Raw genomic sequence first — 114,538 nt, forward strand, 5'->3', positions numbered from 1 at the left:
TGCGGACCACCTCGTGCGCGGGCCGCCCCGACGCCTGCGCCATCCCGGCCGGGTCCAGGACGTCGTCGCCCCGGTAACCGGTCAACCGGGACCGTCGTGCTCCTACCGGGAGGCCTCGTCCAGCAGGGTCAGTTCCTCCTGCGACAGCGTCATGTCGGCGACGGCGAGCAGCGGCCGGAGCTGCTCGACGTTGCGGGCGCTGGCGATCGGCGCGGCCACCGTGGGCTGGGCGGCCAGCCAGGCGAGCGCGACGGTGGCCGGGGCGGCGCCGTGGGCGGCGGCGATCTTGTCCAGGGCGTCGAGCACCCGCGGGCCGCGCTCGGTCTCCAGGTAGCGTGCCGCCCCGGCCGCGCGCGGGCTGTCCGCCGTGACCCCCGGCCGGTACTTGCCGGTCAGGAAGCCGCTGGCCAGGCCGTAGTAGGGGGTGCTGGTCAGCCCGGCCTCGGTCACCACGTCGCGCAGCGCGCCCTCGTAGTCGCGCTCCAGCAGGTTGTAGTGCTGCTGCAGCACCCCGTACCGGGCCAGACCGGCCTCCTCGGAGATCGCGAGCGCCTGCGCGAGCCGCTCGGCACTGTGGTTCGAGGCGCCGATGTTGCGCACCTTGCCCTCGGTGACCAGCTCGTCGAACGCGCCGAGGGTCTCCTCCAAAGGAGTGTTCGCGTCGTCGATGTGGGCCCAGTACAGGTCGATGTAGTCCGTACGCAGCCGCCGGAGCGAGTCCTCGGCCGCCGCGCGGATGTTGGCCGCCGACAGCCCGGCACGGCTGCCCAGGGAACCCACCTTGGTCGCCACCACGATCCGGTCGCGGTTGCGGCGAGAGGCCATCCACTCGCCGATCACGGTTTCCGACTCCCCGCCGGCGTGCCCGGGGACCCACGCGGAGTAGGAGTCCGCGGTGTCGATGAGGTTTCCGCCCGCCTCGGCGTAGGCGTCCAGGACGGCGAAGGAGTCGTCCCGGTCGGCGGTCCAGCCGAAGACGTTGCCGCCGAGGCAGAGAGGAAACAGGTTCAGCTCAGAAAAGCTCATAGGCCAACTCTATTTCTTGACCGATCACGTGGGCACGGGGCCTTGGCACTCTCGCGCCGCGTTCAGGCGGGCACCATCTCCCTGACCGGCAGGGGCCGCTCCGTCTGGTCGATCCGCCCGGCCGGCGCGGGCGGATCGATCTGCGCGATCAGCTCGTCCATCGCCTCCCGCAGGTGGCCCATGAGCCGCCACACGTCGGCCACCCGGTCAGGACAGGACAGGATGCCGAAGTCGAGCGAGCCGTCGTAGGAGAAGCAGGTGATGTTGACCCCGCCGCTCACGTCGGTCAGCACCGACATGGGGTGGTAGGCGAGCACCCTGGCGCCGCACAGGTACAGCGGGAGCTGCGGACCCGGCACGTTGGAGACGATCAGGTTGATCGGCGGCAGCACGATCGAGGCCAGCCGGAACACCGCGGAGGTCGCCAGCGCGGTGACGGCCGAGGGCAGCAGCGACGACAGCTCGCCCAGCCAGGCCGTGGGGGCGCCGGCGAAGCGCCGCTTGGCGGCGAGCATGGTGCCCGCCATGACACGCAGGCGCTCGCGGGGGCAGGCCAGGTCGGTCGGGATCGGGGTGACCATGACGGAGATCTGGTTGCCGACCACCTGCCGCGCGCTCGCGGTGCGGACCGCGACCGGGACCGCGGCGATCAGCGGCCGGTCGGGCAGCGCGTCGCGCTCGTGCAGCCACGCGCGCAGCGCGGAGGCGCACAGCGTCATGACCACGTCGTTGACGCTGGCTCCCGCGCTCCTGGCCACCCGCTTGACGTCCGCGAGCGGGATCGACCCGTAGGAGAAGCGCCGCTCGGGGCCGATCGGGCCGTTGAACGGGGTGCGCGGCGCGGTCAGCATGGGCGGCTCGGACGGCTCCGACGCCCTCCCCGCGATCTTCCTGGTGGCGGCGGCCACCTGGCGGGCACCGGGCAGGGCCGAGGTGAGCGGCATCGTGTCGAGCTCGGTCGCCATGCGGCCCAGCGAGTACAGCGCCCTGGCGGGCTGGAGCGCAGTCCTGGCCACGGCCCCGGCGAGCATGCCGGCCAGGCCGGGGGCGGTGGTCCGCGGGCCGGGCGTCGGCGGCTCGACGGCGCGGGGCTCGGGTGTCAGGTCCAGCAGCGCCGCGAGCAGCTCGGCCCCCGACACCCCGTCGATGGCGCAGTGGTGGACCTTGGCGTACAGGGCGACCCGGCCGCCGGTCAGGCCGTGGATGAGGTGCATCTCCCACAGCGGGCGGGTCCGGTCGAGATGCCGCTCGTGGATCCTGGCCACCTTCTCGGCGAGCTGGGCCTCGTCACCGGGACCCGCGAGGGCCACCTCGTGGATGTGGCCGGCGACGTCGAACTCGGGATCTTCCGTCCAGTACGGCCGGTCGAGGCCGAACGGCACGGTGGCCAGGCGCAGCCTCAGCGCCGGCGCCAGGTGCAGCCGCTCGCGGAGCAGCCCGATCAGACACTCGCGGGTGAGGGCTCCAAGCCTGGAGCAGGCGGGGTCGAGGATGGCGAGTCCTGCGACGTGGGCCGCCGTGGTCGCCGATTCGGCATGAAGGAACTGCGCGTCGAGCGCGGTCAGCTGGCGCATCGGTCGGGCCTCCTGGCGGAAAATGGGAGAACACGCGTTGCCATCATCACCTCGGCACGTTTCCCTCTCGTTTCCTCCGTAGGACCTCCGGCGTCTTTCGGACGTCTCCTCGACAAGGCGCGGAGACTCACCGATCGTCGCTCTGCGTAACCTTCCCATTTCACGTGGTAGGCACGCCTTCCGGACAGGGTGGTCTCGGCGATCTTTTCCGAAGGTGATACTCGCTTATGGGCTTTCGGCGCCGCCCTCTCGCCTTTATTTCCTACCATTAAAATAGGTAATACGTGAAGGGTGACACACCTCGCACGCACCGGCCGTCACCTCAGCGGCCGAGGAAGGCGAGCAGCCGCTCCAAAGGCCAAGTGTTGATCACGTCGTCGGTGGTGAGCCACCCGCGCTGGGCGACGCCGATGCCGAACCGCTGGTTGCCCAGGTGCGGAACCGCGTGGGCGTCACTGTCGACGGAGAACTTCACGCCGTGGTGGCGCGCCAGCCGCACCAGGTCGGCGGGCAGGTCGGAACGGTCGGGGAAGGAGTCGATCTCCATCGCGGTGCCGGTGCGGGCCGCGGCGCGGAACACCTCGTCCCAGTCGGCGTCCACCGGCGGGCGGATGCCGATCCTGCGGGTGGTCGGGTGGCCGATGATGTTCACCCCCGGGTTCTCGCAGGCGGCGACGAAGCGCCGGGTCATCTCCGCGCGCGACTGGTTGAAGTGCGAGTGGACACTGGCCACGCAAACGTCGAAGCCCTCCAGCACCTCGGCCGGCCAGTCGACCGAGCCGTCGGGCGCGATGTTCAGCTCGCTGCCGTGCAGCAGCCGCGTCTTCGGATACTTCTTCTGCAGCTCGCGCAGGCGCTCGCGCTGCTGAAGGGCCTTTTCCAGCTTCATCCGGTGCATCGCCAGGTCGGGCGCGTGGTCGGTCACCGCGTAGTAGGAGTAGCCGCGGGCCGCGGCGGCGGCGACCATGTCCTCCAGGGAGGCGATCCCGTCGGTCAGGTCGGTGTGGGTGTGCAGATCGCCCCGGAGATCCTCGACGGTGACCAGCCTGGGCAGCTCGTGCCTGAGCGCGGCGGCGATCTCGCCGTTGTCCTCGCGCAGGGTCGGCGGGATCCACTCCATGCCGAGCGCCCCGAAGACCTCCTCCTCACCGGCGGCCGCGATCACCCGGTCGCCGTCGAACAGGCCGTACTCCGACAGCTTCCAGCCCTTCTTCACGACGATCTCCCGCAGGTGCACGGTGTGCTCCTTGGAACCCGTGAAGTACATCATCGCGGCGCCCCACGACTCGGCGGGGATGAGGCGCAGGTCGACCTGGACGCCCTGGGCGGTGCGGATCGAGGTCTTCTTCTCGCCCGAGGCGACGACCTCCGCGACGTAGGGCTGCGCCTTGAAGTCGTCCATCAGGGACTCGGGGCCGACCGCGAGGATGTCGACGTCGCCGACGGTGTCCTTCATCCGGCGCAACGACCCGGCGTAGGCGATCCGCTCGGCGCCCGGCAGCGAGGCGATGACCCGCTCGGCCAGGTCCATCGCCGTCCCGGTGTGCATCCTGGCGCTGTGCTCGGCGAGGTGCTCGACGCCCTTGAGGAGGTTTTCCACGGTCTTGGCGCCAAAGCCCTTGACGCCGTCGAGGCGCCCCTCCCCGATCGCCTTCACCAGCGCCTCGGGGGAGTCGATGCCCAGCTCCTGGAAGAGGAAGACGGCCTTCTTCGGCCCGAGCGAGGCCACCCGGGTCAGCCGCCTGACCCCCTGGGGGACCTTCTCCCGCAGGTCGTCGAGCTGCCGGAAGCCGCCTCGCTCCAGGTATTCCTCGACCTTCTTCGCGATCGCCTCGCCCACCCCGGGGACGCTCCGCACGGGCACGGCCCTGATGTCGTCGGGAAACCCCGCGATCGCCTTGGCGGCCTTCTGGTAACTGCGGACCCGGAACGCGTCGCCGCCGTTCATCGCGAACAGCTCGGCGTATTCCTCCAGGGCGGCGGCGACGTCATCGTTAGCTCGTGCCATGGGTCCAGCCTAGAAGATCGCGCCGACATTTCCCGTCGGGACGCCGGGAGAACCGGGCGGCGCGCGCCGCCGCGCCGCCCGGCGGTTCGTGTTCTCCGGTGCCCCCGTTATCCCCCGGTGTTTCCCGGGGGTGCCGTGGTCTCTCGGTCCCGGCCGTGGTCGGGCGGATCGGAGAGGTCCGCGGGATAGGTGAGCAGGTGGCCGCACATGCCGTCGCGGGGCACGGAGGGCACCCGGGTCACCGCGGCCTCGCGCAGGTGGGCGAGGTCACCGTCGCGCAGGGCCGCCAGCTGGGCGCCGGTCGTCTCGGCCGCGCGCAGCGGGCCGTCGCGCCAGCGGGACTCGAAGGTGTCCAGGCGGGGGGCGACGATCCTGGCGGCGGCCTCCAGGAAGGCGGCGAAGCCGGGCCGCCCCTGCGCGCGGAGCCGGAGGAACCCCTTGACGGCCAGGTCGCGGCGCTCGCGCGGATCCGAGCGCACGGCGTCGGCGTACCTGGCGGGGTCGGCGAGGATCTCGGGGGGAAAGGTGAGGACGGCGTCCCCGGCCTCGGGCAGGCCGCTGTTCTGCATGAGGACCACGATGCGCAGGCCGCCGCCGTTGACCAGGCGGTGGATCGTGCCGGGGGTGAAGTGGACGACGGAGCCGGGAGCCAGCGCCGTCTCCTCGTACCCACTCCAGGTCAGGGTCTGGACGCTGCCGGAACCGGCCACCACGGCGTACGCCTCGGCGCACAGCGTGTGCAGGTGGGGCGACCCCCCGCGCAGGTCGTCCTCGGTGGGCCAGTCATAGACGGTCAGATCGCTTACGCCGGTACCGAACACGGGTGCTCCTCACTCCTCGAAACTCCTCAAAACTCCGCGGACGCCTCCGCCGGGCGCGGCTCGGGACCGGTCATACCCCGCCGGAGGCGACGTGAGGCCGTTTCGTCCGTTACGGGGATAGGTGTTCTCGCACGGGCGCGTCACCGTACGACGACGGTCGTCAGGGAGCGCGGGGCGAGGGTGAGGCTCCTGGAAGGCCTCAGCCCCACCAGCGGGGTGGCGGCGAGAGAGTGCTCAGCGTCGGTCAGATAGGCGGTGGCGCGGCCGGGCCGGGTGGTGATCTCGGTGGTGACGGGGGCGGTGGAGGTGTTGAGGATCTCGACGACCTCCGAGCCTCCGGCGCCTCCGATGCTCCCGGCGCCTCCGGCGTTGCGGAAGGCGGTGACCTTCAGCGCCGGGTCGGTCGCGGCGACGGAGAGCCGGACCGCGCCGGGGCGGACGAAGCGGCTGTAGGCGGCCAGTGCCCACAGGCGCTTGGAGACGCGGTAGGTCGCGGTGGCCTCGTCGATCTGGATCAGTCCCCGGGTGGTGCCGCGCGAGGCGCCGAACCAGAAGACGTAACCGCTCACCCCGCCCAGGGTGAGCGAGTCGTGGATCTGCCGGGCGACCGCGAAGCCGTCGTAGCCGCTGCCGTCGTCCCACGCCTCGTTCCAGGTGGTCCCGTCGGGCGACCACTCCGACATCCACACGGGCCGGTCGGTGGGCAGCGGGCCGTCCACCGGGCTGACGTAGGGGTGCCCGGCGTGCGTGGCGACCCACCGCCGCGCGGCGGGGTCGGCCTCGACGGCGGTGGTGTACTCGCGCTGCCGGGACCAACCGGCGGCGTCACAGCAGACCACCTTGAGCCCGGTGCGGGCCGCGACCGGGCCGAGCACCTTGACGAACTCGGCGGCCTCGGCGGGGGTGAACCGCATCGAGGCGTACGAGACGGTGAGGTCGGGCTCGTTGGTGAACCCGAGGTCGGTGATCCTGATGCCCTCCCTGGCGTAGAACTTCGTGTACTGGACCAGGTAGTTCGCGTACGCCTGCCGCCATTCGGGCAGCAGTTTCCCGCCGTTGCTGTCGGAGCCGTTGTCCTTCATGTAGCCGGGGGCGCTCCAGGCGTCGGCGTAGAAGCGGCTCACGCCGTAGCGCCTCGCCTCCTTGGCCAGCCAGACCTGGCCGCCGTCCTCGCCGTCCCAGACGTATCTCGGCGGCGCGGACGGCCCGCCGGGATCCTCGGGCTGGATGGAGGTCATCAGGTCGTACGGGCTGCCCGCCGGGGAGGAGCCGATGCCCAGACGCAGGATGCTGAGCCCCGCGCCCTTCTCGGGACTGAGCCACAGATCGAGGATCTCCCGCTGTTTGGCGACGGGCAGCGCGCGGACCAGCTCGTTGCGCCGGAACGCCTGTGAGAAGCCGAAGCCGTCGATCCGCTGCAGCACGTCGTGGTGGTCCACCCGGACGTGAGAGACGTTTTCCATGGTGGATGGGCTGATTCCGAGGAGGGGGAGCGTGAGGATCGGTGCCAGCAGCGCCCTGTGGCGTCGAGACATGCGGAAACCCGCTTTCCGAAACTTTCCCAATATTACCGAGATATTTCGTGGCAAGTAACGTAAATGTTTCGAGAGCGGTCGTCAACAGCCGGTCAGGGCACGGCGGGGGAGGAGATCGGCGAGGTCCGGCGGGGCCCGCGGCCGGAAAGCGGCGTCGTGGGGGGAGAGTGCGCCGGGTCGGGCGCGGGCGGGGGAGGCCGATCGCGGCGGAGACGGGGCGAGGTCAGCCGGCCGGCGGGGCGGTGCTCTCGCGGACGAGAAGGTCGGTGGCCAGCTCCACCCGCCGGGGCTCGTGCCCGCCTCGGTCGAGCGCGAGCACCATCCGGGTGGCCAGCTCCGCCATCTCCTGGAGCGGCTGGCGCACGGTGGTCAGCGGTGGCCACGCGGAACGTGCCAACGGCAGGTCGTCGAAGCCCACCACGGACAGGTCGTCGGGGACCCGCAGGCCGCGCTGCCTGGCCGCCTCGAAGACGCCGAACGCCTGCATGTCGCTGCCGGCGAAGATCGCGGTGGGCGGCTCGTCCAGGGACAGCAGGTCGTGGCCGTGGTCGCGGCCGGAGCCGACCAGGAAGTCACCGTACCTGATGAGCTCCGTGTCCACCGCAATCCCCGCGGTCTCCAGCGCCGCCCGGTAGCCGTCGACGCGGGCCCTGCTGCACAGCATGGTGGCGGGGCCGCCGATCATCCCGATCCTGCGGTGGCCCAGTTCCAGTAGGTGGCGGGTCGCGGCCAGGCCGCCGTTCCAGTTGGTGGCGCCGACCGAGGCGACCCCGGGCGGCGGCTCGCCCTCCGGATCCACCACCACGAACGGGATGGCCCTGGCGGCCAGCTGGCCGTGCTGGTCGACGCTGATGCGGGAGCCGACCAGGATGGCCCCGTCGGTGCGCCGGGCGGCGATCCGCTCCACCCAGTCCCTGCCCGGCCCGGCGTGGCTGTGCAGGACCGAGACGACCACCCCGGCGTCGACCTCGCGGGCCGCGGTCTCCACGCCGCGCACCAGCTCCATCGCCCACGGGCTCTCGATCTCGGTGAAGACCAGGTCGACCAGGCCGACGGGGACGTCACCCTGACCGGTCCTGCGCTGGTAGCCGTGCTTGTGCAGCAGACGCTCGATGCGCTGCCTGGTCTCGGTCGCGACCTCGGGCCGCCCGTTGATGACTTTCGAGACCGTGGGCGCGGAGACCCCGGCCTCCTCGGCGATGAGGGCGATCGTCACGCGCGGCTTGGTTGGCATGTGGCGAATACTAACTGAAACCTTTCGGAGAGCCTCCGGTGGAGGTGGTCGTTGCTGTTCGGGATCACTACCGCCGGGCTATTGACGTGTAACCGCGAATTTACCTATTCTCCGGATCACGAAATATTCGGGGAAAATATGAAATCTTTCACCTTACCTCCCGAAAGGGGATCTCCATGTTGAGTCGGCGAGGCGTGGTGGCTCTGGCGGTGTCCGCGCTGCTTCTCGGAGCCTGCAGTACGACCGGAGACGGCAACGGAGCCCAATCTGGCGAGAGCGCCGGCTCGGACAAGGTCACCTTCGAGTTCTGGAACTTCGCGACGGCGGAACCCCTCAAGGGTTTCTGGGCCGATCGCATCAAGGAGTACCAGGCGGCCCACCCGAACGTCACGATCAAGAACGTCGCGATCGAGAACGACTCCTACAAGCCCAAGCTCGCCACGCTCACCCAGTCGGGCAAGGCGCCCGACCTCTACTCCACCTGGGGCGGCGGCGTCCTGAAGCAGCACATCGAGGCCGGCCTGGTGAAGGACCTGTCCTCAGAGGCCGGCGACGTCATCGGCGGCTTCACCCCGGCGTCACTGTCCGCCTACCAGTTCGACGGCAAGACCTACGGGCTGCCCGTCGACATCGGCATGGTCGGCTTCTGGTACAACAAGGCGCTGTTCAAGAAGGCCGGCATCACCACCCCGCCCGCCACCTGGACCGAGTTCCTGGACGCGGTGAAGAAGCTGAAGGACTCCGGCACCGCCCCGATCGCCCTCGCGGGCAAGGCCAAGTGGCCGGGCCACTACTACTGGGCCTACCTGGCGATGCGGGTGGCCGGGCTGGACGCGCTCAAGCAGGCCGGCACCACCAACGACTTCACCGGCCCCGACTTCGTCACCGCCGGGCAGCGGCTCAAGGAACTCGTCGACCTTCAGCCGTTCCAGAAGGGCTTCCTGGGCGCCGACTACTCCACCCCCGACGGCCAGGCCGCCAGCGTGAGCAACGGCAAGGCCGCGATGGAGCTGATGGGCCAGTGGGCCCCGTCCGTGCAGAACGACTCGGGCAAGGGCCTGGGCGACGACCTCGGCTTCTTCACCTTCCCCGCGGTGGAGGGCGGCAAGGGATCGGCGGGCGACGCCTTCGGCGGCGGCGGCGGTATGGCCGTGGGCGTGAACGCCCCGCCCGCCGCGCTGGACTTCCTGAAGTTCTCGCTCACGGCGGAGAACCACAGCAAGGCCGTGAAGGCCGGCGGGGTCCTGCCCGTGCTCAAGGAGGGCGAGGACACGGCCGTCACCGACCCCCACATCAAGACGGTCTCCGAGACGCTGGCGGCAGCGAGCGGCTTCCAGCTCTACCTCGACCAGGAGTACCCGCCGGCCGTCGGCCAGGAGGTCAACGACGCCGTGGCCGAGCTGATCGGAGGCACCAAGACGCCTGAGGAGGTCGTCCAGGTCATCACCGAGACGGCCAAGGCGGAGTCGGAGTAACCGCCCGGATGAAGACGATGACAGGGCCGGACGCACGTCCGGCCCCTCACGCAGAAAAACCCGCCGCCCGGCGGAGGGCCGACGGCCCCCGCCGGGGGCGCGGCTGGGTCACCGCGATCCTGTTCGTGCTCCCCGCGCTCGTCCTGTTCGTGCTGCTGGTGCTGGCACCGATCCTGGTGGCCGGCTACACCAGCCTCTACAAGTGGAACGGCATCGGCCCGCCGAGCAACTTCATCGGCCTGGACAACTTCACCCGGCTGTTCCAGAGCGACATCTTCGTCGGCGACCTGCGCAACGGCGCCATCCTGATCGTGCTGGGCCTGGGGGTGCAGCTGCCGCTCTCGCTGGGCCTGGCGGTGATGCTGAACCAGAGAATCCGCGGGCGCGCCTTCTACCGGCTGCTGTTCTTCGCGCCGTACATGCTCTCCGAGGCGATCACCGGCGTGCTGTTCTCGCTGATCCTGTCGCCCGAGGCGGGCCTGGCCAACCAGCTGCTCACCTCCTGGGGGCTGGAGCCGTGGCCCTGGCTGTCCGAACCGGACACCGTGATGTTCTCGCTCTTCCTGGTGATCACCTGGAAGTACTTCGGGTTCCACATGATCATCTATCTGGCCGGGCTGCAGGGTATCCCCAAGGAGCTGGGCGAGGCGGCCAGGATCGACGGCGCGGGCGGCTGGCAGGTGTTCCGCCACGTCACCCTGCCGCTGCTCGGCCCCACCGTCCGGGTCAGCGTGTTCCTGTCCGTCATCGGCACGATCCAGCTCTTCGACCTGGTCTGGATCCTCACCGGCGGCGGCCCTTCGCACGCCTCGGAGACCATGGCCGTCACCATGTTCGAGTACGGCTTCAAACGCACCCAGATCGGCTACTCCAGCGCGATCAGCGTCGTCATGTTCCTGATCAGCCTCGTCTTCGCCCTCGGCTACCAGCGGTTCGTCCTGCGCCGAGACCTGGAAGGGGCGAGTACCACCATGGGAGACCGTCGATGATCGCCCGGCTCAGGACGTACCCGACGCACGTGATCATCTGGGTCGCGGCCGTCTTCGTCGTCGTCCCCTTCCTGTACGGTCTGCTCGGCGGCTTCAAGACCTCAGGCCAGCTCTCCGGCAACCCGCTGGGCCTGCCCTCCCCGTGGGTCACCGAGAACTACACCGACGTGATCGGTTCCGGGGTGTTCTGGCGTCAGCTCCTCAACAGCCTGTTCATCGCGGTCACGACCACCGTGCTGGTCGTCGGCCTGTCGGCGATGGCCGCCTTCGCCTTCGCCAGGTTCGCCTTCCGCGGCAGGGAGTTCCTGTTCACGCTGTTCGCCATCGGGCTGATGTTCCCCTTCGCGGTGGCGATCCTGCCGCTGTTCGTCCTGCTGCGTACGTTCGGCCTGCTGGACAACCCTCTCGGGGTGATCCTGCCGCAGGCCGCGTTCGGACTCCCGCTGACCGTCATCATCCTGCGGACGTTCTTCCGATCCATCCCCAAGGAGGTCGAGGAGGCCGCCATCATCGATGGCTGCAGCCCCTTCGGCTTCTTCTGGAGAGTGCTGCTGCCGATAGCCAGGCCCGCCCTCGCCACCGTCTCGGTGCTGGCGATCGTGGCGAGCTGGAACAACTTCTTCCTGCCGCTGGTGGTCCTCAACGATCCGAACCTGTGGACCCTCCCGCTCGGTGTCCAGGAGTTCCGAGGACAGTACATGTCCGACACCGCGAGGATCCTCGCCTACGTCATGGTCTCCATGGTTCCGGCGCTCGCCTTCTACGCCGTCGCCGAGCGTCAGTTGATCAGCGGCCTCACCGCGGGCGCCACCAAGGGCTGACCCGAATTCCGTCGTCGTGTAGAGAGTGAGACAACATGACCCTGAGTGTCGCCGGATCCCGTCTCGTCGATTCGGCCGGCACCCCGGTACGGCTGCGTGGAGTAGGCCTCGGGGGCTGGCTGAACATGGAGAACTTCATCACCGGCTACCCGGCCAACGAGGCCGCGATGCGCGAGGCCGTGCGGGGGGTGCTGGGGGAGGAGCGGGCCGAGTTGTTCTTCGACCGTCTGCTCACCTCGTTCTTCGGCGCGGACGACGCCGCGCTGCTGGCCGGCCTCGGTGTCAACTGCGTCCGCATCCCGATCAACTACCGTCACCTGGAGTCCGACGACCGCCCCTTCGAGATCGTCGAGCACGGCTTCCGTCACCTGGACAGGGTGATCGCCCTGCTCGCCGAGCACGGCATCCGCAGCGTCATCGACCTGCACGCCCTGCCCGGGGCGCAGAACCAGCACTGGCACTCCGACAACCCCACCCACATCGCTGCGTTCTGGCAGCACCGGCACTTCCAGGACCGTGCCGTCCACCTGTGGGAGGTCGTGGCCGACCGCTACCGGGACAACCCCTGGGTGGCCGGATACAACCCGATCAACGAGCCGGGCGACTCCGGCGGGCGGGTCGTCGGCCCCTTCTACGACCGCCTGGTCAAGGCCGTCCGCGCCGTCGACCCCAAGCACGTGCTGTTCCTGGACGGCAACACCTACTCCACCGACTTCTCGATCTTCCGCGAGGTGTACGAGAACACGGTCTTCGTCTGCCACGACTACGCCCTGGCCGGTTTCGCGCACGGAGGCCCCTACCCGGGCCACACCCGTGGCGAGTGGGTGGACCGGGAGCAGCTGGAGCGCTCTTTCGAGCGACGGACGATCTTCCAGCGGGAGACCGGTACCCCCATCTGGGTGGGCGAGTTCGGCCCCGTCTACACCGGCACCCCGGAGATCGACCGGCAGCGCTACCAGATCCTGCGCGACCAGCTGGAGATCTTCGACTCCTACGAGGCCGGTTGGTCGCTGTGGACCTACAAGGACGTCGGGCTGCAGGGCCTGGTCAGCGCGGGTGAGCCGTACATGAGCCGCTTCGGTGCCTTCATCGCCAAGAAGGGACGGCTGGGCGCCGACCGGTGGGGCTCGACGATGGAGGAGTCGGCGAGCGAGCTCGCCCCCCTGCATCGGCTGATGGAGACCGAGTTCCCCACCTGGGATCCCTACCCGTGGGGTGCCCGCTACCAGATCGACGACCTGATCCGGCACATCCTCATCGCCCAGGCGCTGCTGCCCGAGTACGCCGATCTGCTGCGCGGTTGCTCCGACGAGGAACTCACCGCCCTGGCCGACTCCTTCGCCCTGGAGCAGTGCGTCCGGCGGCAGCCATTGCTGGACCTGCTCGCCGAGAACCTGCGCGGTGAAGCCCCTGGCGACGACGCCTGACCACCCCGCGGGGGTGCGATACCCCCGCGTGCCGGGGAGGTCGGTCAGGCGAGTGTCCGGCCGGTGCCGTTGAGAGCGTCGTTCAGTGCCGCCACCTGGTGCCGCATGAAGGTGCGTGAGACGGCGGCCCCGCTCTGGATCACGTCGAAGCTGTGGTAGGCGCCGGGCACCACGTGCAGCGTGCAGGGGACGCCGGCCTGCCGCAGTCGTTCGGCGTAGGCGACGTCCTCGTCGTGGAACAGATCGTTGGTGCCGACACCGATCCAGGCGGGCGGAAGTCCGGAGAGGTCCTCGTAGCGGGCCGGCGCGGCCAGCGGAGGTACGTCGCCGGTGGCCGCGGGGCCGAGGTAGGCGTGCCATCCGAAGCGGTTGTTCTCCTGGCTCCAGATGCGCAACCCGCGCCGGTCGACGTCGGTCCGCGCCGTGGTCCGGTCGTCGAGCATCGGGTAGGACAGCACCTGCAACACCGGGTTCACCTCGGCGCGCTCCCTGGCGAGCAGCGTCAGTGCGGCGGCGAGCCCGCCGCCGGCGCTCTCGCCGGCGATCGCGATGCGCGCCGGATCGACGTCCGGCTGTCCGGCCAGCCAGCGCAGCGCCGTGTGGCAGTCGTGCAGCGGTGTCGGGAACGGATGCTCCGGTGCCCGCCGGTATTCCACCGACACCGCGACGACCTCCAGCCGCTCGGCGACATGGCGGCACATGCGGTCTCCCATCGCGGCGGTTCCCGTGACGTATCCGCCCCCGTGGATCCACAGCAGAGCCGGTGCGGGGTTCCTGGCCGACGCCGGCCGGAAGACGCGCACGGAGACGTCGGCGTCGACGTGCACGATCGTCCCCTTCGAGGGGGGCCTGCTCCCGCCGAGCCCTTCCAGCTTGCGGACCAGGCCGAGGGTACGCGGACTGACCACCGAGCGCGGCAGGAACCGCGCCGTGCGCAGGTCGGGATTGAAGAGGGGCCCTGACATCCCTGACATCGCTGTCGCCTCCTTCTTTGGCGGGTCGTACCCGGTCGGCGCCTGCCGACCGAGTTCGGCCGCTCGGTGTCGGGAATGCCGCCCACGATAAGGTGGAATGTCTGGCGAATTAGGTAGATATCCGGTTGCTCGCCAGGCGGATGGAGACGAGAGCCTTACCCCGGCCGCCGGGGAGGACTCCTACTCCTCCTCGGTGAACACGAGTTCGCGGCGTCTGCGGATCGCCGGCAGGACGGTGACGACGAGCGCCGCCGCGGCCAGGGCGAGGAGCGTCGCGGAGATCGGCCGGGTGAGGAAGACCGACGCGTCGCCGCGGGAGATGATGAGCGCCCGCCGTAGGTTCTCCTCGAGCAGGGGGCCGAGGACGAAGCCGAGCAGCAGCGGCGCGGGCTCGCAGCCACACTTGATCAAAAGGTAGCCCAGGATCCCGAAGAACACGATCGCGTAGACGTCGTAGGCGTTGAACGCCAGGGAGTACGTGCCGATCGCGGCGAACAGGATGATCATCGGGAACAGCACCTGGTACGGGATGCGCAGCATGCGCACCCAGAGGCCGATCAGCGGCAGGTTCAGCAGCACGAGCAGCACGTTGCCGATCCACATCGACGCGATCAGGCCCCAGAACAGCGCCGGCTCGTCGGTGATGACGTTCGGGCCGGGGGTGATGCCGTGGACGATGAACGCGCCGACCATCAGCGCCATCACCGGGTGGGCGGGCAGGCCCAGGGTGAGCAGCGGGATGAACGATGTCTGCGCGGCGGCGTTGTTCGCCGACTCGGGGCCGGCGACGCCCTCGATCGCGCCGTGCCCGAACTCCTGCCGCCGCCTTGAGATCCGCTTCTCGACGGCGTACGAGGTGAACGAGGCCAATACGTGGCCACCGCCGGGCAGGACGCCGAGCGCGGAGCCGAGAGCGGTGCCCCGCAGGATCGGGCCGACGATCCGGCGCCGGTCCTCGCGGGTCGGCCAGAGGTTCCTCACCCTGTCGGCGATCGCCGCGGTAGTCCGCTCGTTCTCCAGGTTGCGCAGGATCTCGGCCACCCCGAACACGCCGACGGCGACCGACACGAAGTCGACGCCGCCGTACAGCTCGCGCCGGTCGAACACGAACCGGGGCGTGCCGGTGTAGATGTCCTGGCCGATCGTGCCGAACAGGACACCGAGCCCGATCATCGCCAGTGCCTTGAGCGCCGCGCCGCGCGCCAGCGCGATCGACACGATCAGGCCGAGCAGCACCAGCGAGAAGTATTCCGCGGGGCCGAACGTCAATGCGACGCGGGCGAGCGGCGGGGCCGCGACGGCGAGTACGACGGTGGCGACCGTGCCCGCGAAGAAGGATCCGATCGCGGCGGTGGCCAGCGCCGCGCCGGCCCGGCCCTGCCGGGCCATCTCGTGCCCGTCCAGAGCGGTGACCGCCGCCGACGACTCACCGGGCAGGTTGATCAGGATGGCGGTCGTCGAGCCGCCGTACTGCGCGCCGTAGTAGATGCCCGCCAGCATGATCAACGCCGTCACCGGCTCGAAGCCGAACGTGATCGGCAGCAGCATCGCCACCGTCGCCGTCGGCCCGATGCCGGGCAGCACGCCGACCGCCGTCCCGAGCAGCACCCCCACGAAGCAGTAGAGGACGTTCTGCAGTAGCAGGGCGGTGGAGAGGCCCAGCGCGAGGTTTTCGAGAAGTTCCATGCCTCAATCCGGATGTCGCGTCAGAACCCCAGCCACGGGCCCCACAGCGGGATCCGCAGCTGAAGTCCGACGACGAAGATGAGCGTGGCGGCCGCGGTCAGCCCGGCGGCCACGGCGACGGCGGTGAGCAGCCGTACGCGCGAGTCGGCCAGCGCGGTGAGCAGGGCGGTCGCCGCCGAGGCCGGTACGAATCCAAGGCCCCGGGCGGTGAGGCCGAAGAACACGAGCGCGAGCGTGATGACGGCGACCGCACGCCAGGGGATCGGCCCGAACGAGATCACCTCGCCGGCGACGAGCCCTTTGACGACGATCGCCAGACCCAGGACCGTCACGATCGCGCCGGCCAGCAGCGGGAAGGCGCCGGGGCCCATCCGCAGCGGGGTGCCCAGCTCGTGGCCGAGCGACCCCGCCACGAACGCGCCACCGATCAGGACGAAGACTCCCCCGGCGAGGACGTCGGGGAGGGACCTGCGGCGCTCCACTTCAGGAGGCCTTGACGCCGGCGTCTGCGATGACCTTGGCCCAGGTGCCGAGCTGCTCTTCGAGCTTGGCCCGCAGCGCCTGCGGGGTCGCGTCCTCGGCCGGGACCGGTACGGTGCCGAGTTTGGCCATCTGCTCGACGACTCCCTGGTCGGCCAGTGCCGTCTTCAGCGCCTCGGACAGCTTCTGGACGGCGTCCTGCGGGGTGCCGGCCGGGACGTAGAGGCCGTGCCACACGCTGACCTGGAGTCCGGGCAGCCCGGCCTCGGCCGTGGTGGGCAGTTCCGGCAGGCTCTTCACCCGCTCCGGGGTGGTGACCGCGTACGCCTTCACCTCACCGGCGGAGATCTGGCCGCTGGTGTTGGTCGTCTGGTCGCACATGAAGTCGACCTGGCCGCCGACGAGGTCGGTCAGCGCGGGGCCGGTGCCCTGGTAGGGGACCTCCTGGAGCTTGACGCCCGCGGCGGTCTGGAAGAGCAGGCCGCACAGGTGGGAGGCGGCGCCGATGCCGGCGTTGGCCAGCGTGACCTCGCCGGCGTTCGCCTTCACGTGGGTCACGAGGTCCTGGAGCGTCGCGGGCGTGAAGTCCTTGCGGGCGACGACCGTCATCGGCACCTCGGTGACGAGCCCGACCATCTCGAAGTCCTCAAGCGGCTGGTAGCCCAGGTTCTGGTAGAGGGCGGGCGCCGTCGACATGCCGATGTGGTGCATGAGCACCGTGTAGCCGTCGGGGGCGGCCCGCGCGACCTCGCCGGCGCCGACCGTGCCGCCCGCGCCCTCGACGTTCTGGACGACGATCTTGGCGCCGAGCTTGGCGGCCATCGGTTCGGCGATCATGCGGGTGACGGTGTCCGTCGGGCCGCCCGCGCTGAACGGTACGACGAACGTGATGTTCTGGTCCGGGTAGCCACCGGCGGCGGTGCTTCCGCCGGTGGCGCCCCCGTTGCCGGAGCAGGCGGCGACAAGTGAGACGGCGCCGATCGTGGCGATCAGCCGTGCGATGGCCCGGTGTCTGCCGGTCGTTCTCATGTCGAGGCCTCCTCGTTGGCGCACGCGCATCTGCCGGTATGCGCGCGGCCTCAGTCTCGACTGACGAGGGCGCGAATAGTGTCAGAGAAATCCAAAGAATGCGATGGATGTCAGAGAAATCAAAAAAAATGAAGGGCTGACCAGAAGGCGATTCACGCCGTAAAATCCGCCGGTATGCGGATCACCATCATCGAGGATGACGACCGCGTGGCGCGGGGTCTGGTCACCGTCCTGGCCCAGGCGGGCTTCGAGGTCCACCGCATCGCCACCGCGGCGGAGGCCGTACGCGCGGCCCCTTCCGACGTGGTTCTCGTCGACCTGGGCCTGCCCGACGGCGACGGGCTCGACGTGATCCGCAGGCTGCGCGACCGCCCGGAGACCGCGGTCATCGCCGTGACGGCACGATCGGAGGAGCACGAGCGGGTCCGCGGCCTGCGCGCCGGCGCCGACGACTACATCGTGAAGCCGTTCGGCATACCGGAGCTGCTGGCCAGGATCGACGCCGTCCTGCGGCGCACCCGGGTGGCCCGCGCGCTGAGCCACCCCGACGAGCCACTCGTCCTCGGCCCGATGCGGATCGCCGTCGGCACCCGCGAGGTCGCCGTCGGCGGCACGCCCGTGACGCTGACCCGCAAGGAGTTCGAGCTGCTCCTGCTGCTGGCCCGGCGGGCTCCGAACGTGGTGAGCCGCGACGTCATCCTCGACCAGATCTGGGGCGCGACCTGGGAGTCCTCCAGCCGCACCCTGGACACCCACATCGCGGCGCTGCGGCACAAGATCGGGCCGGCCGTGCTCATCCGCACGATCCACGGGGTCGGCTATCGGCTCCTGGCCGACCAGCCGGAGCTGATCGGCTGACGCGCCGTGCACCGTCGCCTGCTCGTCGTCCTCGTCCCCCTCGCGGTGCTACTCGTCGCGGCGCTCGGGGTGCCGCTCAGCGTCACCGTGGCCGAGCGGGAGATGCAGGAGACCTACGTCGATCGGCTCAACGACGTCGGCCGGTTCGCCTCGCTCGCCGACACCGCGCTGTCGACCGGGCGGACCGAGGCGCTCCAACAGGAGCTGGCGCGCTACCACGAGCTGTACGGCATCCCGGCCGCGGTGATCGACACCTCGGGCACGGTGCTGCTCGGACCGGCCGCCGCGTACCGGCGGGCGGCGCGGGCCGAGCGGGCGCTGCCCAGGATCGTGACCGCGGCGCTGGCCGGGGCGAGGTCCGAGCCCTCCGGGGAGTGGGCTCCGTGGGACGGCTCCGCGCTCGTGGTCGCGGAGCCGGTGGGCAGGGACAGCGAGGTCGTCGGAGCCGTCGTGACGATCTCCGGCCTGTCGAAGACGCACCGTCGCATCCTCGTGCGATGGGCCTGGCTCGCAGGGCTCGGGCTGCTCCCGCTGGTCGCGCTGGTGGCCGTCGCCTGGCCGGTGTCGGCGTGGGTGCTGCGGCCGGTGCGGGAACTGGACGCGGCGAGCTCGCGGATCTCACGGGGCGACCTCACCATCCGGGCGGACGCCGAGGCCGGTCCGGTCGAGCTGCGGCGGCTGGCGGAGTCGTTCAACACCATGATGGACGCGGTCGAGAACGCCGTGCAGCGGCAGCGGGCGTTCGTGTCCGACGCCTCGCACCAACTGCGCAATCCGCTCACCAGCCTCCGGCTCGCCGTGGAGAGCCTGGAGCCGCACCTGCGCGAGACCGGCGGCGGGCGGCAGGTCTACGACATCGCCGTCGACGAGCTGAAGGCGATGCAGCGGATGCTGAACTCGCTGCAGGCCAGCGCGCGGATGGAGAGCATACGCACGGCGTCGCCGGTGGATCTCGACGCGGTGCTGGCGACCCGGGTGGACCGGTGGCAGGCGCTGACGGCGACGGCGGGGCAGAGGTTGGCGGTCGACGTGCCGTCGGGGCTGCGGCTGCTGGAGCCGACGGGCGGGCTGGGCAGCATCCTGGACGAGCTGATCAGCAACGCGTTGCGGCTCTCGGGCGCGCGGGTGGTGGAGGTGAGGGCCGGATTCGTCCCCGGAGGTACGGGCGCCGGCGACGCCTCCGGAGACGTGGTCACGATCACCGTCCGTGACGACGGCGAGGGAATCGACGCCTCCGAGCGGGCCCAGGCGCTGGGCAGGTTCTGGCGGTCACCGCGGCACCAGAACGTGCCGGGGACCGGCCTGGGGCTGGCGATCTGCGCCGACCTGGTCGGGGCGGCCGGGGGCGAGCTGCGGCTGGAGGACGGGTTGCCGCGTCCGGACGGGGCCGGGTGCGGATTCGCCGCGGTGGTCGCGCTGCCGGCCGTCTCGGGACAGGAGTCGCCGACCGAGGACCAGGCTCCTTCGTGCGCCTGAGGCTCCGGTTCCCTCGGGCGTCCGAGATGGTGCGCCTGGGAAAAGCCGGTTCCCTCGGGCGTCCGAGATGGTGCGCCTGGGAAGCCGGCTCCTTCGCGCGTCTGAGGTCGTGCGCCCGAGAAGACTCAGGTTCCGTCGCGGGCCCGCCGCCCGGGGTCAGCGCTTGCGGTCGCGGAACCAGGCGGCCGCTCCCGGATGGAGCGGGATCGACGCGGTGGAGATCCCGGTACGCACGTTGATCTGCCACGCCTCTGGAACGGCCTCGGCGTCGTCGCGGCTGGCGGAGATGATCGTGCCGGTGTGCGTGAAGATCGTGTCGGTGATGGCGTGGACCAGGCCGTCGGGCAGGTCGTCGCGCACGAGGAGCACGTTCGGCACGGCGACGGTGCGGGTGGCCGGGACGCCGGTGTAGGCGGTCGCGGGGATCGTGGCCGGAGCGTAGGGGCCGGGGAACGCGGCGAAGAGCGCGTCGGCCTGCGCGTCCAGCGGGATCAGCCGGATCGGGTGGCGTCGCGCCAGCTCCGTGACGGCGGGTGTCGGGACGCCGGTCAGGGAGAACATCGCGTCGATCTCGCCGTCGCGCAGCGCCGCCGCCGACTCGGCCTGGCTGAGGTAGCGGACGTCGGTCTTCATCCGGCCGAGCTCCAGAACCCGCAGCGACGTGAACTCGGTGCCCGAGTCGTGAGCGCCCAGGGACACACGCCTGCCGTGGAGATCCCGGAACTCTCCGATCTCGGAACCGGCCATGACCACGAGATGCAGGTGGCTGTCGTAGAGCCGACATATCGCCGAGAGTCCCTCGGGCGCGCTGCCGTCGGTCGTGATCAACGCGTCCAGGCTCGTCAGCCCGAGGTGGACCTCGCCGGCCCGCAGCATCCGGATGTTGTCGGCCGACGCCCCGCTCGGCACGGTGACCAGGGTGACGCCCGGCACCCGCTCGGAGACGTGTTCGGCGAGCGCGCCGCCGATGCGCCGGTACACCGCCCCCGCCGGCCCGGTGGCGAGGCGCAGGTGGACCTTGTCGGCCTCGGGCTGCCGGGAGCAGCCGGCGAGCAGCCCTCCGGCGGCAAGGAGCACCGCCCTCCGGCTGAACCGCGGCTCCGGATTCAGCGCCATGCGGAGATGATACGGACGGCGGCCCCGGTCTGCGGATCTTTCCCTCCGGGCAACCGGAGAAGGAGGTTCTCGCCGGGCCGAGGGCTTCGGGAGGCCCCGGGAGGCTCCGGTCCGAGGATCTCTTCCCCTGGCCAACGGCTGGCCTTTCGCTCGTGTTATCGCCAACAATTGGAGTCGCCCGCCTTTGCGGTGATCCACGAGTTTGGCGATCTCGCGTCGGAGGCCGGCGCGGGTCGCGCATGAGTCGCACATGAGTCGCAGTATGAGTCGCACATGAGGAGACCTTCGTGCTGTCCGCGCACCTCACCCTCGACCCCGCGTTCAGGGTGGCCCCCGTCCACCGGCGCACCTTCGGGACGTTCGTCGAACACCTCGGCCGATGTGTCTACACCGGCATCTACGAACCCGGCCACCCCACCGCCGACGAGGAGGGCTTCCGGGGGGACGTGCTGGAGCTCACCCGCGAGCTGGGCGTGACCACGGCCCGCTACCCCGGTGGGAACTTCGTGTCCGGATACCGCTGGGAGGACGGCGTCGGCCCCAGGAGCGAACGGCCCCGGCGGCTCGACCTGGCCTGGCACAGCACGGAGACCAACGAGTTCGGCCTGGACGAGTTCGTCGCCTGGACGCGCAAGGCCGAGCTGGAGCCGATGATGGCCGTCAACCTCGGCACCCGGGGAGTCGCCGAGGCGCTGGACCTGCTGGAGTACTGCAACATCGAGTCCGGGACCCACCTGTCGGACCTGCGCGTCGCCCACGGCGCCAAAAGGCCGCACGACATCCGGATGTGGTGCCTGGGCAACGAGATGGACGGCCCGTGGCAGATCGGCCACATGAGCGCCCGCGAGTACGGGCGGCTGGCCGCCGGGACCGCCCGCGCCATGCGCATGATCGACCCGGCCCTGGAACTCGTCGCCTGCGGGAGCTCGGGCTCGGGCATGCCCACCTTCGGCGCGTGGGAGTCCACCGTGCTGGAGGAGACCTACGACCTGGTGGACTTCGTCTCCTGCCACGCCTACTACGAGGAGCACGACGGCGACCTGGCGAGCTTCCTCGCCTCGGCGGCCGACATGGACCACTTCATCGACGCGGTGGTGGCGACGGCCGACAGCGTGGGCGCCAGGCTCAGAAACAAGAAGAAGATCAACATCTCGTTCGACGAGTGGAACGTCTGGTACCTGTCCCGCTTCCAGAACGCAGAACCGCCGCGCGACTGGCCGGTCGCTCCGCCGCTGCTCGAAGACCACTACCACCTGGCCGACGCGGTGACCTTCGGCGGGCTGCTGATCTCGCTGCTGCGCCACAGCGACAGGGTGACGTCCGCCTGCCTGGCCCAGCTGGTCAACGTGATCGCCCCCATCATGACCGAACCGGGCGGCAGGGCCTGGAGGCAGACCACCTTCCACCCCTTCGCCCAGGCCTCCCGGTACGCGGTGGGTCAGGTGCTGCGGATCGAGTCCGCCTCTCCCACCCACGAGACCGCGAGGTTCGGAGAGGTCGCCGCCCTCGACGCCGTCGCCACCCACGACGAGGAGAGCGGCGCCACCACGCTGTTCGCCGTCAACCGCTCGACCGACCGGCCGCTCACCCTCACCGCCGACCTGCGCGCCCTCGGTCCGGTGAGGCTCGCCGGGGCCACGGTGCTGTCCGGCCCCGACCCCTACGCCCGCAACACCGCCGACGCCCCGGACACGGTGGCCCCCCGTACGAACACCGAGGCCCGCCTCGACGCCGGGACCCTGGAGATCACGCTGCCCGCCGTCTCGTGGAACGTGATCCGTCTCCTCCGCGCCTGACCCGTCCGTCCGTTCGCCGTCCGCTCGCCGACGGCAAGGGGGGAGGGGCGCCGGACGGCAGGGTGCGGCTACTTGCTGAACCCTGCCGTCAGGCCGCTGAGCAGCTGGCGGCGGCCGACCACGTACAGGACCAGGATGGGCAGCGTGGTCAGCACGACCGAGGCGAGCACGGCCGGTACGTTCACGCTGTACTGCCCCTGGAAGGTCCACAGCGCGAGCGGAAGCGTGCGCTTGTCGGGGCTCTGGGTGAGGATGAGCGGCAGCAGGAACCCGTTCCAGACCGTCAGTGCGTTGTAGATCGTCACCGTCACGACGGCCGGCATGGTGAGCGGAAGGGCGAGCCGCCAGAGCGTCGCCATCTCGCTCGCGCCGTCCAGCCGCATCGACTCGAACAGCTCCTTGGGCACGTCACGGATGAAGTTCGACAGGACCAGCACCGACAGCGGGATCGCGAAGGCGATCGACGGCAGGATCAGCGCCGTCAGTGAGTCGTAGAGCTGCAGCCGGATGATGATCAGGTAGATCGGGATGATGGTCGCCTGCAACGGGATGGCCAGGCCCATGAGGAAGAGCGAGTTCACCCTGCGCAGGAAGCCGAAGATGGTGCTGCCCCGGACGATCGCGTACGCCGCCATGAACGCGACCGCGACCGCGGGGACGACCGCGCCGATGGTCACAATGAGGCTGTTGAGGAAGTACAGCGGGAAGTCGGACTCGACGACCATCCGGTAGTTGTCGAGGGTCGGCTCGGTGGGCGGCGCCAGCGGGTTGCTGGCGTAGTAGCTGCTCTGGGCCTTGAAACTGGTGATGACGATCCAGTAGATCGGCACGATCACGACCGCGAGCCACAGCCAGCCCGCGATCCCGCCCAGCCAGTTGGGGCGCTCACCGAGTGTCCGCGACTGCTTCCCGTTGCGTGCCGGCGGCCGGCGCCGGTGTCCCGCCCCGACTGTCTCGGTCCGCTTGAGCCCCGTGGGGGTCGTCAAGCTCATGGTTCAGGCCCCTTCCATCTGGCTGGCGTTGGCGTCGCGGCCGCCGAGCCTGCGCAGGAACAACGCCAGGGCGAGGCCCACGAGGACGAGGATGACGGCGATGGCACTGGCCGGCCCCATCAGGTTGGCCTGGAACCCGCGCTTGTACATGTCCAGGGCGAGCACCCGGGTGGCGTCGCCGGGACCGCCCGCGGTCAGTACGAAGATCAGGTCGAAGAAGGTCAGGGATCCGACGACCATGAGGGTGGAGGACGTGATGATCGTGTACTTGAGCTGCGGCAGCGTGATGCTGAAGAACTTGCGGGCGCGGCCCGCGCCGTCTATCTCGGCGGCCTCGTACATGGAGCGCGGGATCTGCCGCACGCCGCCCTGGTAGAGCAGCGAGTGGAAGGGGATGAACTGCCACGACACCACGAAGATCACGACACTGAAGGCGAGGACGGGGTCGCCGAGCCAGTCCTGTACGAGCAGGTCGATACCCAGCCCGGCGCCGAGCCCGAAGTTCGGGTCGAGCAGCGCCTTGTAGGCGATCGCGATGGCGGCCGAGCTCAGCAGCAGCGGGATGAAGTACAGCACGGCCAGCAGCGCGCGGTAGCGCTGCTGCCCGGCCAGGAACACCCCGAGCAGGATGCTGGCCGGCGTCTGGACCGCCCAGGAGGCGACCATCACCAGCAACGTCACCCAAAGGGCGTGCGGTAGGCCGGGGTCGCTGAGCACGGCCCGCCAGCTGGTGAGCCCGGACATCTGGATGTCGCCGACCTGGTCCCAGGTGCTGAAGCTGAGGAACAGGACCCCGAGCAGCGGGATTACCCCGAAGGCGGTGAAGATCAGCAGGGCCGGTACGGCCAGCCACGGAAGGATGGCGCTGTGGTTCCTTCGCGTGGCGGCCGACGGCCTCCCTCTTCTGGCGGGGGAGGTTAGCGCGCTCAACTGCCGATGACCGCGTTCAGGTTGGAGGCGAACTCCTCAGGCGTGATCGACAGCTGGAACAGCTTGGCGATGTTGTCCAGGAGCACCTCGGCCGCGGTGGGGCTGAGCGCCTGGTCCCAGGACTGGGCGAAAGCCTTGGCGTTGCTGGCGATGCCGTAGACGAACTTCAGGAACTCCTCGTCCTTGGAACCGGCGAACGCGCTGTCGGCGCCGTTGACGATCGGCACCGCGCCCGTGCCCGCCCACTCCTTGACGTCCTCGTCGTTCAGCACGGCGGTGGCGAAGAACTTCTTGGCGATCTCCTTCTGCTCGGGAGTCGCCTTGGAGGAGATCGACAGGTACTGGCCGGGGTTGCCGACGGTGTTGCCGGGGTCGCCCTTGCCGCCCTCGACCGGCGGGAAGTTCATGTAGCCGAGGTGGCCGCCGGAGACGAAGTCGCCGCCGTCGGCGGACATGCTGCCGTACGTCCAGCCGCCGTGCAGCATCATCGCGGCCTTGCCGGTGTACAGCAGGGCCTGGTCGGCGTTGGAGTCGGCCGTGATGGAGGAGAAGCCCTTGATGAACCCGTTCGCCTTGATGAGCTCCTGCATCTTGGTCAGGGCCTCGATGGCGGCGGGGTGGGACCAGGCGTCCTTCTCGCCGTCGAACACGGCCTGGAACACCTCGGGGCCGCCGATGCGGTCGAAGAGGAACTCCAGCCACATCATGTTCGTCCAGCGCGACTGGCCGCCGAGGGAGAACGGGGCGATGCCCGCGGCGTTGAACTTGGGGACGAGGGCCATGATGTCGCCCCACGACTTCGGCGGCTCCACGCCGACCTGCTCGAACACCTTCTTGTTGTAGAACAGGATGATGGGCTGCATCGTCTCGGCCGGCATCGCGTAGATCTTGCCGTCGATCGTGGCCGCGCCGAAGGAGGAGGAGAACAGCCGGTCCTTCACGGCCTTGTTCTCCTCGAACCACGGGGTGAGGTCCTCGACCTGGTTGGCCTGCACGTACGTGCGCAGGGTCCCGCCGCCCCAGCCCCAGATGATGGTGGGGGCCTGGCCGGCTCCGATCGCCGTCTTGATCTTCGTCTTGTAGGCGTCGTTCTGCATGGCCGTGAAGTCGATCTGACCGTTGGGGTTGGCCTTGTTGAACCGCTCCACGGCCCTGGTGCGCACACCCTCCTGCGGCTGGTTCGACAGGAACCAGTAGGTGGCCTTGCTCGCGGCGTTCCCGCCGCTGCCGCCGGTTCCGGTCCCTCCCGCCGGGGTGGGGCCGGAAGTGCCGCAGGCCGCCAGCGCGGCTCCCAGAGGGAGGCCCATGGAAAGGGCGAGGAAGGTGCGGCGAGATGGTGTCGTTGACTCCACGCTGATCTCCGTATGTCGAATGCCGAGGCTGGGCGAGGCTCCGTGTGAAAAATCGGTGGCGGCCGTAGGTCGTGGATCAGCACCCCCGCTGTCAGGCATCCGCTCTTGCGCCTGACATGTCGAAACATTTCCGAAACAGACCGCGTGGCACGTCAATTTAGATTTCAGATAGTTGCGTGTCAAGAGGTCATCGCATGTCGGGATGAGCTTGGTATGTGCGCTATGTAAGGTACTCTCATCTGGACTTTTCCTGGTCGTATCGTTTGCGGCAGGATTCGGGTAGAGCTTTCGTGGCACACCGAAAAGTTTCGAATGGGTTGCGGTGCGGGTTTTTCTTGAGGAGAGCAGATGACGGCGCTAGATGGGACCTCCACGAAGGGCCTGGTCCTCCGTCCGTGGCAGGACCCGGCACTCCCCGTGGCGGATCGGGTCGACGCCCTTCTTGCGGAGATGACCCTGGAGGAGAAGGTCGGCCAGCTCGGCAGCCGGTGGCCGGGCAACGTCATGGGGGCTGAGCAGGGCGGGGAGCCCCAGGAGAGTCAGGAGAGTCGCGAGGGCACGGCGAACGTCGCCCCGATGCAGGACGTTTTCGCGGCCTCGGGAAGCGTGCCCTTCGAGGAGACGATCCGCCACGGGCTCGGTCACCTGACGCGGGTGTTCGGCAGTGCTCCGGTGACCGCGGCGGAGGGCGCCGCGGAGGTGGTACGGCTGCAGTCCGAGGTGGTGAAGCACTCCCGGCTCGGCATCCCGGCGCTGGTCCACGAGGAGTGTCTGACCGGTTTCACTACTTATGGCGCGACCGTTTACCCCGCGGCCATCGCCTGGGGGGCGACGTTCGACCCGGACCTGGTGGAGCGGATGGCCGCCGCCATCGGACGGGACATGCGCGCCGTGGGCGTCCACCAGGGCCTGTCACCGGTGCTGGACGTGGTGCGCGACTACCGCTGGGGCCGGGTCGAGGAGACGATGGGCGAGGATCCGTACCTCGTCGCGATGCTCGGCGCGGCCTACGTGCGCGGCCTGGAGAACGCCGGGGTCATCGCCACCCTCAAGCACTTCGCCGGCTACTCCGCCTCCCGGGCGGCCCGCAACCACGGCCCGGTGCCGATGGGGCGGCGCGAGCTGATGGACATGGTCCTGCCGCCTTTCGAGACCGCTCTCGTCGAGGGGGGCGCGCGTTCGGTCATGAACTCCTACTCCGACGTGGACGGTGTTCCCGCCGCGGCCGACTCGTGGCTGCTGACCGACCTGCTGCGCGACGAGTGGGGCTTCACCGGGACGGTGGTGTCGGACTACTGGGCGATCCCGTTCCTCGCGACGATGCACCAGGTCGCCGCGGACACCGACGAGGCCGGGGTGCAGGCGCTGAGCGCGGGCCTCGACGTCGAACTGCCCGACACGCTCGGCTTCGGCCGGCACCTCGTCGAACGGGTGCGGCGGGGCGAGCTGCCGGAGTCCCTGGTCGACCGGGCCGCCCGGCGCCTGCTCACCCAGAAGGTGACGCTCGGACTGCTGGATCCGGACTGGACCCCGGAGAGGTCGGTCGCCCAGGCGGCGGACGTGGACCTCGACTCGCCGGACAACCGGGCACTCGCCAGGGAGCTGGCCGAACGGTCGATCGTGCTGCTCGACGCGGGCACCGCGCTGCCGCTGCTCGGCGAGGGGCGTCCTGAGCCGCGCCGGGTGGCCGTGGTCGGCCCCTGCGCCGACGACCCGCGCACCTTCATGGGCTGCTACGCCTTCCCCAACCACGTGCTGCCCCGCCATCCGGGACTCGGGCTCGGCGTGGACGCGCCCAGCCTGCTCGACGCGCTGCGGGCCGAGTTGCCCGGTGCCGAGCTGATCCACGAGCAGGGCTGCGAGGTGCGGAGCGAGGACCGCTCCGGCTTCGCCGCCGCGACCCGGGCGGCTCGCGAGGCCGACGTGTGCGTGGCCGTCGTCGGCGACCTGGCGGGGATGTTCGGGCTCGGTACGTCGGGCGAAGGCTGCGACGCCGAGGACCTGCGGCTGCCCGGTGCGCAGGAGGACCTGCTGGCCGAGCTCGCCGCCACCGGCACGCCGGTCGTGGTGGTCGTCGTCTCGGGTCGCCCGTACGCGCTGGGCGAGGTGTCGAAGACGGCCGCCGCGCTCGTCCAGGCGTTCATGCCCGGGGAGGAGGGCGGAGCGGCCATCGCCGGGGTCCTGTCCGGCCGGGTGCAGCCCAGCGGGAAGCTGCCGGTGCAGATCCCGCGCGGCCCTGGCGGGCAGCCCGGCACCTACCTGCAGCCGCCGCTGGGCGCCAACAGCCAGGGCATCAGCAACCTCGACCCGACCCCGCTGTTCCCGTTCGGGCACGGTGCCTCGTACACCACCTTCGCGATCGACTCCTTGAGGATCAGCGACGCCGAGGTGCCCACCGACGGGGAGTTCACCGTGTCGGTGCGGGTGCGCAACACCGGGAGCCGGGTGGGCGAGGAGGTCGTGCAGCTCTTCCTGCACGACGTGATCGCCCAGGTCACCCGGCCGGTGCTACAGCTCACCGGATTCACCAGGGTCAGGCTGGAGCCCGGCGCGAGCGCACTGGCGACCTTCACCGTGTCCGCCGACAGGACCGCGTTCACCGGACGCGACCTGCGGCGCGTCGTGGAGCCGGGGGATCTTGAGGTGTTCGTGGGCGCGTCGGCGTCCGACCTGCCCTGCCGGGGCCGCGTGACCCTGACCGGTCCGCCGCGTCACGTCGGCGTGGACCGGCGACTGGTCACCCGGGTGGACGTGGAACCCGCTCCGGGCGCTTCCGCCGCACAGCAAGGGAGAACAGATGCCGGCAAGTCCTAGGAGGGCCACGCTGGCCACGGTCGCGGCCTCGGCGGGGGTGTCGGTCGCGACCGTGTCCAAGGTGCTCAACGGCCGAGGTGACGTCTCCCCGGTGACCCGCTCCCTCGTGGAGTCGTTGCTGGAGGAGCACGACTACGTCTCGCTGTCGCAGCGCCGCCGGGGCGACGCGGCCGTGCCGGCCACGCTCGAGGTGGAGCTCAACGCCGATCTCAACCCGTACTCGACCGAGATCGTTCAGGGCGCGGTGCGTGCCGAGGCCGACGCGGCGATCGTGGTGAGCATCCGCACGAACGCCGACCGCGCCGGGACCTGGGCGCGCGGCCTCGCCGCGGCCGGACGGCGGGCCGTGATCGCCATCACCAGCGAGCTGACCGCCGAGCAGCTCGGCGCCCTGTCCCGGGCACGGCTACCGCTGGTCGTGATCGACCCCCTGAACATGCCGCAGACCAGGGGAGTCGTCAGCGTCGGCTCGACGAACTTCGCCGGAGGACTGGTCGCGACACAGCACCTGCTCGCACTCGGGCACCGGCGCATCGCCTACCTCGGCGGCCCGGCCACCGCCGCCTGCAACCAGGCCCGTCTCCACGGCTACCGCGCGGCGATGGAGGCCGCGGGCGCCCCGGTCCCCCCGAGTCACGTACGGGAGGGGCCCTTCCACTACCAGGAGGGGGTGAGGGGCGGCACGGCCCTGTTCGACCTGCCTGAGCTCCCCACCGCCATCTTCACCGGCTGCGACGAGATCGCGCTCGGCGTGCTGGAGGCGGCCAGGGCGCGAGGGCTGCGGGTGCCCGAGGACCTCAGTATCGTCGGCTTCGACGACACCCAGGTCGCCCGGATGGCCTCGCCCCCGCTGACGACTGTGCGCCAGCCGCTGCGGGAGATGGGCGGGGTCGCCGTACGCACGGCCCTGCGCCTGGCGGCGGGGGAGCGGGTCGACTCCCACCACGTCGAACTCGCCACCGAACTGGTGGTGCGCGGCTCCACCACCGCACCCGGCAGGGGCTGAGCGCCTCAGCTCTTCGAAGGGCTGGGGACGATCGCCTTCTCGATCTGGAGGAGCATCTCCAGGTGCTCCCGCACGACGCGGTCGGTGAGGACGGCGAGTTTCTTCACCATGGGGGCGGAGCCGTTGTCGATCTCCCTCTTCACGAGGGCGACCCCCTCGCGGTGGTTGGCGATCTCCATACCGATCCAGGCCCTGTCGAACTCCATCCCGCTCAACGCCATCACCTCCTTGAGGCGCCGGCGCTGCACCTCGCTGGGCTCACCGGGGAGCTTCACGCCCAGCTGGTCGGCCACCTGCCGTATGGTCCTGTCGAGCTTCGTGTGGTCGGCGACCAGCTTCGCCCCCAGCACGCGCACGGCCTTTCCGGCCTCCCGATCATTCTGGTCGTCGGTCTTCCCGGTGACGGCGAGACCCGCCTCGATCTCGAACAGGCTGCCCTGGTGCGCCTGGACGAGGAATTCCCGATCCTGCCGGCTGGGCGGCGGGGGAGCGGAGGCGGCGCCGAGGTCGGCCGTGCCGCCTGTCGCCGCCATGGCGATGGCCAGCATGATGATCGCCTTTCGAGTCATCGGATCCTCCGTCGATCAATTCACGGTCAGAACTGACGCCTTCTCTCTTCTCATATATGCATATATAGGTTGATATGACGCTATAAGTAGTAAATCTTATGGAAAGTACGCATATGGTGCCCGTTGGTGGAGCAGGCCAATCCCGTGCCCGCCGCGCCTGCCTGGTCGAGTGACCGGACGGTGGGGATCGGATGTCCGGTCCGGCGCCAGAAAACGCGCCGGACCTCCCCGGATGACACGGGCCGTGGCTAAATGTGATGAGATTTACCCTGTTCGCGTGATCCGTCCGCTCGAGACTCGTTCGAGGGGACACCACGATCGTCATGACCTGCCGGACAGCGGCCGGACAGTGGGAGGTGGGCGTCATCGGTATCGTCTCGCCCGGGTTCTTCGGCCGCCGTCGCGCCGGCAACCCGGACCTGCCGCCGGGGCAGTACCTCACGGAGGACTTCCCCGTCCTGTCGGCCGGACCCACGCCCCTGGTCTCCACCGACGACTGGAGCCTCGGCGTCACCACCGAGACCGGCGAGGTCGTCCGCTGGAGCTGGGCGGAGCTCAACGCGCTGCCCGTGGAGCGGTTCACGGTCGACCTGCACTGCGTCACCAAGTGGTCCAAGCTCGGCACCACCTGGGAGGGCGTGTCACTCGACACCCTCCTCGACGGCGTGGAGCCCTCCGCGGAATACGCGCTGGCGACCTCCTACGGCGGCTACACCACGAACCTCCCGCTGGAGGACCTCCTCGACGGCCGGGCCTGGATCGCCGTCCGCTACGAGGGTGAGCCCATCACCCCCGAGCACGGCGGGCCCGCCCGGCTCCTCGTGCCGCACCTCTACCTCTGGAAGAGCGCCAAGTGGGTGCGCGACATCCGGCTCCTCGACGAGGACCAGCCAGGATTCTGGGAGGGCGTCGGCTATCACAATTACGGAGACCCATGGCGCGAGCAACGGTACTGGGGCGACTGACCTGGAGGGTCGCCACGGTCACCGCCGTGCGCGACGAGACCTCCGCAGCACGCACGATCACCCTGGACGTTCCCGGCTGGCCCGGCCACCTCGCCGGCCAGCACGTCGACGTGCGGCTCACCGCCCCCGACGGCTACTCCACCCAGCGCTCCTACTCCATCGCCTCCGCCGCGGACGGGGAACGCGTGGAGCTCACCGTCGAGCCGCTGCCCGACGGTGAGGTCTCCCCCTACCTCGCCCAGGTCCTCTCGCCCGGTGACCCGCTGGAGATACGCGGCCCGATCGGCGGCTGGTTCGTCTGGCGTCCGGAGGCGTCCGAGCCGGTGCAACTGGTCGCGGGCGGCTCGGGGGTCGTCCCGCTCATGGCGATGATCCGCGCCCGCGCCTCGGCCGGGGTCGGCACGCCGTTCCGGCTGCTGTACTCCACGCGCGGGCCCGGCTCCGCGCTCTACCGCGCCGAGCTGGACCGTCACAGCGCAGACGGCTCCGGCCTGGACGTCACCTACGCCTACACGCGCGAGGTGCCCGACGGCTGGGCACGCCCGCCCGCGCGGGTCGACGCCGCCCTGCTCGCCGAGGCCGTCTGGCCCGTCGAACGGAAACCGGCCGTCTTCGTGTGCGGTCCCACCGGATTCGTCGAGACCGTCGCAAGCCTGCTCGTCTCGGCGGGGCACGACCCCCGCCTGATCCGCACGGAACGCTTCGGCCCCAGTGGAGGACCATCATGAGCCAGGACCACCTCGACGGAAACGCGGCGGGCGGAGCACTGCGCGACGTGTTCGCCGTCGACCTGACCGCCGCCACCGGCTGGTGCTCCGGCTGCGCGCGAAGCCTCACACTGGCCGAGGCGATCCTCTACACCCACGCCCCGGGTCTGGTGGCCCGCTGCCCCGGGTGCGAGGAGGTCGTCTTCCGGCTCGTGAGGGCACAGGGGCGGGCATGGCTGGACATGCGCGGCATGACGTGCGTCCAGTTCGAGCTGCCCGCCGACTCCTGAGCGGCTGACATCATTCCGGACATTCGAGGAACGCGGCACCGGGGAGCCCGGGGCGTCACGGTGGCGATCCGGGCCCTTCGTCCGGCGTGACCGACAGGAGCCGGACCGCCGGTCCTCGGATCGGTGACCGGCCGGCACTCTCCCGCGCCGACGCCGCCTCCCCTCACCCGGCCTGGAGCGACGCCGCGTCCCCTCACCCGGCCTGGAGCGACGCCGCGTCCCCTCACCCGGCCTGGAGCGACGCCGCGCTGAGAGCCCTGCCGGGTGAGGCGACGTCAGAGCTTGACGGCCCGGGGGCGGTACGGCTCGGCGAGGAAGGCGAGTTCCTTCTCGGTGAGGGACAGGTCCACCGCGGCGACCGCGTCGTCCACATGCCCGTCCTTGGTCGCGCCCACGATCGGGGCCGAGATGCCCGGCTGGTGCAGCAGCCAGGACAGCGCCACCCGTGCGGGAGCGACCTCGCGCTCTCCGGCCACCTGGGCGACCCGGTCGAGGATCAGACGGTCGTTGTCGGCGTCGTCGTAGAGGGCCTCGATGCGGGGGTCGCTGCCCGCCCGGGTGGTGACCTCCTCGGATCCGGCGCGGGCCAGCAGGCCCCTGGCCAGCGGGCTCCACGGGATCAGGCCGATGCCCTGGTCGAGGCAGAGCGGGTTCATCTCCCGCTCCTCTTCCCGGTAAAGAAGATTGTGATGATTTTGCATCGACACGAACTTTGTCCAGCCGTGGATCTCGGCGGTGTGCTGCGCCTTCGCGAACTGCCAGGCGTACATGCTGGAGGCACCGATGTATCGGACCTTGCCGGCGCGGACCACGTCGTGCAGGGCCTCCATGGTCTCCTCGATCGGCGTGTCGGGGTCCCAGCGGTGGATCTGGTACAGGTCCACGTAGTCGGTGCCCAGGCGGCGCAGCGAGGCGTCGATCGAGGAGAGGATGTGCTTGCGCGACAGGCCGCCGTCGTTGACGCCCTCGCTCATCGGCAGGCACACCTTCGTGGCGAGCACGTAGTCGTCCCTGCCGGGGAAGATCCTGGCGAGCAGGCGGCCGGTGACCTCCTCGCTGGCGCCGAACGAGTAGACGTCGGCGGTGTCGAAGAACGTCACCCCCGCCTCGGCCGCCCGGCGCACGATCGGCTCGGCCGCGGCCTCGTCGAGAACCCATTCACCCCATTTGGCGGGGTCGCCGTAGCTCATCATGCCAAGGCAGATCCTCGACACCTTCAAACCGGTGGACCCCAGGCGCACGTATTCCATGTCAAACCTCCCGATCTTCAAGAGCCTGAGCCCACCCTACGACCGCAGCCTCCGAGCGGTTCGCCCACCCGCCGCCGTTCCCCGCGGATGGGCGCGCAGACCTGAGGCAGCGGTTTTCCCGCCCCGGTCTCTCCTGGGCTCGCACTCCACGCCGGAGGATCAGGACAGGTGACGGGACCACCACTCCAGGACGGCCTCGAAGCGCTGCAGGCGGTGCCTTGGGCGGCCGCTGCGCGTGAGCTCGTGCCCCTCGCCGGGAAAGAGGAGAAACTCGGTGGGGACGCCGTTGCGGCGCAGCGCGACGAACATCCGCTGCGCCTGCTCGACCGGACAGCGCAGGTCGTCCTCGGAGTGGACCACGGCGAACGGCAGGGTGATCCGGTCGGCCCGGTAGAGGGGGCTCATCGCGCGCTGGGCCTCCGGATCGGGGCCGCAGTAGGCGTCGGCGAAGAACCAGCCGATGTCGGAGGAGCCGGTGAAGGAGTCCCAGGCGTTGACCGCGCGCTCGCTCCAGGCGGCCCTGAACCGGCTCCCGTGGTGGGCGGCGAGATGGCTCGTCATGAAGCCGCCGTAGGAGCCGCCCATCACGCCCACCCGCTCAGCGTCGCACTCGGGAGTGGCCAGCGCCGCGTCCAGCAGGGCGAGCACGTCGTCGGCGTCCACGGTGCCCAGCGCGCCGATCACCGATCGGCCGTGTTCCTGGCCGTACCCGCAGGAGCCGCGAGGATTGGGCAGGACCACCGCGTACCCGGCGCCCGCGTAGATCTGGGTCTCGTCCAGGAACGCCCACCCGTGCTGGTGGAAAGGGCCGCCGTGCACGTTCAGCAGGACCGGGTGCGGCCCGTCGCCCTCGGGCAGGGCGAGCCAGCCGTGCACCGGGTAGCCGTCGGCGGAGACGGCGGTGATCTCACGCAGCGGCCTGATCCCGGTGAGGGTGCCGGAGAAGTCGGTCAGTGCCCCGTCGGGAGTGACCACCTCGCCGGGGCTCGCGGGCGTGGACACCACCGCGACCACCCTCTCCCCGCAGACGGTGAACGCCTTCACGCTCGCCCGCTCACCCAGGACCACGACGAGCTCCTCCAGCGGCGCGTCGAGGGCACCGGAGGGCACCAGGCGCAGCTCGACCGCGCCGCGCGTCCGCACCACGACCAGGACGCCGTCCTTTCCGGGTACGGGAGGCAGCGAGTCGCAGTCCACCGACTCCTCCTCGGTCAGCCGGGTCCCGGCCACCGCCCCGCCGCTCTCGCCGGCGCCGCCGATCCGCAGCGGCGCGCGGTACAGGCCCGCGTTGCGGGCCACCGCGTCGATGCCGGAGAACGCCGTACCGAGATAGAGCACCTCCCCGCCCGGCAGGGCGACGGGCTGCTCGGCGGAGCCGTCGCTGCGCACCGCGAGGATCGGGGCGCCCCCACCGGAGGGAACCGCGTACACGTCCGTGTACAGGCTCTCGCCGTCGAGGTCGCGGGGAGCCGAGACCAGCACGTGCTCGCCGTCCGGCGTCCAGCCGGGGCAGTCCACGTCGTAGGGACCCTCGGTCAGCCGTACCGGTCGCGGGACGTCGGCGAGGGCGTTCACCACGAACAGGCTCTGTGGCCGGTCGAAGGTGAAGCCGACCCCGTCGGTCCGGTAGCGCAGCCCGGTGATTCGGCGAGGTGCCTCGGCGACGGCGCTCACACCCTCCTGCGTGCCGTACCGGCCGGGCTCGGCGACCCGGGCGACGAACGCGATCCGGCGGGAGTCCGGGGCCCAGACCGGGACGCCCGCGCCCAAAGGCAGATCGGTGATCGGCCGGGCCTCGCCGCCGCCGGTGGGCATCACATACAGCTGCGGGCGGCTCCCTTCGGTGGCGCCGGAGCGCAGGAAGGCGACCCAGGCGCCGTCGGGGGAGATGCGTGGTGCGCTGTCGCGCTCACCGAAGGTGAACCTGACGGGCGGGCCGTCGGCGGGCACCCGCCACAGACCTCCCAGGTAGGCGTCTGCCTCCGGGTCGGGACCGGCCAGGTCGACGAGGAGGAGGTCACCGTGGAGCGTGACGCTCCCCGGAACGGTGAGCTGGGCGAGGTCTTCAGGACGCATAACCAGTAAAGCTATCTCCGTTGACTGCGCGCGTGCTTTGGCAGGCGCGCTCTCAAGCGGCTTTCGGCCCGCGCCGGAGCCTTCCCCGTGTCCGGGGTTCCCGCCTCACCCCTCAGCGCGGGGACGGCAGGATCATCGTGACGCCGGGAACGGAGCCGATCGAGGCGAGCGCCGCTCCGGCCTCCTCCAGGCCGATGGAGCGGGTGAGTAGGGCATCCGGGCTCAGGGCGCCGTCGGCGACGGCCTCCAGCATCGCCGGGTAGGCGTGGGCGGCCATGCCGTGGCTGCCGAGGAGTTCGAGCTCGTAGCCGATCACCCGGCCCATCGGGAGCGGGGTGAGTCCTGGCAGCAGGCCGATCTGGACGTGGCGTCCACGGCGGCGCAGGCTCTCGATCGAGGCCACGCACGTCCCGGGACTGCCGAGCGCGTCGATGGAGACGTGGGCCCCGCCCGAGGTCAGCTCCCTGACCCGCGCGGGGATGTCGGCCTCGGGTGGTTCGGCTCCGACGCAGGCGACGGCGCCGAAGCGCCGGGCCAGCTCCAGGGCTCCCGCCGAGACGTCCACGGCGACCACCCGGGCCCCGGCCGCGGCGGCGATCATGACGGCGGAGAGCCCCACGCCGCCACAGCCGTGCACGGCCACCCACTCGTCCGGCCGTACCCGGCCCACGGCGGTCACGGCGCGGTAGGAGGTGGCGAAGCGGCAGCCCAGGCTCGCGGCGGTGGTGAAGGACATCTCCTCGGGGAGCCGTACGAGGTTCACGTCCGCGTGATCGACGGCCACGTACTCGGCGAAGGAGCCCCAGCGGGTGAACCCCGGCTGGGTCTGGCGTTCGCAGACCTGCTGGTCACCGGAGAGGCAGGCCGGGCAGGAGCCGCAGGCGCAGACGAAGGGGACGGTCACCCGGTCGCCCGGCCGCCACGAGGCGACGCCGGTGCCCACCGCCTCGACGACCCCGGCGAACTCGTGCCCCGGCACGTGGGGGAGGACCCGGATGTCGGGGTCGTGACCCTGCCAGCCGTGCCAGTCGCTCCGGCAGAGCCCGGTGGCCTCCACGCGGATCACCGCTCCACCGGGCGGAGGTTCGGGGGCGGGCACCTCCCGGACCTCTGGATCGGCCCCGAAGGCGTCGAAAAGCACCGCTCGCACCCGTCACACTCCTCTGCCCCGGCCCGTGGTCTCCGGCGCTTTCCGCCGGTGGGCCCACCTGACCGGTGAGCCTATTCGGTCGGTGAGCCGGTCCGGTCGCTGAGCCGGTCGTGAGGTGTCCTGATTAGAAGGTGCACTCTGGGAGAGAGGGAGGGTCACAAGGGTCAACTGATCGGACGGTGTGATGGGGCAGCAAGTCGACAAGGACCGCTACTCCGAGGCGGAGTTCCTCCGTTTCAGGGGGAAACTGGCGGAGCAGCTCGACACCCTTCGCGAGGTGCTCGCAAGACCGGGTTTCGGCGCCGGTCCCGCGACCATCGGGGCCGAGCTGGAGATGTTTCTCATAACGCCCGAAGGGAGGCCGCTTCCCCGTAACCGCGAGGTGCAGGTCGCCGCGGGCGACGGTCGGCTCACGTTGGAGCTGGGCAGGTTCAACCTGGAGGCCAACCTGACTCCGCTGCCGATCGCCGGGCGGCCGTTCACCGCCCTGGTGAGCGAGATGCGGGAGATCATGACCGTGGTGGACGCGGCGGCCACGACACAGGGCGGGCAGGCCGTGGTGATCGGGATCCTGCCCTCGCTGAGCGAGTTCGACTTCACCCACGAGGCGCTGAGCGGCGAGGGCCGCTACCGGGCGCTGGCCAGGGGCATGCGGCGGCTGCGCACGGAGCCGTTCCGGGTGCGCATCGAGGGCGTCGAGATGCTGGAGCTTGAGGTCGAGGGGGTGATCCTGGAGAGCGCCAACACCTCCTGGCAGGTTCATCTCCGCACGCCCCCCGCCGACTTCTCCCGCGTCTACAACGCCGCCCAGCTGGCCATCGGCCCGGTCCTCGCGGTCAGCGGGAACTCGCCCTCCTTCCTGGGCAGGAGGCTGTGGGAGGAGACGAGGATCGCGCTGTTCGAGGAGGCCGCGGACGACCGGGACGTGGAGCGGCTCGACCGCAGGAACCGGCGGGTGGGGTTCGGTTCCGGCTGGGTGCGAAGCGTCGAGGAGATTTTCGAGACATGCGTCCGCGACTACGAGCCGGTGCTGCCGATGACCTTCGCGCCGGAGGAGGTGCCCGCCGACGGCGTCCCCGGACTGGCCGAGCTCCGGCTCCACCAGGGCACCGTGTGGCAGTGGAACCGGCCGGTCTACGACCCCGGTGACGGCGGCCACCTGCGGGTGGAGATGCGTGCCCTGCCCGCCGGGCCGAGCGCGCCCGACATGGCGGCGAACAGTGCCTTCCTGCTCGGGCTCACCGCCGCCCTGGCGGTCCAGCCGGTGGAGGACTTCCCCTTCGCCGGGGCCTACCGCAACTTCTACCGCGCCGCGATCCACGGCCTGGACGCGCCGCTGAGCTGGCCGGGCCTGAACGAGGAGATCCCCGCCGAGCGGCTCGCCCTTGAGCTGCTGCCGGTCGCCGAGGCCGGGCTCGACAGGATGGGGGTGGACCCGGACGAGGCCCGGTGGGCGCTGGACATCGTGCGGGAACGCGTCGCCCGCCGCCGTACCGGTGCGATCTGGCAGCGGGAGGCGCTGGTTCGCGAGGGCGGCGACCAGGCCGCGGCGGCGCGCGTGGTGAGCCGGTACCGGGAGCTGTCGCTGGCCGGGGAACCCGTCCACACCTGGCCTTTCTAACTGCAAAAGGGATTTGAGTACCGGCATACTCATGAACTCCGTATCTTGATCCGCCGATCCTGGCGGAACCGGACAGGAAGAGACCCCCCTCATGAGTCAGATGAAGGTCGTATCGGCCGAGCCGTTCGGGCTGAAGCGGGACGGAGGCGGCCTCGCGGCCGGAATCAAGATTCTGGAGAAGGACCTCAAGCGGGCATCACTCGACACCGTCCTGGCCAAGGCCAACCGCGTCACGGTCAGGAAGGGGTCGGCCGGCACCGGGGCGTTCGGCACGATGAAGCCGAAACCGGTTGACTGGTACACCTTCGACGCCGGGGACAACGCCACCAAGGAGTGGTATCCCCAGGGCCTGACCTGCGCCTCCGACGCCGGGATCACCGGGAGCACGTTCGTGGTGAGCTGGTACCACACGCCGTCGTCGGGGGCGGAGAGGGGCGTGCGCCTGACCTTCGTGAATCCCGCGACGCTCCGCTACCGGCACGTCCTGCTGGTGCGGACCGGAGCCGACGGAGGCATCACGCCGATCAACATCCACGCCGGCGGCGTCGCCTGGTACGGCAACCTGTTGTACGTCGCCGACACCACCCGGGGCCTGCGGGTCTTCGACACCCGGCAGATCTTCGAGATCAACGGGAGCGGTACGGAGACCATCGGAAGGAAGGCCGGCGTGTACGACGCGTTCGGCTACCGGTACGTGATGCCGCAGACCGACGCCTGGACCACCACCAGCGGCAGCGTCCGTTTCTCCTTCGCCGCCGTCGACCGCAGCACCGATCCCGATGTGCTGATCTCCGGCGAGTACGTCGACACCGCGGGCACGGTCGGACGGGTCGCCCGCTGGCCGCTGACCGCGGAGGGGACGTTGAACGCCCCTGCCGGGGGTGTCGTCCAGGCGATGGACGCCTACGCGCTGCCGGGGGACAAGATCCAGGGCGCGCTCTCCTACGAGGGCGTCTGGTATCTCAGCCAGGCCGCGGGTTCCACCAGGAACGGCACCCTGATCGTGGTCGGCGACACGGTGCGTAAGCGGCCCTATCCGGTGGGCCCGGAGGATCTGACCTGTGTCCGAGGCAAGAGGACGCTGTGGAGCGTGAGCGAGTTCGTGGGCCGTCGCGTGGTGTACGGCGTGCCGCTCTGAGGAGCCGCTTCGAGGACATGGTGTCTCCGCAGGGCTGCGAGGGCGCGGTGCCCGATCTTCCCGAGGCCGCTGGAGGCGGTCGTACGGTGTGCCGCTCGGAGACCGTGGGCCCTTTCAGTGGGGGGAGCCGCCGACCAGGCGGAGATCGCCGCCCAGGGAGACGGAGACGGCGGTGGTCGCGATCGCGGTGAGCGCCTGGGCGACCAGCGTGACGGGCATGGAGGGCATGGCCTCGCCCAGGACCTGTTCCGGGCTGAACGGCACGTGCACGAAGCCCCCGCGAACCGCCGGCCGCTCGGTGGTGATCATGTGCATGAGGCCGTAGAAGAGATGGTTGCACAGGCACGTCCCGGCGCTCTGCGAGACGCTCGCCGGGACTCCGACGGCCCGCGCCGCGGCCACGCACGCCTTCACCGGCAGGGTGGAGAAGTAGGCGGCGGGACCACCGGGCACCACCGGCTCGTCGATCGGCCGGCGGCCCGTGCCGTCGGGGACGCAGGCGTCGTCGAGGTTGACGGCCACCCGCTCCACCGTCACGTCGGGCCGCCCTCCGGCCTGCCCGACGCACACGACCACCGCTGGATCGTGCTCCACCACCGCCGCGCGCAGGTGCTCCAGCGACCCGCCGAACGCGCAGGGGAGCAGCGCGGTCCGCACTCCGGGTACGAGCCCGATCGCCTCCCACGACGGGTTCGCGGCGCCGTCGAGCGGCTCCAGCCCGGCGAGCAGGACGCCCTTCATCGGTGCTCCGAGACCGCGGGGTCCGAGCCCGAGGGGGCCGACGTCGCGAGATCCGAGCCTGCGAGATCTGGGGTCGCGGGGTTCGGGGCCGCGGGGTTCGAGGTGGGGGAACCCGTGGACGGAGAACCTGTGGGAGGGGAGCTCACGGGTCCGGAGTTCGAGGGCTCCGAGGGCAGGGCGCAGGCGGGGGTGCCGCCCGGCAGGCGGTGACGGTTGGCGGCGACGAGCCGGTAGACCCCCCGGGCCACCCACCGGAACGGCGGGATCCGCAGCACGAACCCCAGCGGGCTCCACGGGAGACCGGCGGCGATCAGCAGCCTGGCCACCGCCTGCGCCTCGCCGTACACCCGGCCGTTCTCGACCCAGAGCACCTCGCGCTCGGCCCGCTCGCGCGTGACACCCAGCGCCCGGAGATCCGCGAACTGCCAGGGGACGACCCGGGCGCGCACCCCGATGCGGCGCTCGGCGAACCGGACGCTCGTCGTGCAGAAACCGCAGTCGCCGTCGAAGACCAGTACAGGTTCTTCCGTCATGCACCTGACACTACCCAGGAGGACCCGATCAAGGCCCGGCGACCAGGGTGACCGCGACCGGACGGTGGTCGGAGTGCGGGACATCGGGGTTGGACTGGTCTTTTCCGGTGAATCCCGGGGTGACGAGCACGTGGTCGATCTGCTGTGCGGGCCCGCTCCGGGACGGGATGGTGTTGAACGGCCTGACCGGGGCGAAGGGGTCGGTGAGGCCGGCGTCGGTCAGCACCCGCCAGGCCGGATCGCCGGGCTGGAGGTTGAGGTCACCGGCCACGATCACCGGGGTGTCACCCCTCGCGGCGTTCCTGACGATCTCCCCGAGCTGCTCGACCTGGTCGAGCTCGCGCCAGCCCGGCGGAGGCTGCAGGTGGGTGCCGATCACGGTGACGTCCTCGCCCTGCCACCGCAGACCGACCTCCAGCGCCTGCGCGCCGGTCGGGCCGCCCTGGACGAGCACGTGGTTTTTGATCGAGGTGATCGGCAGCGCGGTGAGCAGGGCGTCGCCCCACACCTCGTCGGTTGCCGGTGCCCAGATGTAGTGCATGCCCAGGCGTTCGGCGATCAGCCGTACCCCGTCGTGGCCGCCGTTGAGCAACCAGCCCCTGTCGGCCTCGCTCAGCACCACCACGTGCGGTCTCAGCTCCCTGAGCGCGTCGGCCTGCTGTTCCAGGGAGAGCCTGCCGGACTCGCCGTAGCCCATCCTGATGTTGTACGCCGCGATCCGCAGTCCGTCCTCTGGGCCCTTCCAGCCGGGGTGGGTACCCTGCCACAGGGGAACGGCCGCCACCAGCGCGACCGCGGCGACGGCGGCCGCCGCGAACCGCCGGTCGTAGGAGCGGCGCGGCAGGCCCGCGCTTCCCGTCACGCCTCCGAACGCGACGACGAGCGCCGCGCAGATCGGTACCCACGCGTTGGGCAGGTAGAGGTCGTAGGCGGCGTAGTAGCCGAAGACGAAGACGACGAACAGCAGCATCCCCCCGGCCGTCGCCAGGCCCCGCCGGGCCGGCCGATCCCGGCCGAAGGTCGTCGCGGCGTGCGCGAGGCAGGCCCCCAGCGCGACCTGCCCGACGATCTGCGCGACGATCGTCCAGCCGGGCGCCACCCCGTGAACGCCGTCCACGGTGGCCCTGCCCAGCGTGAACGCCACCGCCGAGGCCACCAGGGCGACCGCGGGCAGGAGCGGGCGGCGCAGCACCGGCAGCGCGGCGGGCGCCGCCGACACCACCGCGAACGCCGCCACGATCACGGCGGCGGCCTGCTGCGCGGAGACGGTCGCCGCCTGGGCGTGCGCGGTGTTGCCGGTGTAGAGGCCCCAGAGCAGCAGGGCGGGGCCGAGCGTCAGCCAGGCGCGGGGAGCCCCGGAGTACTCCTCGTCCGGGGGTTCGGCCCGGACCGTGAACGCGCAGAAGAGCAGGAGCTCCACCACCAGCAGCAGCCACGGGACCGCTCCAGGACGCCACATCAGGTCGATGCCGTCGAGCGCCGCGTGGATCACCGTGGAGGCGGCCAGGCCGGTGATCACCCCGCCCATCACGGGCCGGGCGTCGATGCCGCTCATCGCGATCGCCACCAGCCAGACCAGCCCGGCGAGCAGACCGAGACCGGCCACGTACAGCTGAGGCCCCCCGCCGTCGGTGAGCTGGAGCGCGAGCCGGGAGAGGAACAGCAGGCCCGCGGCGCCGAGGGCGATCAGCGGAGGGCGGACGAATCTGGCGAGCGGTACGGTCAGAAAGGCCAGGACGAACCAGGAGACGGCGAACAGGCCCATCATCTCCGCCGGGGTGCTTCCCGCCCGGCCGAAGAGCGTGATCAGCGATGGCAGGAAGACCCGGAGCACGTCGACGAGCACGACCACGCCGAGGGTCACGTCCAGGCGGATCCGCATGCTACCTCCCAAGAACGCGAGCTATCCTCGCCTTCTTCGTGCCCTATGACAAGGGCGAGACCTGCCCGAAGCGCCGCACCCCGGGTGGGAGACGACCTCGCCGGAGCCGGAGTCTCTCAGCGAGCCGAGGGCTCCTCCGGTGAATCCCCGGGCGAAGCCGGGTCCGCGGGAGGAGAGGCGGAGGCGTCGAGGTGGCGGAACGCCTCGTGCGCGGAGCGGACACTGTCGCGCAACGCCTGTTCCAGCTGACCGGCGTCCTCGGTGAGCCTCCCGATCTCCGGTACGGCGAAGGCGTCGGCGCCGGACTCCGCGAGCAGTTCCTCATAGCGGGGGAGCCGCGCGCGAAGCGCCTCGATCTGGTCATGGGCGCGCAGCGCCCGCTCGGCGTCGGCCACATGGCTCGCGTAGCGTTCCAAAGCCTCGACCCGCGCGAGTACGGCGGCCTCGCTCGCGGCCAGCGCCCGCTCCAGCGGCGCCATGGCGGCGGCCAACTCCGGAGTGCTCCCGCCGTACACGAACTCCTGGTGCTCGTTTCGCAGTGTGGAGAGCTTGTTCAGCAGCCGGGCGATCTCCCACTCCTGCGCGGGGAGCATCACCGAGTTGCGCACGCTGTCGAGCATGCCCGCCGCGTTGACGCGCGAGCGCAGGATGTAGTCGATCGCCTGCTGGGTCCGGTCGAGCAACTGCCCGGCGCCGTAGTCGAAGTCCTCGGCCGGGAGCAGGTAGCGGCCCTCGTACCAGCGGGCCTCGCGGTAGAGCTCCTGCTCGACCGTCTCGGGCTCCGCGGGCTCGCGGGCGGCCAGCAGGCCGACGAAGACCACGAAGACGAGCAGCGAGAGCATGAAGAACAGCAGTTGCCCGACGTCGGCGAGGAACATCAGGCACACCAGGAAGAGCGCCGCCACCCCTCCGCCGGCGTTCAGGAAGCGTCCGGTCAGGCGGGAGTTGGGCGGCGAGGGCTCAGGGGTCCAACCGGCGCGGATGCGCGACAACATCGACGCGTGCCGGCGGAACAGGTCGGCGGTCCGGGGGGGAACTTCAGGATCGACCACCACTGACCGCACAGGCTCGTCCCTCCGTTCGATCACATTTGACGTCAGCTGTCGAGATGGCGGAAAGCCTCGTGTGCCGAGCGTACGCTCTCGCGGAGCGCTCGCTGAAGCATGTCGGCGTCGCCGCTGAGATGCCTGATCTCCGGCCCGGAGAATCTGGCCGCGCCCGTCTCGGCGACGAGCTGCTCGTACTCCGGCAGATGCGCCCGCAGGACCTCGATCTGCCCCTGGGCGCGCAGCGCCCGCTCGGCGTCGGAGACGTGGCCCGCGTAGCGCTCCAGGGCCTCGACCCGCGCGAGTACGGCGGCCTCGCTCGCGGCCAGCGCCCGCTCCAGCGGCGCCATGGCCGCGAGCACCTCGGGGCTCCTGCCGCCCTTGGCGAGGTGGCGGTGCTTGGCCCGCAGCGAGGAGAGCTTGTTCAGCAGCCGGGCGATCTCCCACTCCTCGGCGGGGAGCATCACCGAGTTGCGCACGCTGTCGAGCATGCCCATCGCGTTGACCCGCGAGCGCAGGATGTGGTCGATCGCCCTCTGGACCCGGCCGAGCAGATGTCTGGCGTCGTAGTCGAAGTCCTCCAGGATCAGGAAGCGCCCGTGCCAGTGCCGCGAGTGCGCGTACAGGAGCCGCTCGACGGAGTCGGCGGGAGAGGGCTTCCTGGCGAGGTAGACCACCCCGAGGATGAAGAGATAAAAGATGATCAGCGGGATGAGCAGGACGACGGCCTGGGGGATCGGAGCGCCGACGGCGAGGAGGCCGCCCCCCGTGAGAGCGACCGATCCGCCGAAGAAGCCGATGAGCACTCCCGGAACCCTGGGGGCGTCCACGTCCCTGGGCGGGCGTTTGGTGCGGAGGCGGTAAAGCAACGGGCCGTTCTGGCGGAAGAGGTCGGCGACCTCCCCGGGCACCTCAGGATCGACCACCACGCGCTGCACAGGCGCCCCCTTTGCCGTGTTTCAAAAGCATAGCGATTAACCATGTTTCAGGTCATGCCTCCTTACATGGTGCTCCCTATCATCAAGTATCGCGTGCCGAAAAGAAGATCGGGATGATTGTCCGGAGATCGCCCCAGGTGGGAAGGGGTGTCCTCCCGGGCCGACCGGGAGTTGAGGCGGATCCGTCTCGGTGGACGTTCTGGTAGACGGGCAGGTAGGAGCCTTGAAGTGGTCGCGGCCGTCGAGAGCCGGCCCGGGAGGCGGATCGCTTCGCGTCCTACGGATCGCTTCATGTCCTACGGATCGGTGAGGACGTAGAGCAGCGCGGCCATGCTGGTGCCGCACGTGACGTCGCCCCTGCCGACCATGTCGCGGACATCGGCGAGTGGCACCCACTCGACGCGCTCGGCCTCCCACGGGTCGGTCGGTGGGCCGATGTGGACGGCGCCGTCGGCGCGGAAGATGTGGTGGACCGAGTCGGAAAGCCCGTTGCTCGGCTGGACACGCAGCAGCGGGCGCAGCGGTCCAGGCCGCCATCCGGTCTCCTCCTCGAACTCGCGTGCGGCGGCCGTCGCCGGCTCCTCGCCGTCCTCGATCCCGCCGATGGGAATCTCCCAGCCCCACGAGTCGGGGATGAAGCGATGCCGCCAGATCAGCAGCACCCGCCGCCGATCGTCGGTGACGACGGCTCCGGCCCCCGGCGCGGTACGGATCAGCCGGTAGTCCAGGCGCCTGCCGTCGGGAAGTTCCACGTCCGCGACCCGGACATCGAGCCACCGATCGGTGTAGAGAGGTTCTTCTGAGTGGACCTGCCAGCGCATGCGGTGTGCTCCCAGCGTGTTACCTGATCTCGCCCACGCTACCGAGGGCGCGGCCCGAGACGTTCGGCGTTTCCTCCGGACGCCGTCAGCCGATCCTCTCGCCGTACACGTGGTCGACCGTCATGACCATGAGCACCCGGCGGTCGGAGACCATCACCGCCCGGTACTCGTCCCAGTCCGGGTGCTCGCCGGCGGCGAGGCGGTAATAGCGCACCAGTGCCTCGACCTCGGGGCCGTGCGGATCGGTTCCCGGCCCGGTGAGTGTCGCCGTGCCCTCGGCGGTGGCCCATGCCAGACCGTCGGGGGCGGTCACCTCCAGCGTGGCGCGCGGGTCTCGACGCAGGTTCGCCGTCTTGGCGCGTCCCTCGGTCATCGAGACGTAGACGACCTTGGCCTCCGGGTCGTAGAAGGGCATGACGGGGGAGAGCTGAGGGCGGCCGTCGGTCTTGATCGTCGCGAGGACGCCGAGGCGGCTTTCCGTGAGCAGCGCGCGCGGATCGAATGGTGTGGCGGTCATGTTCAGGGCCAAGGCGCGACCGGATGCCGATTATTCCCCCGCGATGCGGGGCCGAGGGGGCGGGGACGCTTCGCCGGGGGAGGGCACGGAGGTGCTTCGCCGAGATCGAAGACCTCCTATCAGTACGACACATCTGAACGTTTCATGCGGGCCGGTCGGCTCAGGTAACCGCAGGACGGACATCGTCCCAGGTAGGAGCGGAAAACGGCTCACCACGGCCGGAACGGCGGTGTGCTATTTGTGAAATAAGTAGGCTTAAAGTCTTGACGGGGATAAGCGCCCGGAACGTAATGGGTAGTGAGGTCCCAGGGGTGATCCTTCCGGTGCCTCCGCGGCTGGATCACATGAGCGGGATGTGGGGACGCTTCGCGCCCTCCACGTCGTGATCGGCCATGTCGACATTCACCACCTCGCCGCACCATGCCTTCTTTCGTGGTGTCACCGGTGAGGCGCACCATCCTGGGAGAAGCACGTGACCGATCGAACGAGCCCTGCGGCCGAGGCCCGCCCTGGCCCGGCGTGGCCGTCCCCATCGGTGTCGTGATGGCCGGGAGGCCGCCTCCGCCGCTCCGCCGATCGCGGTCACCATGCCACGGAACGGCATGATCCGGACGATCCCCGACCTGGATCCGCGCAGCCGGCCGCCGCCGCACGTCTTCCCGTTCGGCGACGGTCTCCACCTCGGGAGGGCGTCACCCACCTGAGGCGGAGGGCGTGACCTGACCCACACCCCCCACCCCCCGAAGGAACCACCGTGCAACCATCTTCGCCTGCCATGGCGCGCAGACCGGTCCTGACCGGTATCGTCGCCGGGTTGCTGGCCGCGGCGTTCACCCTCGTCGCCCCCGTCACCTCCACCCTCGCGGCCACCCCGGCCCTGCACGCGTCATCATCCGGCGTCAACGGAGCGGGTTCGTCGTCCCAGGCGCTCGCGCTGAACATCCCGGCGTCCGACTACCAGCAGATCTCACTCGCGTCGGGCGGTAACGAAATCGGCGAGGCGATGTCACTGGCCGTGTTGCCGAACCGATCGGTCCTCCACACGGCCCGCGACGGCACACTGCGCGTGACCGACGTCAACGGCAACACGAAGGTGTCCGCCAGGCTCAACGTCTACACCCATGACGAGGAGGGCCTGCAGGGAGTCGGAGTCGATCCGAACTTCGCCACGAACCGGTACGTCTGGCTGTACTACTCACCCCGGCTGAGCACGCCGAACGGCGACGCCCCGGCCACCGGCACCCAGGCGCAGTTCGACCAGTGGAAGGGCGAGTTCTACCTGTCCCGTTTCACCCTCAAATCGGATGAAACGCTCGACACGGCCAGCGAGAAGGTGGTCCTGCGGGTCGCCAACGACCGTGGTCAGTGCTGTCACGCGGGCGGTGACATCGACTTCGACGCGCAGGGCAACCTGTACCTGACCACCGGCGACGACACCAACCCCTTCGAGTCGAGCGGCTACTCCCCGCTGGACGAGCGGACCAACCGCAACCCGCAGTACGACGCCCAGCGCTCGGCCGGCAACACCAACGACCTGCGCGGCAAGCTGCTGCGGATCAAGCCGCAGGCGGACGGCACCTACACGATCCCCAGCGGCAACCTGTTCGCGCCGGGGACGTCGGGGACGCGGCCGGAGATCTACGCGATGGGTCTGCGCAACCCGTTCCGGATGAGCGTCGACAAGGCGACCGGCGTCGTCTACCTGGGCGACTACGGGCCGGACGCGGGGTCGACCAACTCCAACCGGGGACCGAGCGGTCAGGTGGAGTTCAACCGCATCACCTCCGCCGGCAACTACGGCTGGCCGTACTGCACGGGCAGCAACACCACCAACGAGACCTACAACGAGTGGAACTTCGCCTCCAACAGCACCGGTGCGAAGTACAACTGCTCGGGAGGCCCGACCAACAACTCCTTCCGCAACACCGGACTGACCACGCTGCCCCCGGCCAAGCCGGCGTGGATCAAGTACGCCGGTGACTCCGGCTCGCCGCCGGAGTTCGGCGGCGGCTCGGAGTCGCCGATGGGCGGCCCGGTCTACCGGTACGACGCGAACCTGAACTCAAGCGTCAAGTTCCCCCAGTCGCTCAACGGACGGTTCTTCGCCGGCGAGTACGGCCGCCGCTGGATCAAGGCCATCGAGGTGAAGAGCGACGGCGGTTACGGCGAGATCTCCTCGTTCCCGTGGTCGGGGACGCAGGTGATGGACATGGCCTTCGGTCCCGACGGAGCGCTGTACGTGCTGGACTACGGCACGGGAAACAACAACCAGGCGCTCTACCGGATCGAGTACATCGGCCAGGCGGCCAACCGCAACCCGATCGCGAGGGCCTCGGCCGACAAGACCTCGGGAGCGGCTCCGCTGACGGTGAACTTCTCCTCGTCGGGCAGTTCCGACCCCGAGGGCGGCGCGCTGACGTACTCGTGGAACTTCGGCGACGGCACCACCTCCACCGCCGCCAACCCGACCAAGACCTACACCACCAACGGTTCGTACACCGTCACGCTCACCGTGCGCGACCCGCAGGGGCTGACCGGAGGCGCGAGTGTCAGCGTGACCGTCGGCAACACCGCCCCGTCGGTCACGCTCACGTCGCCGGGCGACGGTCAGCTGTTCTCCTTCGGCGACACGGTGCCGTTCCAGGTCAGCGTGAGCGACCCCGAGGACGGCACGATCGACTGTTCGAAGGTGACGGTCACCTACTCGCTCGGCCATGACAGCCACGCTCACCAGATCACCTCCAGGAACGGCTGCAGCGGCTCCATCGCGGTGCCGGTCGACGGCGAGCACGACTCCGCGGCGAACATCTTCGGTGTCTTCGTGGCCTCCTACACCGACGGGGGCGGTCTGACCGCCACCAGCAGCCGGACGCTGCAGCCACGGCACCGGCAGGCCGAGCACTTCGGTGCCCAGCAGGGCGTGCAGACGGCGGACCACACCAGCGCCGAGGGCGGCAAGACCGCGGGCTTCGTCGACGACGGTGACTGGATCTCCTTCCAGCCGTACAACCTGAGCAACGTCACGAGCTTCACCGCGCGGGTGTCCTCGGCGGGCGCGGGCGGCCGGATCGAGGTACGGGCGGGCTCGGCCACGGGCACGCTGCTGGGATCGGTGAACGTCACGAGCACCGGTAGCTGGGAGACCTTCGCCAACGTCTCGGCGAACATCAGCGGCGGGCCGAGCGGCGCCACGACGCTGTACCTCGTCTTCCGCGGCGCGACCGGTCAGGGCTACCTGTTCGACCTGGACGCCTTCACCTTCGGCACCGGCACGACGCCCAACCCGACGCCGACGCCGACGCCTTCCGGGGACACGAGCGCGTTGCGCGGGGTGGCGTCGAACCGATGCCTGGACGTCAGCGGCGCCTCGCAGACCAACGGTGCGGCGGTGAACATCTGGGACTGCAACGGCCAGACCAACCAGCGGTGGACCTCGACCAGTGCGGGTGAGCTGCGGGTGTACGGCAACAAGTGCCTGGACGTGAACGGGGCCGGGACCGCGAACGGCACGGTGTTGATCATCTGGGACTGCAACGGTCAGAACAACCAGAAGTGGCGCTTTAACTCGGACGGCACGATCACCGCGATCGGTAGCGGAAAGTGCCTGGACGTGTCCAACTCCGGTACCGCCAACGGCACCAGGGCGCACATCTGGACCTGCCAGGGCAGCACCAGCCAGAGATGGAACCGCGTCTGAGGCGGTCCGCCTCCTACGCGACCCCGACCACTTCACGAGCACCTCATCGATGTGGCGCCCGGCGCGGCCCGGCTCATCGCCGAAAAGGCCTCGCCGGGCGCCACGATGGAAGGACACCCATGCTTCGACATCTGACATCCGCCGCGGGCGGCGACCGGAGGACACCTGTGCTGCGACGCCTCTCGGCCGCCGCGGTGGCGCTCACCGCCGCCGCCGCCACGATGATGGTCCCCGCCGTCCCCGCCCAGGCCGCCGCCTTCAAGGTGCTGGTCTTCTCCAAGACGGCCGGGTTCCGGCACGACGCGATCCCCGTCGGTATCCAGGCCATCCGCGACCTGGGGGCTTCCAACGACTTCACCGTGGACGCGACCGAGGACTCCAACGCCTTCAGCGGGTCCAACCTCGCCCAGTACAAGGCGGTGGTGTTCCTCAACACCACCGGTGACGTGCTGAACGACACCCAGCAGAACGCCTTCCAGTCGTACGTGGACGGCGGCGGCGGATATGTGGGAGTCCATTCGGCCGCCGACACCGAGTACAACTGGCCGTACTACGGGCAGCTGGTGGGTGCCTGGTTCAACAGCCATCCGGCGATCCAGCAGGCGACGGTGCGGAACGAGGACCGGGCGCACGCCGCGACCGCCCATCTGGGGACGACATGGTCCCGGTCCGACGAGTGGTACAGCTATCGGAGCAACCCCCGTCCGAACGTGCGGGTCCTGCAGAACCTGGACGAGAGCAGCTACAGCGGCGGTGGCATGGGTGACCACCCGATCACCTGGTGCCGTCCCCAGGCCTCCGGCCGCTCGTTCTACACCGGACTGGGGCACACCCAGGCGTCGTACTCGGACTCGAACTTCCGCACGCTGCTGCTGGGCGGAATCCGGTACGCGGCCAAGGCGGTCAACGCCGACTGCCGCCCGGAGACCGGCTACACGGCGTTGTACAACGGGTCGACGACGGGCTGGTCGCAGGCCGGTCCGGGATCGTTCGCGAACAGCAACGCCACGCTGAGCTCCCAGGGTGGCATGGGCATGCTCTGGTACAGCGCCAAGGAGTTCGGCTCCTACTCGCTCAAGCTCGACTGGAGACTGACCGGCGACTCCAACTCGGGGGTGATCGTCGGGTTCCCGGCCACCAGTGACCCGAACGCGGCGCTCAACACCGGACACGAGGTGCAGATCGACGCGACCGACAGCGCTGACAAGACGACGGGGGCGATCTACGGCTTCAAGGCGGCGGACATCGCCGCACGTGACGCTGCGCTGAACCCGCCGGGCCAGTGGAACACCTACGAGTTGCTGGTGGAGGGTGAGCGGCTGCAGGTCTTCCTGAACGGCACGAAGATCAACGACTTCACCAACACCGACCCGGTCCGCTCGCTCCAGCAGGGCTACATCGGCATCCAGAACCACGGGTCCGGCGACGTGGCGGCGTTCCGCAACATCCGCATCAAGGAACTGACCACCCCGAACCCGACCCCGACCCCGACGCCAACTCCGACCCCGACTCCGACGCCCACCGCGAGCACGAGCGCGTTGCGCGGGGTGGCGTCGAACCGGTGCCTGGACGTCAGCGGCGCCTCGCAGACCAACGGTGCGGCGGTGAACATCTGGGACTGTAACGGCCAGACCAACCAGCGGTGGACCTCGACCAGTTCGGGCGAGCTGCGGGTGTACGGCAACAAGTGCCTGGACGTGAACGGGGCCGGGACCGCGAACGGCACGGTGTTGATCATCTGGGACTGCAACGGTCAGAACAACCAGAAGTGGCGCTTTAACTCGGACGGCACGATCACCGCGATCGGTAGCGGAAAGTGCCTGGACGTGTCCAACTCCGGCACGGCCAACGGCACCAGGGCGCACATCTGGACCTGCCAGGGCAGCACCAGCCAGAGATGGAACCGGGTATGACCGTGATGTGACGTGACTCCGGAGCCGGTCCGCCCTCGGCGGGCCGGCTCCAGGGGCGTCCTTGGACGGGGCCGACTGATCCGGCGAGACGGGGCGCGGCTGTCAGCTGTAGAAAGCAGAAGGCCGCCAACGTCCCTGAGCTGGGATTTTGGCGGCCATTTGACTTGATCAACCCATGGATTCCATGGGAGATGGTGGACGATACAGGGATTGAACCTGTGACCTCTTCCGTGTCAGGGAAGCGCTCTCCCGCTGAGCTAATCGTCCTCGGGTGAATCAGAGCGGAAGACGGGATTCGAACCCGCGACCCTCACCTTGGCAAGGTGATGCTCTACCACTGAGCCACTTCCGCGTATTCGCTTCGGGTTTCCCCTCGGCGCTCGCACTACTTTACCGGATCCCGGAGGGTCCGATGGTCGTGCGTTGAGGTGGAGACGGGATTTGAACCCGTGTAGACGGCTTTGCAGGCCGTTGCCTCGCCTCTCGGCCACTCCACCGGTCAGGCCCCTGGAGGCCCGCCGGAGCGGAAGACGGGATTCGAACCCGCGACCCTCACCTTGGCAAGGTGATGCTCTACCACTGAGCCACTTCCGCGTGATCCCCGGGAAACGGCTCCGGGGCACGTGAAAACTCTAGCGCCTCCGCAGGGCGAATGTGCGCAACGAGCCGGATCATCGGAGAGCCTCATCCGGTGACCGATCGGACGTCGGAGGCCCGGACGAACATGATCCGGTGCCCGAACTGGATCTGCCGGTAGCGGGCGTCGCCCGTGACGACGCGGTGTTCCGACGGGTCGAAGGAGGCCGCCCTGAGGTACGAGCCCCGTGTCGCCGGGCCGGAGCTGTAGGCCTGCCCGGCGGGTATCGAGTACTGCAGCGGGGTCAGGGCCTGTGCGGGGACGCTCTTCGGGTAGGCGGGTTTCTGCGGATAGGCCCTGCCGTACACCTTGACCGGGGAACGGCCCGGCCTGGGCGTCACCAGAGGGCCGGACGTGCGCACCGAGGTGGGGGCCGCGGCCGGGTCGTGGAACCACGCCTTCTGGCCGAGGTACCAGATCGCGGTCCAGTCGCCCCTGCGCTCGGCGAGCGCGTACCGCTGGCCGGTGGAGGCGCGGGCGGCGTGATCGTAGACGCTGTACGTGGAGTCGCCGGTGGGGTGCTTGCCGATGTCCTTGACCAGCGGCGCGGTGGCGGAAGGGCGCGTGCGCAGCCAGACCGAGGCGGCGCCCAGGTCACGGCACCCCCCGCCGCAGCCGGTGAATCCCGGTCTGTTGGTGCCGTAGTCGGGCCTGATCAGCACCGAGCGCGCGGCGTCGCCACCCGAGGCGCGCAGCGGCCTGCCGAGCAACTCGAAGTAGTGGGCCCAGTCCCAGTAGGGGCCGGGGTCCTCGTGCATGCCTCCCACGGTCTCCGGGGTGGTGCCCGGCACGTTGTCGTGCCCCAGGATGTGGGCCCGGTCGAGGGGAATGTCGTACTTGGCCGCGAGGTGGCGGACCAGCCTGGCCGAGGCGAGGTACATCGCCTCGGTGTACCAGGCGCCGCCCTTGGCCAGATAGCCCTCGTGCTCCAGGCCGATGGAACGGGAGTTGACGTACCAGTTTCCCGCGTGCCAGCCGATGTCCCTGGCCCGCAGGTGCTGGGCGATGTGGCCGTCGGCGGAGCGGATGGTGAAGTGCCAGCTCAGATAGGTGGGGTCTTTGACCAGGCGGGTCATCGCGTCGTAACTCGTCTCCCCGTCGTGGATCACGATGTAGTCGATCTCCCGAGGGCCGTCGGAGCGGTCGTGATTTCCGTACCCGCCGCCGGGGAGCCGTTCGTAGGCGGCGGGGAGCCACTCGCAGGAGACGTTCTTCGGGCAGTCGGGTCCGGGAGCGGGCACCATGGCGATCTTCTTGACGGGGCTGGGCGCCGGGGTGGGGACCGGAGTGGGGGTGGGGGTGGGTGACGCGGAGGGTGGCTCGGAGGGCGAGGCGCGCCGTTCCAGGGGGAGCGGCGCTCGCGGCTCGGACGGTCTCGAGGGCTCAGCCGGGGCGGGCCGCGCGAAGGCCGCGAGGGACGCGGGAGACGACGCGGGAGACACGGAAGGCGGCGTGGAGGGCGCGGAAGGCGCAAAAGGTGTAGAAGGCGCAGGAGGCGCGGGGGGCGTGGGCAGGTCGGGTGTGGCGGGGAGGGCCACCCGCTCGCCGTCGTCGGTCACCCGTGCGGCACCGGCCCTGATAGTCGCGTAGACCTCGTCGGCGAAGGAGAGCGAGGCATCCTCTCCCGCCGCGCCTCTCTCCCGGGTGCCGGGGTAGCGGGCGACGGCCTCGTACCAGCCGGCCGGGTCGTCGCGAGGGCCCCCGCCGGCACGGCGCCGGTAGTCGGCGAGCAGCGCGGCGCCGCCCATGATGTTGGCGGAGGCGTCCTCGCGCAGCCGGTCGGGGGGCAGGCCGGTCAGCTCGGAGGCCCGCCGCAGGGTGTCTCGCGGCCGCTCCTTCACGACGGACGGAACGGCGATCACGCGAGGCCGGGTCTCGTCGCCGCGCGGGTCCTCCCCGGCGCCGTGGGGCCGTCCGGGTGCGGCTCGGCCGTCGACCAGGTGCATCGGGCCGTACCCCGCGGAGACGCTGGGCCGCCCGCCGTGGCCCTCCCAGCGGGATTCCAGGTAGGAGACCGCGAGCAGCACGCTCTGTGGCACCCCGTACGTCCGTGCGGCCTTGGTGAAGGCGGCCTGCCTGCCGGACCGCGCCCTCGTTCCCGCCGTCGCCGTCGCCGTGCCGGACGGTGTGGAGGTCCCGGAGAGGGGCGAGGGCGTCCAGGGCGCCGGCCGACCCCCGGGACGTGCCGCCTGCGCGGGGGCGACCGAGGCGAGGACGGCGAGAGCGGTGACGACGGTGATCCCTGGCAGGCGGCGCATGGCGGTTCCTCCCCCTCTGGCAACTACCTAGAGTTATCAGAGATTACCGACTGTCGCGCATTGTGGTGAGGTTGTGATGTTGAGGAGATTCTCTGCCCGAAATCGGGCAGGAAACTTGGTGTGGTCCCTCCGGGATGCGTATGGTCCTGATCTGTGTCCACGGCACGGAATCCGCATGAGGATCTGATCACCCACCTGACCCGGACGAGCGCGCTCGGTCCCGGCGAGGCGGCGCGGGTCGTCGCGGACGTGCTGGCCTACTTCTCCGAGTCCGCCGACGAGTTCGTCCGGCGGCGCCACGCGGAGCTCAGGGCCAGGGGGCTGGTCAACGACGAGATCTTCCCCAGGGTCGCCGCCGAGCTGGCGGTACGCCGTGTCGCGGCACCCGAACTCTCCCTGCGACAGCTTCGCCGGATCGTCTACGGGTAGCAGGCGACGGCACCTCGATCGTTTAGTGATGTTCATGAATAAGGAGCGGTTACATGTGCGGAATCGTGGCCTATGTAGGGCCCAAGGACGCGGCGCCCATTCTGCTGGAGGGCCTGCAGCGTCTTGAGTACCGGGGCTACGACTCGGCCGGTGTGGTGATCTCCAACAAGGGCCTCAAGATGCGCAAGGTCAAGGGCCGGGTGGCCGACCTGGCTGCGGTCGTGCCCGCGCGGTTCAAGGGCGGCCTGGGTATCGGTCACACCCGCTGGGCCACCCACGGCGCGCCCAGCGACGTCAACGCCCATCCGCACCTGTCCACCGACGAGCGCATCGCCGTCGTGCACAACGGCATCATCGAGAACGCCGACGAACTGCGCGCCAAGCTGGAGGCCGACGGTGCGATCTTCCTGTCGGAGACCGACACCGAGGTGCTGTCGCACCTGATCGCCCGTACGGTCAAGGAGGCCGACTCGCTGGAGGAGGCCGTGCGGACCGCGCTCAAGCGGGTCGTCGGCACGTACGGGATCGCGGTGATCGACTCCGAGCGTCCCGGCGAGGTGGTCGTGGCGCGCAACGGCAGTCCCATCGTGCTGGGCATCGGCGAGAAGGAGATGTTCGCCGCGTCCGACGTGGCCGCGCTGGTCCGCTACACGCGCCAGGTGGTGCACCTGGAGGACGGCGAGATCGCCGTGCTGCGGGCCGACGGGTTCAACACCTTCGCCAGCGACGCGCGGGAGACGGCCAAGGAGACGCTGACCGTCGACTGGGAGGCCGGGCACTACGACACCGGCGGCTACGAGCACTACCTGCTCAAGGAGATCTCCGAGCAGCCCGACACGGTGGCCAGGACGCTGCGCGGGCGGCTGGACGACCGCTTCCACATCGCCCATCTGGGCGGTCTCAACATGGACGCGCGGGAGAGCCGCTCGTTCCGCCGAGTGAAGGTCATCGGCTGCGGTTCCGCGTACTACTCGGGCCAGATCGGCGCGCAGCTCATCGAGGAACTGGCGCGCATCCCCGCCGACGCGGAGCCGGCGAGCGAGTTCCGCTACCGCAGTCCGGTGGTGGAGGCCGACACCCTCTATGTGGCGATCAGCCAGTCGGGCGAGACCTACGACACCCTCGCCGCCGTGCAGGAGCTCAAGCGCAAGGGCGGCCGGGTGCTCGGCATCGTCAACACGGTGGGCAGCGCGATCGCCCGCGAGTGCGACGGCGGCCTCTATCTGCACGCGGGCCCCGAGGTCTCGGTGGCGAGCACCAAGGCGTTCACCTCGACCGCCGTGGCCTTCGCGCTGCTCGCGCTGCACCTGGGCCGGGTGCGTGACCTGTCTCCCGCCGACGGCCGCAGGATCTGCGACGGCCTGCGCAGGCTGCCTGACCAGATCAAGGAGATCCTGGCGCTGGAGCCGCAGCTCAAGGAGCTGGCGGGTAAGTACGCCGAGTCGCCGAGCATGATGTTCGTGGGCCGGGTGAGGGGCTATCCGGTGGCCCGCGAGGGCGCGCAGAAGCTCAAGGAGATCTCGTACGTGCACGCCGAGGCCTATCCGGCGAGCGAGCTCAAGCACGGGCCGCTGGCGCTGATCGGCCCGGACATGCCGACGGTGGCGATCGTCCCCGACGACGAGCTGCTGGACAAGAATCTCACCACGCTGGGTGAGATCCGCGCCCGGGGCGGCCGGGTGCTCATGGTGGGCCACCGCGGCGCCGACCCCAAGCTCGCCGACGACTGTGTCGTGGTGCCCAAGAACGAGACCGAGCTGGACCCGATCCTGCTCTCGATCCCGCTGCAGCTCTTCGCCTACCACGCGGCCGTGGCCCTGGGGCGCGACGTCGACAAGCCCAGGAACCTGGCCAAGAGCGTCACGGTGGAGTGAGCCCCGCGCCCTTCCCCTCCCCCCGTCTCATCACGGATAGTGATGAGGTACTAACCTCTGGTATAGGGGGTTCTTGGGGGAAGGGGCGCTTATGCGCCGTAGGGGGTTTTTCGCGCTGGCGGCGGGGGTGCTGGTCGCCGCGGGGTGCGGCGCGAACGGCGCCGGCTCGCTGGTGAAGCGCCTGTTCGTCCTCGAACCGACCGCCGACGGCCATGGCTGGGACAGGATCGCGGGCAGGCTGGCGACCGTCGTGGTCCAGGCGGGACTGGCGCGTACCGCGATGGCCGTCGAGCGGGGCGGCGCCCTGGGCTCCGCCCCTCGCGACGCGTTCGGCGCCTTCCACGGCCCCTTCGCGCGAGAGGGCAGGCTGCTCGTCACCGCGATGCCGATGGTGGCCGCCGCGGAGATCGCCAACACCGTCGCCGTGGTGAACGCCGCCACCCCCATCGCCCGCCTGGTCGGCGACTGGTCGGTCCTGGTCGTCCCCTCCGACTCCCGCCTGCTGACCTTCGAGGACTTCGCCGCGCGGCTGCGTCGGAACCCGGCGGGGCTCGCGGTCGGCGGTCGTCCGGAGGGAGGCTCCGAGCACGTGCTCTACGGCATGATCGGCAAGTGCCTCGGGGTGGACGCCCGGCTGCTGGAGTATGCCGGATACCTCACCCCCGAGGACGCCGTGGAGGGGCTCCAGGTGGGCCAGGTGGCGGCCCTGCTGGGATCGGCGCGTGCCCTGCGGTCCGAGATCGCCGCGGGCCGTCTGCGGCCCCTGGCGGTCTCCTCCGGTGACCGGATCGACGGGATCGACGCGCCGACGCTCAGGGAGGTCGACGTCCGGCTGGAGTACAGCGACTGGTGCGGCCTGCTGGGGCCCAAGGACATGAGCCCGGAGGACAGGGACGCCGCGATCGCCCTGTGCGACAGGCTCGACGCCGCGCCAGGCTGGCGCTCCCTGTGCGCGGCCCACGGCTGGAGCCGGGTCTATCTCAGCGGCGACGACTTTCGCCAGTGGCTCTCCACCGAGACGGCCCGCGCCCGCGGTGTACTTCACGAGCTCGGTCTGCTGAAGTCCTCCGACACAACTTGTTGGGGTAGTTGCGTCAGGCGCCCCTAGATGTAGGATCCTGCTCGTTGCTGGTTCGCCCCGAGGGGGGCGAGGCAAGAGGGAACCCGGTGAGATTCCGGGACTGCCCCGCAGCGGTGAACGGGAACGAAAGCCGTCATTGAGCACTGGGCGATCCACGCCTGGGAAGCGACGGCCGGTAGGCATGCGCATTGCGCCCGTGAGTCCGAAGACCTGCCGGTGACGTGAATGTCCAGGGCCTCGTGGGAGGGCCCGCGGAACGAGGCGATCCGGCGTGCCCGGGATCGCTCGCGGACGCGTGCCCATCCGGCGGAGCCGTGGGGGCGAGTCCGATCGAGCGAGGGGCACCACGTGACACAGGCATTGGCGGAGACCGCGACGGGGAGCACGGCGGCGACCGCGACGGGCGACAGCGGCGTCGAAGGTGCGGTGGTGGCCGCGTTGGGCCATGGCGGCGCGGGAAACACCGGAAGCGCCGGGAGCGCCGGGAACACCGGGAACACCGGGAACACCGAGAGCGCTGCGGTGGCCGCGCCGGGCGACGACGGCGCCCTGAGCGCCGGGAGCGCCGCGGACGGCCGCAGGCTGGCCATCGACGAGGCCGCCGCCCGGGTGATCACCGATCCGGAGAACTCCAGGGTCGCCGCCGCGATGCTGGCCGAGCTGATCGCCGACGAGGCCGCCGAGCACGGCGTCCGTACCTTCTCCGAGTCCGTCGCCGCGACCCACGAGGCGGGGCTGATCGCCGACGGACTCGCGAGGTTCGTGTCCACCCACGCCGCGGTCCTGGACGCGCTGGTCGATCCGGAGGCGGACGCCAGGTTCGAGTACTTCGGGCTGCGCACCGTCTACGACCGCTACCTGCTGCGCCACCCGCGGACGCGCAAGGTCCTGGAGCGCCCGCAGCACTTCTTCCTGCGGGTGGCCTGCGGCCTGGCCGAGACCGTCGAGGAGGCCGCCGAGTTGTACGCGCTCATGGCCACCCTGTCCTACCTGCCCAGTTCGCCCACGCTGTTCAACTCGGGCTCGCGCAGGCCCCAGCTCTCCTCGTGCTTCCTGCTCGACTCGCCCCGCGACGAGCTGGAGTCCATCTACGAGCGCTACGGGCAGGTCGCGCGGCTGTCGAAGTACGCGGGGGGCATCGGGATCGCCTGGACCAGGGTCCGCTCGCGGGGCTCGCTGATCCGGGGCACCAACGGCCACTCCAACGGCATCGTGCCCTGGCTGCGCACGCTCGACTCCAGTGTCGCCGCGGTGAACCAGGGAGGCCGCCGCAAGGGCGCGGCCTGCGTCTACCTGGAGCCCTGGCACGCCGATGTCGAGGAGTTCCTGGAACTGCGCGACAACACCGGCGAGGAGGCCCGCCGCACGCACAACCTGAACCTGGCCAACTGGATCCCCGACGAGTTCATGCGCCGGGTCGAGGCCGACGGCCCCTGGTCGCTGTTCGACCCCAAGGAGGTCCCGCACCTCACCGACCTGTACGGCGCCGCGTTCGACGACGCCTACCGGGCCGCCGAGGCCGAGGGCCGCTTCACCCGGCGGATTCCCGCCCGCACCCTGTACGGGCGGATGATGCGCACGCTCGCCCAGACCGGCAACGGCTGGATGACCTTCAAGGACGCGGCGAACCGGACATCAAACCAGACGGCGATGCCCCAGAACGTCATTCACCTGTCGAACCTCTGCACCGAGATCCTCGAGGTCACCGGCGACGCCGAGACCGCCGTCTGCAACCTCGGCTCGATCAACCTCGCCGCCCACCTGTCAGGGGACCTCGAGGACGGGATCGACTGGGCGCGGCTGCGCGCGACGGTCCGTACCGCGGTGCGGTTCCTCGACCGAACCATCGACCTGGGCTTCTACCCGACCCCCGAGGCGAGGGCCGCCAACCAGAGGTGGCGTCCGATCGGGCTCGGCCTGATGGGCCTGGCCGACGTGCTGTTCACGCTGCGGTTGCCGTTCGACTCGCCGCGCGCGCTGGAGCTGTCCACCCGGATCTCCGAGGAGATCGCGCTCGCCGCCTACCGGACCTCCTCGGACCTGGCCGTCGAGCGTGGCCGCCATCCCTCGTACGAGGAGACCAGGGCCGCCACCGGGGTGCTGCACCCCGACCACTACGGGGCCGCGACGTCGGCCGCGTGGACGGAGCTCAGGGAGCGGATCGCGGAAACCGGCCTGCGCAACTCGCTGATGATCGCGATCGCGCCGACGGCCACGATCGCCTCCATCGCCGGTTGCTACGAGTGCATCGAGCCGCAGGTCTCCAACGTCTTCAAGCGCGAGACCCTCTCGGGGGAGTTCCTCCAGGTCAATCGCTATCTCGTCCGTGACCTCCAGGCCCGCGGCCTGTGGACGGCGCCGATCCGCGACGCGATCAAGCGCGCCGACGGCTCGGTCCAGGACATCCCCGAGATCCCCGCCGACCTGAGGCTGCTCTACCGGACCGCCTGGGAGCTGCCGCAGAAGGCGCTGATCGACCTGGCCGCCGCGCGCACCCCGTACATCGACCAGTCGCAGTCGCTGAACCTCTTCATGGCCACGCCGACCATCGGCAAGCTCTCCTCGATGTACGCCTACGCGTGGAAGTCGGGCCTGAAGACCACCTACTACCTGCGCTCGCGCCCGGCCACCCGGATCGCGCAGGCCACCGTGGCGGCCCCGGCGGAGCGGGCCGTGCCCGAGGTCGTGCCCGGGGCGGTGCCCGAGGTCGTGTCCGAGGCCGTCGCCTGCTCCCTGGAGAACCCCGAGTACTGCGACGCCTGCCAGTAGCCGTCTCCGGTCTGCGAAAGACCTCAGAAGCCCTCAGAAGCCCTCAGAAAGGCGATGCGCCGATGTTGCTCGACCCCGGCATGGATCTCACCCTGCGGCCGATGCGCTACCCGGAGTTCTACGAGCGCTACCGGGCCGCGATCCGCAACACCTGGACGGTCGAGGAGGTGGACCTCACCTCCGACCTGGCGGACCTGGCGAGGATGACGCCCGAGGAGCGTCACCTGATCAACCGTCTCGTGGCCTTCTTCGCCACCGGCGACTCGATCGTGGCCAACAACCTCGTCCTCAACCTCTACCAGCACCTCAACGCCCCCGAGGCGCGCCTGTATCTCAGCAGGCAGCTGTTCGAGGAGGCGGTGCACGTCCAGTTCTACCTCACCCTGCTCGACACCTACCTGCCCGATCCCGACGAGCGGGTCAAGGCGTTCGCCGCGGTCGAGCACATCCCCTCGATCCGCGACAAGGCGGAGTTCTGCTTCCGCTGGATCGACTCGCTCGGCGGGCTGACCCGGCTGGAGACGCGGGAGGACCGGCGGGCGTTCCTGCTCAACCTGATCTGCTTCGCGGCGTGCATCGAGGGGCTGTTCTTCTACGGGGCCTTCGCCTACGTCTACTGGTTCCGCTCCCGGGGCCTGCTCGGCGGCCTGGCCACCGGGACGAACTGGGTCTTCCGCGACGAGTCCATGCACATGGAGTTCGCCTTCGGTGTCGTGGAGACCGTACGGGCCGAGGAGCCGGACCTGTTCGACGACAAGCTCGTCGAGCAGGTCACCCGGATGATCGAGGAGGCGGTCGCGGCGGAGCTGGCCTTCGCGGCCGACCTGTGCGGTGACGGCCTGCTCGGGATGAGCGTGGACCAGATGCGCCGCTATCTGGAGTACGTGGCCGACCAGCGCCTGGTCAGGCTCAGGATGCCCGTCAGGTACGGCACGGCCAACCCGTTCGCGTTCATGGAGTTGCAGGACGTGCAGGAGCTGGCCAACTTCTTCGAACGCCGGGTTTCCGCCTACCAGATAGCCGTCGAAGGGAATGTCACGTTCGACGAATCCTTCTGATTAGCTGTCGGTCCGGGAAGAGAACGACGGGGCAGAGAGACGACGAGGGGGACGCCTCACGTGTCCAGCTGGATCATCATGATCGGTTCCATCGTCGCCGCCGTCGTGGCGGTGGAGGTGGTGCGACGGGTGTTGCGCTCGCGGCTGATCGGCGAGAGATGGGTCCTCGCCGGTCCGCTCGTGCACCGCTGCACCTGGCCGGGGTTCGCCACGGCCGTCGTGGCGACGGCCCACACCATCTACGAACCGGGCATGGCGGAGGGCTCGCTCGGCCAGGTGATCGACCGCGCTCTCAGCCTGGCGATGATCGGGTGCGCCACCTGGCTGATCATCCAGGCAGCCTACGCGGTCACCGACGTGGTCCTGGAACGCCTGATCGCCGTCGAGGGCGAGGCCAACCGCAGAGCCCGCCGCATCCGCACCCAGATCACCCTGGTCCGCAGGGTCGCCTCCGCGGTGATCATCGTGCTGGCTCTGGGCGCGATGCTCTTCACCTTCCCGCAGGTGCGGGCGCTGGGAGCCGGACTTCTCGCCTCGGCGGGTATCGCCGGGGTCGTCGTCGGCATCGCCGCCCAGTCGACCCTGGGAAACATGCTCGCCGGGCTGCAGCTGGCCTTCAGCGACGCGCTCCGCCTGGACGACGTCGTGGTGGTGAAGGGGGAGTGGGGCCGAATCGAGGAGCTCAGCCTGACCTACGTGGTGCTGCGGCTGTGGGACGAGCGACGGCTCGTCCTGCCGGTCTCCTACTTCACGGCGAACCCGTTCGAGAACTGGACCCGGCACAGCAGCCGGGTGATCGGTCACGTGATGATCCGGGTCGACTGGTCGGTGCCGGTGGACGAGCTGCGCGCCGAGCTCTACCGGGCCCTGCGCGAGCACCCGCTCTGGGACCAGAAGGACTGGACCCTGCAGGTCACCGACACCCTTCCCAACGGGCTGCTTGAGCTGCGCGCGCTGATGAGCGCCGCCGACTCCGCCAGCGCCTGGGATCTCAAGTGCGACATGCGCGAGCACATGGTGGCCTTCGTCCGCGACAGGTATCCCGAGGCGCTGCCCCGCTTCCGGGTCGAGACCCCGCCCCCCTCCGCGACCGTTCCCGGGACGCTCACCGGCCTGATGGGCGCGGGGCTCATGTCGCGGGGCCTGGGCGGGGACGCCCGCGAGCGGGACGGCTTCGCCCAGCGGGACGGAGACCAGCCGGATCCGGTCTGAGGCGACAGGCAGGCGCCAGGGCATCCGGTTTGTTCTGTTTCAGGGAGCTCCACCGGGGCCGCCGGAGTCCGCAGGACCCCCGCTCCGGCGGCCGACTCGCGGACGAGGGCCACCATGTGCGCCCGCACGGCGTCGGTGGCCTCGGCGAGGCCGCCGACGTTCGGTGTCCGGCGAGAGGGGCGGGGGTCAGCGCTCGACGATCTCGTTCTTGCCGATGACGACGATGCCGCCGTTGGTCACCGCGAAGCGGCTGCGGTCGTACTCCAGGTCGAAGCCGATCCTGGCGCCGTCCGGGATGATCACGTTCTTGTCGACGATGGCCTTGCGGACGATGGCGCCGCGGCCCACCTTCACGTTGCCCATCAGGACCGAGTCCTCGACCTGGGAGTGGGAGTGCAGCACCACGCCGGGGGAGAGGATGGAACGCTCGGCGAGCCCGCCGGAGACGATCGCGCCCGCGGAGACGAGGGAGTCGATCGCCCTGCCCACCCGGTCGCCGTCGTTGTGCACGAACTTGGCCGGGGGGAGCGGATCGTGGCCGGTGTAGATGGGCCAGCTGCTGTTGTAGAGGTTGAAGACCGGATGCGCCGAGATGAGGTCCATGTGGGCCTCGTAGTAGGCGTCGAGCGTTCCGACGTCCCTCCAGTAGCCCCGGTCGCGCTCGGTGGAGCCGGGCACGATGTTGTCGGCGAAGTCGTACACCTCCGCGCTGCCCGACTTCACCATCATCGGGATGATGTTGCCGCCCAGGTCGTGCTTGCTGGTCGGGTCGAGCGCGTCCTCCCTCAGCGCGTCGATCATCGACTGGGTCTTGAAGACGTAGTTGCCCATCGAGGCGTAGACCTGGTCGGGCGCGTCGGGCAGGCCCACCGCGTCCTTCGGCTTCTCGCGGAAGGCCGTGATCTTGCGCCCGGCGGGGTCGGTCTCGATGACCCCGAACTGGTCGGCGAGTGAGAGCGGCTGCCGGATCGCGGCCACGGTCACCTCGGCACCGCTCTCGATGTGCTGCCGCACCATCTGCTGCGGGTCCATGCGGTAGATGTGGTCGGCGCCGAACACGATGACGTGGTCGGGCATCTCGTCGTAGATGAGGTTCAGGTTCTGGAACAGCGCGTCGGCGGAACCGGAGAACCAGTGCGGCCCGAGGCGCTGCTGGGCGGGGACCGGTGTGACGTAGTTGCCGAGCATCGCCGACAGGCGCCATGTCCGGGAGATGTGCCGGTCGAGACTGTGGTTCTTGTACTGCGTCAGCACAACGATCTGGAGGTAGTGGCCGTTGGCGAGATTGGACAGTACGAAGTCGACGAGCCGGTATATCCCCCCGAAAGGCACCGCAGGCTTCGCTCGATCAGCTGTCAGAGGCATGAGCCTCTTACCTTCTCCACCGGCGAGCACGATCGCGAGGACTCTCATAGGTGGACCTTAACCTGATGAACAGGGATGAAACACTAGGCTGATCGCATGCGAGTGGATCTGCTGACCCGTGAATACCCCCCCGACGTCTACGGAGGGGCGGGAGTTCACGTCGAATACCTCGCCCGGGAGTTGCGCAGGCTCGCCGACACCCGGGTCCGCTGCTTCGGAGCACCACGACCGGAGGAGGGCGTCGCGGCCTACCGGGTGCCCGGCGGGCTGGAGACGGCCAACGCAGCGCTGCAGGTGCTCGGCGTCGACCTGGAGATGGCCGCCGGGTGTGAGGGCGCCGACCTGGTACACAGCCACACCTGGTACGCCAACTTCGCCGGCCACGTCGCCAAGATGCTGTACGGGACGCCTCACGTGGTGACCACGCACAGCCTGGAGCCGCTGCGGCCGTGGAAGGCCGAGCAGCTGGGCGGCGGTTACACGCTGTCATCGTGGGCCGAGCGCGGCGCGCTGGCGAGCGCCGACGCGATCGTCGCGGTCTCCGAGGGGATGCGCCGCGACGTGCTGGCGAGCTATCCGGAGATTTCGCCGGAGAGGGTCACAGTGATCCACAACGGGATCGACACCGGCGAGTACGCCCCCGACCGGGACACCGACGTCCTGGAACGGCACGGCATCGACCCGAGCAGGCCCTACGTCGTCTTCGTGGGCCGCATCACCCGGCAGAAGGGCCTCGTCCACCTCCTCCACGCGGCACGCGACTTCCACCCCGACGCCCAGCTGGTGCTCTGCGCGGGAGCCCCTGACACGCCCGAGATCGCCGCCGAGGTGACCGCGCTCGTGCGCGGGCTCGACCGCGAGGGCGTCGTGTGGATCTCGGAGATGCTTCCCCGCCCCGAGGTGATCCAGATCCTCACCCACGCCACCGTGTTCGTCTGCCCCTCCGTCTACGAGCCGATGGGCATCGTCAACCTGGAGGCGATGGCCTGCGAGACCGCCGTCGTGGCCACCGCGACCGGCGGCATCCCCGAGGTCGTGGCCGACGGCTCGACCGGCCTGCTGGTCCCGATCGACCAGGCCGCCGACGGCACCCCGCACGACCCCGACGCCTTCGCCGCCGACCTCGCCGAGCGCGTCAACCGGCTGCTCGCCGATCCAGCCCTCGCCACCCGGATGGGCGAGGCGGGAAGGATCCGCGCGGTGGAGCACTTCTCCTGGGAGCGCATCGCCGAGCGGACGATGGAGCTCTACCGGCAGGTCGCCCGCCGGTAGGTTGCCGGCCTCCGCCGGGTGACGGTCTCTCGCGAGGCGGGGCCTACGGCGGTGGTCTCCCGCGGTGGTTCCCCGGTGGTCTCCGGCGGTGACGAGGTGGGGTCCTAGGCGGTGATGAAGTGCAGGATCACGTTGTGCACGTGGTGCGCCTTGTTGTCGCCCCGGAACTCCACCTCGTAGGTGTGGGTGCCCACGTGGATCGCGATGGCCCCCGAGGAGAAGAACGAGCCCGCGATCGACTTGTTGCTCACCACGCTCACCGCGGAGACCTTGTTGTAGGGGATGCTCGTGATGGCGATCTTCTTGCCGACGAACGACTTGTCCTGCACGATCACCCGCTTGTCGGTGAGCCCCAGGAAACCGGTGCCGGTACCGATGGCGTCGTAGACGGCGATGATCTGCTCGCCGGGCATGAGGCCGCTCTCGATCTGCTGGTACTGCTCCTTGCGGTCGTACACAACCTGAGCCATCAGATCCTCCTTAGGGGGCCGTCGCCTTTAGGTGACGGGGGAATCGGGAGCGGGAGGGCCGTCAAGGCCCGAGCGTGCCCTGGCCGGTCAGGTCTGCGCATGGGGGATCTCCGATCGTCGCACGTTAGATGGACGGCACTGTCATAGTGATCGTGTGACCCGTCAAGTGCGCACCCCCGGCGCGGCGTACGACCTCGGATACCACGTGGTGTGGTGCCCGAAGTACCGCCGCCCGGTCCTGGGCGGGCGGGTCAAGGACCTCCTTGAGGAATTGATTCGCGCCAAGGCCGACGAGCACGGACGGGAGATCGTGGCGCTTGAGGTGATGCCCGACCACGTACACCTGTTCGTCAAGCCGCACCCGAAGAACTCTCCGTCGCATGTGGCCAATCAGTTCAAGGGCTTCACCTCCCACCACCTGCGTGCCGAGTTTCCGCACCTGCGCTCCCAACTGCCGACGCTGTGGTCACGGTCGTACTTCGTGGCCACGACCGGCGCGGTGTCCGCCGATACCGTGCAGCGCTACATCGAGACCCGATACGAGCGCGTCCCCACCGGTGGGGGGGCTCGTGCGTAGCTCGTTGAAGTTCCTGCTGCGTCCGACCGCCCACCAGCAGGTCGCGCTGACCGCCTGCCTGGACGATCACCGCGCTCTGTACAACGCCGCGCTGGAGCACCGCCGCACCGCGTACCGCATGGCGGGCGTGAGCATCAAGTACGGCGACCAGTCGGCCGACCTCAAGCACATCCGCGCCACCGACGCGGGCGGCCAGGGCCGGTGGTCGTTCTCCTCCCAGCAGGCCACCCTGCGCCGCCTGGACAAGGCGTTCGCGGCGTTCTTCGCCCGCGTCAAGGCCGGGCGCACGCCGGGCTTTCCCCGCTTCAAGGGCAACGGACGCCTCGACACCGTCGAATGGCCCAAAGACGGCGACGGCTGCCGCTGGGACTCCCAGCCCGAACACCCCACCGCCACCTACCTCCGCCTCCAGGGCGTCGGGCATGTCCGCGTTCACCAGCACCGCGCCATGCGCGGCATCGTCAAGACGATCGGCGTCAAGCGGGAAGGTTCGCGCTGGTACGTGATCTTGTCGTGTGATGACGTACCCGCCGAACCGCTTCCCACGACCGGCACGGCCGTCGGAATCGACCTGGGCGTCGCCTCGCTCGTCACCACCAGCGACGGCGAGCACTTGGACAACCCTCGTCACCTGGCCGCGTCCGCCGACCGCCTCGCTGCCGCCCAGCGCGACCTCGCCAGGAAGAAGCGCGGCTCCAACCGGCGCCGCAAAGCGGTGGCGCGGGTCGCCGCCCTGCACGGCAAGGTCCGTCGTCAACGCCTGGACGGCGTGCACAAGGCCGCCCTCGCGCTGGTCCGCGACCACGACGTCATCGCCTGCGAGGACCTGCGGATCGCGAACCTGACCCGTTCGGCGTCCGGCACCGTCGAGGCGCCCGGCCGTAACGTCGCCCAGAAGTCCGGCCTCAACCGTTCGATTCTCGACGCGGGTTGGGGGGTGTTCCTGACGATCCTCGCGGACAAGGCTGAAAGCGCCGGTCGAGAAGTGATCACGGTGAACCCCGCCAACACCTCCCGCACGTGCGCCGCCTGCGGCCACGTTGCGAAGGAGAACCGCCCCACCCAAGCCGAGTTCCGCTGTCAGCGGTGCGCACACGTCGCGCACGCCGACGTGAACGCGGCGATCAACATCCTCAGGGCAGGGCTTGCCCTTCGCGATGTCGCGCAAGCGGCTTAACGAGAAGCCGCTCCCTTCAGGAAGCGGAGGAGTCACGACGTTCGCAATCTGTAGGGGGATCTGTGTCTCTGTGAAACGAACGTCCCGGGGGGCAGGTTCCTGGGCGGGTAAGGTCGGCGGGTGAACTTTCAGATGAGGATCACCGATCGTCACGGTGGTGTCAGCGCCGGTCCGTACCGCAGCCGCAACCTGGGAGGTATGTGCGGCGACGAGCCGGACGCGGTCGCGGAGAACAGAGCCAGGACGGCCGCTGAGTTCGGCCTGGAGCGGGTCGTGTTCATGCGGCAGGTCCACAGCGCCGACGTCCGTTATGTCAGAGAGCCCTTCGGCGACGACCCGCCGCCGCTGGACGGGGTCTGTACCGACGTGCCCGGCCTCGGCCTGGCCGCGCTCTGCGCCGACTGCGCGCCCGTCCTGCTGGCCGAGCCGGAGGCCGGACTGGTCGGCGCCGCGCACTCGGGCCGGGTCGGCACCATGTCCGGCGTCGTCACGGCCCTGGTCGAGGAGATGGCCGGGCGCGGAGCGGACCCGGCGAGGATGACCGCGCTGATCGGCCCGATGGCCTGCGGCACCTGCTACGAGGTCCCCGCGGACATGCGTGAGGAGGTCGCGGTGATGCTTCCCGAGGCGTGGTCGATCACCCGCCAGGACACCCCGGCCCTCGACCTGCGGGCCGCGATCACCTCGCAGCTGGGCAAGGCGGGTGTCGGGGAGATCACCCACGACACCCGCTGCACCATCGAGAGCCCTGACCTGTTCTCCCATCGCGGGGAGGGGACGACCGGCAGGTTCGCGGGCTACGTCTGGCTGGAGCCCTGACCAGCCCTCACCCCGGTCCTGGCCCGCGTACGGAGGGAAGGCCGGTCCCGGTCGCCTAGGGACCTGCCCGGTCCCCTCCGGTCGCGGTCGCCTACGGGCCCCGCCCGGCCCTCCCCGGTCACGCGGTGTCGATCACGACGCGGCGCGCTCCAGCACGACCACCGGGATCTCCCTCTCGGTCTTCGTCTGGTAGTCGTCGTAGGCGGGCCAGGCCGCGGCCATGATCGACCACATCTCCGGTTTCTCCTCCGGGGTGGCGGTGCGTGCCCTGGCCTTGAACCGGTCGCCCAGCACCTGGACCTCGACCTCGGGGTCCGCCTGGAGGTTGAGGTACCACAGCGGCGGATCGTCGGCGCCCCCCTTGGAGGCGACCACGAGGAGGTCGTCGCCGTGGCGCTGGTAGATGAGCGGGGTGGAGCGCCGCTCGCCGGACCTGCGGCCGACGGTGGTGAGGATCAGGGTCGTGGTGCCCTGCCACTCGTGTCCCTCGGCGCCGTCGGTCGCCTGATATCTCGCCACATGCTCTTTTCCGAACAGCATGATCTATCCCCTCTGACGATTGCGCGGGTCGATGCCCGACAGTGTGATCTATTCCCTCTGACGATTGCGCGGGTCAATAATCGACAGAGGGAATCCATCACACCGGGTCGATCAATCCGCCGACAGGATGCTTCCGTAGGCGCGGGCGGCCAGGTCTGCGATCAGATCGTGCGTGCCGAGGACCTCGGCGCACTCGGCCCCGATCTCCTCCGCGGCCGCGTTCGCGAGCCCTGAAGGTGCCTCAGGGCCCAGCAGGCAGGGGGAGACGGCGATGCGCTGGGCGCCGATGCCGCGAAGCCGCCCGGCCGCGTCCGCCACGGTGGGCGCGCTGTCGAGGGAGGCGACCAGGACGGGCAGGGTGAGCCGCGAGGCCAGCAGCACCGCCGTCGGCTGTGCCTCCGCCGCCGCGATCTCGCCGCCGACGGTGGCAAGGATGACCGCGTCGACCGGGCTGGAGACGTTGAGCAGCCGCATCCGGTCGGCCCGCGCCAGGCTTCTCTCCGACAGGCGGATGTGCAGGGCCTCGGCAAGCAGCGGGTGCGGCCCCAGGGGGGCGGTGACCGTCACCGGGACCTTGCTGGAGGCGACCGCCGCGGAGATCAACTGGTCGGCGACCGGGTGCGGGCCGGTCAGCAGCGGAACCACGATGGCGGCCGTCGCGTCCTCGGGGCGCTCCCTCGCCGCCGCCTCCAGTTCGGAGGTCAGTCCTTTGCCGTCCTCACCGAGCGCGGCCAGTCGGACCTGGATCTGTGGATTGTCCCCCCGGATGAGGGCCGCGAGCTCCGCGGCGGTGCCGGAGGCGTCGCCGAGCGCGGCCAGCACGAGTGCTGGGGCCTCGGGCGGGAGCTGGGAGGGCACGGGCCTGCGGTGCCTTCCGGAGGGCCGTACCGGGCGCCCTCGTACGGGGAGGATGGGACTCTCGCTCACATGCGCGGACTCTAGGGGCATTTGACACTTCCCGTGACCGGAAACGGCAGCATTTCCGTCACAACATTTGTGGAAAGGGGTGGGGAACCCGGCTTCCGGGCGGGTTGGTGACCGGGCGTGCGCCCAGCTCACAGCCGGTATGCGCTTTGCTCGCGGCCGGTACGCGGTCGGCTCATGTCCGGCGTGCGACCGGGTCACGACCGGCGCGTCGGCGAGTGACCGGTTCATGGTGGGTGGGTGGGCGGTGTTCGGCTGGGAAACCCGTCAGGTCAGACGTCACGGTGCCCCTCCCACTCGTCCTCCAGCGCCGAGTGCACGATGGAGTCGCGCCAGACCCCGCGGGCTCGTACGTGGTGCCTGATCCTGCCCTCCTCGACCATCCCGGCGACCAGCATCGCGAGTTGGGCGGCGGTGTTGGCGGGGGAGCGGGCGCCCCAGATGCGGTGCAGGCGCAGATCGCGGAAGCCGAACGTCAGGATCAGCCGGATCAGGTCGGTGCCGATGCCCCGGCCCCAGTGGTCGGGACGGAGCCCGAGGCCGATCTCCGCGCTGTGCGGGTGGTCGGCCTCGATGTGCAGCCGGGCGACGCCGAAGGCCTCGCTGTTGTCGAGGTCGGTCACCGCCAGCACGTAGAGACGCCGAGGCTCGACCTCCGAGGCGTCGATCGCCTCGATGATCGTTTCCTCGACCTCCTCGCGCGTGCGGGGGTCGAACGGCAGGTGCTCGGTGGCCGTCGGGTCACCGTATACGGCGTGCAGGGCGTCCACGTCATCGATGGTGATTTCCCTGAGCCGGAGTCTCTTGCCCGAGATCTCAACGTGGCGCATGCGCAGACGCTAACGTCTCGGAGCGCTCACGGCTAGAGATCTTTCCGGTAAGCGGACATACCATCATTTTAGTGATCTTATACGCATGGCTCCGTGTGTGCCCAGGCCCGGGATTCCTGTGCCACGACTCAGGCGACACGGTCTCGCCCGTGTCCGGAATCGGACACGGGCCGGCTCCCGTGCGGTCGGCTTCGCGTGGAGGTCCGCCTCACTTCGCAGGGAGCGACGCCGTCTTCGACGGACATGTCGATCCTCCTTTTGGGGGAAGGGCGCCGGAGGGCGGTGGCCGGGGATGGCCGTCCCCTGCCACCGGCCCGCCCGGCTTCCCCTCGTGGCGGGCTCTGGCGGTTCCTGACGTACTCCGATGGGCTTGTATGGACTCATAACGAGTCGGTGGCTCGGCGAGTTCGGTGAATCGCGCCGAATTCACCGGATGGTTCGGTACTTCGGAGAAGGTCGCGACCACCGGAGAGGGACGGTGGCCGCGAGAGGGGCTCAGGCGTCCCGGGAAGCGGTCCCCGTGCGCGTTCCCGGAACGCCGTCGCCGATGGCGCCGGACCCCCCGCCCCGGGCTCCGCCGAGGTCGGGCGTGCTGTCGAGCGCCACAGGAAGGCCGTCGTCGTGAGTTCCGGGCGCGATGGCGAGGCCCACGGCGGTGACGGCGAGCGCGGCGACCACGTAGAGCGAGATGGCGAGGGTGCCGCCGAACCGGTCGAACAGCGACAGGGCGATGATCGGGGCGAGGGCGCCCCCGAAGATTCCGGCGACCTGGTAGCCCATGGACGCGCCGCTGTAGCGCAGGCGGGTGCTGAAGAGCTCGGCGATGAAGGCCGCCTGGGGCCCGTACATCGCCGCGTGGCAGGCGAGGGCCACGACCGAGGCCAGCACGATCAGCGGGAAGGACCTGGTGTCGAGCAGGGGGAAGAAGGCGAACACCCAGATCGCGGCCCCGATCACGCCCGCCAGGTAGACCGGGCGGCGGCCGACCCGATCGGAAAGCGCGCCGAACAGCGGGATCAGGAAGAGCTGGAAGGCGGAGCCGATCAGCACCGCGTTCAGCGCGACCCCGCGTTCGAGTGCGAGGGGACCGGTCACGTAGGCCAGGACATAGGTCACGAAGATGTAGAAGGCGACGTCCACGCCGATGCGCGCCAGGCCCGCGGAGATCAGCGCGCGCGGGTGCGTGCGCAGCACCTCGAGCAGCGGCATCCGTGCCCTCGCGCCCGCCCGCTCGACCTGGCTGAACAGCGGAGACTCCACGATCCGCAGGCGGATCCACAGGCCCACGACGACCAGCGCGCCCGACAGCAGGAACGGCACCCGCCATCCCCACGACAGGAACGCCTCCTCGGGAAGCGCCGCGGACATCACCCCGAGCACGCCCGCCGCCAGCAGGTTTCCCGCGGGCACGCCGACCTGTGGCCAGCTCGCGTTGAACCCGCGCCGGCGGGAGTCGCCGTGCTCGATGGACATCAGCACGGCTCCGCCCCACTCGCCGCCCAGGCCGAGCCCCTGCAGGAAGCGCAGGGTGACGAGCAGCAGCGGGGCGGCCACGCCGATGGTGGCGTAGCCGGGCAGCAGGCCGATCAGGAAGGTGGCGACGCCCATCAGCAGCAGGGTCACCACCAGCACGTTCTTGCGGCCGGCCCGGTCGCCGAAGTGACCGAACACGATGCCGCCGAGCGGCCGCGCGACGAACCCGATCGCGTAGGTGAGGAACGCGAGCAGCGTGCCGGTGAGCGGTTCGAAGGTGGGGAAGAAGAGCCTGTTGAAGACCAGGGCCGCGGCCGAACCGTAGAGGAAGAAGTCGTACCACTCCAGGGAGGTGCCGACCAGTCCGGCCACGATGACCCGCCTGGCCTGGGAGCTTGCCATCGCATGTGCTCCTTAGCTTCTCGTCGGGGAGGTTCCCGTGAGTTCGCTTCGTGTTGCGGTCTCCATCAACATAAGAATCGTTCAACAATTCGACAATAGGTTTGTTTGATGATTTCTTGGGGGCGTGGAAAACGTCACCGCAGCGCTACAACGCGATCGCGGTCGTCTCGGGCGCAGCAGTGCGGCGGAGGTGGTCGCCGACATCCTCCGTGACCGGATCGCCGAAGGGCTCTTCGTCCCAGGTCAGCGCCTGTCCGAGGAGAGCATCGGCGCGGCGCTCGAAGTCTCGCGCAACACCCTGCGCGAGGCGTTCCGGCTGCTCGGCCACGAGCGCCTGCTGGAGCATCGGCTCAACCGGGGTGTGTTCGTGCGCGTGCTGTCGGTGGAGGACGTCGCCGACCTCTACCGGATGCGCAGGGTGATCGAGGGCGCCGCCGTGCGAAACAGCGCGCACGTCACCCGTGAGACTCTCGCCGTCATCAAGGAGGCCGTCGCCGAGGCGTCCCGTGCCGCCGACGAGGGGCGCTGGCAGGACGTCGGGACGGCCAACATCCGCTTCCACCAGAACCTCGCCGCCCTGAACGGCAGCCCGCGCCTGGACGAGGTGATGCGTCAGCTGCTGGCCGAGCTCCGCCTGGTCTTCCACGTCATGAAGAACCCCCGCGCCTTCCACGAGCCTTTCGTGGTCCGCAACATGGAGCTGGTGGAGCTCATGGAGGCCGGACGGGTGGCCGAGGCCGAGCAGGCCCTGGAGACCTACCTGGACGACGCCGAGAAACTACTGATAAAGGCATATATCCCCTAGTCGTAAACGGGGTGTAATGGGGCACAATAAGCGGATGCTTCCTCCGAATCCGCATGTGATCGTGCTCATCGGCCCCGGTGTGGTCGCGGATCTTCGCCTGCTCACCGAGGTGGCCGACCGGGAGTTCGCGGCGCTCGGGGTCGCCGGTACGGTGTCGGCGACCCCGGACGTGCCCGGCTTCCGGGCGGTGCTGGAGTCCTCGGACGTCCTGGTCGTCCTGCCGGGCCCGGATCCGGAGGCCCGCCGCCTGGCTTCCGAGCGTCCCGACGCGGTCTGGCTCGACCTGACGATGACGCCCCACCCGGCGAAGGCCGACGCGCCCCTTCCGACGGCCGAGGCGGGCACCGGGACCGCGGACGGCGCGGCCTCCACGGGCGGCACGGGGGCCGCCGGTGGCGTGGGCGCCACCGGAGCCACGAGGGCGGCGGGGACCGTGTCGGGCACCCACATGCACGGGCGGGGGATCTGGGGACTGACCTGGGCGATCAGGCACGCCGTCCATCGCCTGCGCCGGCCCGCGCGCAGGATCGCCTACGGTGACCACCCCGACCAGTGGGCGGAGGTCCGCTCCCCGTACGGAGACGATCCTGCGCGGGGGCAGGCCCTCGCCACGACGTCGCCGCCCGGAAGCGCCGGGCAGGCGTCCGCGGTTCCGCCGGGTGAGGCGGAGGGGCAGGCGCCCGTCGCCGCGGCGCCGGACGAGATGCCGGACGGGATCGACGGGCGGGCCCTCGCGGCGCCGGGGGAGAGCGGCGAACAGGTGCCCACCGCGGTGCTGCTGCACGGTGGTTTCTGGCGTTCGATCTGGGGCGCGGACCTGATGGACGCGCTCGCCGTCGACCTCGCCGAGCGCGGATTCGTCGCCTGGAACCTCGAGTACCGCCGCCCCGACCTGCACGGCTGGGACGCGACCACCGAGGACGTCGCCCGGGGCGTCGCCCTCGCGGCGGAGAGCGCGAACGGCCCGCTCGTGGTGATCGGCCACTCGGCGGGCGGACAGCTCGCGCTGCGCGCCGCCGCCGACGACCACCGGATCACCCTGGCCGTCTCCCTGGCGGGGGTGCTCGACCTGGCCGAGGGGGATCGCAGGCACACGGGCACCGGCGCGGTCGCCGCCGCGCTCGGCGGATCCCTCGCCGAGGTGCCCGACGTCTATCGGAGTTCGGGGCCGCTGGAACGGCTTCCGGTAGGAGTGCCCCAGCTCATCGTGCAGGGCGGCGGGGACGACCTGGACCTGGTGGACTTCAGCCGCCGCTACGCGCGAGCCGCCCAGGCGGCGGGCGATCAAGTGACATATCTCGAAATGTCGGGCGATCATTTTGACGTCATCGACCCCGCCTCACCGATCTGGCGGGCCACCGCCGGGGCGGTCGCCGAGCACCGAACCCCCTCCTGAAGCGCTTCCACCGATCGAAGGACTCGTCAGCTTCTCGGCCGTGAACGACCGAGCTTGCAGCTCCTCGCCGTCGATGGCTTCGACGGTCCGGTCCGCGTCAGGCAGCGTGACTCACTGCCCAGCCCGTCTCACCGCGTGCGGCGATGTTGCGGGCTGCGTTGACGTCCGCGTGCTCAGCGAAGCCGCACGACGTACACGAGAAAGAGGCTTGATCGAGCCGGTTCTTGCGGTCCACCTGCCCACACGACGAGCACTGCTGGGAGGTGAAAGCCGGATCGACGTGGATGAGGGCGACCCCGGCCCGGGCCGCCTTGTAGCCGATGAAGCTCCCTAGTTGGTGGAAGCTCCAGGAATGCAGCGTGACCCGCTGGGGCTTGCGAAGCCGTACCCGGTCCCGGATGCCCTGGAGGTCTTCCAGGGCGATGCCGGAGCCGGTGCGTTCTGCCTCGGTCACGATCTGCTTGGCGATGACATGGTTGGTGTTGGCGGCGAACCGCGCTTCTTTGCGGCGGCGCCGTTTGAGCAGCCGCTTGGCGGACTTGGTGCGTTTGGACTGCAGGCGGCGGCGTAGCTCGCGTTGGCGGTGCCTGACCGCGTTCAGCGCTTTGCCGCAGTGACGGGTGCCGTCGCTGGTGGTGGCGAGGTTGACGATGCCCAGATCCACGCCCAGGAAGGCGCCGGGGTCCTTGACGCGGGGGGTGGGCACCTCGCAGGTCGCGATCAGGAACCACCTGCCGTCGCGGTAGGCCAGATCGGACTCGCCCCTGCGGTGGGCCGACAGGGTCGTGAGCTGTTGGGCGGACGCGGTGAACTGAAGGTTCTTCAGCCTGCCGGCCACCGACCAGATCGACACCGTCCGCGCGTCGATCTGCCAGGACAGGCAGCGGTCGTCGAACGGCTGGGCGGCGTCGGCGCGAAAGACGATCGGTGTGGACTCGGCCCGTGCCCGGCGGGCGGAGCCCGCCTTGCCCAGGTTCCCGGCTCGGAGGTTGGCGTGCAGGGTGGCGTAGGCGTCGGCGACCTTCTTGACGACGTGCTGCGCGGCCTGGGCGGCCAGCCCGTACCTGTCCTTGATCTGCGTGTAGGTGTGCTTGCGCAGGTCGTAGTTGCGAAATATGCGCTGCTTGTGGGCGTGGCGGGAGACCTGGCAGGCGGCCGTGTTGACCGCGCGCAGGGTCGCCTCCAGCGCTGTCGCCTGCTCGGGCGTTGGCAGGAGCTTCACCCGCACCACCAGTTTCACAATCGCACACACTATCCTTCGGCTACTGTCGCCGCCGTGAAATCCTGATCCCGATATCCGCAGGGGCCGCACCGCCCGTCTGCAGCCTCCACGCCCATTTGGTCTTCACCCCCAAATACCGGCGGAAAGTGTTCACCGGCGAGATGCCGCACCGCGGTGAAGCCATCATGATCGAGGTATGCGACAACGTCGGCGCCGTCCTGGCCGAGGTCAACGGCGAGCACGATCATGTGCACTTGCTGGTCGGCTACCCGCCCGAAGTGGCCCTGTCGGTCCTGGTCAACTCCTTCAAGGGCGTCTCGGCCCGGCTGCTGCGCAAAGAGTTCGGCCCGCACGTGCGTCGATATCTGTGGGGCGGGCAGTTGTGGTCCCCGTCCTACGTCGCCGCCTCCTGCGGCGGCGCCCCGCTGTCGATCATCAAGGAGTGCATCGAAAGCCAGAAACGGCCGGACTGATCTGCTCACATGAACCAGCCGTCACGGCACCGTTCGGGCCTGGAGGCCCTCCCGCGCTGTCGTTTCCTCCCGGGCGTAAACGTCCGGGGTTCCACGCCAGATTCCGCTGAAAGGTCCCTCGACAGGAGAAGGCCCGCGATTCCGGCCTCGAAACGATTCCCGCCCCGAAGGGTGAGCGCCCGTCCGGCGAAGGCCCACCGAGCCGGGTCGCCCGACCTGGCGGAACCACCCACGGTCCACCCCGTCGGAGGTCCGTCGGAGGTCCGTCAGAGCGAGGAGAGCGGGCGCCAGGGGACCGGGCTGGACAGCACCATCATGCTCGACGGGTGGCCGTAGGGGGCGAGCCGGTCGATCATCTCCTCGAAGGCCGTCATCGAGGAGGCGGCCACCCGCAGCAGGCAGCAGGCGTCACCGGTCACCCGGTGCACCTCCAGGATCTCCGGCCAGGCGAGCGCCTGCTCGTCGCGGAGCACGCAGCGGGGCCCGTAGCACGACATCCTGATCAGTGCGGCCACCCCGCGCCCGGCCAGTGCCGCGTCCACCCGGGCGTGGTAGCCGGTGATCACCCCGGTCTCCTCCAGCCGCCGCACCCGCTCCGCCACCGCCGGAGCGGACAGGTGCACCCGGCGCGAGAGCTCGCTGTACGACAGACGTGCGTCGTCCTGCAACTCGGCCAGCAGCGCCCAATCCATCGCGTCCACGGTCACACTCCGTCACGTCGTAACTTGATCTGCCCGATGCCTTACGTTCCGAAGGCTCAGCCCAATAATCGCCTTTCTTCCATTATTTCCGTACAGACCGATACAGACCACCATGGAGGTACGCAGGCGGAGGAGGAGTGATGACCGGCATCAAGCAGCTCACAGAGCAGGACCGTAAGGCGCGCGCCGAGGCCAACGAGGGGCTGCCGACGCTGGGCTTCGAAGAGGGCACGCCCTACGACGACTACGTGGGGACCGCCGCACTGCGCGGCATCCAGCGCACCCTCACCGACGTTCCCGAGGAACTGCCGTTCCTGGTCACCACCCAGGTGATGGAGCTCTACTTCGGACTGCTCCGCACCGAGTGGCACCTCGCCCAGCGGCAGCTCGACGAGGACGACGCCGACGCCGCGATCTCGACGATCAAGCGCACCGTACGGCACTTCGAGGCGCTCAACGCCGCCTGGGCCGCGCTGAGCTGGCTGACCCCCGCGCAGTTCAACTCCTTCCGCGACGCGCTCGGCGAGGGGTCCGGCTTCCAGTCGGCCCTCTACCGCCATGTGGAGTTCCTGCTCGGCAACAAGTCCGAGGCGCTCATCCGGCCGCACCGCCGCAACCCCGAGGCGTACGAGGAGCTCGTGGAGGCCCTGCACCGGCCGAGCCTCTACGACTCGGTCCTCGCCTTCCTCGCCCGCGCGGGCCACGCCGTCCCCCGTGCGGTGCTCGATCGCGACCTCGCCACCGAGCACGAGCCCGTCCCCGAGGTCGAGGCGGTCTGGGTCGAGGTGTACGGCGGCCCGCTCGCCCCGCTGGCCGAGGCGCTGACCGACCTGGCCGAGCAGTTCTCCGAATGGCGCTACCGGCACCTGATGGCGGTGCGCCGCTCGATGGGCGCCAAGCCCGGCTCAGGCGGGTCGAGCGGCCTGAGCTGGCTGGAGCGGAGCATGCGACGGGAGATCTTCCCCGAACTCTGGACGGCCAGAACCCTGATGTGAGGCGATCCCCGGCGCCTCACCCCGAGGATCCTCCGAGATCCTTCGGACTCTCCGATGCCCGCGCTCGTCAGCGGCCCGCTCGGCGCCCTTCCCCACCGGGGAGGAGGTCAGCCGACCTGGCAGACCGGGCACCAGAAGAGATTGCGGCCGGCGAGCACCTTCGTGCGGATCTCGGTGCCGCACAGGAAGCAGGGCATGCCGGAGCGCCGGTAGACGTAGACCTCGCCGCCGTGGCCGTCGACGCGGGGCGGGCGGCCCATCGCCTGCGGAGTGTGCTCGGGCCTGACCGTGTCGATGTGGCCCACCCGGACGCCGTCGGCCATCAGAAGCACCAGATCCGCCCAGATCGCCTCCCACCGGCCGTGGGTGAGGTCGCGGCCGGGCCGTGACGGGTCGACCCCCTGGCGGAACAGCGCCTCGGCGCGGTAGATGTTGCCCACCCCCGCGACGACCGACTGGTCCATCAGCAGGACCCCGACGGAGACGCGACTGCGGCTGATCCGCCGCCAGGCGATCTCCGGATCGGCGTCCGCGCGCAGCGGGTCCGGCCCGAGCCTGGCGTGCAGCGCGGCCTTTCCCGCGGGGTCGAGCAGCTCGCAGGTGTTGGGGCCGCGCAGGTCGGCGTACTCGCCCGTGTTGCTCAGGCGTAGGCGCACCATCCCTGTCGGGGCGGGCACGGGGACCGGGCCGAAGGCGTACTTGCCGTAGATGCCCAGGTGGACGTGGAGCCACCGCTCGTCGTCGAAACCCAGCAGCAGGTGCTTGCCGTGGGCGTCGGCCTCGGTGAGCACCCGCCCGTCGATCCGCAGGGCCCCGGCGGCGAACCGCCCCTGGGGGCTCTCCGCGTGCACGGCCCGTCCGCCGAACGCCCGCCGATGCTCTCGGGCGAGGCGATGAATGGTGTGTCCTTCAGGCATGATTGATGAGAATCATACGATCCGCGCGGCGATGCTCAGGGCACGGCGGACGCCCGTTCCCGCCGACGCCGGGAACGGCGCCGGGCCAGGGCGTGGACCGACGCGGCGAGAAGGGCCCCGGCCGCGTACGCCACGAGGTCGGCCGCGCCGAACGTGCTGCCGAGCACCAGCCTGGCCACGACGCTCACCTCGGAGAGCGCGGCGGGAACGGGCGTCAGCTGGGCCAGCTCGACCGCCCAGCTGAACGCCAGCGCGCCGATCGCGGCCCGCACCGGCGTGATCCGGGGCCACACCAGCACCACCAGCGCGTAGACGAGCACGGTGTAGAGGGCGTCGCCCGCGTACTTGCCGAACCAGCCGCCGGTGACCGCGCGGACGGTGAGCCCGGCGGCGACGGTCACCACGGCGGCGAGCGCGGCGAGCAGGCGCGTGCGGGAGGAGGGATCTTCCATCAGGGCCATCGCGTTGTCCGATGTACGAAGGTCAGGGGAGGGCGGGCAGGGGGCGGCCGTGCAGCCAGCCGGCGAACAGGTCGTCCAGCGGCCGCGTCGTGCGGCGCGCGGCGAGCGCGGTGAAGGCGTCGGTGGTGACGGTCCCGTGGCGGTGCCCGGCCGTCCACTCCCTGAGCAGCGCGAAGAAGGAGTCGTCGCCGACGGTGCGCCGGAGCGCGTGCAGGGTGAGCGCGCCGCGTTTGTAGACGCGGTCGTCGAACAGCCGCCGGGGACCCGGGTCGGCCAGCGTGAAGTCCTGCGGGAGCGCCGAAAGGCGGCGGTGCCAGCGGTGCGCGTGGTCGTCGGAGGACAGGCCGCCGGAACTCTCCGACCAGATCCACTCCGCGTACGAGGCGAACCCCTCGTGCAGCCAGATGCCGCTCCAGTCGGCCACCGTGAGGCTGTTGCCGAACCACTGATGGGCCAGTTCGTGCGCCACCAGCCGCTCCTCGCCCCGTTTGCCGTCCACGTGGTTCACCCCGAAGATCGACATACCCTGTGCCTCGACCGGGATCTCCAGCTCGTCGTCCACGACCACCACGGTGTAGGAGCCGAACGGGTAGGGGCCGAACCGCTCGCGGAAGACCTCCATCATCCGCTCCTGGCGCCCGAAGTCGTGGCGCACCCGCGTGGCGTATCCGGCGGGGAAGACCAGCCGCGTCCCCGGACCGGCCTCGGCCTGCTGGTAGCGGCCGATCTGCACGCTCGCCAGGTAGGAGGACATCGGCTCGGCCTGCTCGTACACCCACGTGGTCGTCGAGGCCGCCCGCCGTTTGGAGACGAGCTCCCCGTTGGCGATCACCTGGTACACCGAGGCGGTGGTGACCGAGATCCGGTAGGTGGCCTTGTCGTCCGGCCGGTCGTTGCACGGGAACCACGAGGGCGCCCCGATCGGCTGGCCGGCCACGATGACGCCGTCGGTGAGCTGCTCCCAGCCGAGCCCGCCCCAGTGGCTGCTCACAGGGCGGGGGGTGCCCGCGTAGCGGATCTCGACGGTGAACCGGCCGGGGCGCAGCCCGGCGGGCGACAGGTGGAGCTTGCCGCCGCGGTGGGTGAAACGCGCCGGCGCGCCGTCGACCAGCACGCCGCTCACCCGCAGGGCGCCGAGGTCGAAGGCGACCCGGGTGAGCGGCCGCAGCGCCACCGCGGAGATCCTGGCCACCCCGCCCAGGCGGTTGGGGCCCACCCGGTAGTCGAGGGTGAGGTCGTAGTGCTCCACCCGGTAGCCGTCGTCGCCGTGCATGGGGAAGTACAGCTGGAGGGTGGAGGTCGTGCTCAAAGCCACACCGGCTTCCTCTGTTCGCGCGCTATCCTCGCCGGGCCCAGGCCGCGATCGGGTTGCCGAACCAGCGGGTCCCGGCGGGCACGGACTCACCGCGCATCACCAGGGACGCCGGTCCGACCGTGGTGTTCTCCCCGATCGTCGCCGCGGGCAGGACCACCCCGTGGGGGCCGAGTGTGGATCCGTCCCGCATGACGACAGTATCGATGCTCATCACGCGGTCGTGGAACAGGTGCGTCTGCAACACGCACCCCCGGTTGACCGACACCCCGTCACCCAGGCTGACCAGGTCGACCTCCGGCAGCCAGTAGGTCTCGCACCACACGCCCCTGCCCACCCGCGCCCCCAGGGAGCGCAGCCACAGGTTCAGCGGAGCCGTCCCCAGCCAGCGCTGGGCGAACCAGGGCGCGGCGAGCACCTCCACGAAGGTGTCGGCCAGCTCGTTGCGCCACACGAACGAGCTCCACAGCGGCCGGTCGCCCACCGCGATCCTGCCCACCAGGACCCACTTGGCGACGGTCGCCGTCGCCGCGGCGAGCACCCCGCCGCCCAGCACCGCCACGCCCGACAGGGCCGCCGCCACCGCGAAGCCGTACGCCCCGGCCAGCCACTCCACGGCCGCCGCGACGAGCACGGCCACGGCGACCGTGCACATCACCGGCACCACGCGGCACACCTCGACCGCGGCGCGGGCGAACCTCAGCCTCGGCGGCGGGTCGTAGGTACGGCTCCGATCGCCCTCCTCGGCGGACCTGCGCAGTTCCACCGGAGGCATCCCCAGGTACGACGAGCCCGCCTTGGCCTTCTTCGGCGTCGCGGACAGCACCGCGACCAGCCCGTCCTTGGGCACCTTGCGCCCCGGCGCGGTCATCCCCGAGTTGCCGAGGAACGCGCGCTTGCCGATCCGCACGTGGCCGACCCGCAGCCGCCCGCCCTCCAGCTCGTACGGCGCGACCATCGTGTCGTCGGCGAGGAAGGCGCCGTCGCCGACCGAGGTCATCGACGGCAGGGCCAGCACCGTCGACAGCTCCACGTCACGGCCGACCTTCATGCCCAGGGCGCGCAGCCAGGCGGGGGTGACCATGCTCGCGTACAGCGGGAACAGCCAGACCCGCGCCATCGACATGAGCAGGCCCGTCGCCCACGCCTGCCAGGCCTGGCGGCTGTGCACCGGGTGCTGCCCGGCGTGCAGGCCGACCGAGAGCAGCCGCACCGAGGCCACGGTGAGCAGGGCGAGGGTGGCCGCCGAGGCGAGGGTGGCGAGCGGCACCCCGTACAGGACGGAGAGCAGGGAGGGGGCGCCGTCGCGCAGCAGGATGGCGAGGCCCGGCAGTGCGGCGATCACCGGGAAGAGGCTCAGAACCAGCGCGGACAGCCCGTACGCCGTCGCCCAGGGCCACGAGCGCGGCGGGCGGTCGACGGCCGCGGGCCGGGCCTTGCCCGTCCGGCTCGCGGGCACACCCGCCCAGCGCTCCCCGGAGGGCACCGAGCCCGCCACCGCTGAGCCGGGCGCCACCTGGGCGTTCTTGCCGATCTTCGTGCCGGGGAACAGGGTGGTGCGGGCGCCGACCGTGGCGGAGGCCCCGATCTTGATCTCGCCGACACGCACCTGGTCGCCGTCGATCCAGTAGCCGTTGAGGTCGACCTCGGGCTCGACGGCCGCGTACCTGCCCAGCTTGAGCATCCCGGTGATCGGCGGCATCGAGTGCAGGTCCACGTCGTCGCCGACCTGGGCGCCGAGCGCCCGCGCGTAGTGGGTGAGCCACGGGGCGGTGGAGACCTCGCCCACGCCGAGCCGCTCGGAGAGCCGCTCGGCGAACCACAGCCGCAGATGCGTGCCGCCGCCCCTGGGGTACGTGCCGGGCTCAAGGCCGCGCAGCAGCAGCCTGGCGCCGCCCGCGGCCAGCGCGATCCGTCCGGCGGGGCTGACGAACAGCAGCGCGCCGGCGAGCACCCACCACCACGAGACGGCAGGAGCCCAGGGAGATCCGGCCAGGTTGTTCAGCGCGGCGAGCGCCACCACCCAGCGCAGCGCGCCGACGCTGAGCAGCGGCACGGTGAGCGCCGCCTGCGCGATCGCGGCGCGGCGCGGCATCGGCGTGACGATCCGGTCGGTGGTCACGATCTCCGGCGCGTCGAGCGCCGACAGGTGCCTGCCGAGCCCGGCCAGCGTCGGGTGGTCGTAGACGTCGCCGACGGTGACCGCCGGGTAGCGGGTCCGCAGGGTCGAGACCAGCCGCGCCGCCGCGAGGCTGGTGCCGCCCTCGGCGAAGAAGTCGCCCTCGACGCCGCCCAGGATGTCCGTCCAGCACTCGGTCACCCACGGGTCGACGTCAGGCACGCCGGAGTCCGGCGTCTCCGCCGTCCCCGGCCTGCCGGGCAGCGGCCAGGGCAGGGCGTCCCTGTCGATCTTCCCGGAGGTGCGCGTCGGGAGCTCGTCCACGATGGCGATCCTGGGGACGAGCGCGGCGGGCAGGGAGTGGCGGAGGCGGTCTCCGGCGTCCCGCCGGTCGAACTCCTCGCCGGGCACGACGTAGCCGATGAGCAACTGGTGTCCGCCGCCGGTCGTGCGGACCGCCGAGGCCGCCCCGGCGACCCCGGGTAGCGCCTGCAGCGCCGCGTCCACCTCGCCCAGCTCGATCCTGCGCCCGCCGAGCTTGATCTGCTCGTCGGCCCGCCCGACGAAGATGAGCCCTTCCGGCTCCGCCCTCACCAGGTCGCCGCTGCGATAGGCGCGCTTCCAGCCGAGCGAGGTGAGCGGCGCGTACTTCTCCGCGTCCTTGACCGGATCCAGGTATCTGGCGAGCCCGACTCCGCCGATGACCAGTTCGCCGGTCTCTCCCATGGCCACCGGCTCGCCGTCCTTGCCGACGACGGCGAGGTCCCAGCCCGTCAGCGGCAACCCGATCCGCACCGGGCCCTCCCCGGTGAGCGGCGCCGCGCACGCCACCACCGTCGCCTCGGTCGGACCGTAGGTGTTCCACACCTCGCGCCCCGGCACGGCCAGCCGTTCGGCCAGCTCCGGGGGACACGCCTCGCCACCGAAGATCAGCAGTCGTACGTCGTCGAGCGTCTCGACGGGCCAGAGCGCCGCCAGCGTCGGTACGGTCGACACCACCGTGATGCCCATGTCCAGCAGCCACGGCCCCAGGTCCATGCCGGTGCGCACCAGCGCGCGCGGCGCCGCCACCAGGCAACCCCCGTGACGCCAGGCGAGCCACATCTCCTCGCAGGAGGCGTCGAACGCCACCGACAGCCCCGCCAGCACCCGGTCACCGGGGCCGATCGGCTCTTTCACGAGAAACAGCCGCGCCTCGGCGTCCACGAACGCGGCGGCGCTGCGGTGGGTCACCGCCACCCCCTTGGGCCTGCCGGTGGAGCCGGAGGTGAAGATGATCCACGCGTCGTCCTCGGGGCCGGGGCGCTCGCCGACCCGCCTTCGCTCCTCGCCCGCTCTCCCGCCCGTCGCGTCTGCACCGCGCCCGTGGTACGGGCCCCCGCCGTGCAGCTCGGCCGCGTAGTCGAGCTCGGAGCCGCCGGTGCGCCGGGGCTCAGGCGCGAGGTGCTCGGGGCCGTGAAGGTGGTGAATCTCACATTCGACACCCTGCTCGGCGGAGGGTTCACCGGAGAGCTCACCGAGGTGCCCGACGCGGCCGGCCGCGGCGTCACCAGAGGAGGCGTCCAGGTGCTCGTACGGGTCGCCGTAGGGGGATATCTTCCCGCCGTCGCCGATGACGGCGCGGACCCCCGCCTCGCCGAAGACCAGGTCGGCCCGCTCGTCGGGGTCGTCGGCGTCCACCGGCACATAGGCGGCCCCGGCGGTGAGCACGGCGACGATCGCGACGTACAGGCCGACGGTGCCCGAGGGAATCCGCACCCCGACCCGGTCCCCGCGCCCGATCCCGGCCGCCCGCATCTCCAGGGCCATCCGGTTCGCCTCGGCCCGCAGCCCGGTGTAGTCGAGACGGGTCTTACCGTCGTCCAGGGCGAGCGCGTGGGGGTGCCGTCGCGTGGTCTGGTCGAGGATGTCCAGCAACGTCCTGACCTGCGGCGCGGCCCCTCCGGGCAGGAGCGCTCGCGACGGCATGCCGGTGCCGACCGGTAACGGAATCACTGGCTTCCCCCATGTGTACGCGCCCTGTGGGCCCGGGACAGCCTACGTGCACGGGGTTAACGCATTTCCTCCGTGGGGCCGTACCTCACATGAACCTTCCCTTTCGGGCACATTTCACCCAGATGGCCGCGAGGCCTGAGTGATCACCGTACGTCGGGGGCGGCCCGCGTCGTCACGGGCAGGAGGGCAGCCATCCCTTGGCCGCGGCGAGGCACCCCGCCTGGAACCGGCTGCGAGCCCCGAGCCGTTCCATCAGTTCGGCGGTGACGCGCCGCAGGGTGCGCACCGAGACGTCGAGCCTGCGGGCCACCGCCTCGTCGGTCAACCCCGTCGAGAGCAGGCGGAGCACCTCGCGTTCCTGGTCGCTGAGGCCCTTCTCGTCGCGCATGCGCTCCTCGCCCAGAGGGCCGGCGGTCCCCCAGGTCTGCTCGAACAGGGAGACCAGGGCGGCGACGACGCCCGCCCCGCGCAGCAGAACCGCTCCGACGCTGCTGTCGGCCGGGTCCGTAGGCAGCAGGGCCGTTCGGCGGTCGAAGATGAGCATGCGAAGCGGGAGTCCGGGGGTGGTGCGGACCTGGCCGCCTTTACCGGTGAGCCAGGCCGCGTATCCGGTGGTCGCCTGGTCGTTGCGGACACTGTCGGGGTAGATGATGCGGATCGTCACGCCACGGTCGAGCAGGGTCTCGTCCAGCGGGCGGCTCGCCAGGATGTTCTCCGGCGTCTGGGCGCTCTTGGGTTCGAACCCGAGTAGTTCCTGCCGGCACCCGTCGACCAGCTCCTCGATCCTGCCGCGGATCGTGTCGATGCCGACGAGCGCCTCGGAGTCGCCGTCCGAGCGCGCCGGGTGGTGGTCGCCGTAGGCGGCGATCATCTGGGCGACGGCCGTCCGGCTCCGCTCGATCTCCTGCTGCTTGGCCAGCAGCGCGGCCTCCTCCCTGGCCAGCAGCGCGGAGAGTCCCACCTCCGGGCGGACCAGGCGCAGCACGTCCGGCTCCTCCCAGGAGGGGCGCAGGAGTGACAACTTGGCCAGTTCGTCCAGGGTGGCGCGGATCCGGTGGACCGGCCATCCCAGCTCCAGGCTCAGCTCGGTCACCCCGAAGGAGGGGTTCTCCAGAATGGTGCGGTAGACGGTTTCCTCGGCGGACCCGATGCCAAGCAGCATGAGCACGACTCCTCCACGGTTCGAGCATGACCGAGACACGATCCGGTGGGCGGGACCCACGACGATCACAGCTTGAAAAGTAGCCGGGCGCAGTGATGACCGGGTTACGCGATCGCCCCCGCCCCCGCCGGGGCGTGCCGGTCCGCTGGGATCCTTCTTCGGACGCGGGGTGTGGCGGGGTGTCCTCCGAGGGCCTTCCGGGGTGGGCGCGAGGCCTGCGGGGACGCTGTCCGGGGGTCCTGCCGGGGTGGGACGCGGGGTGTGGCGGGACGTCGTCCGGGGGTCCTGCCGGGGTGGGACGCGGGGTCTGCGGGGGCGTCGTGCGGGGCCGCCGGCATCGGGCCGCGGGAGCGGGGCGCGCTGGCATGATGCTGCCACGCCATGGACCTGACAGGGGAAATACCTGGTGGATTCGCCGCGCGCGAACCACGGTCGATTCATGTATCTCATCAACGCGCGCCTGCGTGCCCCCCAGATCGAAGGCCACCTGGCCCCGGACGGTGGGTGGATGCCCGCGCGTGAGCTCCGCCACCTTCTTCTGGTGCTGGCGGAGTCCGCCGACGGGATAGAGCACATCTACAGCGAGCAGCATCCCGCCGGAATCCATCTCGGTCTCTTCATCCGCAGGCCCACCCTCGACGAGGCCGAGAGCGCCGCGGCCCGACTGTGTCTGCGTGCTCTCCGCAGCGTGCCCGAACTCTCCGGGTGGTCGCTGGTGGCCTGCGGCACCGACCTCGACCTCGCACTCGGGCGTCTTGAGTCCTTCGACGAGGAGGCCTGTCAGCGTCCTGCCATTGCAGCGCGCTGACAGGCTCCAGGGCTTCCGCAAGCAACCACGATCGCTCAAGAATCAAAGTGTCAGAACGAAGCGGGAAATATCCGGAAACGTAATTCGGAGATCACCCGTGAAACAGAAAAAGGGCGCCGAGAATCGCCGGTCGAAAGGAAAGAAGAACAATGAGCACCACGGTCAGTCGCATCGCCCCCGCACTCGGCGCCCGTTCTCTCACCGCCCTTCTCGTCGCCGCGGCCGTGCCCGGGATGAGGGCCGGCCTCACGGCCACCGCGGCCCGCACCCCGGCGGGCGGCGCCGGCTGGCAGTGAGCCGACCAGGAGAAACCCAGAAAACCATTCGTCACGGGCACCGAGCCCGAGAAGTCGTCCGGGAGGCGACCATCGTGAAGCACCAGGAAGTCGAGTTACTCGCTCTCGGCGCAGGGCCGTCCAACCTCGCCCTCGCCGTGGCCCTCGAAGAGCTCGCTCCGGAACTGGCCACAAGAACGCTGATCATAGAACAGCACGAGAACGTGGTCTGGCATCGGGGAATGCTGCTGCCCTGGGCCCAGAGCCAGGTCTCCTTTCTCAAGGACCTGGTCACGTTGAGAAACCCGCAGAGCAGATTCTCCTTCGTGAACCACCTGCACTCCGTGGGAAGGCTCAGTGAATTCGTCAACCTGGGCAGTTTCACCCCGTACAGAACGGAGATCTCTAACTACCTGCTCTGGGTGGCGGAGTCGCTCGCTCAGGTGCGCATCGAGTACGGCCGGCGCTGCGTGGCGGTCGAGCCGGTCATGGCCGAGGACGGCGGCGTCGAACGGTGGATCGTCCGGCTCGCCGACGGCTCGACCATCGGCTGCCGCACCCTGGTGGTCGGCGCGGGCCGTGACGCCCACATCCCCGAGGTGTTCGACGAGCTCCCCCGCGAACGGATCATCCACAGCACCGAGTACAGCCAGGTGATCGCCGAGATCGACCACGACGCCCCGCACCGGGTCGCGGTCATCGGCGGCGCGCAGAGCGCGGCCGAGATGCTGTGGTCCACCCACCAGAGCATGCCCAACGCCCAGTGCACGATGATCATGCGCTCCATCGGCCTCACCGGCTACGAGAGCAGCAAGTTCACCAACGAGCTCTTCTACGCCTCCTTCGTCGACGAGTTCCACCGGTCGCGTCCCGAGGCGCGACGCCAGCTCCTCGGCGAGATGCACCGTACCAACTACGCCGGGCTGTCGCCGGGCCTGCTCGAAAACCTCTACCGGCAGATCTACCTGGAGCGCCTCGCCGGACAGGAGAGGATCCGGATGATCACGATGGCCGAGATCGCCCGGGCCAGGATCGAGGGCGACGAGATCGTCCTCACCCTCCGGGACAGGAAGAGCGGCGACCACGACGAGCTGACCTGCGACGTCCTGCTGCTCGGCACCGGCTTCGACCGCCGGATGCCCACGCTGATCCGCGACCTCGCCACCAAGGCCGGCCTCGGCGAGATCGGCGTCGACCGCTTCTACAAGCTGTCGCTGCCCACCGGCTCGGGCGCCGCCTGCTACCTGCAGGGCGTGAACGAGGACACGCACGGCATCGCCGACTCCCTGCTCAGCACGCTGGCCAACCGGGCGGAGGAGATCGTCTACGACATCCAGGGCAACAACGCCGCCGCCGAGCTCCTCACGCCGTTCGCCCTCCCGATCGCCTCCTGACCCCTGCCGAGCCTCTCAGAAACCTTCGAGGAGAACCCCCGTGGACCTCCGTACCTTTGACCCCGCCCACCTGCGCCAGGACAACGGGCTGCTCGCCAAGCGGCTGCTGCCCTGGGAGACGCTGAACGCCCCCTTCGAGGGCGCCTGGTGCGTCATCGAACCGGGAACCGCCTCGACCCGGCACGCCCACCACGAGTACGAGATCTTCATCGCCGTCTCCGGCGAGGCGGTTCTGGAGAGCGAGGGCGAGAGCACCCCCTTCTCCGCCGGAGACGTCGTCTACTTCCCGCCCGGCACCGACCACCGGGTCGTCAACGACGGCACCGCCAGCTTCGAGATGTACGGCATCTGGTGGGACCACGACATGACCCGCACGTTCGAGAACCGCCACCAGGAGGAGAGATGACGGAGACGATCGTCATCGCCGCGACGCCGACGCCGAACGGTGACCTGCACGTCGGTCACATGGCGGGTCCCTACGTCGCCGGAGACGTCTACGCCCGCTACCTGCGGGCCGACGGCCGCGAGGTCAACTACAACACCTGCACCGACGACAGCCAGTCGTACATGATCTCGACCGCCCACAAGCACGGCACCACGCCGGCCGAGCTGTGCGCGACGTCCACCGCCCGCATCCAGCGGTCGGTCGAGGCGATGGGCATCTCGCTGGCCCCGATGCCGCCCATCGACGACGTCTACCGGCGTACCGTGCTCGACTTCGTCACCGCCCTGCACGAGCAGGGCCGGTTCGAGACGCGGACCGTGCGCATGCCGTACGCGGAGAACGCGGGAACCTACCTGTTCGACGGGCTGGTCAAGGGCGAGTGCCCGGCCTGCCTGACCGAGAGCTGCGGCGGGTCGTGCGAGGGCTGCGGCCACCCCAACCACTTCGACGACCTGGGCGACCCGCGCTCGGTCCTCGACCCCGCAGACCCGGTGACCTCGCGGGAGGTCACCGTCCTGGTCCTGCCCATCGAGAACTACCGAAAGGAGCTCACCGCCTACTACGCCGCCCGGGAGAGCACCTGGCGGGGACACAGCAAGCAGCTCATCCGCGAGATCCTGGCCAGGCCGCTTCCCGAGATCCCGATCACGGTGCCCTCGCCGGGCTGGGGGATCGACGCCCCCTTCGCCGAGACGCCCGGCCAGATCCTCTACCCGTGGGTCGAGGCGATGCCCGCCTCGATCTACAGCACCTGGAAGGCGGCCGGCGAGCCGGAGGGCCCCGTCGACCAGGCCTGGCGCGCCGAGAGCGGCAACAGCCTCGTCTACTTCCACGGATTCGACAACGTCTACTTCTGGGGCATGGTCGACCTGGTCATGCTGCTCGCCCACGGCGACCGCTACATCACCCCCGACACCAACATCTGCAACGAGTTCTATGAGCTGGAGAACGAGAAGTTCTCCACCAGCCGCAACCACCTCATCCGCGGCGCCGACCTGGTCGCCGAGGTGCCACGCGACCTCGTCCGGTTCTATCTCGCCCTGACCTGCCCCGAGGACCAGCGGGCCAACTTCACCAGGGAGGGGCTCGACAAGGTCACCTCCCGCAGGCTGCGCGAGCCGTGGAACGCGCTCGCCGACCGCCTCGACGCCCTCGTCACCGACCCGGGGGAGGAGCTGAAGGTCACCGACGCCGGACGCCGCCGGGCCACGGTGGTCGTCGAGAGGTTCCGGCTCTGCTACGACCTCACCTCGTTCAGCCTCACCCGGGCGGCGGACAACATCGTCACCCAGCTCGCGAGGCTGCTGACCGCCGAGCGCGACGAGCCCGGCGACCTCCTGATGGAGGTGCGCGCCTTCCTCTCCTGCGCCGCCCCCATCCTCATCGACGTCGCGGCCGAGGCCGAGGCGGCCGGTGTCGAGCTCACCCTCGACACCTCCGCGGAGACGATCGACGCCTTCACGCTACCGCGACTGCCCGGGAGCCCCCGATGAAACTCCTCGCCATGGAAGCACGCCAGAACGCCACCTACTACCACTCCCGCTACCAGCAGGTTCAGGACTACGGCGCGGAACTCTACGTCCTCAACGGCATCGGCACCCCGGACTTCTGGCCGGAGGACCGCTACCGCGTCGTGGGCTCCCAGAACATCGACGACCTCATCACCGAGGCCAAGGAGTGGCACGAGCAGGAGCGCTTCGACGGGATCATCACCTTCTCGGAGTCGGCCGTGACCACGGTCGCGGCCGTCGCCGAGGCGCTCGGACTGCCGAGCGTGGGCGTCGAGGCGGCCAGGACCAGCCGCAACAAGCTGCTGATGCGCGAGGCGCACCGCAAATACGACGCTCCGCACCCCGGCTTCCGCTTCGTCACCGACCTGGAGGCCGCGCTCGGCGCGGCCGGCGACTTCGGCTACCCGGTCATCCTCAAGCCCACCCTCGGCGCCGCGAGCAACTTCGTGTTCAAGGTCGACGATGCCGAGGAGATGGCGGAGCTGTTCCCGCAGGCGCTGGAGGGCATCGAGGGGATGTCGTGGTTCGAGATGGAGGCGCACGGCCTCGACCTCGGCCCGCACGGCCTGCTCGTCGAGGCGTTCCTCGACGGCGACGAGTTCCTCATCGAGGCCGTGGCCTGGGACGGCGAGGTCTACCTCGGCTCCATCGTGGACCGCATCACCGTCGAGGGGGGCACCTTCGACGACGACGTGCACCACGGGCCGACCGCCCTCACCCCCGAGCAGGTGAACGCGGTCCACCGCGTGGTCAGGGCCGGCGCGCACTCCCAGGGGCTGCGCCGCAGCGTGTTGCACGCCGAGGTGCGCTTCCACCAGGGCGAGCCGTACCTGCTGGAGATCGCGATCAGGCCCGGTGGCGGCGGGCTGGACCTCATCGCCGGGATCACCGCCGCGCACAACCCGATCCGCGCCGTGATGGACGTGGCCCGCGGTGCCGCGCCGAGGGTGCGCCACTACCGGCCGACCGGCGTCCACATCACCGCGATGTGCCTGATGTGCGACGCGGGCAAGATCGCCGCGATCGACGTGCCCGCCGAGGTCTCCGAGTCCGAGCGGGTCTTCTTCCTCAAGATCACCGCCAAGCCCGGGGACGTCGTCCGGCGCCCGCCGGAGGGCAACAGCATCCTCGGCTTCCTGGGCACCACCGGCACCTCCCTGGAGGACGCCAGGGAGACGATGCTCGACTACGCCTCCAAGATCAACGTCACGTTCGTCCGGGACGGAGAACTGTCATGACGCAGCTGGCCGAGGAGGCGCCACAGCGGACCCTGAGGGTCGCCCGCACCCGCCGCTACCTGATGTGCCCTCCCACCCACTTCGATGTCGTCTACTCCATCAACCCCTGGATGAACCCCGGCAAACCGGTCGACGGCGCGCTGGCGAGGCTCCAGTGGGACGGCCTGCTGCGCGCCTTCCGCGCCCTGGGACACCAGGTGGAGTTCATCGAACCGCTGCCCGGCAACCCCGACATGGTCTTCGCCGCCAACGGCGCGACGGTCATCAACGGCAAGGTGCTGTCGGCCAGGTTCCGCCACGAGGAGCGGGCCGCCGAGGGGCCCGCCTACCTGGAGTGGTTCCGCGCCCGCGGCTACCAGACCCGCGAGGCCGTCTTCGTCAACGAGGGCGAGGGCGACTACCTGCACGCGGGAAGGTACCTGCTGGCCGGCACCGGCTTTCGCACCGACATCCGCTCGCACCGCGAGGCGGAGAGGTTCTTCGGGATGCCCGTGGCGGGGCTGAGGCTGGTCGACCCGCGCTTCTACCACCTCGACACCGCGCTCGCGGTGCTCGACCGCGACCAGATCATGTACTACCCGGGGGCCTTCTCCAGGGAGAGCCAGGGCGTGCTGCGCGTCCTGTACCCCGACGCGATCATCGCCAACGAGGCCGACGCCGAGGTGTTCGGGCTGAACGCCGTCTCCGACGGCCGCCACGTCCTGCTGCCGCCCGCGGCCACCCATCTGATGGGCGAGCTGCGCGAGCGCGGCTACGAGCCCATCGGCGTCGAGCTCTCCGAGCTGCTGAAGTCCGGGGGCAGCGCCAAGTGCTGCACCCTCGAACTCCGGGCGGCCCGCTCATGATCGACTACAACGGACGCCGCTTCACCACCGGCGGCGTCCCGGCGGGGGAGGAGCACCCGATCGCCCTGTACCGCCAGGACGGCGACCTGCTGTGGGGCGAGTTCTCCGGCGGCCACGCCCGCCGGGGGACCCTCACCGGGCTCTGCGCCTCCGACGGCACCCTCGACTTCGCCTACACCATGGTCCTCGACACCGGCGCCGTCGTGTCGGGCCACTGCCGCAGCACCCCCGAACTCCTCCCCGACGGCCGCGTTCTGCTCCACGAGACGTGGGAGCGCTACGGAGCCCACGCGAGCAGCGGTGTCTCCCTGCTCGAAGAGATCGATCCCGAGACCTTTGCCCTGCCCCACCAGAGGACTGAGAGCTGATCATGACCCTGAACACCATTGCCCGTCCGAACGTTGAGCGGCCCGTCAAGGGCGGCACGGTGACCTGGGCCTGCGCCCCCGGATTCCCTCCCTCGATCATCTTCCCCTTCACCCCGCCCGAGCGCTTCGGCACCCGCAACCTGCTCGAGTTCCAGATCCTGATGTACCGGCCGCTCTACTTCTTCGGCACCCACGGCACCCCCGAGGTCGACTACGACCTCAGCATCGGCGAGCCCCCGCAGTGGAGCGAGGACGGCCTCACCGTCACCGTCACCGTCAAGCCCTGGAAATGGTCCAACGGCGAGACGATCTGCGCGGACAACGTGCTGTTCTGGGTGAACATGATGGCGGTCAAGGGCGAGCGCTACGGCGAGTACGTGCCGGGCTGCTTCCCCGACAACCTCGTCTCCTACGGCAAGCTCGCCGAGGACAAGGTCTACTTCACCTTCGACAAGGTCTACTCCAAGCGCTGGGTGCTGATGAACCAGCTCAGCACCATCACCCCGATGCCCAAGGCCTGGGACCGCACCGCCGACGGGCCCTCCGACGCCTCGTACAGCCTGGAGAACGTCGCCGCGGTCTACGACTTCCTGATGGGCGAGAACGGCGGCGTCATCGAGGAGGACAACTCCGACCGGGTGCACTGGGCGACGAGCCCGGTGTGGAGCGTGGTCAGCGGCCCGTGGCGGCTGAAGAGCTACACCATGGAGGGCGTCGTCACCTTCGTCCCCAACGAGCACTACTCCGGGCCGAACAAGCCGCACCTGGACGAGTTCCGGCAGCTCCCCTTCATGTCCGACGGGGAGGAGTACCAGAAGCTGCTGGAGGGACCGGACGGGCCGGACGGCATCCAGGTCGGCTACCTCCCGCTGAGCTTCAGCACCGAGCCGACCGACGACCCCACCAAGGGCGGCCCCAACCCGCTGGGTGAGAACTACACGCTGGTCCCGCAGGCGGCCTTCTGCATCCGCTACATCCCGCTCAACTACAACAACCCGACCGTCGCGGGGAAGATGCTCGCCCAGACCTACATCAGGCAGGCGATGCAGCACGCGCTCGACCAGGACCGGGCGGCCCGCGACATCTACCACGGCTACGCCTACCGGCAGGACGGGCCGGTGCCCCGCTACCCGGTGAGCGACCTGGTCTCGCCCACCCTGCAGGGCGCGCCGATCCTGCCCTTCGACGCGGAGCGGGCCCGCGAGCTGCTGGAGGCGAACGGCTGGGACACCAGCACGACGCCGGCCGTCTGCGTCAACCCCGGCACCGGCCCCGGCCAGGCCGGGGAGGGCATCCCGGGCGGGACCAAGCTCAGCTTCTCGCTCAGGTACGCCGAGGGCCGTCCCGCCCTCACCCGGCTGATGGAGCAGTTCCGTGACGACGCGGTCGCGGCCGGCATCGAGCTGCGGCTGCAGGAGGTCTACGGCTCGGTCCTGGTCGCCGAGGACGCCCCCTGCGTCGTCGGGCCCGACAGTCCCTGCCTGTGGGAGCTGAGCACCTGGGGCGGCGGCTGGGTCTACCACTACCCGAGCGGCGAGATCCTCTTCCGGACCGACGCCGGCGGCAACTTCGGCCACTACACCGACCCGAAGGCCGACGAGCTCATCGACCGCACCCTGACCAGCGACGACCCCGCCGCGCTCTACGAGTACCAGGACTACATCGCCGAGCAGGTCCCCGTCATCTTCATCCCCAACTTCTCGCTGCGGCTGTTCGAGGTGGCCAACAACCTCCGCGGCTTCGAGCCGATCAACCCCTTCGGGATGATCAGCCCGGAGAACTGGTACTACGTCGAGAACGGTGACTGATCCCCATGCCGATCCCCGTGCCGGTCGCCATGGCTCCCGTCGCCGTCATCCCCGCCGAGAACCTCATGATCCTCCTGCTGCAGCTCGGGCTGCTCCTGGGGCTGGCCACCGTCCTGGGCCGTCTCTCCGTCCGGCTGGGCCTGCCCGCCCTGCTCGGTGAGCTCAGCGCGGGAATCCTGATCGGGCCCTCGCTGCTCGCCAACGTCGCCCCCGAGTTCTCCGCCTGGCTGCTGCCCACCGACCCGGCCAGATTCCACATGATCGACGCGGTCGGTCAGGTCGGCGTCCTGCTGCTGGTGGGCCTGACGGGCATGCACCTCGACCTGGGCTTCATTCGCCGCCAGGGGAAGACCGCCGCCGTGATCAGCGGTGCGGGACTGACCGTACCGCTCGTCCTCGGCGTCGGGATCGGGTTCCTCGCCCCCGCCGAGATGATCGCCGAAGGCGTCGACCACACCGTCTTCGCCCTCTTCCTCGGCGTCGCGCTCTGCGTCAGCGCCATCCCCGTCATCGCCAAGGTACTGATGGAGATGCGCCTGCTGCACCGCGACATCGGCCAGCTCATCCTGAGCAGCGCCGTCATCGACGACGTGGTCGGCTGGCTCCTGCTCTCGGTGGTCTCCGCGCTCGCCACCGCCGGGGCGCGCACCGGGCAGGCCGCGCTCACCGCGATCGCGCTGCTCGTCGGGCTCGTGACCGTGTCGGTCCTGCTCGGCCGCAGGGTGGTCGCCAAGGTGCTGCGCCTCGCAGACAGGGGCGGGAGCGTCACCACGATCGCCGCGGTGACGATCATGATCCTGCTCTCGGCCGCGGCCACCCAGGCGATGGGGTTCGAGGCCATCCTCGGCGCCTTCGTCTGCGGCGCGCTCGTCGGCTCCTCTCCTGACCTGAAGGTCGCCAGGCTGGCCCCCCTGCAGACGCTCGTCGCCGCGGTGCTCGCGCCCATCTTCTTCGCGACGGCGGGCCTGCGGATGGACCTGACGGAACTGGCCAACCCGCCCGTACTGGTGGCCGGGATCGTGGTGCTCACCGTCGCCATCGCGGCCAAGTTCGGCGGCGCCTACCTCGGGGCGCGCATCGCCCGCAGGACCCGCTGGGAGGCCCTCGCGCTCGGCGCGGGCCTGAACTCCCGCGGCGTGATCGAAGTGATCATCGCGATGGTGGGCCTCCGCCTGGGCGTGCTCACCACCGCGTCCTACACGGTCATCGTCCTGGTCGCGGTCGTGACCTCGATGATGGCGCCGCCCCTGCTGCGCTTCGCGGCGGCGAGGATCGCCCCCACCGAGGACGAGGCCGTCCGCGAGGAGTTCTTCGACACCCTGCAGGGCACCGACGGCGCCGACGGTACCGACAGACAGCTCGTGACCACCGCCAAGGAGGCGTGACATGATCACCGACACCAGGCCGCTGCTCCTCGTGGTCGCGACGGGAATGCGGCACTACCGCGAGTACCTGCTGCGCTCCATCGCCACCGAGTACCGCGTCCACCTCATGATGACCGCCGAGCCCGGCTGGGAGCGGGAGTACGTCACCGGCTGGACCGTCGTCGCCGACCTGGCCGACGGCCCCGCGCTGGCGGCCGCCGCGCTGGAACTCGCCGCCCACGAGCCCGTGCACGGGGTGCTCTGCTGGGACGAGGCGACGATCCTGGCCGCCTCGCACGTCTCGGAGGCCCTCGGCCTGCCGGGCGGCGACCCCGAGATGGTGCGCCGCTGCCGCGACAAGCACCTCACCCGCGTCGCGCTCGACGCGCTCGGCGTCCCGCAGCCCAGGTCGCTCGCGGTCTCCACACTCGACGAGGCCCTGCGCGCCGCCGAGACGGTCGGTTATCCGGCCATCCTCAAGCCGCGCGGCCTCGGCGGCAGCCTGGGCGTCATCAAGGTGGAGGACCCCGAGGAACTGGCGGAGCGGTTCGCCTTCGTCCACGACCTGAGGGTCCCCGGTGGCGCGACGTTCGAGATCCCCGTCCTGGTCGAGGAGTTCGCGGACGGACCCGAGGTCAGCGTCGACGCCGTCGTCCAGAACGGCGTGGTGACCCCGCTCTTCCTCGGCAGGAAGGTCCTCGGCTACGAGCCCTACTGCGAGGAGGTGGGCCACTTCGTCGACGCCCAGGACGAGCTCCTGCAGGACCCCGAGTTCTGCCGCGTCCTGCAGGACACGCACACCGCGCTCGGGTTCACCGACGGCTTCACCCACACCGAGGTCAAGCTCTCCTCCAGGGGACTGCGCGTCATCGAGGTGAACGCGCGCCTGGGCGGGGACATGATCCCCTACCTCGGCATGATCACCACCGGGATCGACCCCGGCCTCGCCGCCGCGGCGGTGGCCTGTGGCCGTACCCCCGACATCGCCCCCGAGCGCAAGCTCGTCGGCGGCGTGCGCTTCTTCTACGTCGCCGAGGACGACACCACGATCGAGTCGATCGAGTTCGACGAGGCCGGCCTGCCCGCGGAGATCGACCGGGCGGTCCCGGTGGTCGCCGCGGGCGCGACCGTCTCACCACCGCCCAAGGGCACCCTGTGGGGGCGTATCGCCTACGCCACCGCGCTATCCCCGACCGTCGACGAGTGCCGGGCCGCGCTGGACGCAGCCGAGGCACACCTGAAGGTGAAGGCAGCCGCATGACCGCCGTTATCGAGAACGAGAACGACCTGTCCGGGACACCCCCGCGCAAGCAGGACGACGGGGTTTTCGTCACCCTGCGAGAGGCCCCGCGCGCCGTCAAGGCACTGCTCTTCGGCGGCTTCATCAGCAGGCTGGCCGCGTTCATCCAGATCTACCTGGTGCTGTTCCTGACCGACCGGGGCTTCTCCGCCACCCAGGCGGGGCTCGCGCTGGGCGTGTACGGTGCCGGCGCGGTGGTGGGCTCGCTGGCCGGAGGCTCGCTCTCCGACCGGCTCGGCGCCCGGGCGGTCACCCTGATCAGCATGGGCGGCTCGGCCCTGCTGATCGTGTCCATCCTCTACGCCCCGACCTACGCCCTGCTTCTGGCCGCCGTCTTCATGGTCAGCACGGTCGGCCAGTTCTACCGGCCCGCGGCCCAGACGATGCTCACCGAGCTCACCCCGAGACACCGGGTCGTGATGATCACGGCGATGTACCGGCTCGGGCTGAACCTCGGTATGACCGCCGCCCCGCTCATCGGCGCCGCGCTGCTCGCCGTCTCCTACAACGCGCTCTTCTGGGGAGAGGCCGCCGCGGCACTGATCTTCGGCGGCATCGTGATGTTCGCGCTGCCCCGGCGCGCGCCGAAGGCCGTGCGTGCCGCGGCCAAGCTGGCGGAGGCGGAGGCCGCGAAGGCGGCGCCCGCCGAGGGCCGTTCCGGCTATCTCGCGGTCTTCGCCGACTGGCGCTACAGCGTCTACCTGCTCGCGATGCTGCTCACCTCCATCGTCTACTGCCAGTACACGGCCACCCTCCCGCTGGACATCTCCGCGGCCGGCCTCAGCCTGTGGTGGTACGGCGCGGCCGTCTCGCTGAACGGCCTGATCGTCATCACCTGCGAGCTGGCGATGACGAAGGTCGTGCAGAAGTGGCCGATCCGGCTGACCGCGCTGCTCGGCCTCGGTCTCGTCTCGGTCGGCTACGCCATCTACGCGATCTCCCCGCTCCCGATCTGGTTCATGCTCGGCACCCTGGTCTGGACGCTCTCGGAGATCATCGGTGGACCCACCACGTTCGCCTACCCCGCCCTGGCCGGCCCCGAGCGGCTCCGCGGACGCTACATCGGCGCCATGCAGAGCGTCTTCGGGCTCGGTACCGCGATCGGGCCGGTGATCGGCACCCTGGTGTGGTTCCAGGTGGGGCGCTCGGTGTGGCTGTGGGCCGCCCTGCTCTCCGCGATCGCGACCGTGGCGGGCCTGATCGGCATGCGGGACCCGAACAAGGCCGACGAGTCGCGCACCGCGACCGCCTCGGCGACATGAACGGAGGAGTTACATGATCAGAATCGCCGTCGTGGGCGGTGGGATCGCCGGGGCGATGCTCGCCTGGCGCCTGTGCGAGGTCGTCAGGGGCAGCTCCGTCCACCTCTACACCGGAGAACCGCACAGGAGGGCCGACGCCAGCGCCGCCTCCGGGGGCCTGACCAGGGCCTTCGAGCCCGACCCCGCCCTGTGCCTGGAGGCCGCCGACAGTCTGGCCGAGCTCCACTCGAACCGGGAGCTGCGGGAATGGGCCTCCTACCGGGAGACCGGCTCGGTGTACCTGCTGCCCGGCCTCGGGCCGGGCACCGAGGGCCTGGTGGAGCTGGTACGCAGCCGCCTGCCCGGTTCGATCTCCCTGGTCAGCGGTGAGGAGCTCAGCAGCCGCGGTACGTTCCGCGAGCTGCCGGAGGGGAGCGTGGCCGTCGTCGAGAAGCGTGCCGGACACCTCTCCCCGAACGCCTTCCGCGACCGGCTCCTGGTGGAGCTCGCCAGGTCGGGCGCCTTCGTCACCGACGGGCAGGTGGAGGGCATCACCGCCGAGGCCGAGGTCCGGCCGGCCGAGGGCAGCCCGGCCAGGTTCGACGCCGTCGTGGTGGCCGCCGGGGCGTGGACCCAGAGCCTTCTCGCCCGTACGGGCCTGTCGGACGCGGGGCTGCGCACCAAGGTGATCCAGTACGTGCTCGGCCCCACCTCGGGCAGGGGGCCCAACGCGTTCGTCGACGAGACGTCCGGTTTGTACGGCAGGTCCTACGCCGAGGGGCGGGTCCTGCTCGGGCTGCCGACCGACAGATGGGACATCACCCCTGGAACCGTGCCGACCGACCCCGTGCTCACCAGCAGGATCCTCGACGTCGCCGAGGCCAGGATCGGATACCGGCCGGCCGACGGGTCGGTCAAGGCCGTCACCGCGGTCGAGTGCTACCACCCCACGGGAGGGCTGTCGCTGCGTCCCCTGGCCAAGGGCGTCTACACCTTCACCGGAGGGAGCGGCGGCGCGGGCAAGACCGTGCTCGCCGCGAGCCGCACGGCCGCGCGAAGCCTGGTCAGGTCGCTGCGCTGAGCGCGGGGACGCGGCCCGTGCGGGTCGCGTCCCCGCCGCTCCGAAGACGGGATCCGGTGGGGTCGCCGGTCGTGAACGCCGCGGTGAGGGGGAGCCCGGTGGGGGCGCCTGTCTCAGCGGCCATCCGGCGGGGTCGCCGGTCGTGAACGCCGCGGTGAGGGGGAGTCCGGTGGGGTTGCTCGTCTCCGCGGCAGTTGGCGGGTTCGCCGGTCGCAGCGAGGGCCTGTCAGGTCGCCGCGGTGAACGCGAGATAGCAGTAGTCGTCCAGCATCTTCGCGAGCGGACGCCCGGGGCGGCCCAGCTCCACCGCCAGCTCTCGCTCGCCGAGACCCGTCTCCTTGAGCAGGTGCCGTGCCCAGTCCCGGCCCATCCGCAGGTGCGCACGGTAGGCGTCCGCCGTACGCGCCCCGTGCAGGGCCTCGGCGATGGCCGCGTCCCAGGGCATCAGCGCCCCCGGGCGCAGGGCGTGCAGCATCTTGGTCGCGGCGGTCGGCCCCAGCGAACGGGGTCTGGCCCCCGGGGTCGCCCGCATCGCCGACAGGTCCGCGTAACACCCGCCCAGCACGTCGATCTCCGTGTCGCCCAGCGTCGCGAGCGTGGCGTCCTGGCCGGGCAGGTGCTCTCTCCAGCGCTCCCACCAGGCCGCGGTCTCCGCGCCGAAGACGTCGGGCTCGCCGTCACGCGGATAGCGCAGCCGGCACCCCCACGCGTTCAACCAGGCGAGCAGTGCCCGGCGATGGGCCGCGAGCGCGGGGTCGACCTGCGGCCCGGTCGCCAGCAACAGCCGTTCCCACGACCTGTCGGCCGCGCCGTAGCGGGCGAACTCGCCGACCGCCGCGCGCAGGCGTTCCAGGTCGGGCCCCCGGCCGAGAGAGGTCGCGAGTTCCCTCACGGGCGCCGTCACAGGCGCTGACCCGTCAGGGGCGGCCGGCTCCGGCCTCGCATGAGCGTGGCCAGCAGCCGCTCGGTGCGCTCGCTCGGCTCGACGTCGAGGTCGGTACGCAACCGGTGGCGGCACACCTCGTACCAGCTCAGGACGCGGCCGAGCTCGCCGAGCTCGCCGTGCATCATCATCAGGGTCTGGTAGGTGGTCTCGTGGTGGGGATCGACGTCGAGGGCCCTGCGGCACCAGTGCATCGCGGCCGGCCAGTCCTCGCGCTCCAGAGCCTCGGTGCGCAGCGAGGTCAGGGCGCGCAGGGCGGTCGCGCGCATCCACTGCCGCTGCTCGTTGATCCAGTCGCCGGTCTCGCCGGAGAGGAAGTCCCCGACGTACAGGTCGGCGGTCCGCTGGAACCACGCGATCGCGGTGTCGTAGTCCTTGGCCACCCACGCGCTCCGGCCTCGGTCGAAGGCGCGCTGGAACTCCTCGATGTCCACCCACGCGCTGTTCGTCCGCAGCACGTACCCGCGGTCCTGGTGGAGCAGGGAGAAGCCGTCCCTCCCCTCGAACTCGTTGAGCACCCGTCGCACGCCGTGCACGGCGACCTTGAGCGAGCTGGAGGGGTGGCCCTCCCGCTCCGGCCACAGCACCTCGCGCAACCGGTCCCTGTGGACGAACCGCTCACGGTTGACCAGCATGTACTGGAACAGGGCCCGCGACTTGCCGGCACGCCAGTGTGAGACGGCCTGCCCGTCGACCTCCAGGCGGAAGTTGCTCAGGCATCGGGCGATGACCGAGGGGGTGCCCTCGTCCTGCCCGGGGTTGTGGGGGCCGGCTTTCGCCAATTGTTGAACGGGCATGTTCGCTTCCCTTGGGAGGACGGACTCCGCCGTTCGCGGACTCACCCGCGGACGCCGAAGCACGTCGAGTACGAGTGCGGAGCCAGTACGACCTGGACCTGATAAGGCATGCGATCGTCGTGCATTCTGAACATGACCGTGATCTCCGGGTAGGAGGTGGTCATGCCGAGCCCGGCGAAATAGTGGTCGGTGGCGAGGATGAGACGATAGAGCCCGCGCTCCATGAATTCGTCCACCCATTCTTTAACATTTCCGTCGATGTCGGTCTCGCCCTCGGATACCGGCTCCCAGCCGTTACCCGAGGCGCGCTCCAGGCGAGCTCGGACACCGGCCGCGGATCGGCCATAGACGCCGTCAAGTGCCTGCGTGGCGATGCTCATGGTGAGGATACCCATCTTCTGGTTCGGGGCCGCGTGACCTGTATCGCGCGACCTCGGCCCTATCAGGCTCCACGGGAGGGCTATCCGTCCGCTTTCGGCCCGCTATCCATCGGCTACCCGAGCCCATTTTCGTGCCGGATATCGGATCAGAAGAGATCGGATAAGGCGCGGATAGGGGGGCTGTTTACGTTTTGAAGCAGACAGGCGGACAGCAGTGAACGGCCTGCGAGACACGAAGAAGAGGTACAGGAAATGCGGGAATTCGCGAGCATCAACACCCTCCGGATCATCGTCTCCGCCATCGCGGTTCTCGGATGCCTCGGTCTCGCCGCGGTTGTCCCCTCGGTCGCCGACGGGGCCGCGAAGACCACCGTGCTCGCCAGCAACACCCCTTGGGGCTGAAGCACACACCCACCCGGCGGGTCGCCGGCGGTGGGAGTTCACCGGAGCGGTCGGAGCCTTCCAGGGCCCGGCCGCTTGTTCATGTCACAAACCCGCACGTTAGTCGCAAGTTGGGTCAGACCTTCACAAACCCCACTGGTTCTCCCATCAGTGACGTTGTATGATCCCGGACAGACCACGTTTCATGCATATAAAATTGCTCGCCGTGATCGTCGGGTTATATGTCCGAAGATCGCGGAGAGGTGGGGTTGAGTCTATTGTTGCCTGCTTTAAGGCAGCGGTTAGATCCCTGATGTCTCTCTTACACCAACCGTGCGGAGAATTCCTGGTCAGGCCGCGATTCTGTAAGGAGATTCGGTGGAGTATCGAATCCTCGGCCCCCTGGAGGTCCTCGCCGACGCTCGCCCTCTGGATCTGGGCGCGCCTCGGCAACAGGTCGTCCTCTCCTGCCTCCTGCTGGAGGCCAACCGAATGGTCACCATCGGACGGCTGACAGACGCGATCTACGGAGAGGATCTCCCCAGCACATCGCGCGCGCAGGTGCAGATCTGTATCTCCTCGCTGCGGCGGCTTTTCGCCGCCAACGGCGGGCCCGACGTCATCGCGACCCACTCCCAGGGATACACGCTAAGAGTCGCCGAGGGGGAACTCGACTCCCAGAACTTCGAGGGCCTGCTGAACCAGGCCCGCCAGGCTCGCGACGACCGCCACCTGGAGGACGCCGTCAGGCACTATCGGGCCGCGCTCGCCCTCTGGCGAGGGCCGGCCCTCGACGGCCAGGAGAGCCGGCTCGTGCAGGCCGCGGTCGGCAGGCTGAGCGAGCGCCGGATCACGACGAACGAGGACTGCGTCGAGATCGAGCTGGAACTGGGCAGGCACCACGAGCTGGTGGGCGAACTCAGCGAGCTCGTCGAGGAGCACCCGCTCAGGGAGCGGCTGCGCGGCCTGCTGATGCTCGCGCTCTATCGCTCGGGACGCCAGGCCGAGGCGCTCACGGTCTATCGCCGTGCCCGCCAGACGATGATCGACGAGCTGGGCATCGAACCCAACGAGAGCCTCCAGCAGCTCGAGTACGCCATCCTCACCTCCGACGAGAGCATCGACGCGCCGGGGCGGCAGCAACAGCAACAGCAGCAGCAACAGCAGCAACAGCAATCCTCCCAACGCCACGCGGAGCCGCAGGAGGCGCCGGCCGCCCGCCGGACGGTTCCCCGCCTGCTTCCCACCGACATCGCCGACTTCACCGGCCGGATCAAGCTGGTCGAGGCCATCCGCCGCCAGCTCACGTTCGCCGCGGAGGACCGTCAGCGGCTCGCCGTCCCCGTCATCGCCGTCGTCGGCAAACCGGGCATCGGCAAGTCCACGATCGCGGTGCACGTCTCGCACAGCGTCGCCGGACGCTACGAGGACGGCCAGCTCTTCGCCGACCTGCACGGAGGGGAGTCCCATCCGATCGGTTCCGGGCAGGTGCTCGAACGCTTCCTCCGCGCGCTGGGCGTGCCGGGCAACGCGATCCCGGACGGGGTGGACGAGCGGGCGGAGATGTACCGCGCGCTGCTCGCCGGGCGCAAGATGCTGATCGTCCTGGACGACGCCAGAAGCGAGAGCCAGGTGCTGCCCCTGCTGCCCGGCAACCCCGAGGCCGCGGTGATCATCACCAGCCGCAGCAGGCTCGCGGGCCTGCCGGGCGCGGCCCACCTCGACGTCGGTCTCTTCGACTCCAGGCAGTCGGTGGACATGCTCTCCAGAATCGCGGGCATCGAGCGGGTGCAGGCGGAGCGGGAGTCGGCGGCCGAGCTGGCGGACCTCTGCGGCCACCTGCCGCTGGCACTGCGCATCGCGGGCGCGCGGCTCGCCGCCCGCCCGCACTGGTCGATCGACCAGCTCGTGGGACGGCTGGAGGACGAGACCCGCAGGCTCGACGAGCTCAAACACGGCGACCTGGGCATCAGGGCGAGCATCTCCCTCACCTACGAGAGCGTGAGCGAGGACGCGCGCCGCCTGTTCAGGCGCCTCGCCATCCTGGAGTCCCGGCACTTCTCCGGCTGGGTCGCCGCCGCGCTGCTCGACTGCCATCCCTCCGACGCGCAGGACCTGCTCGACGACCTGGCCGACGCCCAGCTGGTCGAGACGACCGACGCCGGGTACGGCGTGCAGAGCCAGTACCGCTTCCACGACCTGATCCACGTGTTCGCCCGCGAGCGCCTCGCCGGCGAGGAGGCGGTCGCCGACCGCAACGCAGCGCTGCAGAGAGTGCTCGGCGGCCTGCTCTTCCTGACCGGTGAGGCGCACCGCCGCGAGTACGGCGGAGACTACGTGCAGGTCCACAGCGACGCGCCGCGCTGGCCGCTGCCGGGACGGCTGGTCGAGAAGCTGGTGATGGCCCCCCTGCCCTGGTACGAACGCGAGCGGCTGACGCTGGTCTCGGGCATCCGCCAGGCGGCGCAGGCCGGGTTCGTCGAGCTGTGCTGGGATCTCGCGATCAGCGCGGTCACCCTGTTCGAGTCGAGAATCTACTTCGACGACTGGCGGGAGACCCACCAGATAGCGCTGGCAGCCGCCCGGCAGGCCGGGGACCGCCGGGGGCAGGCGGCGATGCTCTACTCAATAGGGTCGCTCTACATCGCCGAGCAGCGCTTCGGGGACGCGCGGCGCGACTTCGAGTCGGCGGCCAAGCTGTTCGAGGAGGCCGGGGACGACCTGGGGGTGGCCCTCGTCATCCGCAACATCGCCTTCCTGGACCGGATGAGCGGCCAACTCGACGACGCGGTGGAACGCTACGACCGCGCGCTGGGCATCTTCCGCGGCACCGGCGACCAGGTCGCCTCCGCCTACGTGCTGCACAGCATGGCCCAGATCAGGCTCGACTGCGACGAACTCGAAGAGGCCAGACGTCTGCTGGGCGAGGCGCTGGAACTCAGCAGGGTCGGTGGCAGCCGCAGGGTGGAGGCGCAGGTGCTGCACCGGTTGGGCGAGACCTACCTCAGGCTGGAGGATTTCGCGTCGGCGGCGGAGGTCTTCGAGCAGACGCTCACGACCGTGCGCAACATCGGCGACCCGACCGGCGAGGCGTACGCCCTGCACGGCCTGGGCATCACGAAGCTGCGCCAGGGGGACCTCCAGGAGGCCGAGACCACCCTCCAGAACGCCCTGGAGGTGGCGGGTACCGCGGGGGAGAGACTCGCCGAGGCGAGGGTCGTGCTCGGGCTCGGTGAGCTGGCGCTCGCCTGCGACCAGACCGAACAGGCGATCGGCCGCTTCCACCAGGCCCTCGGCCTGTTCCACAAGATCAACGCGCCGCTCCACCAGGTGCGCGTCCTGGTCATGCTCACCGCGGCCTACCTCGCCGTCGACGAGGAGGAGGCGGCGCGGAGCGTCTCCGAGGAGGCGCTCGAACTGGCGGACACGATGCCCCCCGCGATCGCCGCCAGGGTGCGCGCCCAGCTGGAGAACCTTCCTTCGCCCCGTCAGGCACGCCCGCACGACCGGGCACGGAAGGTCCCGGCGTCCTGAGCCCCGTACGGTCGAATCCCGAGATCCTGAGCGCCGTACGGCCGAGGGCACCGAGTTCCTGAGCGCCTTGAGGGCGAGGGCGCCGGTGTCCTGAGCCCGACCCGGTCGAAAGTGGATGGATGCCGGTGCCCTGAGCCGAACGGCCCGGAGCGGAGACGGTCCGGCGAACTCCGAAGACGTGAGCGACGAACCGCCGGAGAGGTCCGGGAGGGACCTCTCCGGGCGGTCGTGACCGGTCGTGCCGCCGGTCACGAGACCATCGGCGCCGCCGGATCGCCGGTGCTCAGCAGATGCGGCGCAGGGCCTCCGCGAGACTGGACAGGCCGACGGGCCCCAGCTCCAGCGCGGCGGTGTGCCAGGCACGCAGGTCGAAGGCGTCGCCCAGGCGCAGTTTGGCCTCCTCGCGGGCCTGCACCCACGCTCGTTCGCCCAGCTTGTAGGAGATGGCCTGGGAGGGCCAGCCGAAGTAGCGCACCACCTCCGCCTCGACCCGGTGCGGCTCACAGCGGCCCTGCTCGCGCAGCACCTCGCAGGCCTTCTCGAAGGTCCACGACGAACCGTCGGGCAGCGGAAGATCGAGGTGGACGCCCAGGTCGATGACGACCCGGGCGGCACGCAGCGCCGACCAGTTGAGCATGCCCAGCCGGGTACCGGGGTCGGTGAACCAGCCGAGCTCGTCGGCCAGCCGCTCGGCGTACAGGCCCCACCCCTCGCCGTGGCCGTCCACCCAGGAGACCTTGGAGAACCTGGACAGGGTGTCGCCGGCCATGCGCATCGCACCGAACTGCAGATGGTGGCCGGGCACGCCCTCGTGGAAGATCGTGGTCAGCTCGCTCCAGGTGGCGAAGCGGGTCCGGCCCCCGACCGGCCACAGGGTGCGGCCCGGCCGCGACAGGTCCTCGCTGGGCGCGTTGTAGGAGGCGGCGCCGGAGGTGGAGCTCACGTCGACCTCGGCCACGATGAGCCGCAGCGGCTCGGGAATGTCAAAGTGCGTGCCGTTCAGCTGCTCGATCGCCCGGTCGTGGCGCTCCTGCAGCCACGCCTGGTACTCCTCGAGCGAGTCGACGGCCTGGGTCTCGTTGAGGATCGCGGTCGCCTCCTCGATGGTCGCACCGGGCTTGATCCGCTCGACCTCGGCGGCCGTCTCGGCTCCGATGCGCTCCAGCTCAGCCCAGCCCCACTCGTACGCCTCGCGCAGGTCGATGTCGGCGCCCAGACTGATCCTGGCGACGACCGCGTAGCGCTCGGGGCCCACCGCGTCGGCCTCGTCCGCCCTCGGGGCGTACTCCTCGCGCAGGTAGCGCCCGGCGTCGGCGTACGCGGCGTGGGCCGCCGCCGCGGCGCTGAGCAGCTCCTCCTTGACCGGACCCTCACCGTAGGTGGCGACGAAGGCGTCGTGGGCCGGGGGAGTCCCGCCGGCGCCGGAGAACTGGTCGGCCTGGTCCGCCATGGCGAGCGCCTGCCTGCGGGCACCCCGCAGCCCCATCGCCAGACCGGTCTCCAGGCTCTCCCGCCACCCGGCGAGCATCTCCGGGATCGCCGCGAGGCGGGCGGCGACATCACGCCATTCGTCGTCGTTGCCGTGGGGGAGGAGGACGACGCTGGAGCGCACCCGGTAGGGCAGCCCGTAGGGCGCCGCCACCCAGCGCAGCGGCTCGCCCGTGTCGTGCCAGGCGAGCTCGGCCTCCAGCCGCTCCCGCAGGTGGGTGGCCGCCCTGATGTCCGGCTCACCGGTCGGGACCAGCTCGTCGAGACTCTTCAAGGTCGAGCGGATCATCTCGGCCCGGGCGGCGCTCCCGGCGGGACTGTGGTCGGTGGCGGCTACGAAGTCGGACACGATGCCCTCGGCACCTGCCGCGATCGGGTCCAGTGCCGCCCAGCGGGTGACGTACTCATCGCAAAGCGCGAAGATCGGAGTGCTCATGTCCGAAACTTAGGAAGGCCCGGCATCGGCCCCCTATTCCTTCGCTATCCGACCCCAGGACCTGGGGAAACCAGTCCTCCGGCCGGCTGGGACTCCGTTGCCCGATTCGTTTTCGAGCTCCGCGCCCCGCTTGTCCGGCACCGGACAACGATGCCGGACAAGCAGGAGGCGGCCGGGCCGGGGGCTTCCCTCATGCTCCTCCGCCGGACGACCGGCTCGACCCGGCGCCGCCTCGATCCCGGTCGGCTACGACGCGACGCCTTCCTCGCGGAAGCCGGCCGCCCCGCGTCGAATCCCCCAGGCGACACCGGCGGTGGCGAGTGCCAGGGCCACCAGCAGCGCACTGACCCACAGCGGCGAGCGATAACCGAGTCCCGCGCCGATGGAGATTCCACCGAACCAGGGACCGAGCGCGGCGCCCACGTTGAGCGCGGCCGTGGCGAACCCACCGGCCAGGGTCGGTGCCCCGGTCGCCGCGTAGAGTGCCTGCGAGATCAACGTCGACCCGACGGCGAACGAGAGGGTTCCCTGGACGAGGACGAGCACCGTCGTCGCCACCGGGCTCCCCGCGGCCACCGCGAACACCATCCAGCCGACGAGCAGGGCCACCCCGCCGCTCACCAGGAGCGCGACAGGTCGTACGTCGGCCATCCGGCCGCCGACGGTGACACCGAGAAACGAACCCAGCCCGAAGAGGGCCAGTACGGCGGGCACCCATGCGGATTCGATTCCGGTGACGGTGGTGACCAGCGGCGCGAGGTAGGTGAACGAGCAGAACGTCGCGCCGTTCACCAGGCATCCCAGCAGCAGGATCACCACAAGCCGCCGATCGCGCAGCGAGCGCAGTTCACCGCGCGCGCTCGTGTGGTTGGATTCGGGGCCGTCGGCCGGTACCGACCGCAGGATCGCGATGATGGCCGGCACCGACAGGACGGCCACCGCCCAGAACGCCGAGCGCCACCCCCACAGCTGACCCAGCAACGCACCGCCGGGAACGCCCACGACACAGGCGATGGTGACCCCACCGAGCAGGACGGAGGTGGCGCGTCCTTTGGCGTTCGGTGCGACCAGGCTCATCGCGGTCGCCAGGGCCACCGCCAGGAACCCGGCGCACGCCAGCGCCCCGACGACCCGGGAGACCAGCAGCACCCCGTAGTCGGTGGTGACCGCGCCCAGGACATGGACGAGCATGAAGGTGATGAGGAAGGTGAGGAGCGGCGACGTCGCGACCGGCGCAGGCTCAGGATCGCCATCAGCGGCGCGCCGATGACCATCCCCACCGCGAACGCCGAGGTCAGAAATCCCGCGGCGGGGATGGACACGTGCAGGTCCCGTGCGATGCCCGGCACGAGGCCGGACAGCATGAACTCGGACGTCGCCTGGGCGAAGACCGCCAGTCCGAGCAGGTGAACAACGAATGGCATGACAAAACTCCGCGACCACACTGTGGATCGATAAGGAGGCGATAGGCCGCGCCGGTGTCGGAGAGAGGAACCGTCCGATCGGGGTGCGGCCACCGCGCGAGAGACCATGCCGACGTCACGGAGGTGACGTTCGGTCCAGGTCGAGCACAGCCTGCGCTATGGCGATCCGGTGGCGGTGGTCGCGGACGGCAGTGAGCGCGGCCTCATTGGCCGCGAGGCCTCAACGCGACGACGGTGGCCGGCCACCGGACGACCGGTGGCTAGTGTCTGGATGCCTCGGGGCTGGACATAGGCGCAAGTTAGCAACGCCGGACGCGTCATGTCCAGCCGTTTGGCCGCGAGCTCATCGAGAACGATCTTTTTCGCCGTGGTCCGGTTCGGAGGGACCCTGATGGGCGGCGGGGCTGTCAGCCGGTGATGGTGCCGAGGGCCGCGACGAGGTAGAGGCCTCCGGCGGAGGAGACCGCGAGGCCGGCGGCGGCCGGAGCCCAGGCCATCATCGTGGAGGCGAGTGACCACCGGTGAGTTCCGTGGGTCAGCAGGGTGAGGCCGCGGATCGTCACGATGCCCACGCCGGTCAGGGTGAGGGCCATCCCCACGCCGAAGGCGGCGACGAGGGTGACGGCGTCGAAGGCCCGGCCGGTGAGCAGCCCGCTCATCAGGACGACGAACGCCGACGGCGAGGGCAGCAGTCCACCGGAGAGGGCGAGCGCGACGAGGCCCCGGCGCGACCAGGGATCCGGCCCCTCCTCGATCTGATGCCCGTGCCCGTGCCCGTGCCCGTGGCCGTGGCCGTGGCCGTGGCCGTGGCCGTGCTGGGCCTGCGCCCGAAGCCGACGTCCTCGCAGGTGGCGGTAGGTCAGGTGGATGCCGACGCAGATCGTGATCACGCCGGCCAGCACCTGCATCCAGGCGGTGACGCTCTTCGTGCCGAAACTCGCGGCGCTGCTCAGCCCCACCCAGGCGAACGCCAGCACAAGCACCGAGAAGGTGTGCATCAGGGCGACGATGACTCCCAGGCGCAGCGCGTCACGGTAGGTGCCCCGGGTGCCGACCAGGTAGGCCGCGGTGACGCTCTTGCCGTGCCCGGGGGCGACCGCGTGCATCGCTCCGGCGACGAGGGCGACGGCGAGGACCGCCCAGAAGACGCCCCTGTTGTCGAAGAGGGAGATGAACCGGCTCTCGAAGCCGCTGAGTTCCGTCATGGTCGCCTACCTGTCGTACTCGTCGTGCCTGTCCTGCGCCGGGTCCGCAGCATGGTGAACGCGCCCGATCCGGCCAGCAGCACCGCGGCGCCGACGGCGACACCTGTCGTCTGCCAGGACGTGCCGCCCTCCGCCGTGCCGGAGAAGCTCAGGCGCTGGGTGCTGACCGCCTCGGTGAAGAGGGTCTGCTCGGGGGTGGCGGGCGTGTCCGCGATGAGCATCGTCCGGTACGCCGTGTTGAGATCGGTGAGGGCGGCGACGGTCACCTCCACCTCGGTCACCGGACTCCGGCAGTCGAAGACGAACCGGGCGCCGTCGACGAGCAGCGCCCGGAGTTCCTCCAGCCGGCTCTGGCACGGCCGGCCGGCCTGGGCGACCGTGATCTTCTCCAGCAGGTAGTCGCGGAGGGCCGTTGAGCGCCCCAGTTTCTGCTCACCGGTCAGCTCCGTCGAGACCGTGCCGGTGGAGGGGTCCTCGAACGCGCCGAGCGACTGGCCGAGCGCGACCCAGTCATCCTCGGCGGGGAGCCACGAGATGGTCACCTGCGAGCCGTCGGCCCCGATCCGTGCGGTGGACGGCGGTCCGAAGGGATGGGCGGAGGCTGGGGCGGCCCAGCCGACCAGGGCGCCGACGAGCAGCGCGCCCGCCAGCGTACGGGCGTGGATTTTCAATGCGTTTCCTGTCCGACGGGGCTCCGGTACGCCCGAGGGACGGGGCCGCCGTGACGGCGGCCCCGTCCCCGGGAGGGGCTACTTCTTGGTGACCGTGACGGCCGGGCTGGTGATCTTCTGGTTCGCGCTGTCCAGGTGGACCACGTAGGTCTCGCCCTTCTTCAGCCTGCTCGGCACCTTGAAGGTGTGGGTGAGACGGCCCAGCTCATCGGCCTCCCGCGTGCCGACGGAGACGGTGTCGTTCCCCTTTCCGCGCTCGTCGTCGCCGGCCTTCCTCATGACGACGGACACCTGCTCGGCGGGGTCGTAGCCGTACGCGGAGATCGTGAGCTCGCCGCGGTGCTCGACGGCGGTCTTGTCGACGACGACCTGCTCGCCGACGGTGTTCTCCGCGGTGCGGACCTCGTTGACGGTGCGCTCGCCCTTGGCGTTCTTCCGGACGACGAAGCCGTCGTGGTGCTCGCCGTTGGCGTAACGGGCCTCGAACGTGATCTTGTCGGCCTCGATGTCGATCAGCTGGTAGAGCTGGGTGTTCTGGCTCTTGCTGACGACCTCGGCGCCGTTGCCGGTCCAGTTCTCGCCGTTGTTGAGTGCGTACATCTTGCCGCCGGAGACGGAAACGACGTAGGCGACACCGTTGTTGACGGTGACGGACTTGCGGGCGGTCGCCACGTTGCCTCGGCCGTAGGAGTGGTCGTGGCCCTGGAGGACCAGGTCCACGCCGTACTTCTCGAACAGCGGGCCCCACTGGCCGCGTACGGCGGGGTTGTTGCGGGTGCCGGTGGTGGAGTAGACGGGGTGGTGGAAGGTCACCACGGTCCACTTGTTCGGGTTGTCCTTGAGCAGACCCTCCAGCCAGGTGGTCTGCGCGGCCATCAGGGTGGCGTTGCTCTGCACGTTGGTGTCCAGGCCGATGAAGCGCACGCCCTGGTAGTCGACGGTGTAGGCGGTCTGCTTCAGCTCCGGGTTACCCGGTCCGTTGTCCGGATAGGGGAACTGCGGACGCCAGAAGGTGGACAGGCCGCCGCTGTACTCGTGGTTTCCGGGGATCGAGATGTTGTTGACCTGGCTGTCGATGAAGCCGGCGGCCTTGTACCACTGGCCCCACTGCTCCTCGTTGTTGGCGTTGTCGATGAGGTCACCGGCGTTGACGATCACCTTCGCCTGCGGGCGGTCGGCGAACGCCTGGCGGAAGACGCGCGGCACCGCGGAGTCGATGTAGTTCTGCGCGTCGCCGTAGTAGATGAACGAGAACGGCTGGAGGTCGGCCGCCGCGGTGGTGAAGTCGCTCCACTCGTTCCAGTTGATGCCGTCGCCGACCCGGTAGCTGTAGCGGGTGTTCGGCTTCAGGCCGGTGAACTCGACGGTGTGGTAGACGGAGGCGTACCCCAGCGTGGTGTTGACCGGGGTGGTGCTGAGCGCCTTGACGGTGGTGACCGCGCCCGCGGACGGCGCGACGTCGCCGAGCGCGCGCGGGGCCTCGAGGATCTGGGCCTGAGCCGACTCGGCGTCGGTCACGGCCCGCCAGGTGACCTTCTGGCTGGCCGCCGGCGTGGTGGTCGGGGTGAGGATGACCCGGTCGGGCATGGGGGAGGGCTTGTGGATATCGGCGGCGGGGTACTTCGGCGGCGCGGCCGCGCCGAACGCCACCGGGCTGAACGCGAGGCCGCCGGCGATCAGCACGCCCGCGCTCACCGCCGTCAGCCTGGTACGCCGGGATCCGGCGGATCGGGGCAGTTTGGCTTCGCCCATCATGAGCTCTTCTCCAGGGAGGGATCGCATTCCACCGAGGGAGTGCGGTGGACGTCGACATTGATCCAAAAAAGAAGGACAAAAGCCCATATGGAGCGTTACATAAGGATGAATACCTCCTCTTCTGTATCTCTGGCACCAAAAGCCCCATTGATGTCGCCAGAAGGTCGTGCGCTCGACGCCTTCCGTTGTCCTCGCGTTCGCTGGAACACCCCTAACCTCGGGCGAGCGGGCTCTGACGGAGGCGGAACGTGTGCGCACGCTTCACGACCCGCGTCACACGGCATGTGGCCTCGCCCGGGGTTTCGACGGGTCCGGTACGCGGCGTCGTGCCGCGTTTCCTCCCGAAAGGGGGCGAGACCGACGTTCCCGAACGAGAGGTGTTCGATGATCGGCCCCCGGCAGGCGGGTGACCGGCGGTCAGCCCGCCGGACATTGCTCCCCGGCCTCGTGGTGCTCGGCGCGCTCTTCCTGCCGTCGTCCACGGCGGGTTCGGCGGGGCCGACGATCAAGGACGAGACCTTCGTCACCGCGGAGACCGGCGGGCTTCTGCACATCGAGGCGGGGGAGTGTTTCACCGACCCGGCCTACTCTCCGGAGGCGGCCGAGGTCATCGTCCTCTACACACCCTGCAAGGAGCGGGCGGCCAACCAGTCGTACGGCTTCGTGCACGCCCCCGACGGTGAATGGGACCCGGCCGCGCTGACCGTGTTCGCCAAGGAGAGCTGCGGACGGGGGTTCGACAGCAACTGGAGCGGCGCTTCGGCCTCGGGCCTGGACTTCTACCCGGTCATGCCGACCAGGAAGACCTGGGCCGACGGCGACCGCGACGTCATGTGCGTTGTCTACAGTCCGCAAGGCCCGATGGACGGCTCGGCGCTCCCCATGGCGAGTTGGTGACCGAGCGGTCGTCCGTGGGGCTCACCGGCTCACCGCGAATTTTCCCGGCCTCGGCCGCACCGCCCGACAAAGGCCGGTAACCAGCCCACCGATATGCGGGGCAACTCGATATCTGTGGAAATCCTTAGCGCCGGTGTACCCAGTATCAAGGCTGTCGCCCTGTCGTACCTGAAGCATGAGCACACCCAGGAGGTCCCCTATGACCACCCCGCAGCGGATCTCACTCTGGGATGACGTGCTCGCCGTTAGCCGAAGTATCAGGCTCAGCATGTCGTCGCCGGAGACCCGTGCCAAACGTGCCTACGAGATCTTTCCGCCGAGCACCTGGACCGCCCTGAACGAGCACAGCTCGTACCTCAATTTCGGTTACTGGCGCGATGGGGCCGACACGCTCGACGACGCGTGCGAGGCGCTGGCGAAGAAGTTGGGGGACGCCGCGGGCTTTCGGGAGGGCGATCGCATTCTTGATGCCGGATTCGGATACGGCGACCAGGACTTCATGTGGTTGGAACGGCACAATCCAGCGAAGATCGTTGGATTGAACGTAACGCCGACGCATGTGCGGATCGCTCAGGAGAAGGCCCGCGCCCGCGGTCTGGACGATCGGCTGATCTTCCAGGAGGGGTCGGCGACCGCGATGACGTTCGAGCCCGGCAGCTTCGACCGAGTGGTCGCCCTGGAGTCGGCCCTGCATTTCCGGACCAGGGACGAATTCTTCCGCCAGGCTCACCACATCCTTCGACCCGGCGGGGTGCTCGCGACGGCGGACGTCGTGCCGTTGAGTGTCGACAACGGCGGCCGCCGAGAGCTTTTCTCCACTTCGGTCCCCGAGGAAAACCTGTACGACGGCAACGAGTATGTCGCCCGCCTCCGGGCCGCCGGGTTCGCCCATGTCCAGTTGACCTCCATTCGTGACCACGTGTACGAACCGTGGTGCAAATGGGCGGAACA

95 protein-coding genes, 4 tRNA genes and 1 riboswitch (1 of these 100 cut by a window edge) are annotated in these 114,538 nt (G+C 70.2%); of the genes, 47 read left to right on the forward strand and 52 right to left on the reverse strand.

Features of this window, described 5'->3' with window-relative positions; all coding sequences use genetic code 11:
• Window positions 1-102: 102 nt before the first annotated feature.
• From ABZ664_RS08700 to ABZ664_RS08725, 6 genes are all read right to left on the reverse strand, one after another.
• Window positions 103-1,026 carry an aldo/keto reductase gene (locus ABZ664_RS08700; protein ID WP_362505152.1) on the reverse strand — a complete coding sequence of 308 codons (924 nt, stop codon included), beginning with the start codon at window positions 1,024-1,026 and terminating at the stop codon, window positions 103-105.
• A gap of 62 nt (window positions 1,027-1,088) precedes the next feature.
• Window positions 1,089-2,600, reverse strand: a complete 1,512-nt coding sequence (locus ABZ664_RS08705) for a wax ester/triacylglycerol synthase family O-acyltransferase (RefSeq protein WP_362505154.1) — start codon at window positions 2,598-2,600, stop codon at window positions 1,089-1,091.
• Between the two features lie 322 nt (window positions 2,601-2,922).
• Window positions 2,923-4,608 carry a DNA polymerase/3'-5' exonuclease PolX gene (gene polX / locus ABZ664_RS08710; protein ID WP_362505157.1) on the reverse strand — a complete coding sequence of 562 codons (1,686 nt, stop codon included), beginning with the start codon at window positions 4,606-4,608 and terminating at the stop codon, window positions 2,923-2,925.
• A 107-nt stretch (window positions 4,609-4,715) separates the two neighbouring features.
• The gene (locus ABZ664_RS08715) at window positions 4,716-5,429 is read right to left on the reverse strand and encodes a cupin domain-containing protein (protein WP_362505160.1); all 714 of its coding nucleotides are present in this window, start codon (window positions 5,427-5,429) and stop codon (window positions 4,716-4,718) included.
• A gap of 140 nt (window positions 5,430-5,569) precedes the next feature.
• Window positions 5,570-6,892 carry a glycoside hydrolase gene (locus ABZ664_RS08720; RefSeq protein ID WP_362505163.1) on the reverse strand — a complete coding sequence of 441 codons (1,323 nt, stop codon included), beginning with the start codon at window positions 6,890-6,892 and terminating at the stop codon, window positions 5,570-5,572.
• 295 nt (window positions 6,893-7,187) lie between these two features.
• Window positions 7,188-8,198: a LacI family DNA-binding transcriptional regulator gene (locus ABZ664_RS08725; protein WP_362505166.1), complete on the reverse strand. Its 1,011-nt coding sequence runs from the start codon at window positions 8,196-8,198 to the stop codon at window positions 7,188-7,190.
• A gap of 176 nt (window positions 8,199-8,374) precedes the next feature.
• On the opposite strand from ABZ664_RS08725, the gene ABZ664_RS08730 reads away from it, so the two are divergent.
• From ABZ664_RS08730 to ABZ664_RS08745, 4 genes are read left to right on the forward strand one after another with little or no spacing between them, the layout of a single operon-like run.
• The gene (locus ABZ664_RS08730) at window positions 8,375-9,673 is read left to right on the forward strand and encodes an extracellular solute-binding protein (protein WP_362505169.1); all 1,299 of its coding nucleotides are present in this window, start codon (window positions 8,375-8,377) and stop codon (window positions 9,671-9,673) included.
• A gap of 8 nt (window positions 9,674-9,681) precedes the next feature.
• The gene (locus tag ABZ664_RS08735; protein WP_362505172.1) at window positions 9,682-10,662 is read left to right on the forward strand and encodes a sugar ABC transporter permease; all 981 of its coding nucleotides are present in this window, start codon (window positions 9,682-9,684) and stop codon (window positions 10,660-10,662) included.
• Window positions 10,659-11,483 (forward strand): carbohydrate ABC transporter permease, encoded by an 825-nt coding sequence (locus ABZ664_RS08740; protein WP_362505175.1) that lies wholly within the window; start codon window positions 10,659-10,661, stop codon window positions 11,481-11,483. Before ABZ664_RS08735 ends, ABZ664_RS08740 begins: the two co-directional genes overlap by 4 nt.
• Window positions 11,484-11,518: 35 nt before the next feature.
• Window positions 11,519-12,910: a cellulase family glycosylhydrolase gene (locus ABZ664_RS08745; RefSeq protein WP_362505178.1), complete on the forward strand. Its 1,392-nt coding sequence runs from the start codon at window positions 11,519-11,521 to the stop codon at window positions 12,908-12,910.
• Between the two features lie 44 nt (window positions 12,911-12,954).
• On the opposite strand, the gene ABZ664_RS08750 is transcribed toward ABZ664_RS08745, so the two are convergent.
• From ABZ664_RS08750 to ABZ664_RS08765, 4 genes are all read right to left on the reverse strand, one after another.
• On the reverse strand, window positions 12,955-13,884 hold the full coding sequence (locus ABZ664_RS08750; protein ID WP_362505180.1) for an alpha/beta hydrolase: 930 nt from the start codon (window positions 13,882-13,884) through the stop codon (window positions 12,955-12,957).
• 180 nt (window positions 13,885-14,064) lie between these two features.
• A complete protein-coding gene (locus ABZ664_RS08755; protein ID WP_362505183.1) occupies window positions 14,065-15,570 on the reverse strand; it encodes a tripartite tricarboxylate transporter permease in 1,506 nt (501 codons plus the stop codon).
• A gap of 20 nt (window positions 15,571-15,590) precedes the next feature.
• Window positions 15,591-16,052, reverse strand: coding sequence for a tripartite tricarboxylate transporter TctB family protein (locus ABZ664_RS08760; protein WP_362505186.1), 462 nt, complete (start codon window positions 16,050-16,052; stop codon window positions 15,591-15,593).
• Between the two features lies 1 nt (window position 16,053).
• Window positions 16,054-17,079 carry a tripartite tricarboxylate transporter substrate-binding protein gene (locus ABZ664_RS08765; RefSeq protein ID WP_362505189.1) on the reverse strand — a complete coding sequence of 342 codons (1,026 nt, stop codon included), beginning with the start codon at window positions 17,077-17,079 and terminating at the stop codon, window positions 16,054-16,056.
• 174 nt (window positions 17,080-17,253) lie between these two features.
• Between ABZ664_RS08765 and ABZ664_RS08770 the strand changes: the two genes are divergently transcribed.
• Together ABZ664_RS08770 and ABZ664_RS08775 are read left to right on the forward strand one after the other, a co-directional pair.
• Window positions 17,254-17,937 (forward strand): response regulator transcription factor, encoded by a 684-nt coding sequence (locus ABZ664_RS08770; protein ID WP_362505192.1) that lies wholly within the window; start codon window positions 17,254-17,256, stop codon window positions 17,935-17,937.
• Window positions 17,938-17,943: 6 nt separating this feature from the next.
• Complete coding sequence (locus ABZ664_RS08775; protein ID WP_362505195.1) at window positions 17,944-19,413, forward strand: HAMP domain-containing sensor histidine kinase; 1,470 nt, start codon at window positions 17,944-17,946, stop codon at window positions 19,411-19,413.
• 156 nt (window positions 19,414-19,569) lie between these two features.
• Here the strand turns inward: ABZ664_RS08775 and ABZ664_RS08780 are convergent, their stop codons facing one another.
• Window positions 19,570-20,529: a TAXI family TRAP transporter solute-binding subunit gene (locus ABZ664_RS08780; protein WP_362505198.1), complete on the reverse strand. Its 960-nt coding sequence runs from the start codon at window positions 20,527-20,529 to the stop codon at window positions 19,570-19,572.
• 287 nt (window positions 20,530-20,816) lie between these two features.
• Here ABZ664_RS08780 and ABZ664_RS08785 point away from each other — a divergent pair, with 287 nt between their 5' ends.
• Entirely contained in the window at window positions 20,817-22,325 is a 1,509-nt protein-coding gene (locus ABZ664_RS08785) for an alpha-N-arabinofuranosidase (protein ID WP_362505201.1), read from the forward strand.
• A 68-nt stretch (window positions 22,326-22,393) separates the two neighbouring features.
• Here the strand turns inward: ABZ664_RS08785 and ABZ664_RS08790 are convergent, their stop codons facing one another.
• The 3 genes from ABZ664_RS08790 to ABZ664_RS08800 are packed head-to-tail and all read right to left on the reverse strand — an operon-like array spanning window position 22,394 to window position 25,599.
• On the reverse strand, window positions 22,394-23,317 hold the full coding sequence (locus ABZ664_RS08790; protein ID WP_362505204.1) for a carbohydrate ABC transporter permease: 924 nt from the start codon (window positions 23,315-23,317) through the stop codon (window positions 22,394-22,396).
• A gap of 3 nt (window positions 23,318-23,320) precedes the next feature.
• On the reverse strand, window positions 23,321-24,247 hold the full coding sequence (locus ABZ664_RS08795; protein WP_362505207.1) for a sugar ABC transporter permease: 927 nt from the start codon (window positions 24,245-24,247) through the stop codon (window positions 23,321-23,323).
• Window positions 24,244-25,599: an extracellular solute-binding protein gene (locus tag ABZ664_RS08800; RefSeq protein ID WP_362505210.1), complete on the reverse strand. Its 1,356-nt coding sequence runs from the start codon at window positions 25,597-25,599 to the stop codon at window positions 24,244-24,246. Before ABZ664_RS08800 ends, ABZ664_RS08795 begins: the two co-directional genes overlap by 4 nt.
• Window positions 25,600-25,947: 348 nt before the next feature.
• Here ABZ664_RS08800 and ABZ664_RS08805 point away from each other — a divergent pair, with 348 nt between their 5' ends.
• Together ABZ664_RS08805 and ABZ664_RS08810 are read left to right on the forward strand one after the other, a co-directional pair.
• The gene (locus tag ABZ664_RS08805; protein ID WP_362505213.1) at window positions 25,948-28,413 is read left to right on the forward strand and encodes a glycoside hydrolase family 3 N-terminal domain-containing protein; all 2,466 of its coding nucleotides are present in this window, start codon (window positions 25,948-25,950) and stop codon (window positions 28,411-28,413) included.
• Entirely contained in the window at window positions 28,397-29,419 is a 1,023-nt protein-coding gene (locus ABZ664_RS08810; protein ID WP_362505216.1) for a substrate-binding domain-containing protein, read from the forward strand. The genes ABZ664_RS08805 and ABZ664_RS08810 overlap by 17 nt, the downstream gene beginning before the upstream one ends.
• 5 nt (window positions 29,420-29,424) lie before the next feature.
• Here ABZ664_RS08810 and ABZ664_RS08815 read toward each other — a convergent pair whose 3' ends face one another.
• The gene (locus tag ABZ664_RS08815; RefSeq protein ID WP_362505220.1) at window positions 29,425-29,988 is read right to left on the reverse strand and encodes a DUF4142 domain-containing protein; all 564 of its coding nucleotides are present in this window, start codon (window positions 29,986-29,988) and stop codon (window positions 29,425-29,427) included.
• A gap of 365 nt (window positions 29,989-30,353) precedes the next feature.
• Here ABZ664_RS08815 and ABZ664_RS08820 point away from each other — a divergent pair, with 365 nt between their 5' ends.
• Genes ABZ664_RS08820 through ABZ664_RS08830 form a run of 3 tightly spaced genes read left to right on the forward strand, consistent with a single transcriptional unit; the run spans window position 30,354 to window position 31,950 of the window.
• Window positions 30,354-30,953: a sulfite oxidase-like oxidoreductase gene (locus ABZ664_RS08820; RefSeq protein WP_362506303.1), complete on the forward strand. Its 600-nt coding sequence runs from the start codon at window positions 30,354-30,356 to the stop codon at window positions 30,951-30,953.
• Window positions 30,923-31,681, forward strand: coding sequence for a ferredoxin reductase (locus ABZ664_RS08825; protein WP_362505223.1), 759 nt, complete (start codon window positions 30,923-30,925; stop codon window positions 31,679-31,681). The genes ABZ664_RS08820 and ABZ664_RS08825 overlap by 31 nt, the downstream gene beginning before the upstream one ends.
• Entirely contained in the window at window positions 31,678-31,950 is a 273-nt protein-coding gene (locus ABZ664_RS08830; protein WP_362505226.1) for a DUF6510 family protein, read from the forward strand. The genes ABZ664_RS08825 and ABZ664_RS08830 overlap by 4 nt, the downstream gene beginning before the upstream one ends.
• A 275-nt stretch (window positions 31,951-32,225) precedes the next feature.
• Here ABZ664_RS08830 and ABZ664_RS08835 read toward each other — a convergent pair whose 3' ends face one another.
• The 3 genes from ABZ664_RS08835 to ABZ664_RS08845 form a co-directional block, all read right to left on the reverse strand.
• Window positions 32,226-33,200: an aldo/keto reductase gene (locus ABZ664_RS08835; RefSeq protein ID WP_362505229.1), complete on the reverse strand. Its 975-nt coding sequence runs from the start codon at window positions 33,198-33,200 to the stop codon at window positions 32,226-32,228.
• 159 nt (window positions 33,201-33,359) lie between these two features.
• Window positions 33,360-35,276, reverse strand: coding sequence for a S9 family peptidase (locus tag ABZ664_RS08840; protein ID WP_362505232.1), 1,917 nt, complete (start codon window positions 35,274-35,276; stop codon window positions 33,360-33,362).
• A 112-nt stretch (window positions 35,277-35,388) separates the two neighbouring features.
• Window positions 35,389-36,426 carry an alcohol dehydrogenase catalytic domain-containing protein gene (locus ABZ664_RS08845; protein ID WP_362505235.1) on the reverse strand — a complete coding sequence of 346 codons (1,038 nt, stop codon included), beginning with the start codon at window positions 36,424-36,426 and terminating at the stop codon, window positions 35,389-35,391.
• Window positions 36,427-36,610: 184 nt separating this feature from the next.
• Between ABZ664_RS08845 and ABZ664_RS08850 the strand changes: the two genes are divergently transcribed.
• Window positions 36,611-38,047, forward strand: a complete 1,437-nt coding sequence (locus ABZ664_RS08850; RefSeq protein ID WP_362505238.1) for a glutamate--cysteine ligase — start codon at window positions 36,611-36,613, stop codon at window positions 38,045-38,047.
• Between the two features lie 100 nt (window positions 38,048-38,147).
• Window positions 38,148-39,185, forward strand: a complete 1,038-nt coding sequence (locus ABZ664_RS08855; protein ID WP_362505241.1) for a hypothetical protein — start codon at window positions 38,148-38,150, stop codon at window positions 39,183-39,185.
• 114 nt (window positions 39,186-39,299) lie between these two features.
• On the opposite strand, the gene pcp is transcribed toward ABZ664_RS08855, so the two are convergent.
• From pcp to ABZ664_RS08890, 7 genes are all read right to left on the reverse strand, one after another.
• Window positions 39,300-39,926 carry a pyroglutamyl-peptidase I gene (gene pcp / locus ABZ664_RS08860; protein WP_362505244.1) on the reverse strand — a complete coding sequence of 209 codons (627 nt, stop codon included), beginning with the start codon at window positions 39,924-39,926 and terminating at the stop codon, window positions 39,300-39,302.
• Window positions 39,923-40,459 (reverse strand): DUF393 domain-containing protein, encoded by a 537-nt coding sequence (locus tag ABZ664_RS08865; protein ID WP_362505247.1) that lies wholly within the window; start codon window positions 40,457-40,459, stop codon window positions 39,923-39,925. The genes pcp and ABZ664_RS08865 overlap by 4 nt, the downstream gene beginning before the upstream one ends.
• A gap of 28 nt (window positions 40,460-40,487) precedes the next feature.
• Complete coding sequence (locus ABZ664_RS08870) at window positions 40,488-42,341, reverse strand: endonuclease/exonuclease/phosphatase family protein (RefSeq protein WP_362505250.1); 1,854 nt, start codon at window positions 42,339-42,341, stop codon at window positions 40,488-40,490.
• Window positions 42,342-42,457: 116 nt separating this feature from the next.
• Window positions 42,458-43,405 (reverse strand): hypothetical protein, encoded by a 948-nt coding sequence (locus tag ABZ664_RS08875; RefSeq protein WP_362505253.1) that lies wholly within the window; start codon window positions 43,403-43,405, stop codon window positions 42,458-42,460.
• 32 nt (window positions 43,406-43,437) lie between these two features.
• Window positions 43,438-44,325: a hypothetical protein gene (locus ABZ664_RS08880; RefSeq protein WP_362505256.1), complete on the reverse strand. Its 888-nt coding sequence runs from the start codon at window positions 44,323-44,325 to the stop codon at window positions 43,438-43,440.
• Between the two features lie 296 nt (window positions 44,326-44,621).
• Window positions 44,622-45,146: an NUDIX hydrolase gene (locus ABZ664_RS08885; RefSeq protein WP_362505259.1), complete on the reverse strand. Its 525-nt coding sequence runs from the start codon at window positions 45,144-45,146 to the stop codon at window positions 44,622-44,624.
• A gap of 85 nt (window positions 45,147-45,231) precedes the next feature.
• Entirely contained in the window at window positions 45,232-45,663 is a 432-nt protein-coding gene (locus ABZ664_RS08890; RefSeq protein WP_362505262.1) for a PPOX class F420-dependent oxidoreductase, read from the reverse strand.
• Between the two features lie 775 nt (window positions 45,664-46,438).
• Between ABZ664_RS08890 and ABZ664_RS08895 the strand changes: the two genes are divergently transcribed.
• Complete coding sequence (locus tag ABZ664_RS08895) at window positions 46,439-49,360, forward strand: lectin (protein ID WP_362505265.1); 2,922 nt, start codon at window positions 46,439-46,441, stop codon at window positions 49,358-49,360.
• Between the two features lie 119 nt (window positions 49,361-49,479).
• Complete coding sequence (locus ABZ664_RS08900) at window positions 49,480-51,273, forward strand: lectin (protein WP_362505268.1); 1,794 nt, start codon at window positions 49,480-49,482, stop codon at window positions 51,271-51,273.
• A 192-nt stretch (window positions 51,274-51,465) separates the two neighbouring features.
• On the opposite strand, the gene ABZ664_RS08905 is transcribed toward ABZ664_RS08900, so the two are convergent.
• From ABZ664_RS08905 to ABZ664_RS08925, 5 genes are all read right to left on the reverse strand, one after another.
• Window positions 51,466-51,540 (reverse strand) — tRNA-Val (locus ABZ664_RS08905).
• Between the two features lie 13 nt (window positions 51,541-51,553).
• Window positions 51,554-51,625, reverse strand: a tRNA-Gly gene (locus tag ABZ664_RS08910).
• A 74-nt stretch (window positions 51,626-51,699) separates the two neighbouring features.
• Window positions 51,700-51,770, reverse strand: a tRNA-Cys gene (locus ABZ664_RS08915).
• A 25-nt stretch (window positions 51,771-51,795) separates the two neighbouring features.
• Window positions 51,796-51,867: transfer RNA gene (locus tag ABZ664_RS08920), tRNA-Gly, on the reverse strand.
• A gap of 90 nt (window positions 51,868-51,957) precedes the next feature.
• Window positions 51,958-54,168 (reverse strand): peptidoglycan recognition family protein, encoded by a 2,211-nt coding sequence (locus ABZ664_RS08925; protein ID WP_362505271.1) that lies wholly within the window; start codon window positions 54,166-54,168, stop codon window positions 51,958-51,960.
• A gap of 153 nt (window positions 54,169-54,321) precedes the next feature.
• Here ABZ664_RS08925 and ABZ664_RS08930 point away from each other — a divergent pair, with 153 nt between their 5' ends.
• The 6 genes from ABZ664_RS08930 (at window position 54,322) to ABZ664_RS08955 (ending at window position 62,591) form a co-directional block, all read left to right on the forward strand.
• Window positions 54,322-54,597 carry a hypothetical protein gene (locus tag ABZ664_RS08930; protein ID WP_362505274.1) on the forward strand — a complete coding sequence of 92 codons (276 nt, stop codon included), beginning with the start codon at window positions 54,322-54,324 and terminating at the stop codon, window positions 54,595-54,597.
• 53 nt (window positions 54,598-54,650) lie between these two features.
• Window positions 54,651-56,471 carry a glutamine--fructose-6-phosphate transaminase (isomerizing) gene (glmS, locus tag ABZ664_RS08935; RefSeq protein WP_362505277.1) on the forward strand — a complete coding sequence of 607 codons (1,821 nt, stop codon included), beginning with the start codon at window positions 54,651-54,653 and terminating at the stop codon, window positions 56,469-56,471.
• Window positions 56,472-56,562: 91 nt separating this feature from the next.
• Window positions 56,563-57,579 carry a tripartite tricarboxylate transporter substrate-binding protein gene (locus ABZ664_RS08940; RefSeq protein ID WP_362505280.1) on the forward strand — a complete coding sequence of 339 codons (1,017 nt, stop codon included), beginning with the start codon at window positions 56,563-56,565 and terminating at the stop codon, window positions 57,577-57,579.
• A 4-nt stretch (window positions 57,580-57,583) separates the two neighbouring features.
• A riboswitch (cobalamin riboswitch) is annotated at window positions 57,584-57,785 on the forward strand.
• Between the two features lie 115 nt (window positions 57,786-57,900).
• Window positions 57,901-60,321, forward strand: coding sequence for a ribonucleoside-diphosphate reductase subunit alpha (locus ABZ664_RS08945; protein WP_362505283.1), 2,421 nt, complete (start codon window positions 57,901-57,903; stop codon window positions 60,319-60,321).
• 62 nt (window positions 60,322-60,383) lie between these two features.
• Window positions 60,384-61,379, forward strand: coding sequence for a ribonucleotide-diphosphate reductase subunit beta (locus ABZ664_RS08950; RefSeq protein ID WP_362505286.1), 996 nt, complete (start codon window positions 60,384-60,386; stop codon window positions 61,377-61,379).
• Window positions 61,380-61,439: 60 nt separating this feature from the next.
• The gene (locus tag ABZ664_RS08955; protein ID WP_362505289.1) at window positions 61,440-62,591 is read left to right on the forward strand and encodes a mechanosensitive ion channel domain-containing protein; all 1,152 of its coding nucleotides are present in this window, start codon (window positions 61,440-61,442) and stop codon (window positions 62,589-62,591) included.
• A 186-nt stretch (window positions 62,592-62,777) separates the two neighbouring features.
• Here the strand turns inward: ABZ664_RS08955 and glgC are convergent, their stop codons facing one another.
• Window positions 62,778-64,004: a glucose-1-phosphate adenylyltransferase gene (gene glgC, locus ABZ664_RS08960; protein ID WP_362505292.1), complete on the reverse strand. Its 1,227-nt coding sequence runs from the start codon at window positions 64,002-64,004 to the stop codon at window positions 62,778-62,780.
• Between the two features lie 48 nt (window positions 64,005-64,052).
• Between glgC and glgA the strand changes: the two genes are divergently transcribed.
• Entirely contained in the window at window positions 64,053-65,228 is a 1,176-nt protein-coding gene (glgA, locus tag ABZ664_RS08965) for a glycogen synthase (RefSeq protein ID WP_362505295.1), read from the forward strand.
• A 104-nt stretch (window positions 65,229-65,332) separates the two neighbouring features.
• Here glgA and ABZ664_RS08970 read toward each other — a convergent pair whose 3' ends face one another.
• Window positions 65,333-65,698, reverse strand: a complete 366-nt coding sequence (locus ABZ664_RS08970; RefSeq protein ID WP_362505298.1) for a PH domain-containing protein — start codon at window positions 65,696-65,698, stop codon at window positions 65,333-65,335.
• Between the two features lie 154 nt (window positions 65,699-65,852).
• Here ABZ664_RS08970 and tnpA (ABZ664_RS08975) point away from each other — a divergent pair, with 154 nt between their 5' ends.
• The 3 genes from tnpA (ABZ664_RS08975) (at window position 65,853) to pgeF (ending at window position 68,271) form a co-directional block, all read left to right on the forward strand.
• Window positions 65,853-66,275 (forward strand): IS200/IS605 family transposase, encoded by a 423-nt coding sequence (gene tnpA, locus ABZ664_RS08975; protein WP_362505301.1) that lies wholly within the window; start codon window positions 65,853-65,855, stop codon window positions 66,273-66,275.
• Window positions 66,268-67,452 carry a transposase gene (locus ABZ664_RS08980; RefSeq protein WP_362505304.1) on the forward strand — a complete coding sequence of 395 codons (1,185 nt, stop codon included), beginning with the start codon at window positions 66,268-66,270 and terminating at the stop codon, window positions 67,450-67,452. The genes tnpA (ABZ664_RS08975) and ABZ664_RS08980 overlap by 8 nt, the downstream gene beginning before the upstream one ends.
• A gap of 132 nt (window positions 67,453-67,584) precedes the next feature.
• Complete coding sequence (gene pgeF / locus ABZ664_RS08985) at window positions 67,585-68,271, forward strand: peptidoglycan editing factor PgeF (protein WP_362506306.1); 687 nt, start codon at window positions 67,585-67,587, stop codon at window positions 68,269-68,271.
• A gap of 132 nt (window positions 68,272-68,403) precedes the next feature.
• Here the strand turns inward: pgeF and ABZ664_RS08990 are convergent, their stop codons facing one another.
• The 4 genes from ABZ664_RS08990 to ABZ664_RS09005 all read right to left on the reverse strand — a co-directional run bounded on the left by ABZ664_RS08990 (window position 68,404) and on the right by ABZ664_RS09005 (window position 72,440).
• Window positions 68,404-68,811: a nitroreductase family deazaflavin-dependent oxidoreductase gene (locus tag ABZ664_RS08990; protein ID WP_362505307.1), complete on the reverse strand. Its 408-nt coding sequence runs from the start codon at window positions 68,809-68,811 to the stop codon at window positions 68,404-68,406.
• A gap of 111 nt (window positions 68,812-68,922) precedes the next feature.
• Entirely contained in the window at window positions 68,923-69,738 is an 816-nt protein-coding gene (locus tag ABZ664_RS08995; protein ID WP_362505310.1) for a CbiX/SirB N-terminal domain-containing protein, read from the reverse strand.
• Window positions 69,739-70,007: 269 nt separating this feature from the next.
• Window positions 70,008-70,565: a GNAT family protein gene (locus tag ABZ664_RS09000; protein WP_362505313.1), complete on the reverse strand. Its 558-nt coding sequence runs from the start codon at window positions 70,563-70,565 to the stop codon at window positions 70,008-70,010.
• A gap of 495 nt (window positions 70,566-71,060) precedes the next feature.
• The gene (locus tag ABZ664_RS09005; RefSeq protein ID WP_362505316.1) at window positions 71,061-72,440 is read right to left on the reverse strand and encodes an MFS transporter; all 1,380 of its coding nucleotides are present in this window, start codon (window positions 72,438-72,440) and stop codon (window positions 71,061-71,063) included.
• Between the two features lie 124 nt (window positions 72,441-72,564).
• Between ABZ664_RS09005 and ABZ664_RS09010 the strand changes: the two genes are divergently transcribed.
• Both ABZ664_RS09010 and ABZ664_RS09015 read left to right on the forward strand, forming a co-directional pair.
• Window positions 72,565-73,245 (forward strand): GntR family transcriptional regulator, encoded by a 681-nt coding sequence (locus tag ABZ664_RS09010; RefSeq protein ID WP_362505319.1) that lies wholly within the window; start codon window positions 72,565-72,567, stop codon window positions 73,243-73,245.
• Window positions 73,246-73,279: 34 nt separating this feature from the next.
• Entirely contained in the window at window positions 73,280-74,641 is a 1,362-nt protein-coding gene (locus ABZ664_RS09015) for an alpha/beta hydrolase (protein WP_362505322.1), read from the forward strand.
• Between the two features lie 97 nt (window positions 74,642-74,738).
• On the opposite strand, the gene ABZ664_RS09020 is transcribed toward ABZ664_RS09015, so the two are convergent.
• Window positions 74,739-75,881, reverse strand: coding sequence for a transposase (locus ABZ664_RS09020; RefSeq protein ID WP_362505325.1), 1,143 nt, complete (start codon window positions 75,879-75,881; stop codon window positions 74,739-74,741).
• A gap of 41 nt (window positions 75,882-75,922) precedes the next feature.
• Here ABZ664_RS09020 and tnpA (ABZ664_RS09025) point away from each other — a divergent pair, with 41 nt between their 5' ends.
• Window positions 75,923-76,336 carry an IS200/IS605 family transposase gene (gene tnpA, locus ABZ664_RS09025; RefSeq protein ID WP_362506309.1) on the forward strand — a complete coding sequence of 138 codons (414 nt, stop codon included), beginning with the start codon at window positions 75,923-75,925 and terminating at the stop codon, window positions 76,334-76,336.
• A gap of 266 nt (window positions 76,337-76,602) precedes the next feature.
• On the opposite strand, the gene ABZ664_RS09030 is transcribed toward tnpA (ABZ664_RS09025), so the two are convergent.
• On the reverse strand, window positions 76,603-77,028 hold the full coding sequence (locus tag ABZ664_RS09030; RefSeq protein WP_362506312.1) for an Lrp/AsnC family transcriptional regulator: 426 nt from the start codon (window positions 77,026-77,028) through the stop codon (window positions 76,603-76,605).
• A 149-nt stretch (window positions 77,029-77,177) separates the two neighbouring features.
• On the opposite strand from ABZ664_RS09030, the gene ABZ664_RS09035 reads away from it, so the two are divergent.
• Window positions 77,178-78,032, forward strand: coding sequence for a tryptophan 2,3-dioxygenase family protein (locus tag ABZ664_RS09035; protein WP_350943850.1), 855 nt, complete (start codon window positions 77,178-77,180; stop codon window positions 78,030-78,032).
• Window positions 78,033-78,139: 107 nt separating this feature from the next.
• On the opposite strand, the gene ABZ664_RS09040 is transcribed toward ABZ664_RS09035, so the two are convergent.
• The 5 genes from ABZ664_RS09040 to ABZ664_RS09060 form a co-directional block, all read right to left on the reverse strand.
• A complete protein-coding gene (locus ABZ664_RS09040) occupies window positions 78,140-78,949 on the reverse strand; it encodes a DNA-formamidopyrimidine glycosylase family protein (RefSeq protein ID WP_362505329.1) in 810 nt (269 codons plus the stop codon).
• Window positions 78,950-78,984: 35 nt separating this feature from the next.
• Complete coding sequence (locus ABZ664_RS09045; protein ID WP_362505332.1) at window positions 78,985-79,410, reverse strand: DUF2809 domain-containing protein; 426 nt, start codon at window positions 79,408-79,410, stop codon at window positions 78,985-78,987.
• A 22-nt stretch (window positions 79,411-79,432) separates the two neighbouring features.
• Window positions 79,433-80,725 carry a M1 family metallopeptidase gene (locus ABZ664_RS09050; protein WP_362505335.1) on the reverse strand — a complete coding sequence of 431 codons (1,293 nt, stop codon included), beginning with the start codon at window positions 80,723-80,725 and terminating at the stop codon, window positions 79,433-79,435.
• Between the two features lie 22 nt (window positions 80,726-80,747).
• Window positions 80,748-84,836 (reverse strand): Pls/PosA family non-ribosomal peptide synthetase, encoded by a 4,089-nt coding sequence (locus tag ABZ664_RS09055; protein ID WP_362505338.1) that lies wholly within the window; start codon window positions 84,834-84,836, stop codon window positions 80,748-80,750.
• A 172-nt stretch (window positions 84,837-85,008) separates the two neighbouring features.
• The gene (locus ABZ664_RS09060) at window positions 85,009-85,998 is read right to left on the reverse strand and encodes a LuxR C-terminal-related transcriptional regulator (RefSeq protein ID WP_362505341.1); all 990 of its coding nucleotides are present in this window, start codon (window positions 85,996-85,998) and stop codon (window positions 85,009-85,011) included.
• 439 nt (window positions 85,999-86,437) lie between these two features.
• Here ABZ664_RS09060 and ABZ664_RS09065 point away from each other — a divergent pair, with 439 nt between their 5' ends.
• From ABZ664_RS09065 to ABZ664_RS09125, 13 genes are all read left to right on the forward strand, one after another.
• A complete protein-coding gene (locus ABZ664_RS09065; RefSeq protein ID WP_362505344.1) occupies window positions 86,438-86,806 on the forward strand; it encodes a hypothetical protein in 369 nt (122 codons plus the stop codon).
• Between the two features lie 149 nt (window positions 86,807-86,955).
• Window positions 86,956-87,102, forward strand: a complete 147-nt coding sequence (locus ABZ664_RS09070) for a hypothetical protein (RefSeq protein ID WP_362505347.1) — start codon at window positions 86,956-86,958, stop codon at window positions 87,100-87,102.
• Between the two features lie 74 nt (window positions 87,103-87,176).
• Window positions 87,177-88,475 (forward strand): SidA/IucD/PvdA family monooxygenase, encoded by a 1,299-nt coding sequence (locus ABZ664_RS09075; RefSeq protein ID WP_362505349.1) that lies wholly within the window; start codon window positions 87,177-87,179, stop codon window positions 88,473-88,475.
• A gap of 40 nt (window positions 88,476-88,515) precedes the next feature.
• Window positions 88,516-88,881: a cupin domain-containing protein gene (locus tag ABZ664_RS09080; RefSeq protein ID WP_362505352.1), complete on the forward strand. Its 366-nt coding sequence runs from the start codon at window positions 88,516-88,518 to the stop codon at window positions 88,879-88,881.
• Window positions 88,878-90,413, forward strand: a complete 1,536-nt coding sequence (locus ABZ664_RS09085) for a class I tRNA ligase family protein (RefSeq protein ID WP_362505354.1) — start codon at window positions 88,878-88,880, stop codon at window positions 90,411-90,413. Before ABZ664_RS09080 ends, ABZ664_RS09085 begins: the two co-directional genes overlap by 4 nt.
• A gap of 11 nt (window positions 90,414-90,424) precedes the next feature.
• Window positions 90,425-91,669: an ATP-grasp domain-containing protein gene (locus tag ABZ664_RS09090; protein WP_362505357.1), complete on the forward strand. Its 1,245-nt coding sequence runs from the start codon at window positions 90,425-90,427 to the stop codon at window positions 91,667-91,669.
• Complete coding sequence (gene ddaH / locus ABZ664_RS09095) at window positions 91,666-92,514, forward strand: dimethylargininase (protein ID WP_362505359.1); 849 nt, start codon at window positions 91,666-91,668, stop codon at window positions 92,512-92,514. Before ABZ664_RS09090 ends, ddaH begins: the two co-directional genes overlap by 4 nt.
• Window positions 92,511-92,882: a hypothetical protein gene (locus ABZ664_RS09100; RefSeq protein WP_362505362.1), complete on the forward strand. Its 372-nt coding sequence runs from the start codon at window positions 92,511-92,513 to the stop codon at window positions 92,880-92,882. Before ddaH ends, ABZ664_RS09100 begins: the two co-directional genes overlap by 4 nt.
• Before the next feature lie 2 nt (window positions 92,883-92,884).
• Complete coding sequence (locus ABZ664_RS09105) at window positions 92,885-94,690, forward strand: ABC transporter substrate-binding protein (protein WP_362505365.1); 1,806 nt, start codon at window positions 92,885-92,887, stop codon at window positions 94,688-94,690.
• A gap of 5 nt (window positions 94,691-94,695) precedes the next feature.
• Entirely contained in the window at window positions 94,696-96,075 is a 1,380-nt protein-coding gene (locus ABZ664_RS09110) for a cation:proton antiporter (protein WP_362505368.1), read from the forward strand.
• A gap of 1 nt (window position 96,076) precedes the next feature.
• Window positions 96,077-97,315, forward strand: a complete 1,239-nt coding sequence (locus ABZ664_RS09115; RefSeq protein WP_362505371.1) for an ATP-grasp domain-containing protein — start codon at window positions 96,077-96,079, stop codon at window positions 97,313-97,315.
• Complete coding sequence (locus ABZ664_RS09120; RefSeq protein WP_362505374.1) at window positions 97,312-98,616, forward strand: MFS transporter; 1,305 nt, start codon at window positions 97,312-97,314, stop codon at window positions 98,614-98,616. Before ABZ664_RS09115 ends, ABZ664_RS09120 begins: the two co-directional genes overlap by 4 nt.
• A gap of 13 nt (window positions 98,617-98,629) precedes the next feature.
• Window positions 98,630-99,676, forward strand: coding sequence for an FAD-dependent oxidoreductase (locus tag ABZ664_RS09125; RefSeq protein WP_362505378.1), 1,047 nt, complete (start codon window positions 98,630-98,632; stop codon window positions 99,674-99,676).
• Between the two features lie 226 nt (window positions 99,677-99,902).
• Here the strand turns inward: ABZ664_RS09125 and ABZ664_RS09130 are convergent, their stop codons facing one another.
• The 3 genes from ABZ664_RS09130 to ABZ664_RS09140 are packed head-to-tail and all read right to left on the reverse strand — an operon-like array spanning window position 99,903 to window position 101,796.
• Complete coding sequence (locus ABZ664_RS09130) at window positions 99,903-100,580, reverse strand: hypothetical protein (RefSeq protein ID WP_362505381.1); 678 nt, start codon at window positions 100,578-100,580, stop codon at window positions 99,903-99,905.
• A complete protein-coding gene (locus ABZ664_RS09135; protein ID WP_362505384.1) occupies window positions 100,577-101,416 on the reverse strand; it encodes a BTAD domain-containing putative transcriptional regulator in 840 nt (279 codons plus the stop codon). The genes ABZ664_RS09130 and ABZ664_RS09135 overlap by 4 nt, the downstream gene beginning before the upstream one ends.
• A gap of 41 nt (window positions 101,417-101,457) precedes the next feature.
• Window positions 101,458-101,796: a hydroxyisourate hydrolase gene (locus ABZ664_RS09140; RefSeq protein WP_350943813.1), complete on the reverse strand. Its 339-nt coding sequence runs from the start codon at window positions 101,794-101,796 to the stop codon at window positions 101,458-101,460.
• 252 nt (window positions 101,797-102,048) lie between these two features.
• Between ABZ664_RS09140 and ABZ664_RS09145 the strand changes: the two genes are divergently transcribed.
• A complete protein-coding gene (locus ABZ664_RS09145) occupies window positions 102,049-102,198 on the forward strand; it encodes a hypothetical protein (protein WP_350943812.1) in 150 nt (49 codons plus the stop codon).
• Window positions 102,199-102,555: 357 nt separating this feature from the next.
• Window positions 102,556-105,711, forward strand: a complete 3,156-nt coding sequence (locus ABZ664_RS09150; protein WP_362505389.1) for a BTAD domain-containing putative transcriptional regulator — start codon at window positions 102,556-102,558, stop codon at window positions 105,709-105,711.
• A 283-nt stretch (window positions 105,712-105,994) separates the two neighbouring features.
• Here ABZ664_RS09150 and ABZ664_RS09155 read toward each other — a convergent pair whose 3' ends face one another.
• From ABZ664_RS09155 to ABZ664_RS09180, 6 genes are all read right to left on the reverse strand, one after another.
• On the reverse strand, window positions 105,995-107,635 hold the full coding sequence (locus tag ABZ664_RS09155) for a DUF885 domain-containing protein (RefSeq protein WP_362505392.1): 1,641 nt from the start codon (window positions 107,633-107,635) through the stop codon (window positions 105,995-105,997).
• Between the two features lie 246 nt (window positions 107,636-107,881).
• Window positions 107,882-108,826: an MFS transporter gene (locus ABZ664_RS09160; protein ID WP_362505395.1), complete on the reverse strand. Its 945-nt coding sequence runs from the start codon at window positions 108,824-108,826 to the stop codon at window positions 107,882-107,884.
• Window positions 108,709-109,167, reverse strand: coding sequence for an MFS transporter (locus ABZ664_RS09165; protein WP_362505398.1), 459 nt, complete (start codon window positions 109,165-109,167; stop codon window positions 108,709-108,711). Before ABZ664_RS09165 ends, ABZ664_RS09160 begins: the two co-directional genes overlap by 118 nt.
• Window positions 109,168-109,466: 299 nt before the next feature.
• A complete protein-coding gene (locus tag ABZ664_RS09170; RefSeq protein WP_362505400.1) occupies window positions 109,467-110,264 on the reverse strand; it encodes a hypothetical protein in 798 nt (265 codons plus the stop codon).
• The gene (locus ABZ664_RS09175; RefSeq protein WP_362505403.1) at window positions 110,261-110,935 is read right to left on the reverse strand and encodes a hypothetical protein; all 675 of its coding nucleotides are present in this window, start codon (window positions 110,933-110,935) and stop codon (window positions 110,261-110,263) included. The genes ABZ664_RS09170 and ABZ664_RS09175 overlap by 4 nt, the downstream gene beginning before the upstream one ends.
• 78 nt (window positions 110,936-111,013) lie before the next feature.
• Window positions 111,014-112,690, reverse strand: a complete 1,677-nt coding sequence (locus tag ABZ664_RS09180) for a metallophosphoesterase family protein (RefSeq protein ID WP_362505406.1) — start codon at window positions 112,688-112,690, stop codon at window positions 111,014-111,016.
• Window positions 112,691-113,074: 384 nt separating this feature from the next.
• Here ABZ664_RS09180 and ABZ664_RS09185 point away from each other — a divergent pair, with 384 nt between their 5' ends.
• Window positions 113,075-113,587, forward strand: a complete 513-nt coding sequence (locus tag ABZ664_RS09185) for a hypothetical protein (protein ID WP_362505408.1) — start codon at window positions 113,075-113,077, stop codon at window positions 113,585-113,587.
• Between the two features lie 199 nt (window positions 113,588-113,786).
• Window positions 113,787-114,538 carry the 5' portion of a methyltransferase domain-containing protein gene (locus ABZ664_RS09190; RefSeq protein ID WP_362505411.1) on the forward strand. It continues 145 nt past the right edge of the window, so only the first 752 of its 897 coding nucleotides appear in the window; it begins with the start codon at window positions 113,787-113,789; the stop codon falls past the right edge of the window.

The organism is Streptosporangium sp. NPDC006930 (genome assembly GCF_040635605.1).
In the GTDB taxonomy this organism is placed as follows: domain Bacteria; phylum Actinomycetota; class Actinomycetes; order Streptosporangiales; family Streptosporangiaceae; genus Streptosporangium.

What these genes read in the sequence shown, in the direction of transcription:
- ABZ664_RS08700 (WP_362505152.1), bottom strand. Translation starts at nt 1,026, where the DNA reads ATGAGCTTTTCTGAGCTGAACCTGTTTCCTCTCTGCCTCGGCGGCAAC.
- ABZ664_RS08705 (WP_362505154.1), bottom strand. Translation starts at nt 2,600, where the DNA reads ATGCGCCAGCTGACCGCGCTCGACGCGCAGTTCCTTCATGCCGAATCG.
- polX (WP_362505157.1), bottom strand. Translation starts at nt 4,608, where the DNA reads ATGGCACGAGCTAACGATGACGTCGCCGCCGCCCTGGAGGAATACGCC.
- ABZ664_RS08720 (WP_362505163.1), bottom strand. Translation starts at nt 6,892, where the DNA reads ATGGAAAACGTCTCTCACGTCCGGGTGGACCACCACGACGTGCTGCAG.
- ABZ664_RS08725 (WP_362505166.1), bottom strand. Translation starts at nt 8,198, where the DNA reads ATGCCAACCAAGCCGCGCGTGACGATCGCCCTCATCGCCGAGGAGGCC.
- ABZ664_RS08730 (WP_362505169.1), top strand. Translation starts at nt 8,375, where the DNA reads ATGTTGAGTCGGCGAGGCGTGGTGGCTCTGGCGGTGTCCGCGCTGCTT.
- ABZ664_RS08735 (WP_362505172.1), top strand. Translation starts at nt 9,682, where the DNA reads ATGAAGACGATGACAGGGCCGGACGCACGTCCGGCCCCTCACGCAGAA.
- ABZ664_RS08740 (WP_362505175.1), top strand. Translation starts at nt 10,659, where the DNA reads ATGATCGCCCGGCTCAGGACGTACCCGACGCACGTGATCATCTGGGTC.
- ABZ664_RS08745 (WP_362505178.1), top strand. Translation starts at nt 11,519, where the DNA reads ATGACCCTGAGTGTCGCCGGATCCCGTCTCGTCGATTCGGCCGGCACC.
- ABZ664_RS08750 (WP_362505180.1), bottom strand. Translation starts at nt 13,884, where the DNA reads ATGTCAGGGATGTCAGGGCCCCTCTTCAATCCCGACCTGCGCACGGCG.
- ABZ664_RS08755 (WP_362505183.1), bottom strand. Translation starts at nt 15,570, where the DNA reads ATGGAACTTCTCGAAAACCTCGCGCTGGGCCTCTCCACCGCCCTGCTA.
- ABZ664_RS08765 (WP_362505189.1), bottom strand. Translation starts at nt 17,079, where the DNA reads ATGAGAACGACCGGCAGACACCGGGCCATCGCACGGCTGATCGCCACG.
- ABZ664_RS08770 (WP_362505192.1), top strand. Translation starts at nt 17,254, where the DNA reads ATGCGGATCACCATCATCGAGGATGACGACCGCGTGGCGCGGGGTCTG.
- ABZ664_RS08780 (WP_362505198.1), bottom strand. Translation starts at nt 20,529, where the DNA reads ATGGCGCTGAATCCGGAGCCGCGGTTCAGCCGGAGGGCGGTGCTCCTT.
- ABZ664_RS08790 (WP_362505204.1), bottom strand. Translation starts at nt 23,317, where the DNA reads ATGAGCTTGACGACCCCCACGGGGCTCAAGCGGACCGAGACAGTCGGG.
- ABZ664_RS08805 (WP_362505213.1), top strand. Translation starts at nt 25,948, where the DNA reads ATGACGGCGCTAGATGGGACCTCCACGAAGGGCCTGGTCCTCCGTCCG.
- ABZ664_RS08810 (WP_362505216.1), top strand. Translation starts at nt 28,397, where the DNA reads ATGCCGGCAAGTCCTAGGAGGGCCACGCTGGCCACGGTCGCGGCCTCG.
- ABZ664_RS08815 (WP_362505220.1), bottom strand. Translation starts at nt 29,988, where the DNA reads ATGACTCGAAAGGCGATCATCATGCTGGCCATCGCCATGGCGGCGACA.
- ABZ664_RS08825 (WP_362505223.1), top strand. Translation starts at nt 30,923, where the DNA reads ATGGCGCGAGCAACGGTACTGGGGCGACTGACCTGGAGGGTCGCCACG.
- ABZ664_RS08830 (WP_362505226.1), top strand. Translation starts at nt 31,678, where the DNA reads ATGAGCCAGGACCACCTCGACGGAAACGCGGCGGGCGGAGCACTGCGC.
- ABZ664_RS08835 (WP_362505229.1), bottom strand. Translation starts at nt 33,200, where the DNA reads ATGGAATACGTGCGCCTGGGGTCCACCGGTTTGAAGGTGTCGAGGATC.
- ABZ664_RS08840 (WP_362505232.1), bottom strand. Translation starts at nt 35,276, where the DNA reads ATGCGTCCTGAAGACCTCGCCCAGCTCACCGTTCCGGGGAGCGTCACG.
- ABZ664_RS08850 (WP_362505238.1), top strand. Translation starts at nt 36,611, where the DNA reads ATGGGGCAGCAAGTCGACAAGGACCGCTACTCCGAGGCGGAGTTCCTC.
- ABZ664_RS08855 (WP_362505241.1), top strand. Translation starts at nt 38,148, where the DNA reads ATGAAGGTCGTATCGGCCGAGCCGTTCGGGCTGAAGCGGGACGGAGGC.
- pcp (WP_362505244.1), bottom strand. Translation starts at nt 39,926, where the DNA reads ATGAAGGGCGTCCTGCTCGCCGGGCTGGAGCCGCTCGACGGCGCCGCG.
- ABZ664_RS08865 (WP_362505247.1), bottom strand. Translation starts at nt 40,459, where the DNA reads ATGACGGAAGAACCTGTACTGGTCTTCGACGGCGACTGCGGTTTCTGC.
- ABZ664_RS08870 (WP_362505250.1), bottom strand. Translation starts at nt 42,341, where the DNA reads ATGCGGATCCGCCTGGACGTGACCCTCGGCGTGGTCGTGCTCGTCGAC.
- ABZ664_RS08885 (WP_362505259.1), bottom strand. Translation starts at nt 45,146, where the DNA reads ATGCGCTGGCAGGTCCACTCAGAAGAACCTCTCTACACCGATCGGTGG.
- ABZ664_RS08890 (WP_362505262.1), bottom strand. Translation starts at nt 45,663, where the DNA reads ATGACCGCCACACCATTCGATCCGCGCGCGCTGCTCACGGAAAGCCGC.
- ABZ664_RS08895 (WP_362505265.1), top strand. Translation starts at nt 46,439, where the DNA reads ATGGCGCGCAGACCGGTCCTGACCGGTATCGTCGCCGGGTTGCTGGCC.
- ABZ664_RS08900 (WP_362505268.1), top strand. Translation starts at nt 49,480, where the DNA reads ATGCTTCGACATCTGACATCCGCCGCGGGCGGCGACCGGAGGACACCT.
- ABZ664_RS08925 (WP_362505271.1), bottom strand. Translation starts at nt 54,168, where the DNA reads ATGCGCCGCCTGCCAGGGATCACCGTCGTCACCGCTCTCGCCGTCCTC.
- glmS (WP_362505277.1), top strand. Translation starts at nt 54,651, where the DNA reads ATGTGCGGAATCGTGGCCTATGTAGGGCCCAAGGACGCGGCGCCCATT.
- ABZ664_RS08940 (WP_362505280.1), top strand. Translation starts at nt 56,563, where the DNA reads ATGCGCCGTAGGGGGTTTTTCGCGCTGGCGGCGGGGGTGCTGGTCGCC.
- ABZ664_RS08950 (WP_362505286.1), top strand. Translation starts at nt 60,384, where the DNA reads ATGTTGCTCGACCCCGGCATGGATCTCACCCTGCGGCCGATGCGCTAC.
- glgC (WP_362505292.1), bottom strand. Translation starts at nt 64,004, where the DNA reads ATGAGAGTCCTCGCGATCGTGCTCGCCGGTGGAGAAGGTAAGAGGCTC.
- glgA (WP_362505295.1), top strand. Translation starts at nt 64,053, where the DNA reads ATGCGAGTGGATCTGCTGACCCGTGAATACCCCCCCGACGTCTACGGA.
- ABZ664_RS08970 (WP_362505298.1), bottom strand. Translation starts at nt 65,698, where the DNA reads ATGGCTCAGGTTGTGTACGACCGCAAGGAGCAGTACCAGCAGATCGAG.
- pgeF (WP_362506306.1), top strand. Translation starts at nt 67,585, where the DNA reads ATGAGGATCACCGATCGTCACGGTGGTGTCAGCGCCGGTCCGTACCGC.
- ABZ664_RS08990 (WP_362505307.1), bottom strand. Translation starts at nt 68,811, where the DNA reads ATGCTGTTCGGAAAAGAGCATGTGGCGAGATATCAGGCGACCGACGGC.
- ABZ664_RS09000 (WP_362505313.1), bottom strand. Translation starts at nt 70,565, where the DNA reads ATGCGCCACGTTGAGATCTCGGGCAAGAGACTCCGGCTCAGGGAAATC.
- ABZ664_RS09005 (WP_362505316.1), bottom strand. Translation starts at nt 72,440, where the DNA reads ATGGCAAGCTCCCAGGCCAGGCGGGTCATCGTGGCCGGACTGGTCGGC.
- ABZ664_RS09015 (WP_362505322.1), top strand. Translation starts at nt 73,280, where the DNA reads ATGCTTCCTCCGAATCCGCATGTGATCGTGCTCATCGGCCCCGGTGTG.
- ABZ664_RS09030 (WP_362506312.1), bottom strand. Translation starts at nt 77,028, where the DNA reads ATGGATTGGGCGCTGCTGGCCGAGTTGCAGGACGACGCACGTCTGTCG.
- ABZ664_RS09035 (WP_350943850.1), top strand. Translation starts at nt 77,178, where the DNA reads ATGACCGGCATCAAGCAGCTCACAGAGCAGGACCGTAAGGCGCGCGCC.
- ABZ664_RS09040 (WP_362505329.1), bottom strand. Translation starts at nt 78,949, where the DNA reads ATGCCTGAAGGACACACCATTCATCGCCTCGCCCGAGAGCATCGGCGG.
- ABZ664_RS09045 (WP_362505332.1), bottom strand. Translation starts at nt 79,410, where the DNA reads ATGGCCCTGATGGAAGATCCCTCCTCCCGCACGCGCCTGCTCGCCGCG.
- ABZ664_RS09060 (WP_362505341.1), bottom strand. Translation starts at nt 85,998, where the DNA reads ATGCTGCTTGGCATCGGGTCCGCCGAGGAAACCGTCTACCGCACCATT.
- ABZ664_RS09065 (WP_362505344.1), top strand. Translation starts at nt 86,438, where the DNA reads ATGTATCTCATCAACGCGCGCCTGCGTGCCCCCCAGATCGAAGGCCAC.
- ABZ664_RS09070 (WP_362505347.1), top strand. Translation starts at nt 86,956, where the DNA reads ATGAGCACCACGGTCAGTCGCATCGCCCCCGCACTCGGCGCCCGTTCT.
- ABZ664_RS09085 (WP_362505354.1), top strand. Translation starts at nt 88,878, where the DNA reads ATGACGGAGACGATCGTCATCGCCGCGACGCCGACGCCGAACGGTGAC.
- ABZ664_RS09090 (WP_362505357.1), top strand. Translation starts at nt 90,425, where the DNA reads ATGGAAGCACGCCAGAACGCCACCTACTACCACTCCCGCTACCAGCAG.
- ddaH (WP_362505359.1), top strand. Translation starts at nt 91,666, where the DNA reads ATGACGCAGCTGGCCGAGGAGGCGCCACAGCGGACCCTGAGGGTCGCC.
- ABZ664_RS09100 (WP_362505362.1), top strand. Translation starts at nt 92,511, where the DNA reads ATGATCGACTACAACGGACGCCGCTTCACCACCGGCGGCGTCCCGGCG.
- ABZ664_RS09105 (WP_362505365.1), top strand. Translation starts at nt 92,885, where the DNA reads ATGACCCTGAACACCATTGCCCGTCCGAACGTTGAGCGGCCCGTCAAG.
- ABZ664_RS09110 (WP_362505368.1), top strand. Translation starts at nt 94,696, where the DNA reads ATGCCGATCCCCGTGCCGGTCGCCATGGCTCCCGTCGCCGTCATCCCC.
- ABZ664_RS09115 (WP_362505371.1), top strand. Translation starts at nt 96,077, where the DNA reads ATGATCACCGACACCAGGCCGCTGCTCCTCGTGGTCGCGACGGGAATG.
- ABZ664_RS09120 (WP_362505374.1), top strand. Translation starts at nt 97,312, where the DNA reads ATGACCGCCGTTATCGAGAACGAGAACGACCTGTCCGGGACACCCCCG.
- ABZ664_RS09125 (WP_362505378.1), top strand. Translation starts at nt 98,630, where the DNA reads ATGATCAGAATCGCCGTCGTGGGCGGTGGGATCGCCGGGGCGATGCTC.
- ABZ664_RS09135 (WP_362505384.1), bottom strand. Translation starts at nt 101,416, where the DNA reads ATGCCCGTTCAACAATTGGCGAAAGCCGGCCCCCACAACCCCGGGCAG.
- ABZ664_RS09140 (WP_350943813.1), bottom strand. Translation starts at nt 101,796, where the DNA reads ATGAGCATCGCCACGCAGGCACTTGACGGCGTCTATGGCCGATCCGCG.
- ABZ664_RS09145 (WP_350943812.1), top strand. Translation starts at nt 102,049, where the DNA reads ATGCGGGAATTCGCGAGCATCAACACCCTCCGGATCATCGTCTCCGCC.
- ABZ664_RS09155 (WP_362505392.1), bottom strand. Translation starts at nt 107,635, where the DNA reads ATGAGCACTCCGATCTTCGCGCTTTGCGATGAGTACGTCACCCGCTGG.
- ABZ664_RS09160 (WP_362505395.1), bottom strand. Translation starts at nt 108,826, where the DNA reads ATGCTCGTCCATGTCCTGGGCGCGGTCACCACCGACTACGGGGTGCTG.
- ABZ664_RS09165 (WP_362505398.1), bottom strand. Translation starts at nt 109,167, where the DNA reads ATGGTCTCTCGCGCGGTGGCCGCACCCCGATCGGACGGTTCCTCTCTC.
- ABZ664_RS09170 (WP_362505400.1), bottom strand. Translation starts at nt 110,264, where the DNA reads ATGACGGAACTCAGCGGCTTCGAGAGCCGGTTCATCTCCCTCTTCGAC.
- ABZ664_RS09180 (WP_362505406.1), bottom strand. Translation starts at nt 112,690, where the DNA reads ATGATGGGCGAAGCCAAACTGCCCCGATCCGCCGGATCCCGGCGTACC.
- ABZ664_RS09185 (WP_362505408.1), top strand. Translation starts at nt 113,075, where the DNA reads ATGATCGGCCCCCGGCAGGCGGGTGACCGGCGGTCAGCCCGCCGGACA.